This is a genomic window from Rothia sp. HMSC062F03 (assembly GCF_001836905.1).
Classification (GTDB): Bacteria; Actinomycetota; Actinomycetes; order Actinomycetales; family Micrococcaceae; genus Rothia; species Rothia mucilaginosa_A.
In genome coordinates this window covers 34,915-150,257 of record NZ_KV830861.1, presented here as the reverse complement: position 1 = coordinate 150,257, position 115,343 = coordinate 34,915, and the positions used below count along the sequence as shown (strand labels likewise).

General features: G+C 62.3%; 90 protein-coding genes, 1 tRNA gene and 1 pseudogene (1 of these 92 running past the window's edge). 40 read left to right on the top strand and 52 right to left on the bottom strand.

Annotated features, from left to right (window positions below; all coding sequences use genetic code 11):
• Positions 1-768 carry the 5' portion of a polyprenyl synthetase family protein gene (locus HMPREF2674_RS00625; RefSeq protein WP_049331767.1) on the bottom strand. 294 nt of this gene lie to the left of the window's left edge, so only the first 768 of its 1,062 coding nucleotides appear in the window; its start codon is at positions 766-768; its stop codon lies beyond the left edge, outside the window.
• A 104-nt stretch (positions 769-872) separates the two neighbouring features.
• A complete protein-coding gene (locus HMPREF2674_RS00620; RefSeq protein WP_070824557.1) occupies positions 873-1,604 on the bottom strand; it encodes a demethylmenaquinone methyltransferase in 732 nt (243 codons plus the stop codon).
• A 276-nt stretch (positions 1,605-1,880) separates the two neighbouring features.
• Between HMPREF2674_RS00620 and HMPREF2674_RS00615 the strand changes: the two genes are divergently transcribed.
• The 3 genes from HMPREF2674_RS00615 (at position 1,881) to HMPREF2674_RS00605 (ending at position 4,465) form a co-directional block, all read left to right on the top strand.
• On the top strand, positions 1,881-2,720 hold the full coding sequence (locus HMPREF2674_RS00615) for an ABC transporter substrate-binding protein (protein WP_070824556.1): 840 nt from the start codon (positions 1,881-1,883) through the stop codon (positions 2,718-2,720).
• 127 nt (positions 2,721-2,847) lie between these two features.
• Complete coding sequence (locus HMPREF2674_RS00610) at positions 2,848-3,651, top strand: amino acid ABC transporter permease (RefSeq protein WP_049331760.1); 804 nt, start codon at positions 2,848-2,850, stop codon at positions 3,649-3,651.
• 34 nt (positions 3,652-3,685) lie between these two features.
• Complete coding sequence (locus HMPREF2674_RS00605; protein WP_049343223.1) at positions 3,686-4,465, top strand: amino acid ABC transporter ATP-binding protein; 780 nt, start codon at positions 3,686-3,688, stop codon at positions 4,463-4,465.
• Positions 4,466-4,565: 100 nt separating this feature from the next.
• On the opposite strand, the gene HMPREF2674_RS00600 is transcribed toward HMPREF2674_RS00605, so the two are convergent.
• From HMPREF2674_RS00600 to HMPREF2674_RS09480, 3 genes are all read right to left on the bottom strand, one after another.
• Positions 4,566-5,399 (bottom strand): oxidoreductase, encoded by an 834-nt coding sequence (locus tag HMPREF2674_RS00600; RefSeq protein WP_070824555.1) that lies wholly within the window; start codon positions 5,397-5,399, stop codon positions 4,566-4,568.
• A gap of 223 nt (positions 5,400-5,622) precedes the next feature.
• Positions 5,623-6,000: a cupin domain-containing protein gene (locus HMPREF2674_RS00595; protein WP_049331751.1), complete on the bottom strand. Its 378-nt coding sequence runs from the start codon at positions 5,998-6,000 to the stop codon at positions 5,623-5,625.
• A gap of 187 nt (positions 6,001-6,187) precedes the next feature.
• Positions 6,188-7,612, bottom strand: coding sequence for a phosphatase PAP2 family protein (locus tag HMPREF2674_RS09480; RefSeq protein WP_084824403.1), 1,425 nt, complete (start codon positions 7,610-7,612; stop codon positions 6,188-6,190).
• A gap of 400 nt (positions 7,613-8,012) precedes the next feature.
• Between HMPREF2674_RS09480 and HMPREF2674_RS00585 the strand changes: the two genes are divergently transcribed.
• The 3 genes from HMPREF2674_RS00585 (at position 8,013) to HMPREF2674_RS00575 (ending at position 12,315) form a co-directional block, all read left to right on the top strand.
• Entirely contained in the window at positions 8,013-9,050 is a 1,038-nt protein-coding gene (locus HMPREF2674_RS00585) for an o-succinylbenzoate synthase (protein WP_070824694.1), read from the top strand.
• Between the two features lie 128 nt (positions 9,051-9,178).
• Complete coding sequence (gene menD, locus HMPREF2674_RS00580) at positions 9,179-11,071, top strand: 2-succinyl-5-enolpyruvyl-6-hydroxy-3-cyclohexene-1-carboxylic-acid synthase (protein WP_070824554.1); 1,893 nt, start codon at positions 9,179-9,181, stop codon at positions 11,069-11,071.
• 224 nt (positions 11,072-11,295) lie between these two features.
• Positions 11,296-12,315 carry a glycosyltransferase gene (locus HMPREF2674_RS00575; protein ID WP_070824553.1) on the top strand — a complete coding sequence of 340 codons (1,020 nt, stop codon included), beginning with the start codon at positions 11,296-11,298 and terminating at the stop codon, positions 12,313-12,315.
• Positions 12,316-12,477: 162 nt separating this feature from the next.
• Here HMPREF2674_RS00575 and HMPREF2674_RS00570 read toward each other — a convergent pair whose 3' ends face one another.
• Positions 12,478-13,386, bottom strand: coding sequence for an MBL fold metallo-hydrolase (locus HMPREF2674_RS00570; RefSeq protein ID WP_070824552.1), 909 nt, complete (start codon positions 13,384-13,386; stop codon positions 12,478-12,480).
• 177 nt (positions 13,387-13,563) lie between these two features.
• Here HMPREF2674_RS00570 and gluQRS point away from each other — a divergent pair, with 177 nt between their 5' ends.
• The 6 genes from gluQRS to HMPREF2674_RS00540 all read left to right on the top strand — a co-directional run bounded on the left by gluQRS (position 13,564) and on the right by HMPREF2674_RS00540 (position 20,700).
• Complete coding sequence (gene gluQRS / locus HMPREF2674_RS00565) at positions 13,564-14,568, top strand: tRNA glutamyl-Q(34) synthetase GluQRS (RefSeq protein ID WP_070824551.1); 1,005 nt, start codon at positions 13,564-13,566, stop codon at positions 14,566-14,568.
• Positions 14,569-14,987: 419 nt separating this feature from the next.
• Positions 14,988-16,475, top strand: coding sequence for a sodium/proline symporter PutP (gene putP, locus HMPREF2674_RS00560; protein WP_070824550.1), 1,488 nt, complete (start codon positions 14,988-14,990; stop codon positions 16,473-16,475).
• A gap of 207 nt (positions 16,476-16,682) precedes the next feature.
• Positions 16,683-17,636: a 1,4-dihydroxy-2-naphthoyl-CoA synthase gene (locus HMPREF2674_RS00555; protein ID WP_005508297.1), complete on the top strand. Its 954-nt coding sequence runs from the start codon at positions 16,683-16,685 to the stop codon at positions 17,634-17,636.
• 153 nt (positions 17,637-17,789) lie between these two features.
• Complete coding sequence (locus tag HMPREF2674_RS00550; RefSeq protein ID WP_049346873.1) at positions 17,790-19,130, top strand: AMP-binding protein; 1,341 nt, start codon at positions 17,790-17,792, stop codon at positions 19,128-19,130.
• Between the two features lie 91 nt (positions 19,131-19,221).
• Complete coding sequence (locus HMPREF2674_RS00545) at positions 19,222-20,136, top strand: 1,4-dihydroxy-2-naphthoate polyprenyltransferase (protein WP_049331731.1); 915 nt, start codon at positions 19,222-19,224, stop codon at positions 20,134-20,136.
• Positions 20,137-20,247: 111 nt separating this feature from the next.
• Positions 20,248-20,700, top strand: a complete 453-nt coding sequence (locus tag HMPREF2674_RS00540; RefSeq protein ID WP_080975278.1) for a PLD nuclease N-terminal domain-containing protein — start codon at positions 20,248-20,250, stop codon at positions 20,698-20,700.
• Positions 20,701-20,798: 98 nt separating this feature from the next.
• On the opposite strand, the gene HMPREF2674_RS00535 is transcribed toward HMPREF2674_RS00540, so the two are convergent.
• From HMPREF2674_RS00535 to HMPREF2674_RS00525, 4 genes are all read right to left on the bottom strand, one after another.
• Positions 20,799-21,488, bottom strand: coding sequence for a histidine phosphatase family protein (locus HMPREF2674_RS00535; protein WP_049346879.1), 690 nt, complete (start codon positions 21,486-21,488; stop codon positions 20,799-20,801).
• A gap of 95 nt (positions 21,489-21,583) precedes the next feature.
• Positions 21,584-21,682: a 30S ribosomal protein bS22 gene (locus HMPREF2674_RS09030; protein ID WP_005504750.1), complete on the bottom strand. Its 99-nt coding sequence runs from the start codon at positions 21,680-21,682 to the stop codon at positions 21,584-21,586.
• Between the two features lie 251 nt (positions 21,683-21,933).
• Positions 21,934-24,048, bottom strand: a complete 2,115-nt coding sequence (locus HMPREF2674_RS00530; protein WP_070824549.1) for an FCD domain-containing protein — start codon at positions 24,046-24,048, stop codon at positions 21,934-21,936.
• A gap of 85 nt (positions 24,049-24,133) precedes the next feature.
• Positions 24,134-25,381, bottom strand: a complete 1,248-nt coding sequence (locus HMPREF2674_RS00525; RefSeq protein WP_070824548.1) for an ArsR/SmtB family transcription factor — start codon at positions 25,379-25,381, stop codon at positions 24,134-24,136.
• 504 nt (positions 25,382-25,885) lie between these two features.
• Here HMPREF2674_RS00525 and HMPREF2674_RS00520 point away from each other — a divergent pair.
• Both HMPREF2674_RS00520 and HMPREF2674_RS00515 read left to right on the top strand, forming a co-directional pair.
• On the top strand, positions 25,886-27,535 hold the full coding sequence (locus HMPREF2674_RS00520) for a TrkH family potassium uptake protein (RefSeq protein ID WP_070824547.1): 1,650 nt from the start codon (positions 25,886-25,888) through the stop codon (positions 27,533-27,535).
• Complete coding sequence (locus HMPREF2674_RS00515) at positions 27,528-28,190, top strand: potassium channel family protein (protein ID WP_049331713.1); 663 nt, start codon at positions 27,528-27,530, stop codon at positions 28,188-28,190. Before HMPREF2674_RS00520 ends, HMPREF2674_RS00515 begins: the two co-directional genes overlap by 8 nt.
• A gap of 215 nt (positions 28,191-28,405) precedes the next feature.
• Here HMPREF2674_RS00515 and proC read toward each other — a convergent pair whose 3' ends face one another.
• A complete protein-coding gene (proC, locus tag HMPREF2674_RS00510) occupies positions 28,406-29,251 on the bottom strand; it encodes a pyrroline-5-carboxylate reductase (protein WP_070824546.1) in 846 nt (281 codons plus the stop codon).
• Positions 29,252-29,750: 499 nt separating this feature from the next.
• On the opposite strand from proC, the gene HMPREF2674_RS00505 reads away from it, so the two are divergent.
• On the top strand, positions 29,751-30,989 hold the full coding sequence (locus HMPREF2674_RS00505) for a chloride channel protein (RefSeq protein ID WP_246826138.1): 1,239 nt from the start codon (positions 29,751-29,753) through the stop codon (positions 30,987-30,989).
• 75 nt (positions 30,990-31,064) lie between these two features.
• Here the strand turns inward: HMPREF2674_RS00505 and HMPREF2674_RS09475 are convergent, their stop codons facing one another.
• The 5 genes from HMPREF2674_RS09475 to HMPREF2674_RS00485 form a co-directional block, all read right to left on the bottom strand.
• Positions 31,065-31,613: a DUF6609 family protein gene (locus tag HMPREF2674_RS09475; RefSeq protein ID WP_070824544.1), complete on the bottom strand. Its 549-nt coding sequence runs from the start codon at positions 31,611-31,613 to the stop codon at positions 31,065-31,067.
• 396 nt (positions 31,614-32,009) lie between these two features.
• Positions 32,010-33,128, bottom strand: coding sequence for a hypothetical protein (locus HMPREF2674_RS09210; RefSeq protein ID WP_141761771.1), 1,119 nt, complete (start codon positions 33,126-33,128; stop codon positions 32,010-32,012).
• 180 nt (positions 33,129-33,308) lie between these two features.
• Complete coding sequence (locus HMPREF2674_RS00495; protein ID WP_070824543.1) at positions 33,309-34,280, bottom strand: Ppx/GppA family phosphatase; 972 nt, start codon at positions 34,278-34,280, stop codon at positions 33,309-33,311.
• A 274-nt stretch (positions 34,281-34,554) separates the two neighbouring features.
• A complete protein-coding gene (topA, locus tag HMPREF2674_RS00490; protein ID WP_070824542.1) occupies positions 34,555-37,371 on the bottom strand; it encodes a type I DNA topoisomerase in 2,817 nt (938 codons plus the stop codon).
• Positions 37,372-37,674: 303 nt separating this feature from the next.
• Positions 37,675-38,121 carry a pyridoxamine 5'-phosphate oxidase family protein gene (locus HMPREF2674_RS00485; protein ID WP_070634905.1) on the bottom strand — a complete coding sequence of 149 codons (447 nt, stop codon included), beginning with the start codon at positions 38,119-38,121 and terminating at the stop codon, positions 37,675-37,677.
• A 99-nt stretch (positions 38,122-38,220) separates the two neighbouring features.
• Between HMPREF2674_RS00485 and HMPREF2674_RS00480 the strand changes: the two genes are divergently transcribed.
• Positions 38,221-39,981 (top strand): DUF7059 domain-containing protein, encoded by a 1,761-nt coding sequence (locus HMPREF2674_RS00480; protein WP_246826137.1) that lies wholly within the window; start codon positions 38,221-38,223, stop codon positions 39,979-39,981.
• 2 nt (positions 39,982-39,983) lie between these two features.
• Entirely contained in the window at positions 39,984-40,532 is a 549-nt protein-coding gene (locus HMPREF2674_RS00475) for a pyrimidine dimer DNA glycosylase/endonuclease V (RefSeq protein WP_070824540.1), read from the top strand.
• A 262-nt stretch (positions 40,533-40,794) separates the two neighbouring features.
• Here the strand turns inward: HMPREF2674_RS00475 and HMPREF2674_RS09635 are convergent.
• The 7 genes and pseudogenes from HMPREF2674_RS09635 to HMPREF2674_RS00440 all read right to left on the bottom strand — a co-directional run.
• Positions 40,795-40,881 (bottom strand): annotated as a pseudogene (locus tag HMPREF2674_RS09635) (luciferase); the annotation flags it as partial.
• Positions 40,882-40,919: 38 nt separating this feature from the next.
• A complete protein-coding gene (locus HMPREF2674_RS00465) occupies positions 40,920-41,564 on the bottom strand; it encodes a cation diffusion facilitator family transporter (protein WP_070824539.1) in 645 nt (214 codons plus the stop codon).
• A complete protein-coding gene (locus tag HMPREF2674_RS00460; protein ID WP_049331677.1) occupies positions 41,561-41,920 on the bottom strand; it encodes a Cd(II)/Pb(II)-sensing metalloregulatory transcriptional regulator CmtR in 360 nt (119 codons plus the stop codon). Before HMPREF2674_RS00460 ends, HMPREF2674_RS00465 begins: the two co-directional genes overlap by 4 nt.
• Positions 41,921-42,688: 768 nt before the next feature.
• Complete coding sequence (locus HMPREF2674_RS00455; protein ID WP_070824538.1) at positions 42,689-43,642, bottom strand: hypothetical protein; 954 nt, start codon at positions 43,640-43,642, stop codon at positions 42,689-42,691.
• Positions 43,643-44,512: 870 nt separating this feature from the next.
• Positions 44,513-45,616, bottom strand: coding sequence for an LLM class flavin-dependent oxidoreductase (locus tag HMPREF2674_RS00450; RefSeq protein ID WP_070824537.1), 1,104 nt, complete (start codon positions 45,614-45,616; stop codon positions 44,513-44,515).
• 275 nt (positions 45,617-45,891) lie between these two features.
• Complete coding sequence (locus HMPREF2674_RS00445) at positions 45,892-46,389, bottom strand: GyrI-like domain-containing protein (protein WP_070483550.1); 498 nt, start codon at positions 46,387-46,389, stop codon at positions 45,892-45,894.
• Positions 46,389-47,300 (bottom strand): oxygen-dependent tRNA uridine(34) hydroxylase TrhO, encoded by a 912-nt coding sequence (locus HMPREF2674_RS00440; protein WP_070483548.1) that lies wholly within the window; start codon positions 47,298-47,300, stop codon positions 46,389-46,391. Before HMPREF2674_RS00440 ends, HMPREF2674_RS00445 begins: the two co-directional genes overlap by 1 nt.
• 166 nt (positions 47,301-47,466) lie before the next feature.
• Between HMPREF2674_RS00440 and HMPREF2674_RS00435 the strand changes: the two genes are divergently transcribed.
• On the top strand, positions 47,467-50,214 hold the full coding sequence (locus HMPREF2674_RS00435) for a DEAD/DEAH box helicase (RefSeq protein WP_084824402.1): 2,748 nt from the start codon (positions 47,467-47,469) through the stop codon (positions 50,212-50,214).
• Positions 50,215-50,243: 29 nt separating this feature from the next.
• On the opposite strand, the gene HMPREF2674_RS00430 is transcribed toward HMPREF2674_RS00435, so the two are convergent.
• From HMPREF2674_RS00430 to HMPREF2674_RS09460, 6 genes are all read right to left on the bottom strand, one after another.
• The gene (locus HMPREF2674_RS00430) at positions 50,244-50,756 is read right to left on the bottom strand and encodes an Rv3654c family TadE-like protein (protein WP_084824401.1); all 513 of its coding nucleotides are present in this window, start codon (positions 50,754-50,756) and stop codon (positions 50,244-50,246) included.
• Complete coding sequence (locus HMPREF2674_RS00425) at positions 50,704-51,171, bottom strand: TadE family type IV pilus minor pilin (RefSeq protein ID WP_070824536.1); 468 nt, start codon at positions 51,169-51,171, stop codon at positions 50,704-50,706. The genes HMPREF2674_RS00430 and HMPREF2674_RS00425 overlap by 53 nt, the downstream gene beginning before the upstream one ends.
• 79 nt (positions 51,172-51,250) lie before the next feature.
• Complete coding sequence (locus HMPREF2674_RS09470) at positions 51,251-51,940, bottom strand: DUF4244 domain-containing protein (protein ID WP_246826135.1); 690 nt, start codon at positions 51,938-51,940, stop codon at positions 51,251-51,253.
• An 87-nt stretch (positions 51,941-52,027) separates the two neighbouring features.
• On the bottom strand, positions 52,028-53,236 hold the full coding sequence (locus HMPREF2674_RS09025) for a type II secretion system F family protein (protein ID WP_084824400.1): 1,209 nt from the start codon (positions 53,234-53,236) through the stop codon (positions 52,028-52,030).
• Positions 53,233-54,216, bottom strand: coding sequence for a TadA family conjugal transfer-associated ATPase (locus HMPREF2674_RS09465; RefSeq protein WP_239663126.1), 984 nt, complete (start codon positions 54,214-54,216; stop codon positions 53,233-53,235). The genes HMPREF2674_RS09025 and HMPREF2674_RS09465 overlap by 4 nt, the downstream gene beginning before the upstream one ends.
• 342 nt (positions 54,217-54,558) lie before the next feature.
• Entirely contained in the window at positions 54,559-54,894 is a 336-nt protein-coding gene (locus HMPREF2674_RS09460) for a hypothetical protein (RefSeq protein WP_070824534.1), read from the bottom strand.
• A 385-nt stretch (positions 54,895-55,279) separates the two neighbouring features.
• On the opposite strand from HMPREF2674_RS09460, the gene HMPREF2674_RS00400 reads away from it, so the two are divergent.
• Positions 55,280-57,310 (top strand): bifunctional 3'-5' exonuclease/DNA polymerase, encoded by a 2,031-nt coding sequence (locus HMPREF2674_RS00400; protein WP_070824533.1) that lies wholly within the window; start codon positions 55,280-55,282, stop codon positions 57,308-57,310.
• Positions 57,311-57,407: 97 nt separating this feature from the next.
• On the opposite strand, the gene HMPREF2674_RS00395 is transcribed toward HMPREF2674_RS00400, so the two are convergent.
• Both HMPREF2674_RS00395 and nth read right to left on the bottom strand, forming a co-directional pair.
• Positions 57,408-58,163 (bottom strand): NUDIX hydrolase, encoded by a 756-nt coding sequence (locus HMPREF2674_RS00395; RefSeq protein WP_049343195.1) that lies wholly within the window; start codon positions 58,161-58,163, stop codon positions 57,408-57,410.
• Between the two features lie 110 nt (positions 58,164-58,273).
• A complete protein-coding gene (gene nth / locus HMPREF2674_RS00390; RefSeq protein WP_049343194.1) occupies positions 58,274-59,200 on the bottom strand; it encodes an endonuclease III in 927 nt (308 codons plus the stop codon).
• Between the two features lie 141 nt (positions 59,201-59,341).
• On the opposite strand from nth, the gene aroQ reads away from it, so the two are divergent.
• Entirely contained in the window at positions 59,342-59,782 is a 441-nt protein-coding gene (gene aroQ, locus HMPREF2674_RS00385; RefSeq protein WP_049343193.1) for a type II 3-dehydroquinate dehydratase, read from the top strand.
• A 123-nt stretch (positions 59,783-59,905) separates the two neighbouring features.
• Here the strand turns inward: aroQ and HMPREF2674_RS00380 are convergent, their stop codons facing one another.
• Entirely contained in the window at positions 59,906-61,081 is a 1,176-nt protein-coding gene (locus tag HMPREF2674_RS00380; protein ID WP_049331646.1) for a MarP family serine protease, read from the bottom strand.
• A gap of 327 nt (positions 61,082-61,408) precedes the next feature.
• Here HMPREF2674_RS00380 and HMPREF2674_RS00375 point away from each other — a divergent pair, with 327 nt between their 5' ends.
• Positions 61,409-62,086 (top strand): Crp/Fnr family transcriptional regulator, encoded by a 678-nt coding sequence (locus tag HMPREF2674_RS00375; RefSeq protein WP_005504653.1) that lies wholly within the window; start codon positions 61,409-61,411, stop codon positions 62,084-62,086.
• 233 nt (positions 62,087-62,319) lie between these two features.
• On the opposite strand, the gene HMPREF2674_RS00370 is transcribed toward HMPREF2674_RS00375, so the two are convergent.
• The 3 genes from HMPREF2674_RS00370 to HMPREF2674_RS00360 all read right to left on the bottom strand — a co-directional run bounded on the left by HMPREF2674_RS00370 (position 62,320) and on the right by HMPREF2674_RS00360 (position 64,412).
• On the bottom strand, positions 62,320-63,516 hold the full coding sequence (locus HMPREF2674_RS00370; protein WP_070649920.1) for an NUDIX hydrolase: 1,197 nt from the start codon (positions 63,514-63,516) through the stop codon (positions 62,320-62,322).
• The gene (locus HMPREF2674_RS00365) at positions 63,509-63,991 is read right to left on the bottom strand and encodes a RidA family protein (RefSeq protein ID WP_049343191.1); all 483 of its coding nucleotides are present in this window, start codon (positions 63,989-63,991) and stop codon (positions 63,509-63,511) included. The genes HMPREF2674_RS00370 and HMPREF2674_RS00365 overlap by 8 nt, the downstream gene beginning before the upstream one ends.
• A gap of 217 nt (positions 63,992-64,208) precedes the next feature.
• A complete protein-coding gene (locus HMPREF2674_RS00360) occupies positions 64,209-64,412 on the bottom strand; it encodes a hypothetical protein (protein WP_049331637.1) in 204 nt (67 codons plus the stop codon).
• A 188-nt stretch (positions 64,413-64,600) separates the two neighbouring features.
• Here HMPREF2674_RS00360 and HMPREF2674_RS00355 point away from each other — a divergent pair, with 188 nt between their 5' ends.
• The 5 genes from HMPREF2674_RS00355 (at position 64,601) to HMPREF2674_RS00335 (ending at position 71,909) form a co-directional block, all read left to right on the top strand.
• Entirely contained in the window at positions 64,601-66,757 is a 2,157-nt protein-coding gene (locus HMPREF2674_RS00355; RefSeq protein ID WP_049331635.1) for a transglycosylase domain-containing protein, read from the top strand.
• A gap of 26 nt (positions 66,758-66,783) precedes the next feature.
• Complete coding sequence (locus tag HMPREF2674_RS00350; RefSeq protein ID WP_070650023.1) at positions 66,784-67,797, top strand: metallophosphoesterase; 1,014 nt, start codon at positions 66,784-66,786, stop codon at positions 67,795-67,797.
• Positions 67,797-69,845, top strand: coding sequence for an ABC transporter ATP-binding protein (locus HMPREF2674_RS00345; RefSeq protein ID WP_049343189.1), 2,049 nt, complete (start codon positions 67,797-67,799; stop codon positions 69,843-69,845). Before HMPREF2674_RS00350 ends, HMPREF2674_RS00345 begins: the two co-directional genes overlap by 1 nt.
• Positions 69,845-71,707, top strand: coding sequence for an ABC transporter ATP-binding protein (locus HMPREF2674_RS00340; protein WP_049347402.1), 1,863 nt, complete (start codon positions 69,845-69,847; stop codon positions 71,705-71,707). The genes HMPREF2674_RS00345 and HMPREF2674_RS00340 overlap by 1 nt, the downstream gene beginning before the upstream one ends.
• Positions 71,708-71,835: 128 nt before the next feature.
• Positions 71,836-71,909: transfer RNA gene (locus HMPREF2674_RS00335), tRNA-Pro, on the top strand.
• 138 nt (positions 71,910-72,047) lie between these two features.
• Here HMPREF2674_RS00335 and HMPREF2674_RS00330 read toward each other — a convergent pair.
• A complete protein-coding gene (locus HMPREF2674_RS00330) occupies positions 72,048-73,181 on the bottom strand; it encodes a hypothetical protein (RefSeq protein WP_070824532.1) in 1,134 nt (377 codons plus the stop codon).
• Positions 73,182-73,483: 302 nt separating this feature from the next.
• Here HMPREF2674_RS00330 and HMPREF2674_RS00325 point away from each other — a divergent pair, with 302 nt between their 5' ends.
• Together HMPREF2674_RS00325 and HMPREF2674_RS00320 are read left to right on the top strand one after the other, a co-directional pair.
• Positions 73,484-74,986: a cation:proton antiporter gene (locus tag HMPREF2674_RS00325; RefSeq protein ID WP_070824531.1), complete on the top strand. Its 1,503-nt coding sequence runs from the start codon at positions 73,484-73,486 to the stop codon at positions 74,984-74,986.
• A 589-nt stretch (positions 74,987-75,575) separates the two neighbouring features.
• The gene (locus HMPREF2674_RS00320; protein WP_049347398.1) at positions 75,576-77,135 is read left to right on the top strand and encodes a molybdopterin-dependent oxidoreductase; all 1,560 of its coding nucleotides are present in this window, start codon (positions 75,576-75,578) and stop codon (positions 77,133-77,135) included.
• 415 nt (positions 77,136-77,550) lie between these two features.
• On the opposite strand, the gene HMPREF2674_RS00315 is transcribed toward HMPREF2674_RS00320, so the two are convergent.
• The 3 genes from HMPREF2674_RS00315 to HMPREF2674_RS00305 are packed head-to-tail and all read right to left on the bottom strand — an operon-like array spanning position 77,551 to position 80,637.
• The gene (locus HMPREF2674_RS00315; protein WP_049331623.1) at positions 77,551-78,198 is read right to left on the bottom strand and encodes a LutC/YkgG family protein; all 648 of its coding nucleotides are present in this window, start codon (positions 78,196-78,198) and stop codon (positions 77,551-77,553) included.
• A complete protein-coding gene (locus tag HMPREF2674_RS00310; RefSeq protein ID WP_070824530.1) occupies positions 78,198-79,826 on the bottom strand; it encodes a LutB/LldF family L-lactate oxidation iron-sulfur protein in 1,629 nt (542 codons plus the stop codon). The genes HMPREF2674_RS00315 and HMPREF2674_RS00310 overlap by 1 nt, the downstream gene beginning before the upstream one ends.
• 16 nt (positions 79,827-79,842) lie before the next feature.
• On the bottom strand, positions 79,843-80,637 hold the full coding sequence (locus HMPREF2674_RS00305; RefSeq protein ID WP_070824529.1) for a (Fe-S)-binding protein: 795 nt from the start codon (positions 80,635-80,637) through the stop codon (positions 79,843-79,845).
• Between the two features lie 805 nt (positions 80,638-81,442).
• Here HMPREF2674_RS00305 and HMPREF2674_RS00300 point away from each other — a divergent pair.
• The 6 genes from HMPREF2674_RS00300 to HMPREF2674_RS00275 all read left to right on the top strand — a co-directional run bounded on the left by HMPREF2674_RS00300 (position 81,443) and on the right by HMPREF2674_RS00275 (position 88,750).
• Positions 81,443-83,116, top strand: a complete 1,674-nt coding sequence (locus HMPREF2674_RS00300) for an L-lactate permease (protein ID WP_049347396.1) — start codon at positions 81,443-81,445, stop codon at positions 83,114-83,116.
• A gap of 208 nt (positions 83,117-83,324) precedes the next feature.
• Positions 83,325-84,212, top strand: coding sequence for a FadR/GntR family transcriptional regulator (locus tag HMPREF2674_RS00295; RefSeq protein WP_070824528.1), 888 nt, complete (start codon positions 83,325-83,327; stop codon positions 84,210-84,212).
• Positions 84,213-84,539: 327 nt separating this feature from the next.
• Positions 84,540-85,442 carry an adenylate cyclase gene (locus tag HMPREF2674_RS00290; RefSeq protein WP_070824527.1) on the top strand — a complete coding sequence of 301 codons (903 nt, stop codon included), beginning with the start codon at positions 84,540-84,542 and terminating at the stop codon, positions 85,440-85,442.
• Positions 85,443-85,599: 157 nt separating this feature from the next.
• Positions 85,600-86,814 (top strand): peptidoglycan-binding domain-containing protein, encoded by a 1,215-nt coding sequence (locus HMPREF2674_RS00285; protein ID WP_070824526.1) that lies wholly within the window; start codon positions 85,600-85,602, stop codon positions 86,812-86,814.
• A gap of 1 nt (position 86,815) precedes the next feature.
• Entirely contained in the window at positions 86,816-87,592 is a 777-nt protein-coding gene (locus HMPREF2674_RS00280; protein WP_070824525.1) for an ABC transporter ATP-binding protein, read from the top strand.
• The gene (locus tag HMPREF2674_RS00275; protein ID WP_070824524.1) at positions 87,593-88,750 is read left to right on the top strand and encodes an ABC transporter permease; all 1,158 of its coding nucleotides are present in this window, start codon (positions 87,593-87,595) and stop codon (positions 88,748-88,750) included.
• Between the two features lie 94 nt (positions 88,751-88,844).
• Here HMPREF2674_RS00275 and HMPREF2674_RS00270 read toward each other — a convergent pair whose 3' ends face one another.
• The 3 genes from HMPREF2674_RS00270 to HMPREF2674_RS09455 form a co-directional block, all read right to left on the bottom strand.
• A complete protein-coding gene (locus HMPREF2674_RS00270) occupies positions 88,845-89,771 on the bottom strand; it encodes a phosphoribosylaminoimidazolesuccinocarboxamide synthase (RefSeq protein ID WP_070824523.1) in 927 nt (308 codons plus the stop codon).
• Positions 89,772-89,929: 158 nt separating this feature from the next.
• Positions 89,930-91,213, bottom strand: a complete 1,284-nt coding sequence (purD, locus tag HMPREF2674_RS00265) for a phosphoribosylamine--glycine ligase (protein WP_070824522.1) — start codon at positions 91,211-91,213, stop codon at positions 89,930-89,932.
• 125 nt (positions 91,214-91,338) lie between these two features.
• Positions 91,339-91,674, bottom strand: coding sequence for a hypothetical protein (locus HMPREF2674_RS09455; protein WP_070483526.1), 336 nt, complete (start codon positions 91,672-91,674; stop codon positions 91,339-91,341).
• A gap of 603 nt (positions 91,675-92,277) precedes the next feature.
• Between HMPREF2674_RS09455 and HMPREF2674_RS00255 the strand changes: the two genes are divergently transcribed.
• From HMPREF2674_RS00255 to HMPREF2674_RS00230, 6 genes are all read left to right on the top strand, one after another.
• Positions 92,278-93,405 carry an asparaginase gene (locus tag HMPREF2674_RS00255; protein WP_070824521.1) on the top strand — a complete coding sequence of 376 codons (1,128 nt, stop codon included), beginning with the start codon at positions 92,278-92,280 and terminating at the stop codon, positions 93,403-93,405.
• A 2-nt stretch (positions 93,406-93,407) separates the two neighbouring features.
• Positions 93,408-93,860 (top strand): sterol carrier family protein, encoded by a 453-nt coding sequence (locus HMPREF2674_RS00250; protein WP_070824520.1) that lies wholly within the window; start codon positions 93,408-93,410, stop codon positions 93,858-93,860.
• Between the two features lie 240 nt (positions 93,861-94,100).
• Positions 94,101-95,852 (top strand): amidophosphoribosyltransferase, encoded by a 1,752-nt coding sequence (purF, locus tag HMPREF2674_RS00245; protein ID WP_070824519.1) that lies wholly within the window; start codon positions 94,101-94,103, stop codon positions 95,850-95,852.
• Positions 95,852-96,997, top strand: coding sequence for a phosphoribosylformylglycinamidine cyclo-ligase (purM, locus tag HMPREF2674_RS00240; RefSeq protein WP_049343175.1), 1,146 nt, complete (start codon positions 95,852-95,854; stop codon positions 96,995-96,997). Before purF ends, purM begins: the two co-directional genes overlap by 1 nt.
• A gap of 628 nt (positions 96,998-97,625) precedes the next feature.
• Positions 97,626-99,602 carry a S8 family serine peptidase gene (locus HMPREF2674_RS00235; RefSeq protein WP_141761770.1) on the top strand — a complete coding sequence of 659 codons (1,977 nt, stop codon included), beginning with the start codon at positions 97,626-97,628 and terminating at the stop codon, positions 99,600-99,602.
• Between the two features lie 644 nt (positions 99,603-100,246).
• Entirely contained in the window at positions 100,247-101,950 is a 1,704-nt protein-coding gene (locus tag HMPREF2674_RS00230) for a S8 family peptidase (RefSeq protein WP_070824517.1), read from the top strand.
• 240 nt (positions 101,951-102,190) lie between these two features.
• On the opposite strand, the gene HMPREF2674_RS00225 is transcribed toward HMPREF2674_RS00230, so the two are convergent.
• The 10 genes from HMPREF2674_RS00225 to HMPREF2674_RS00180 form a co-directional block, all read right to left on the bottom strand.
• A complete protein-coding gene (locus HMPREF2674_RS00225) occupies positions 102,191-103,465 on the bottom strand; it encodes a bifunctional glycosyltransferase family 2/GtrA family protein (protein ID WP_070824516.1) in 1,275 nt (424 codons plus the stop codon).
• A complete protein-coding gene (locus HMPREF2674_RS00220) occupies positions 103,462-104,532 on the bottom strand; it encodes a phosphodiester glycosidase family protein (protein WP_070824515.1) in 1,071 nt (356 codons plus the stop codon). The genes HMPREF2674_RS00225 and HMPREF2674_RS00220 overlap by 4 nt, the downstream gene beginning before the upstream one ends.
• A 309-nt stretch (positions 104,533-104,841) precedes the next feature.
• Complete coding sequence (locus tag HMPREF2674_RS00215) at positions 104,842-105,051, bottom strand: DUF3073 domain-containing protein (protein WP_049331591.1); 210 nt, start codon at positions 105,049-105,051, stop codon at positions 104,842-104,844.
• Between the two features lie 351 nt (positions 105,052-105,402).
• Entirely contained in the window at positions 105,403-107,127 is a 1,725-nt protein-coding gene (locus HMPREF2674_RS00210) for a carbohydrate-binding domain-containing protein (RefSeq protein WP_246826133.1), read from the bottom strand.
• Positions 107,128-107,340: 213 nt separating this feature from the next.
• The gene (locus HMPREF2674_RS00205; protein WP_070824513.1) at positions 107,341-108,261 is read right to left on the bottom strand and encodes a polyphosphate polymerase domain-containing protein; all 921 of its coding nucleotides are present in this window, start codon (positions 108,259-108,261) and stop codon (positions 107,341-107,343) included.
• A gap of 97 nt (positions 108,262-108,358) precedes the next feature.
• Positions 108,359-109,066, bottom strand: a complete 708-nt coding sequence (locus tag HMPREF2674_RS00200) for a DUF4956 domain-containing protein (RefSeq protein WP_070824512.1) — start codon at positions 109,064-109,066, stop codon at positions 108,359-108,361.
• Between the two features lie 322 nt (positions 109,067-109,388).
• Positions 109,389-110,456, bottom strand: a complete 1,068-nt coding sequence (locus HMPREF2674_RS00195; protein WP_070824511.1) for an excalibur calcium-binding domain-containing protein — start codon at positions 110,454-110,456, stop codon at positions 109,389-109,391.
• 323 nt (positions 110,457-110,779) lie between these two features.
• On the bottom strand, positions 110,780-112,078 hold the full coding sequence (locus tag HMPREF2674_RS00190; protein WP_070824510.1) for an excalibur calcium-binding domain-containing protein: 1,299 nt from the start codon (positions 112,076-112,078) through the stop codon (positions 110,780-110,782).
• 112 nt (positions 112,079-112,190) lie between these two features.
• Positions 112,191-113,159, bottom strand: a complete 969-nt coding sequence (locus HMPREF2674_RS00185) for a Sir2 family NAD-dependent protein deacetylase (RefSeq protein ID WP_049346826.1) — start codon at positions 113,157-113,159, stop codon at positions 112,191-112,193.
• A gap of 158 nt (positions 113,160-113,317) precedes the next feature.
• On the bottom strand, positions 113,318-115,343 hold a 2,026-nt coding region (locus HMPREF2674_RS00180; protein ID WP_070824509.1), incomplete at its 5' end, for an ATP-dependent Clp protease ATP-binding subunit.

Below are 115,343 nucleotides of genomic sequence, written 5' to 3'. Positions count from 1 at the left end.
GGTGCCGCGGGTCTTGCCGCTGGTCTTACCGTCGCTGACAATGTCAATCACGTCGTCCGCCAGCTGGAAGGCCACGCCCACCAGCTCGCCGTAGGTCTTGACCATCGAGATGACTTCCTCGGAGGCACCCGACAGCAGGGAGCCGTACTCGCCGGCGGCGGCAATCAGGGAGCCGGTCTTGCCCTCGATGACGGCGATGTAGTGGTCAAGTAGGTCCTGGCCCTCGCGCGGGCCGGTGGTCTCGAAGAGCTGACCGAGCACCAGGCGCTCGAAGGTCTGGGACTGGATCTTCATGGGGCGGGTACCCAGCTCGGAGACCAGCAGGGAGGCGCGGGAGAAGATCAGGTCGCCGGTCAGAATTGCGACGGAGTTACCCCAAATCATCTGGGCGCTGTCCACGCCGCGGCGCTTGGGGGCGTCGTCCATGACGTCGTCGTGGTAGAGGGTTGCCAGGTGGGTCAGCTCAACGACCACGGCGGCTTCGATAACCTCGTCGTTGATTTCGCCGTCCACGGCTGCCGAGAGCAGGGCCAGCAGCGGGCGCACGCGCTTGCCTCCGGCCAGAAGCAGGTGGCGGGAGGCGACGTCGGCCAGGTGGTCGGTCTGCGCGATGGCCTCGCCCAGGCGCTCCTCAATACGGGCGAGGGACGAGAGGATCTGCGGACCCAACTTGGGGTCTGCGGCGATCAGTTCGAATCCCGCGGGAAGCTTCAGATCGAGGTCTCCCAGCAGGTCGGTGGCGGCGATGGGCTGCTCTGCGTTGGTCACGGTGTCTTCTATCTTCTTGGTGTTTTCTAGTGGTCCGTCCCTCGGAATGTCCTATCGGGGCGGCGTGAAAACGGTGCGGTGGGTATGTCGGGGTGGTGTGAACGTTATGCGTTGGATTCCACAGGCTTGAAGCCGCGGTGAATGGCAACGATACCGCCGGTCAGGTTGCGGTACTGCACCGAGGTGAATCCCGCCTCCTTGAACTTTTCGGCCAGTGCCTGCTGGTTGGGCCAGGCGATGATGGACTCGGCGAGGTATTCGTAGGACTCGGGGTTGGAGGAAATTGCGCGCGCAATCGGCGGAATCGCCTTCATGATGTAGTTCTTGTACACCGCGCCGAAGGGGGCGAAGGTCGGGGTCGAGAACTCGAGAATCACGATGCGGCCGCCGGGCTTGAGCACGCGGTAGATTTCGCTCAGCGCCTTGGGGTAGTCTGCGACGTTGCGCAGGCCGTAGGACATGGTGACCGCGTCGAAGGTGCCGTCTTCAAAGGGCAGGGCGGTGACGTCGGCCTGCACGAAGGTCATGTCGGGACGGCGGCGACGACCAACGTCCAGCATGCCCTCGGAGAGGTCGGCGGCGATGACGTCTACACCTGCGTCGACGAAGGGTTCGGATGAGACGCCGGTTCCTGCGGCTACGTCCAGGACCTTCTGGCCGGGGTGCGCGTCGACGGCGGCGACGGCCTGCTTGCGCCAGTAGATGTGCTGGCCGAGGGAAAGGATGCCGTTCATCAGGTCGTATCGTTCGGCGACGGTATCGAACATTGCGGCGATGTCGCTGGTCTTCTTATCCAGGGTGGCGCGGGTGGCGCGGGTATTCTTCTCTGCGTTCACGCTCTCAATTGTGGCATGGAGGTTGGGGGATTCGATAGTTGGGTGAACCGTAGTTACGTCATGTGAGGGGTTCGCTGGCTCGCTCGGATGATTTTTGGGCCGCATAGGCGGGGTTTTATTCATCCTTCGAGGGTAAATTTATGTATATTCAGCAAAATATTATGAATATTTATGTATATGCTTGCATTTTTTAACATGCAGGCGCACAATAGACTCTAGATTTCATAGAACGCGCCGCTCAACGAGTGAACGCACACCGCACATAGGAGCACCCCAATGAACACCGCAATCCTCAAAAAGGCATCCTTCAAGCCGCTGGCCCTGCTGGCGGTACTGCCCCTGGCACTGACCGGCTGCGTCTCCACCGCCAACGAGAACTCCGACGCCAACGGCGAGGTCAGCCTCGTCAAGTCCGGCGTGCTCAGCGTCTGCACCAACACCCCCTACAAGCCCTTCGAATACGAAGAGAACGGCACCGTCGTGGGCCTGGACGCAGACATCGCCAACGCCATCGCCTCCGACCTGGGTGTGAAGGCACAGCTGACCTCCATCAGCTTCGAGGGCCTAGACTCCGGCACCGGTCTGTCCACCGGCCAGTGCGACATCGCGCTGGCGGGTATCGGCGTGACCGACGAACGTAAGAGCAAGATGGAGTTCACCACCGTCTACTTCGACGACAACCTGGCCATCCTGGTTCCCAAGGGCTCCTCCATCACCTCCGCAGCCGACCTGAAGGGCGTGGCCGTCGGTGCCCAGCAGGCTACCAGCGGTGAGACCTACGCCAAGGAAAACGGCGCAGAGGTCATCCAGTACGAAGACACCTCCCTCATGTTCTCCGCTCTGAAGACCGGTCAGGTCAAGGCAGTCGCCGCGAACCTCTCCGTGATTTCCGAGGCGCTGACCAACGACCCGGACTCCTTCAAGATTGCCTACCAGGATTCCGAGAATACCGAACAGATTGCCGCAGCAGTCTCTTCCAACAACAAGGCACTGCTGGCCAAGGCCAACGCCACCATTGACAAGCTCAAGAAGAACGGCGAGCTCGACAAGATGAAGGCCAAGTGGGTGGGCACCACCTCCTCGGCCTCCGCGAGCGCCTCCTCCTCCGCGTCCTAACTCCCTCATCGGTTAGTTCCTCCCCCAATTCAGGAGTACCCTAATACTTTTGGGTTGGGGAGGTCCCAGCCTTTTTCCGCGAGCGTTTAGTACGCTCTTGACCGAACAGCACTCGATAAGAAAGCGCATGTCCTCTAAACTTTCACCCCGCCAGAAGCAGAAGCTCTTCCGCTACGCACAGTACGCCATCCTGGCCGTTATTGCCCTGGCTGCCATTCTGCTGGCTGACTGGAAGACCCTCAGCCAGCAGGTCTTCAACCTCGATGTGGCGGCCAAGCAGTTCCCCGACGTCATCACCGTGGCGCTGAAGAACACCCTGCTCTACACCGCGCTGGGCTTTGTTGTGGGCCTCTCCGGCGGTCTACTGCTGGCGCTCATGCGTATTTCCTCCATTGCCCCGTACCGTTGGATTGCCACCCTGTACGTTGAGCTCTTCCGCGGTATCCCGGCACTGCTGGTCTTCTTCGCCTTCGGTTACGGTATTCCGCTGGCCTTCAAGATTCGCTTCGTGGATAACCTAATTCCGGTGACCCTGTCTCTGGGTATGGTTTCGGCTGCCTACATCAGCGAGGTGTTGCGCGCGGGCCTGCAGGCCATTCCGAAGGGCCAGATGGAGGCGGCACGCTCCCTGGGTATGTCCCACACCCGCGCGATGATCTCGATCATCATCCCGCAGGCCTTCCGCGTGGTGCTTCCCCCGCTGACCAACGAGGTTATCCTGCTGACCAAGGACTCCTCCCTCGTCTACTTGCTGGGCGTGACCGTATCGCAGTACGAGCTGGCAAAGTTCGGCCGTGAGGGCCTGACCGCCGCCAATGCGGGCCTGACTCCCCTGGTGGTCGCCGGCCTGTGCTACCTCATCATCACCGTCCCGCTGGGCCAGCTCTCCGCATACTTTGAGCGCCGCACCCAGCTGACCGGCCGCAAGTAAGCGCAACGACGAGACAGAACGGATTACGGATACTATGACCGCTTCAACTTCATCCATGGCCGCCTCCTCGGTGCGCATTTCTAACCTGCACAAGTCCTACGGCAAGGTCCAGGTGCTCAAGGGCATCGACATGGAGGTCGCCCCCGGCGAGGTCGTGTGCCTCATCGGTCCCTCCGGTTCGGGCAAGTCCACCCTGCTGCGCTGCGTGAACCTACTGGAGGAGCCGAACGACGGCACCATCATGGTGGGCGATACCGAGGTCACCGACCCGGACGTGGACATTAACCGCGTGCGCACCCACATGGGCATGGTGTTCCAGCAGTTCAACCTCTTCGGTCACCTGAACATCCTGGATAACTGCACGATTGCCCAGATTAAGGTGCTGGGCCGCTCCAAGGAGGAGGCGGAGGCGGTGGCCCTCGAGCAGCTCGCTAAGGTGGGCCTGGCCGGCAAGGAAGACCGTTTTCCCGCTCAGCTTTCCGGCGGCCAGCAGCAGCGTGTGGCTATCGCCCGTGCGTTGTCCATGCACCCCGACCTGATGCTTTTTGACGAGCCCACCAGTGCGCTGGACCCGGAGATGGTCGGCGAGGTTCTGAGCATTATGCGTAACCTGGCCGATGAGGGCATGACCATGATTGTGGTGACCCACGAGATGGCGTTCGCCCGCGAGGTGGCCGACAAGGTCGTCTTCATGGCCGACGGCGTGGTCGTGGAGGAAGGCCCTGCCGACCAGGTGATTGGCGCCCCCAAGCACGAACGTACCCGGGCTTTCTTGGCTCGAGTGCTCGATCCGACCCACGCGGTTGTAAACTAGTACTAGCTCTTGAAAATATAGCGGGCGGTGCTGTACGAAACATTCTGTTTCGCGCAGCACCGCCCGCTTTTTAATGCTCTAGTTCGCCGCTATTTCGGTTCTAGAAGATACGGCGCGCCACCTTGTCAAAGAGACGGTCCGGTAGCACGGTATGCAGGAACACGGAGGGCTTAGCACCGAAACCTACCAGGTAGCGGGTCTTGGAGCGGCGCGCCTCCAGGGCTCGCAGAATAGCGTTAGAGATAACCTTGGGCTCTGAAAGGTTGGAGGACGGCGAGTAGAGCTTACGCATATTTGCCGCAACGCGCTGTGCCTGAGCCGCGTAGACACCGTTTCGGGAGGATTCCTCGAGGTGGTCTGCCGCGATGAGCCCCCAGGGGGTCTTGATGCCGCCGGGCTCGATAATGACCACGTCAATACCGAACTCTTCAACCTCCATGCGTAGCGCATCGCTGAACGCCTCGAGAGCGTACTTGGTGGCGTGATACCAGGCGCCCAGGGGCGAGGTAATACGCCCCGCCATTGAGGAGATGTTCAGGATGCGCCCGCTGCCCCGTGCGCGCATATGCGGCAGCACCAGCTGGGTGAGGCGCGCGAGGCCGAAGAGGTTCACCTCGAACTGGCGGCGTGCCTCGTCGATGGGGACGTCTTCAATGGCGCCGTAGGATCCGTAGCCTGCATTGTTAATGAGCACGTCAATGCGACCTTCTGCCTCAATAATCTGCTGTACGGCGGCTTCCATGGATGCTTCATCGGTAACGTCCAGGCTGAGCGATTTCACGCCTTCGGAGGCGAGCTCTTCAATCTTCTCAACGCGGCGGGCGGCACCGTAGACGGTGTAGCCGTAGCGCACCAGCAGCGGCGCTACGTCGTAGCCGATACCGGAGCTGGCGCCGGTGAGAAGAACGACGGGGCGTTGCAGTGACTTGGGCATTGCGTATCCTTTCGGGTTGCTCCCTGTGAGGTTAGCGGGAGTGTACTTCTCAGGGTACGCCCGCGCGGGGGCGTACGAGCATGCAGAAAGCTCAGGGCGTAGCTGCGGGTATTCTCGCCGACATATATGAGGGCAGGAGGACAGAGAAAAAGCTCGCCGCGGCATCCTGTGCAGATGCGGCGGCGAGCTAAGGTTTTGGGGTCAGGGGTTTAGAGGCCGGGGTTTAAACCTCTTCCACCTCAACGGTGAGCTTGGGCTCGGGGTGCGACTCGCCGGTCAGCATGGTCACCAGCAGGGTGGAGTCCTTCACGGCGCGCAGGGAGTGCAGAAGCTTGGCGGTCACGTGAATCGGCTTGCCCGGGACCAGGGTAATATCGCGATCCTTCACATGGAAGATCACCTCGCCCTTGAGAACCTGCACGAAGATGGGGTGCACGCTGTGGTGCTCGTGCCAGGACTGGCCGGCCGCCAGCTCCATGAGGGTCAGGTTGCCGCCGTCGGCGTCCACAATCTTGCGGGCCTGGGGCTTGTCTTCGAAGGGCTTTAGCTCCTCGGTGAGCTGGGGGAAAATGATGACGCGGCCTTCATGGGTACCTGCCATGGTACGCACCTTTCTACTCGAGCCGGGCGGAGTATGCGGCCCGGCGGCTAGTCGCCAATACTGTTATTTGGTATCAAAAATACCAATTATTTCCATTGTATTCTGCGCTCCCCCGCGAGGCAACGCCCACACACAAAGCCAATAAAAACGCGTGCCCCGCCGCATGAGGGCGAGGCACGCATTTGGGTTACGCCTGACGCTTGCTATTGCGTGCGCGCAGCAGATTCACCGTCAGCGCCGTCGTACCGAAGCTCACCGCCACGATCATGCAGGTCGCTGCGGTAAACGCGCCTCCCGGGATGGGCGAGAAAATCGCAATCAGGTACAGAATCACGGAACAGAAGGAAAGGAAAAGCGTCGCAATCGTCAACAGCGGCACCAGCACCAGGCCGCCGCGCGCGGCAATCGTGAAGTCGCCGCGGCGCACGTAGCGCAGCACGGTCATGCCCAGCACCGTCCACATGGCGGTCACGAGAATCGCGGTCACAACATCCACCGGGCGGTGCCAGCCGTTAATAATCGTGGAGGCACCCGTCAGGCAGGTCGCGACCGCCGCCAACAGGGCCACGGTCGGACGCATCAGCCGGGGAGCCGCCAGGAAGAGGGCCGCACCGGCCGCCGCCGCGAACGTCGTGTGGCCGCTGGGCGCCGAATTGCTCACCGCCTCCTGAATACCCCAGTCGGGCTTCACGATGATGTAGTTCTTCAGCGCGTAGGTCGTGACGCAGGCTCCCACGCCGCAGAGCACCCCCACCAGTGCCGGGAGGAACCGGTGCTTCCATACCAGCACCGCAATCAGGCCGAGCACCGCCACCACACCGACAATCGTCGGCAACGAGTCCAGCGCGGTCAGGGTCGGACCGCGATAGTTGAGGAACTGGTTCGTGTACTCGGCGTAGGCCTGCTCATCCACCTGCTGGCCAACGTGCGTGTAGATGAAGAAACGGAAGGCCCCGAAAAGCGAGGCCCCCAAGAAGAGCAGGGCAAAGAGATGCCGCATCAGAAGGCCGGTACTCGGGAAGCTCTTCGGGTCGCCCTCACCCGGGCGGATCGGGTTGCCCATGGGGCTCATCGAGGTCACTCCAACCTGGGAATAGACGTTGCCCGTTTGAGAAGCGGGAGGGAAGGCCTCGTTGGGGTAGGGAACGCCGGAATACGAGGCTCCCCCGTAGGAAACGTTGGGGTTCGCCGCGCGAGGCGGCACCGGCGCGGCGGGTGCAGCCGGAGTCGCGGGCTCAACCCTGGGGGCCGCATAGGGCGAGCGAGAAGCCTGAATGGTCGGCTCCTCAAGCGTCTGGGTGGCCTGCATGAGGCGGGTGGAGCCGTCAGTGTTCGACAGCAAGCGGGTGTCGGGGCTTCGGGCGGGGAGCACCTCGGTGGGGTCCTGTGCATCGTGCGCGTACGCGCGCGCGGAAGAGGAACGGGCGGCCGAAATCGGCTGGGTCGCAGAGATAGGCTGGGTATCGGAGAGCTCGGCCGCGCGGTCCGCGACGGCCTCGGCGGAGAAGGGCAGGGTAGGGGCATCATCGCCGGTCTGGAGCGGGCGGGTTGCCTCAGAATCGCTCACCGCGCCGCTCGCGACGGTTTCGTGCGCGTTCCATCGATAGCTCATAAGCCCCTCCACACTTCGTTTCGTACCTTCTCCCTCATGGCGTTACCTCGCGGCGGTCCACCCGGCGGCGAAGACCCCCAAGCCTTCGCGCGAGTCGAATGCGGTCACCGCGCTGATAGAGTAACTACCTCACTATCTCAGGTTAAGCTATGAAAAGGTAAAGTTTTTGGGTCGCTAAGCTGAGAGTTTCCGCAAAATACGCAGGCTTAACGCGAGAGGTATCGAAAGTTCCCCAAACCCCCCATTAAAAGCCCTGGTCAGCGGCGTGCCGAGCGCCCGGTTCGAGTTGGGACGTGCCCCATATCGAGGGGCTTGAACCGCTAAAAAAATTTTTAGCGGGGAAAGGACAACAGTGAGCGTGCATCACAAATCATCACCCGCAGAGTCCACCCCGGGCGGCGTGCCGCCCCTGGGCTACGGTTTCCGCCTCGCGGGGCTTCCGCTACCCCCGCTGGACGAGGTGCTCGAGCGCCTAGCCGTCGTCGATATCCCCATGAACGTCACCTTCCGCGGTGTGAACCGTCGCCAGAGCGCGCTCATTCGCGGCCCCCGAGGCTGGGGCGAGTTCGCGCCATTCCTCGAATACGGCGACGAAGAGGCGGCCGCCTGGCTCGCCTGCGCCCTCGAAGCGGCCTGGCTCCCCGCCCCCGAGCCGGTGCGCGAAAGTATTCCGCTCAACGCAACCCTGCCCGCCGTCCCCGCCGAACGCGTGCCCGAGGTACTCGCCCGCTACGACGGCACCATCCGGGAGCTCAAAATCAAGGTCGCGGAGAAGGGCCAGAGCCTCGCCGACGACGTGGCCCGCGTGGCCGCCGCGCGCGAGGCGCTCCCCGAGGCTCGCCTCAAGATCGATGCGAATATGGGCTACACCCTCTCCGGCGCTCTTGAGGCGCTCCGCAAACTCTGCGAGTACGGCCTCATCTACGCCGAGCAGCCGGTCGCCACCATCGAGGACATGGCGGCGCTCCGTTACGCCGTGGCCAAGGAGGGACTGCCGGTCCGCATCGCCGCCGACGAGTCGATTCGCAAGGCCGAGGACCCGCTGCGCGTGGCCCGCGCCAATGCCGCAGACCTCATCGTCATCAAGGCCGCTCCCCTGGGCGGTGTTCGCCGTGCCCTGACCATCGTTGAGCAGGCCCAGCTTCCGGCCGTCGTCTCTTCGGCCCTGGAAACCTCGGTGGGCATCGCAACCGGTGCCGCCCTGGCGGCCTCCCTGCCGACCCTGAAGTACGGGTGCGGCCTGGGAACCGTCTCGCTCATGGCCGAGGACGTCGCCGAGGACCCCATGATTGCCCACGACGGGCTCATGCGGGTGCGAGCCGTCGAGCCCGACCCGCAGCGCCTCGAGCGCCTGGCCGCCGACGAGCCGACCCGCCGGTGGTGGGCTGAGCGGGTGAGCCGCTGCTACCGCGTGCTGGAACGCATCCACCGCGGCTAGACCGCCGCTAGAGCATGGGGGCTTGAGCCTCTCAAGAACCGCGCGTCGTCACGAACCCGTGCGTCATGAACCAGCGCGCGAAGGTAACCCATACCGGCCCGATATGGGCGCGGCATTAGAATGGTACGGTGACTAAACATCGCTCCATCCCCGCCATGCTGACCGCAATTTCCGTGCTCGACTCACTGATTCGCGCCGGAATGCGGCATATTGTCGTGTCCCCGGGCTCCCGCAGTGCGCCCCTGGCCTACGCCATCGCCGCGGCCGCCGAAGCCGGAGCACTCATCGCTCACGTGCGAGTGGACGAGCGAACCGCCGCCTTCACGGCTCTCGGCATCGCCAAAGCCTCGGGCCGCCCGGTGGGCCTTGTGTGCACCTCCGGTACGGCTCTGGGCGAGTACATGCCGGCCGTCATGGAGGCCTACCATGCCGGCATACCCCTCGCGATCATGAGCGCAGACCGCCCCGAGCGTCTGCGTGGAAGCGGCGTCAACCAGACCACCCACCAGGCCGGGTTCTTCTCTCCCTTTGTGCGCGCCGAGGCCGACCTGACCGCTTATCCCGAGCAGGAGGAAGGCGAGCAGACCTTTGCCTTCGCTGCCTGCCTCAACGCTTTGACCGGCCGCGCCGCAGAAAACTGGGCCCGTCCCTCGGCCGAGCCCATCGGCCCGGTTCATCTGAACCTCTGCTTCGATACGCCGCTCACCCCTTCCGGGCAGTTCGCGCACGCCCTGCCGCAGTGGGCCCAGAGCCTGCTCGAGGACTACGATCCGCAGGAGGAGGCTCGCCTGCGCACCGACCGCGCCGAGGGGTCGGGGCTTTCCGCGCTAGAAAGGGAGTGGCTTCTGAGCTCCCTCAGCACCGGGGCCCAAACCATTGAGGCGGATGCGCCCGCGCTCTCCACCACCGCGCGAACCGTCGTGGTGGCCGCTGACGGGGCCGGGGAATTTGCCGCCGAGTTCGCGCGCGTGCTGAACCTGCCGCTGCTGGCTGAGCCCTCCTCCGAGGCACGCCACGGCGCAACCGCCATTCCGCACTACCCGCAGTTGCTCTCCTCAGAGGGATTCGAGCCTGCCGCGCGTATTGAGCGCGTGGTGCTCTTCGGTCACCCGACCCTTTCGCGCCCCGTGACCGCTCTACTGGCCGACGAGAGCGTGACCTGCGCCTACTACGCGCCGCGCCGCGCCAGCTGGTACGAGCCCGGAGCGCGTTCCTTCATCGAAATCTCCAGCCCGCAGCAGCTCGCCGAGTTCGCGCGCGGTGTCAAGGACGCCCCGGCCGAGGGCACCGACCCCGCGGAAGAAGAAACCGGTGAAACCGCCGAGGCCTGGGTCCAGCAGTGGATGCGTGCCGGCAAACAATTGCAGCAGGCCGCGCTGCGCGAAATTGAGACCTACGAGCACCGCGCGGACGGTGCCTCGGGCAATAGCCCAGAGGAAGAGGAACGCTACCTCGACTACCGCAATCGCACCGCCGGACGCTCCTACGCCCGCCGCGTTTGGCGGGAAGCCGTGGAGCAGAAGCGGCTCTTCGTGCTGGGTTCCTCCAACCTTGTGCGTGATCTGGAGGCGGCGGCCCCCGCCCTGGGCGAGCCCGCCCCCGCGCGCGTCTTCGCCAACCGCGGTCTGGCCGGTATCGACGGCACCACGGCAACCGCCATCGGCGTTTCCCTCTCGGGCTACTACCCCGCCGGGACGGATTCCGAGGGCCGCCCCGTCATCGGCGGCTCCGCCCTGCCGGTGACCCTGCTCTGCGGCGACCTGACCTTCCAGCACGACATTGCGTCGCTCAATCTGCCGAGCACCGAGCTACTACCCGACCTGCGCATCGAGGTCTTCGACGACGCCGGCGGCGGCATCTTCACGACCCTGGAACACGGCGAACTGGCCCGCGATGAGCAATTCGCCGCCGCGGTGAGCCGCTTCTTCACGGTCGCGGCCGCCCCGAACACCAACCTGGCGCGCATGGCCGCCGGGTTTGGCGCCGAATCGGGTATCGAGGTGCGTATTCACACACCCTAGCGGGCGAGGCTGATCCCCGGAGAACCACGGGCTACGGATATACTGAAGACTGTATGCGCCCCACCGCGGGTTTACCCGGCAAATACCCGGTACCGGGGCCGCCGCAAGGGATTTTCCCGCTTAGATATCTATCGTCCGTCCGCTCCGGGAGCGTGCCGCTCGTCCCGCCAATTGTGATGAGCATTGCGCGCATTTTCCCCGGCGGATCCCTCTCAAGGAATCTCATGAGCTCACTCGATATTATTGTTGCCGTTCCCTCCGGCGCCGGTTGGGTTCCGGTGCACGCCATGGCGGACCTCCTGGCCCACTACACCGGCAGCACCGTCCACACCGTCAACGTGGGGGCTTCTCTGTCCAAGGAAACGAAGCTTCTGGCTCGCCTGCCGCGACTCAAGGGCGGTTCCCGCCGCTGCGTGGTCATCGCCTCCGACCCCGGCCAGCTCTACGCCGTCGCGCAGCGTTCCTTCGCATTCCGCCGCTACGGTGCCATCTACGGTTGGGTCATTGACAGCTTCTGGGACGACCGTATTCCCGCCGTTGCGAAGTCCTCGGTCTACGACCGTATCTTCGTCGCCGACGCCGACGACGTCCAGCCGTGGACCGCGGCCGGCGTGAAGACCCCGGGCGTGTTGCCCTGGGGAGCGGATGTGTGGAGCGCTTTCTCCGACCGTCTAGCGGCACTGGAGTCCAAGACCACCGATCTGCTGCGCGTGGGCCGACAGCCCGCCGCATATGAGGACGACGAAGCAACCGCTCGCCTGGCCAAGGAGCTGGGTTTGAGCTTCGAGGGCCGCCCGCCCTTTGGCACGAACGACCGCGAGTCGGCGCAGCACCTGCAGGATTCGCTGAACCGCGCGAAGTTCCTGCTGGCCTTTTCCACCTCGGTGAGCCCCGCCCCCTACACCCACCCCACGAAGGAGTACATCACCGGCCGCTGGACCGATGCTCTGGCCTCCGGCGTCACCGTGGTGGGTCAGGTTCCGGACACGAGCACCGTACGCGAGATTCTCTGGGACGGTGCGACCGTCGATATCGATCACGCTGATGCTCGCGCGGGCCTCGCGCAGGTTGCCGAGGCCGCCTCGCGCTGGACCCCCGAGCAGGGCGAGCGTCAGATTCGTCGCGCCCTGCAGCACCTGGACTGGCGCCACCGCTTCGTGGAGCTCTGCGGCGCGATGGGCGAAGTTCCCGCTGCGCTGAAGACCGACTGCGAGGCCATGCGCGCGGAGTACGCCGCGGCGTAGATCTCCCTAGCGCACGACTGATATATAACGCAGGTGCGGGCTGGCTTCTAAGAAGAAACCGGCCCGCACCTGCATTTATGCCGTATTGGCTATATCGAATATGCTGAGGTTCGGTGAGGCGGCGGGGCGCTCTACGACCCCGCGCGCCGTGGAATACAGGGCCTAGTAGGCAGCCTTACCCAACGTAATCGGGCCCGTAAAGCCGCTCGTGTCCGGCTGCTCCGCGTCGAAGTTCTCAGAGTCGGGGGCGTTCTCGAGCTGGGCCAAACGGTCCAACAGGAAGCGGGTCGCGCCCGGCGCATAGGGCAGCTGGTACATTGCGGCGGTGGTCGCCTCGTCCTCGCGGTCCAGGGTCGAGGCACGAATTGACTTGATCGCGCTAATCATAGTGTTGCGTTCGCGCTCCACGAAGGTGCGGTCCACGGGCTCGCCGTTACCGGGCACGAACACGCGGTAGCGGTCGAATTCCAGCACGGCACCCAGGGTATCAATCCAACGATCGGGGAAGGAATCCTCGAAGTACGGGTCGGTGCCTTCCTCAATGAGGCCACCCATGAAGAGCACGTCCTCAACGCCGACCATGATGTCGCCGTCCGTGTGGCCGGGACCCATGTACATGAGGGTTGCGCTACGCTCACCCAGGTCGATCGGGGTGAAGGTGATGCCGTCGCCGTTGTTAGCGACCAGGTGGTTGGGCACGACGATATCGGTGGCGGCACCCTGGTGGTGCGCCATCTCAGGCTCGAGGGTCTCAACGTAGGATCGCTGCGCCGCGCCGTACTTGCGGATGGCGCGAGCGGCGCGGGGGTGCGCCCAGAACTCCTCGACCCCCATAGCCGCGAAGACGTCGTTACCAAAGAAACGTTCGTAGTGGCCGTGGGTGTTCACTACGGTAATCGGAAGTCGGGTGAGGCGGCGAACCTCATCATAAATTTCGGTGGCCTGACGGGGACCGGCGCCGGTATCTACGACCAGTGCCCGTTCCAGTCCGAGAACCAGTCCGGTATTGAGTCGGTAGTTATCCGTCGCGATGCGATACACGCCGTCGGCAAGTTCAATTGTGCGAGCCATAGATACAACCCTACTGGAATTTTTGAGCGATGTTGCGCCATTGCACTCTCAGAGAGCAAGATTTCCCTTTTTGGAAAAGGAAATTGGGCACACTCCGAGAGGTTTTCGGATTCCGGAGCCCCGGCCGCCCGGCCCGGATCCGCCTTGGTTGCAGTGCTTTCCGCGTAGGATGGAACCATGATTTCTCCAGATTCTTCGAACGATGTTTCCGGTGCGGTTTTCCCCAGCGGCACGGGACGCTACGCCCCCTCCCCCTCCGGCGACCTGCACCTGGGTAATTTGCGCACCGCGATTCTGGCGTGGGCGATGGCTCGCCGCGGTGGTAAGTCTTTCTACATGCGCGTTGAGGATCTGGATCGTGTGCGTCCCGGTGCCGCGGAACGCCAGCTGGCCGATCTGCGAGCCATGGGCCTGGACTGGGATGTCAGCCCGGGCAGCGCGGCAGAGAGTACCGAGAGTAAGGAGGCCGGCGTCCTCTACCAGAGCACGCGCCTTGCCGCCTACGAGCGTGCGGTTCAGCGCCTGCGCGAGGCGGGCCTCGTGTACGAGTGCTACTGCACCCGCCGCGAGATTCAGGAGGCCTCGAGCGCACCGCACGGTGCCCCGGGCGCCTACCCGGGCACCTGTCGCGGACTGAGCGAGGCGCAGCGCGAGGAACGCCGCGCCCAGCGTCCGCCGGCTCTGCGCCTTCGCGCCGAGCGCACGAGCTACACGGTGCATGATGATTTTTACGGCCCCTACACCGGGCTGGTGGACGATTTCGTGTTGGTACGCAACGACGGCACCTACGCGTACAACCTGACCTCCGTGGTGGACGACGCTTTCGTGGGGGTTGAGCAGATTGTGCGCGGCGATGATCTGCTACCCTCCGCGCCTCGCCAGGCGTATCTGGCGGGCCTGCTGGGTCTGCCGCAGCCGCGCTACGCGCACGTTCCCCTGGCGCTGAACGAAGAGGGTAAGCGCCTGGCCAAGCGTGACGGCGCGGTCACTCTGCCTCAGCTTCAGGAGGCGGGGGTGACCATCCCCGAGGTGCTCGGCTGGATTGCAGCCTCCATTCCGGTGCTGGACGATTCGGGCCGCCCGCATGAGGCTCGGGTTCCGGTGCCGGATGCTTCGGTGATTCTGGAGCGTTTTGACCCGGCCCTCATGTCGCGTGAGCCCTGGGTCGTGCGTAATCTTTAGACCTTCACACCACGTAACGCGGGCTCTTCCTGCCCCGTACCCCCTTCTATGGGCGACACGTTAGACGACACCCCGTCAAGGTTTTTAAACTTTTCGTTTTCTTCGTTTGCATTGAATATGCCGATGCGCGTTTGTGTTGCCTTTGCATAGCTAAGCCCGTGGCACAATGCCCGAAAGCCCTATCACCCCGGGTTTTCGGGCATTTTTTCACACAGATTCCCACTGTCTCCCACACATACGGTTACCCGCAATATTCTATTGATGCATATTTATTTGTTTACCGCATAACTAAATTTCGCAACGACGGTTTTATTTTCCGTTCTGAAGAATCTAGAATGTATCCCAGACCACTTATAAAGTTATGGAGTAGCGTATAAATACACACAGACGCTCACCAACACCAGGAGAGAAGGAAAACAATGGCCGCGAGTACATACCAAATTATCGCGCTGGCGATATATTTTGTCGCCATGATCGCGATCGGCCTGTGGGCCAATAGCAAGAACAACAGCCTCGACGACTACGTGCTGGGTGGACGACAGCTCTCCCCCACCGTCGCCGCTCTCTCGGCTGGCGCATCCGACATGTCCGGCTGGCTCCTCATGGGCCTGCCCGGCGCCGTCTACCTCAGCGGCCTCTCCCAGGCTTGGCTCGCCGTCGGCCTGACCATCGGTGCGTGGTGCAACTGGAAGTTCGTGGCACCGCGACTGCGTAGCTACACCGAAGTTGCCGGCGACGCAGTGACCGTCCCCGTCTTCCTGAGCAACCGCCTCAAGGACACCAAGCGTGTGCTTCGCATCGTCTCCGGCGTCGTGATTCTAGTGTTCTTCACCTTCTACGTCTCCTCCGGTATGGTGTCCGGCGGTCTGTTCTTCAAGTCCTCCTTCGGACAGGAATACCACACCGGCATGCTCCTGCTGGCAGGCATCACCGTGTTCTACACCTTCTTCGGCGGCTTCATGGGCGCATCCTACACCGACATGGTTCAGGGCCTGCTCATGCTCGCAGCACTCATTGCCGTTCCCGTCGTCACTATTATTGACCTCGGCGGCGTGGGCCCCGTGGTTGAGTCCATCAGCCAGGTTCGCCCCGACGCCCTCAGCATCTTCGCGGGCACCACCTTCGCCGGTATTATTTCGTCCCTTGCATGGGGTCTGGGCTATTTCGGCCAGCCGCACATTATCGTGCGTTTCATGGCGCTGCGCACCCCCGCGGACGCTAAGTCCGGCCGCCGCATCGGCATCAGCTGGATGGTCCTGACCGTGTTCGGCGCACTCAGCGGTGCATTCATGGGTATCGCATACTTTGCACGCCACCCCGAGGCATCCCTCACCAACCCGGAAACCGCTGAGTCCGTGTTCCTGGACCTCTCCCAGATTCTCTTCCACCCCTTTATTGCAGGTCTGATTCTGGCCGCGGTTCTGGCGGCAATTATGTCCACCCTCTCCTCGCAGCTGATCGTGTGCTCCTCCGCTCTGGTTGAGGACCTCTACGGCATCTTCTCCTCGAAGAAGCTCAGCGCCGGCAAGTCCCTGTGGCTCGGCCGTGCAGGCGTGGCAATCGTGGCACTGGTCGCCGGTGCCCTGGCATGGAACCCCAACAGCTCCATTCTGCAGCTGGTCGCATTCGCTTGGGCTGGCTTCGGTTCGGCATTCGGCCCGACCGTTCTGCTCTCCCTCTACTGGCGTAAGCTGACCACCCAGGGTGCACTCGCCTCCATGATTACCGGTGCCGTTGTGGCATTCGCATGGGGCCAGAGCCCGATGAAGTCCGTGCTCTACGAAATGGTTCCCGGCTTCGCGTCGGCTCTACTGGTCGCCATCGTGGTTTCGCTCATGACCTACAAGAAGAACGACGCCATTGACGAAGAGTTCGACCGCGCGGTTGAGCTCGCCAAGGTCAAGTAAAGAGTCTCTTCCCCAAGGCTCGGGCCGCACACACGCGGTCCGGGCCTTGGTCTGTTTATAGGGTCTTAACCTGCCAAGATACAGGTATGAGCGCAAGGACAGAGCCCCTTCCCCGCGCATCATATTCTGCTATTGGAATATTATGCCGAGCGTGCTTCGTTCCCCGGCCTCGACGAGCCGCACCGCGGGCACCGTAAAATAGGGTCTATGACTGCACAACTTCCCGAAAAGGTCTCGGACATCTTCAACCCCGCCGACTGGCGCGTCGTTGAGGGCTTCGAGGACTTCACCGACATCACCTACCACCGCCAGGTTGAGCGCGACGAAAACGGCGAGATTCTGCGCGATCTGCCCACCGTGCGCATCGCCTTCGACCGCCCCGAGGTGCGCAACGCATTCCGCCCGCACACCGTCGACGAGCTCTACCGCGCCCTCGACCACGCCCGCATGACCTCCAACGTGGGCACCGTACTGCTCACCGGCAACGGCCCCTCCGCCAAGGACGGCGGCTGGGCATTCTGCTCCGGCGGCGACCAGCGCATCCGCGGCCGCGACGGCTACCACTACGCCAGCGGCGACACCGCAGAAAGCATCGACCCGGCACGCGCGGGCCGCCTGCACATCCTGGAGGTGCAGCGCCTCATCCGTACCATGCCCAAGGTCGTTATCGCCCTGGTCTCCGGCTGGGCAGCCGGTGGCGGTCACTCCCTGCACGTGGTGGCCGACCTGACCATCGCCTCCGAAGAGTACGGCAAGTTCAAGCAGACCGACGCAACCGTCGGCTCCTTCGACGCAGGCTACGGTTCGGCGTTGCTCGCACGCCAGGTGGGCCAGAAGTTCGCCCGCGAAATCTTCTTCCTCGCCAAAGAATACGACGCCCAGCGCATGTACGAAATGGGCGCGGTCAACGACGTCGTCCCCCACGCCGAGCTGGAGAACAAGGGTCTGGAGTACGCGGCGCACATCGCCCGCCAGTCCCCGCAGGCAATCCGTATGCTCAAGTACGCCTTCAACCTGCCCGACGACGGTATGCTCGGCCAGCAGGTCTTCGCCGGTGAGGCCACCCGCATGGCCTACATGACCGACGAGGCCGTGGAGGGCCGCGATGCGTTCCTGCAGAAGCGTGACCCGGATTGGTCCAACTACCCCTACTACTTCTAGTAGCTTCAAATGAATAGGCTCGGAGCCGGATTCACCCCTGAGACCCTCAGCTAAGAATCCGGCTCCGGCGCGTTGTTGGGCGCGTTATTGCAGCCCCGGCGCATGACACGCCACTAGAGCACAGCCGCTACGAACAGCCGCTAAGGACTTTCTATGATTACCACCCCCGTACCCGGGCTCGAGCCCCTACCCGCCCCCGGGGAGGATGCCCTGCACCCTCACGCGGTACGCTTGCGGGCCGATCGACCCGCCGATCCGCGGGCCCTTCTGGATTCTTTCGGGCGAATCTTCGCGGGGAACGATCAGGATTCCGTCGCCCTGCTCGTGGGTACCTCCGGTTCCACCGGAATCCCCAAGCACACCGCGCTGAGCGCCCGGGCCCTGCGGGCGAGCGCGGAGGCTACCGAGGGCTTCTTCAAGAGCGCGGGAAGCGAGGCCTCCCAGTGGCTTCTAGCATTACCCGCGCACTATGTTGCGGGCGCCCAGGTTCTGGCCCGCTCGGTGCTGGCCGGAACCGAGCCTGTCATCGCACGCTCCGTGACCGAGCCGGTGCACTTTAGCCCCGATGTCTTCCTGCGGGCGGTCGAGCGGCTGAGCTCCACCCGTCGCTTTGTTTCGCTCGTGCCCACCCAGCTGCACAAGCTTCTCGAGACGGCCCGGAACGAGCCGCGCACGGGCGAAGAGATTCACGCCGCGCTCTGCTCCTTTACCGGGATTCTGCTCGGAGGTGCCCCCGCCAGCGCTGACCTGCTCGCAGCCGCCCAAGAGCTGGGGCTCAACGTCGTGACCACCTACGGTAGCGCCGAGACCGCCGGCGGGTGCATCTACTCCGGCCGAGTGCTGCCCGGCGTGCGGGTGGAGCTCGTGCCCGAAGAGGGCATGCCGAGCGTGCCCTCCGCGGGTACGGAGCTAACGAATGAGGACCCGGCGCATGAGGATCCGCCGCAGGTTGGTCGCATCTGGATCAGCGGCGCGCATCTGGCGCAGGGCTACCTGGGCGACCCCGGTCGTACCGCAGAGCATTTCTTCGCCGCTGCCGACGGCACCCGCTGGTACCGCACCGACGACTACGGCCTGCTGAGCACTCACGCCCCCGGTGAGCCGTGCATCCTACGCGTGCTGGGGCGTAGCGACGACATCATCATCACCGGCGGCGTCAAAATTTCGGCCCGCGCGGTAGCTGAGGCTCTTGAGAGCCACCCCGCCGTGCGCGAAGCCCTCGTGTGCGGTCTGCCGGATGCACGCTGGGGCTCCGCCGTGACGGCCGCCCTCACGCTCGTGTCCCCGGCCGAGGGCGCGGCTACGGCCCTCGCCGAGAACGCGGAGCTACGCGAGGCCCTGCGGAGCCTCTGCATCGAACGCCTGGGTGTGGCGGCGGCACCCAAGCTGTTGAGCATCCTGCCCGACTTCCCGCTTACCAGCACCGGCAAACCGGACCGCCGCGAAATATACAGTATCCTGGACAGGGACTATCGGGAGGCCTCGCGCGGATAGTATTCGCGCCGAGGTTCTGCCTCACGGCGCCGTCCCGTACCTCCCGTAGCCCTCCTCACCGCAAACGCATCAACCCCTGGAAGGAACCCCCGTGGCCACTGCCGCTCAATGGATTGAAGGCGCGCGCCTGCGCACCCTGCCGCTTGCCGTCGCTCCCATTATTGCCGGTTCGGCCGCTGCCTACGAGATTGGCGAGTACAAGCCGCTGTATGCCTTCCTGGCCTTCCTGGTCGCGTTTTTCCTGCAGGTGGGCGTGAACTACGCCAACGACTACTCCGACGGCATTAAGGGTACCGACGAAGACCGCGTGGGGCCCCTGCGTCTGGTCGGTTCGGGCGTGGCCAGCCCCCGTTCGGTCAAGTACGCCGCATTCGCGTGCTTCGGTGCGGCAATGCTGGCGGGCCTGGTGCTGGTGGCCCTGGCAAACCAGTGGTGGTTCCTGGCGATTGGCGCCTCGAGTGTCTTTGCGGCCTGGGGCTACACGGGCGGCAAGCACCCCTACGGCTACATGGGCCTGGGTGATGTGTTCGTCTTCGTCTACTTTGGTCTGGTCGCCACCCTGGGCACCCTCTACACGCAGGCCCACACGCTGACCCTGCTGGGCTGGGTGGGGGCTATCGGTATTGGCCTGATTTCCTGCGCACTGCTCATGGCGAATAACGTGCGTGACATCCCCACCGATATCGAGGCCGGCAAGCTGACCCTTGCGGTGCGCCTGGGCGAGCGCTGGTCGCGCGTCGCCTACATCGCGGAGATGGCCCTCGCGCTGCTCCTGACCGTCCTGCTGCTCGACCAGAACCCCTGGTTCATGCTGGTCTTCGTGCTCGTGGGCCCGACCGTTCACTCCTGCATGACTGTGTGGATGCGTGGTGGCCGCGAGCTGATTCCCGTGCTGAAGCAGGCTGGCATCGTGGCGCTCGTGTACTCGGTGCTCCTGGCGCTGGCCGTGTGGCTGGGTTCGCTGGATATCATCAGCCACGAAATTCAGGTGTTCACCGGCTACTAAGCCGCCGGAGCCCTCCCAAAGTTTTGTCGTTTCGATACCGCACGGCGGCGGTGGATCAGTCCTGAGCTGACTCGCTTTTGGCGACGACCCGCGATATGTCATAGTGGTTCTATGTTTCGAGCCATGCTGATTATTGGTGCGGGCGCCCTCGTGGTGGGCCTGACCATCTACGCCCTTCTGGATGCCGTGCGCACCCCCGCGCGCGAGGAGCGTACCCTGCCCAAGTGGCTGTGGGTTCTCGTCACCCTGTTCTTCCCTGTGGTGGGTCCCGTGCTGTGGTTGCTGCTGGGCCGCCCCAAGCGGGAGCGCGGCGCCCGCGGCTCTATCTCTCTGCCCGGCGCGGCTCAGCGAGGCAACACCCCCTCGATGGCTTCCCCCGACGACGATGAGGCCTACCTGCGCTGGCTCAAGGCGAAGGCCGAGCGCGAACGCGCCAGCCGCGAGGCGGAGCGCGCATCTCGAGAAGCCGGCACCGACGGGCACGAGGATTCTAACCCCGAACATAAACGGTCCGAAAATGAAGGGACCGAAGGCGAACGTCCCGAGGACGACCCGAGCCGATAGCCCGGTACGATTCCCCATTCTTAACGCAGGCTGCGGGGCGCATCCCTCAATGGATGCGCCCCGCAGCCTTAGCTATACCCGCGAATAACGCGCGTGACTTAGCTTCCGGGAAGCTGGATAACGCCACCGTACAGCGGTGCGGCGGGCTCGGAGTAGCCCACGAAGCGCGGCATCTCGTGCTCGAAGTCCACGGTGCTGAACGCGAGGGTCGTAATCGAGGCGAGGTTACACTCGCGGGAACGCGGGTCGTGCTGCAGCAGGCGACCCTCCACACCCAGGCGAGTAATCCAGATCGGTAGCTGGTGCGAGACGATGATCGCCTCCGCACCCTCGCCGCCGATTTCGTAGGCGCGACGGGCGGCATCCTGAACGGCCGCGGCCATGCGGCGTACCTGCTCCAGGTAGGACTCGCCCCAGGAGGGACGGGCCGGGTTGTAGAGCTTCGTCCAGTGACGCGGGTTGCGCAGAAGCTCCTGCGCGTTCACGTGCAGGCCCTCAAAGTAGTTATCGGCCTCGATGACGCGTTCGTCAGGCTGGGCGGTCAGCCCCAGCAGCTCCTCAACGGGTGCGGCCGACTCGCGGGTGCGCTGCAGGGGTGAGCAGACCAGGTGCACGAAGCGGGCGCCGTCTTCAGCGCGTGCCGCGAACTCCTCGGCGCTCAGACGCACCATCTGCCGGCCCTTCTCGGACAGGCGGTAACCGGGAAGGCGGCCGTACACGATGCGTTCGGGGTTGTGCACCTCACCGTGGCGCATGAGATGAACTTTAACGGTGTGAGTTTCAGTCATGGGTCCAGTCTCTCAGATAGCGGCCCCCACCCCCAAACAGCGAAAACGCGAAAGCCCCGCTCCTCGTGCAAGAGGGCGGGGCTGAAGAAGCCTATTTACTTCTTGTTGCGGCGCTGGTGGCGGGTCTTACGAAGCAGCTTGCGGTGCTTCTTCTTGGACATACGCTTGCGGCGCTTCTTGATAACGGAACCCATAGGATTTCCTCACTTTACTCGTACCCGGCCGAGCCATTCGACTCGGTAGCTACCCGGGAATATGTATACCGGTATAACCGATCCGGAACGCATTTTAGGCACAGAAATACCCTGCGTTTCGGAGCGCTACCTACCTAGAGTACTAGGTTTGTACCCATTTTCACCATTCGAGAGCCGGTTTTGAGGAGTTTTTCCCCGTTTTTCCGGATCTTCCCGGGGCTAAGCCGGGCTAAAACGGTGTCTCCGAAAGCCTAGCGACGCTTCTTCTTGGACTTCTTCGAGCCCTTGGAACGGCCCTTCGACAGGGCGGAGCCAGAGGTGTGAGTTGAAGAAGCGGCATCGGCGTTTGCGGGTGCGGAGGTTTCGCCGGGCTCAGTAGTTTCCTCGGGCTCGGAGGTTTCGCCGGGCTCGACGGATTCGACCGGCTCTGCCTCGGAGCCCTCCACCGCGGGCTCCTCGAGGGCACCAGAATCAGCGGTAGCGGGCTCGGGCTCCTCATCGGCGGAGTCCTCGGATGCGGCGGCGTGGAAAGCCTTGAGACGCTCGGCGCGCTCGGCCTCGGCACGGGCCAGGGCCTCGGCGTCCGGTGCGGTTACCTTCTCCTCGGCGTCCTTTTCTTCAGCCGGTTCGGGGGCCTGCTCCTCGGCACCGCGCGAGGCGGGCTCGTACACGTCCACGCCGAAGAATCGCTTCATCTTGGACAGCAGACCGCGGCGCTCCGGCTCCTGATCCTGCTCGTGCGGGAGCATCGCGTAGGTATCTTGAAGCGTCGCGGCCGCCTCTAGACGGTTCGAGGGCTCGACCGAGGGCTCCTCATGCGCCTGCTGAGCGGCCGGCTGGGCGGACTCGGGGGCGGCGGTCTTCTGAGCGGGTGCCTCCACGCTTTCGCGCGAGGGGGCGCGCAGCACGCGGTCGCCGGAGGAAGCGGCGGGCTCGGCAGCGCGGGACGCAAGCACGCTCGGGGCAACCAGGGTGTGGCTACGGTCCACGGGCTTGATGATGGTGGCGCGCACCGGGGAAATAATCTGGCCGCTACGGCGACGGGACGTACCGGATGCCGCACGCAGAACCTTTGCGGGTTCCGCCGGCTCCTCGGCGGGAGCGGACTGCAGGGTCCGCTGAGCGTCACGGGCATCGGCCCGAGCCGGCTCGGGGGTGTTCTGCGCGGAAAGGTTCTGCGCGGAGCCGCCCTGCCACGGGGCGCCGGCACTCTGCGCGGGCTGGGCTACCTGAGCCTGGGGAGCACGGGTCGCCGTGCGGGGGTGCGGGGTGCCGAAGCTCAGCGGCACATCCGCGCTCACGGAGCGCGCCGGGCGGGCGGGGGCCTCGGCGCGCGGAGACTCGGCCTTCTGGGGCTCGGTCTTCGAGCGGGCGGGCTGCGCCTGAACCGACTGTACGGGCTCGGGAGCCTTCACCTCGGCAGGTGCGGGGGCCGAAACCACGGGCGCAACGGTCTCACTCCGGGGTTCCTCCGCGGGACCATCCGAAACGGGCTGTGCATCACCGGAAACCTCTACGCTGGCAACCGCAAAATCTGCATCCGGGAATGAGGGGTCATCGGCAATGGCCTCGTCGAAATCTTCAACCAGGTCGTCGGCCTCAAAATCCTCCAGCTCAACCGGGGCGAAGGAGGCCGCCGCCGGCTCACCGGGCAGCCCGTTCGCGGAGGTCGCTTCTTCCTCCAGGTCAATGCCCGCCTCGGAATACATGCCGCGTAGCTGGCCAATCACCAGTGCGCGCGCCGTCGCAGCATCGCCGGCCTTCAGGGCCTCGGCAATGGCACGGCTCTCGGCGCGCAGACGCTCCACGGCGCTACTCCACAGCGGCATGCGGCCAACCAGGGAGAGCATCGATTCGAAGCTCGGCTGACGCACGGACGCCAGAAGACCGACCAGTAGCTCGTTGCCGGCGCAACGCATCACCTGGTGGTGGAAGCTCAGCAGAAGCTCCAGGAAATCGCGGATGGACAGGTCGAAGTCTTCCATCTGGGCGAGGACGTCGTCCATCTCGGCAAAGGACACGGTCTTCGGATCAATACGCGCAATCGCCCAGCTCTCCAGCAGAATTCGTGTCTGCACCAGGTCACGCGTGGGGTAGCGCGAGCTCGACATGTGCAGGCGCAGGGCGGCACTTGCGGCGGCGGCAGGCTCATCACTCAGGTGAACCAGCATCTCCTTGCCACGACCGGTGTAGAGCTGCACCAGGTCCATGTCTTCAAGGGTTCGCAGGGCGTCGCGGGTGCGAGATCGTCCCACGCCAATCGCGCGCGCAATCTCGCTGTCCGTGGGCAGGTCCTGGCCCAGCTGAATATTACCTTCGAACAATTCGTTCTCGAGCCAGCGCAGAATTTTACGATGAATAGCCACGTGTATGCTGTCTTTCGCTTAAAGAGGTGAGTGAGAGTGGGTGTTTGAGGACAGGGGGTAGCGCGCAGGGCGCAGGATGCGTAGGCTAACGGCGGCGGCCACGCAGGAAGCCGAAGAGGCCACCGCGGTGTTCCTTCTCCTTGGACTCCTGGGCGGGGACGTACGCCGAGTTGTAGGCGGGCATCGTCTGGTATTCGGGTTCGCTCTGCGGGGGCTCGGCAGGTGCGGATTCGGGTTCCTCGGGGGTTTCCTCGGAGGCTTCTTCAGAGCCCTCGGCCTGTTCCGACGCCTCTTCTGCCGTCGCAGAATCCTCTGCGGGAGCAGCTGCGGAATCTTCTGCGGGCTCAATTGCAGGAGCCGCTACGGTAGCTTCTTCGGAGCGCTCGGAGGAGTCTTCCACGGCGGCGCTTGCCTCAGCGGTGCCTTCCTCAGCTGCGCTTTCCTCGACGATAGGCTGAACCGATCCGCCCACCACGGCAGCGGGATCGATGCCGTAGGAAGAGGCCGAGTCGAAGCCGTAACCGGAGGACACGGAAACCGCGGGGCTCTCCGTCTTCTCGACGGGCTTTTCGCTCTTTGCGGGTTCCTCGACGGGTTCTGCGGTGGCAGTGGGAGCAACCTGCACCTCGGGGCGGGCGGTGCGGCCCGCATCGTAGCCATAGGAGGCGGGGGTGAAGGGACGCATCGGGGTGCTGTCTACCGCTTCCTCATGCTCGGGGATGGCCTGAGATTCAGAGTCTCGAGTGGTTTCGCTTGCGGCGGCGGGCGATGCTTCGGCGGGTGCCGGGTGCGCCGGGCGGGCGATGATGCGCGTGTTGGGGGTAATGTACTGGGCGCGGGCACGACGGATTCGCTCCTGCTCCAGTTCCTCCGCGGTGGGCTGGGCCTCGGCTGCAGGCTGCTCTGCGGACTGTGCCGCGGGCTTTACCTCATGAGCTTCAACAGCCTTGGGCTCGGCGACCTTCTCGGCTGCCGGCTCGGTGGCGACGGCTTCGGCCTTTTCTGTGGGGGCGTGTTCGCTAGACAGGGTGGCACCGCCGGGCAGGGCCACCGGCGCTTCGCTGGCGCGGCGTGCAATCTGAACCGTCTCGTTAATCCAATCGGTGACGGTTGCGAACACCTCGGGGTTCAGCGAGTAGAGGCGACGCTGCCCTTCCACCGTCACGGAGACGACGTCTGCATCGCGGAGGACTTTAAGGTGCTTTGAGATGGTCGGCTGGCTCATGCTCAGCTTTTCAACAACAGCACCCACCGTATGGGTTTGCTCGGCGAGGATACGCACGATTCGACGACGGGTAGGGTCCGCAATGACAGAAAAAACATCAGAATGCATATAGCGATTATGACATATAATAGGGGCACCTCAAGCTAAGAATGAGGGTGATGCGGAGAATCCCCTTAAATTTTTTTATGCTCTGCACCCCATAAGAACCTCTCGCACGTTCGTTTTGGCTCGTCTTCTCTAGAAATCTCGACCAAATCCACGGCACATGCTCTTTTGATAGCCACCAAACGTTTCAGAGCATTAGAAATTGGGCATACACGGTTATCACGGCAATTTTTAGACAGAATATTCTTATAAGAGAATATAGTGTTTCCCGTGGATTTCTGGAGGTTCCGAGGCTCAATAGCCTTCGAATTCCCAAAAGCGCGAAGGCAAGCCCGCAGAAGAACCATCGGCCCCGCGCGAAGACTCCCGCGTCGTGTGCCTTCACTCCTGTCCATCGCCTCGGTTCTGAACGCCCGGCGCGATACACTAGGAAGGCACCATTTTGTGCTTTTCTCTATCCTCGCACCCGCATCGCGCACCCCGTCCACGAGCTCATGAAGGAGGCGCATGGGAAACATATTCCGTCACCCCCGGCGCCGTCCTCGACGCCGCTATCGCAGCCGCAACGGCTCGCAGAATCTTCTCAACCCCCGTTGGAGCTCCCTCAGCGGTATTCAGCATAAGTACCGCCCCGGCGAGCATAACGAGAGCTACCGCGAGCGCATCGAAGAGCTTGAAGGCCTGAGCGTCCTCGCGAGCGTCCCGGGTCTCAAATTGGACAGGTTGCCCGCGTTACGCGACCGTCACGAGCACTCCGGTACCCGCCGTCAGCCGAAGGGCCCTCTCGGGTTCAACCGGTATACCCTCGAACGCTTCCGCGATTTCATTGACGCAACCGTTCTATCCTCGCCCTCGCGTACCGCAATCGGCGCGTTCCTTCTGGTCATCATCTTCTTCACGCTTGCCCTGCTACTGCCCATCTCTTCCAACGATGGGCAGCCGGCCCCCTTCCACCACGCCTTCTTTACCTCTACCAGCGCGGTGACCGTTACGGGTCTGACCACCGTCTCCACCGCCGAGCAGTGGTCAACCTTCGGACAGGCCATGATTTTGGTGGCCTGCCAGGTGGGCGGTCTGGGTACTCTGACCATCACCTCTCTGCTGGCACTAGCCATCGGCCGCAAGATGGGCCTGCGCACCAAGCTCATCGCGCAGGAAGACCTGAACATCAGCCGTCTCGGCGAGGTCGGCGGCATCGTCAAGAGCGTTTCCTATGCTTCCTTCTCCATTGAGGCGATCATTGCGCTCGTGCTGATTCCGCGTTTCCTGACCCTGGGTGAAGGCCCCTTTCAAGCCATCTGGCACAGCATTTTCTACTCTGTCTCGGCCTTCAACAATGCCGGTTTCACCCCGCACTCCGACGGCATTGTGCCCTACGGCCACGATCTTTTCCTACTCGTACCCATCTGTATTGCCGTGTTCCTGGGGTCGCTCGGTTTCCCCGTTTTCATTGCGATTCAGCGCAATCCTTTCCGCCCCCGGCACTGGTCACTCACCGCGAAGCTGACCACCGTGACGACCCTGTTTTTCTTTGCTTTTGGCGCGTTCTTCTGGGGTCTCTTCGAATGGAACAACCCCGCCACCATTGGCAACTATTCGCCCGGAGAGAAGGTTCTCAACGCGATATTCGCCTCCGTGATGATGCGTTCGGGCGGTTTTAACCTGGTCGATATGAGCAGTATCGCCCCCGTCTCCACGCTTCTGACGGATATGCTCATGTTCATTGGCGGCGGTTCCGGCTCCACCGCGGGCGGCGTGAAGGTCACCACCATCGCGGTCATTGCCCTGTCGATTCTTGCCGAAGCGCGAGGCGATCAGAAGGTCGTCGCGTTCAACCGCACCATCCCCGAATCCTCTTTACGCATTGCCATCTCCGTGATCGTGATGGGTGCTACCGTGGTGGGTGTTGGCTCAGCGACAATTCTGATTATTAGCGGCGCGGACCTCAAGGAAGTAATCTTCGAGGTCATCTCTGCCTTCGCGACCTGCGGCCTCTCAGACGGCCTCTCCTCCAACCTGCCGCCGGCGGGCATCTACGTTCTCAGCGTGCTGATGCTCATCGGCCGTGTGGGTACAACAACCGCCGCGACCGGCCTGGCGCTACGTTCACGCCGCCGCCTCTACAAGTTCCCCGAAGAAAGGCCCACCATTGGCTAGTGCACATAACGATCCCGTCCTCGTGATTGGCCTGGGCCGCTTCGGTTCCGCGGTGGCCGCCCAGCTGCGCGTGCAGAACAAGGAGGTCCTCGCGATTGAGAAAGACCCCGAGCTGGTGCAGAAGTGGTCGGGCGTGCTGACCCACGTGGTCTCTGCAGACGCGACCGATATCGACACCCTGCACCAGTTGGGTGCAGATGATTTCGGGTCCGCCGTGGTGGGTGTGGGCACCTCGATTGAGGCGTCCGTGCTCATTACCGCAAACCTCGTGGACCTGGGCGTGGAACGCATCTGGGCGAAGGCCATCACCCCCGCGCACGGCAAGATTCTGGAGCGCATCGGCGCGCACCACGTGGTCTACCCGGAGGCTGACGCCGGCCGCCGCGCCGCGCACCTGGTCTCAGGTCGCCTGCTGGACTACATCGAGTTCGACGACGACTTCGCCATCGCGAAGATGCGCCCGCCGAAGGAGACCCACGGCTTTACGCTGGCCGAGTCGGATATTCGCGCCAAGTACGGCGTGTCCGTGGTCGGTATCAAGTCCCCCGGCGAGGACTTCACCTACGCGGACGCCACGACTCGTATTCACTCGCGCGACATTCTGATCGTCTCGGGCCAGGTGGACCTGATTGAGCGCTTCGCGGCACGGCCCTAAGAGCGCTATTAGAGCGCGGTGTTGGAGCGGGAACGCGAGGGCGCGGTGGGTTACTTTTCCCCGCTCCGCGACGGTTATTCTCCCAGCTCCACTGATTTTGAGCGGCCCGCATTTGAAACATAGAAAACAGCCTCTTCCCGAAGTTCCGGGAAGAGGCTGTTTTCATAGTTTCACCCAGTAGTTTTACCCAGCGCGGGCGACGCTACCGAGCGGTATTAGTCCCCGTCAGCGGTGTACAGCTGGCTCATTTCCGCCGAACGCTCCGCGCAGGCGCGCATCGCCTGCTCGGTCAGCTGGAAGAGGCCACCGTCCACGAAGGTGTTCAGCGCACGCTCGGTGGTGCCGTTCGGGCTGGTCACTGCGCGGCGCAGGGCGGGCGCATCCGGGTTGGTGTCGAGCAGGAAGCCCGCACCGGCAACGGTTGCGCTGGCGAGCTTGAGGGCGGTGTCTGCGTCCAGGCCGAGCCTCTCGCCGGCGGTTGCCATCGCCTCCGCAAGCAGGAACGCGTATGCCGGGCCGGAACCGGAGACGGCGGTGACCGCATCCATCTGATCTTCGCGGACCTCAACAACCAGACCGACAGTACCCAGGACCTCTTCGACGAGCTTCTTCTGCTCGTCCTTCACGGTGTCGGTGGTGGAGATGGCAAGCACGCCCTTGCCCACGGAGGAGGGGGTGTTCGGCATACAGCGAACAATGGGCTGACCTGCGGGAAGGCACTCGGCGAGGGTTTCGAGGGTCACGCCAGCAGCAACGGAGACCACGACGGCGTTCGGTGCGAGTGCGGGTGCGATATCACGGGCGAGCTCGACGATGCCGTAGGGCTTCACGCCGAGCAGCACGACGTCCGCGTGGGCGGTTGCCCTATGGTTGCCGTCAGCTTCGCCGCCGGTGGTGATGATTTCTACCTTGTCGCCGAGGCGCTGGGCGAGGGCAGCGCGGGATTCTTCGGTGCGCACGGTGGCGCGGATGTGGGCGGGGTCGTGGCCGGCTGCGAGCAGGCCCGCGGCGATGGAGCCGTTCATGGAGCCGGTGCCGAGAAAAGCAATAGTTGCGGTCATCGTTGATCCTTCCTAATGGGGTGCCTGTGCCCTGCGGGAGCGCGCGGTGTGCTGTGCGCGGCGGGCGTGTGGAGGCGTACCCTTCCAGCATAGCGGGTACGGCTACGGGCATGTGACCTGGCTCGTGTTTCTTCCGCGTTTTCTAGGGCGGCAGCTTCACCTCATGCTCCGCGACCCAATGGGCGGGACTCCGCTTCTCACGTTCTGGCATGCCGGGGAGGGCTTAATTCAGCGGGCGTAGAATGAAAACAGCTTCACCCGCGGCAGTTTGTGCCGGGCATGAAGCCTCCAACACCGCACAGCACGCAACACGCAAACCCCTTTTTCTATGTCTTCTCATACTGGTTCTTCCCCGAATTCTTCCCCGAATAGCCCACAGAACCCTGCGGGTTTCCGCTCTTTTTCGTTTCGCCTCCTGCTGGGGCTGACCCTTGCCGCGCTGGTCACGGGCGTGTTCAGCGGCTTGGGCGCGATTGCTCTGCATTATGTTCTGGACTTTATGCAGGAGCTAACTTTCGGTCAGGCTGAGGGTCATCACCCGATGGTGACTGACGGCGCCGATCCGGCGCGTCATGCCCTGGTTTTGGCGGCGCTGGGCCCGTTCGTGGCGCTGGTTTGGTATTACCTGCAGTCGGGCGGTCGGCGCGTGGTGAGCGTGAAGGCGCAGATTGCGGGTGCTACCGAGGAGGACCGTACCCCGTCGCTGTGGCGGCAGATTTCGCATTCGGTGATTCAGATTGTTGCTGTGGGTGCGGGCTCTCCTGTGGGTAAGGAGGTCGCGCCGCGTGAGCTGGGCGCCCTGGCCGCGGGTCGGTGCGCGCGTCTGCTGGAGCGTATTGGCGGCACCCGTCCGGATGGTTCGCTGCTGCTGGGCGATCGCGAGCGTCGCCTGCTGGTGGCGGCGGGTGCGGCGTCCGGCCTGGCGGCTGTGTATCAGGTGCCGATTGGCGGCCTGGTGTACCTCATCGAGGCGATGGCCGCGGGTCTGAGCCTGCGGTCGCTGTATGTGGGTGCGGTGACGGTGTGGACGGCGACGGTCACGGCGAATCTGGTGATTGTCAATGCGCCGACGTACCCGGTGCCGCAGCTTCCGTTGGATGCGACGACGCTGACGGTGGCGGCGCTGACGGGTGTGGTGTTGGCTCCGTTGGCGTTGGGTTTTAGGGCGCTGTCGCAGCGTGCGGAGAAGATTAAGGCGAAGGACCGTTCTCTTCTGTGGCGTATTCCGGTGGCGTTTGTGCTGGTCGCGGTGGTTTCGCTGTGGCTTCCGGAGATTCTGGGTAATGGTCGTCTGCTGACTCAGCACACGTTTAATGTGTCGTTGGATGCGACGGCTGGCGGTCTGTCTGCGGTGGTGGCCTGGTATGTGGTGGCTCTGTGCGTGGCGAAGGCTGCCGTGGTGCTGTTGAGCCTGCGTTCGGGCTCGTACGGTGGCACGCTGACGCCGGGTTTGGCGTTGGGGGCGGCGGCCGCGTTTAGCGTTGCGGCGCTGGTACTGTGGGCGTTCCCTGCTTTGGGAGGGATGCCTGGTGGCGCGTCGATGGTGTTGTATGCGGCGGCGTTGACGGGTACGGCGGCGTTTTTGGGTGTGTCGATGAATGCGCCGTTGTCTGCGCTGACTCTGCTGATTGGTTTTACGGGTCAGGGTGCGAGTGCGTGGCTGCCGATGGCGGTTGCGGTGGGTACGGCGGTGCTGACCCGCTGGGCATGGACGCGAGTCTTCGGCTCTAAGAAGTAGCTTTCAGAAATAGGGGGCGGCCCCGGATGCGTGTGCGTCCGGGGCCGCCCTGTTTTGCGGTGCCGAAGAACTGTCTTAAATTTGCTTTGACGGCTTTGAAAGGAATAGCAGATACATTCCGAATACGAGCTTAATTGCCGCGTCGATATATGCGATGACCTCTAACGGAATGTTGGTGAAAATATATCCCGCAAAAACATTAATGGCACAGGCAAGACCCAGGTATATCATTGACTTTCCATGCACAAAATAATAAGGGAAGAAGTGCAGTGCGGTTGCCATCAACGCTCCCAACCAAATCAATCTCCAATTTTCAGTTGCGAAGAATGGACCGCCCAACAAAACCATTAAGACAAACAATAGAATAACGGCACGTGAAGATACTTTCTTTTGAAATTCACTCGAAGGGCCATCAGACAGGTTATTCAGCACCTTTTTATTCATGTTGATTGAGAAAAAGCTGACGACGTACCCCATGCTGAATACTTGCATATTTATTATTTGTTTTCCTCCGGTCATGGTGGCTATTGCTATAACTGCCGCTACCACAATTAGCCACAGCCCGCACGCCTTCTTATAGTTAAATTCTAACTTTTCGTCTTTGTTATAGCTTAGAAAAGCCATCGATACCTCCAATAGTCCCTCGTGAGATTATTTCTCTTGTCGCGCCACTAAATTTTAATATGAAAAAATTCTGCAATATATCAATATAACCCAGTCCTTCTGACTATTAATTACATCTCCTATGATTGTATCAAAATGACAATAGAGAATTCGTCAAAAAGCGAAAGAGGCGGCCCTGGATGCGTGTGTGCGTCCGGGGCCGCTCTGTTTTGCTTGGGTTGCTCGGTGCCGGATGGAAATTCGGTCATGGGTTACGGATTTGTGCCATAGGTTAGCGTCTTTGGTCGTAGTTAAAAACCATGGCAGAAGACGCTAAACCATGACACAAATCCTGGAGGGGGTTATGGCTCCTTGACGATGAGAAGCCGTAGAGGACGGGGGTTTAGCCAAAATTTATTAACCACGACTCAGGGATTCCCACTTTTTAGAAATCCGCAGAACCAACCGCCTGCTCATGGAGGATTTTTTACCTTTCAGATTTTTATCTTGCCCAGTTTGGTCTCCCCCTGAAGTTCCCTCTACAAATCCAAAAATTTCTGGTCTATATTCACCGTAGTTGTATCCACGACTCTTATGCCTAATATTTATAATCCAATAGGGAAGACCAAAAATAATTGATTCCAAAATAAATGCAAACTTACCCTCCACCCGTTTAGGATAATAAACGAAGTTACGATAATTATCATCCCAAAGAGCAAAGAAACATCTCTGCGAATTATTAATTTTATTTGAAGAAGATTTAAACAAATCCTCGAATTTATCGCTTGGCAGATTCTCCTGAAGAATACGAAGATAGCCACACTCAGCGAACTGTTCCCCTGAAAGATTAATCCGTGTAGTCTCAGCTGCATTGACCCAAAAACTCAAGCCGTACAGGCAGAGCAGAAAATTAAGCATAAATGATATAGTCGACCCGATAAAATCTTCATCACCCGATAGAAGACGGATAATAAATGAAACAGTGAGCATAACCATGGTAATCAACATTCCCACAAGTACCGGCACAACAATTAGAGCCTCTAGCCAAAGATATTTACCGTATCTAAAGTTTGGCAGAGAACTAATTTCTTTATCACCGTGTATGACCAGACTTGCCGGAATATTTAGGAGCCGTTTCTGTCCACGTATATTAGGACAAGCGGAAAGAACCTTCCTCTCCCAGATTGCACGCTTGAGAGCTTCCTCTCGCGAAGACTCAATCTCTTGATACTCAGATAAACTTTTACCCAAGATATGAACATTTGTTGAATTAACAAGATCTTTGTACTTCTCCGATACTTCAAGCCATTCTTTGTATCGAGTTAGCTCAGGGGGTGTTCCTTGTTTGGATAGCTCCATCTGCTGCGTTGTCTTACGGGCAGTCAGGGCAACACCAATGATAGCTATAAGTGCTGCGACAATCGTTGCACAAGCAGCAACCAGCGCTTTGCCAATTTCCTGGTCATGAGTCCAATGCCAGTAGTAGTCCCCACCCACTTCGGCAACTACGACATTAGCTAAATATAGTAAGTTCATGGTTTATTACTCATTCCTTTCCGACAACTTTGTTGGTGGATAAACTTCCTAGACAGCCGCGTTTTACATCGCTGTACAGCCGTCAACGTTCACAGATTATCACGAAACAATAAAGTACAACTTGAACCCCGCAGGCGGGTGCCCATTACGCACCAGCCTGCGGGGTTCATCATCATGGGGTTAAGCGCCCAGGAGGGTCTTCGGGTTGACCGGAGTACCCGTGCCCTCCGCCAGGTGCTCAATACGCTTCAAGATCAGGCCCTCACGCAGCGCCCACGGGCACACGCGCATCGTCTCAACCCCGAACGCCTCCATCGCCGCCTCCGCAGCGATAGCGCCCGCCAGCATCTGCTCCGCACGAGCCTTCGAAACACCCGGCAAATCGCTACGCTCAGACACCGTCATCGCCTCCATACGACGAGTCCACAGGCGCAAATCCTGCAGGTGCATCTCACGCTTCACGTGCGGGCCCGCCGAATACGGCGCCGCACCACAAATACGCGCCAACGAACGGAACGTCTTCGACGTACCCACCGTCATATCCGGCGTGCCATACTGCAACAGATTCTCCGCGACCGGGGCAATCTGCTCACGCACATACTTACGCAGACGCTTCACCTGCTTCGGCTTCGGCGGCTGCTCATCAAAAAACTCACGCGTCAGACGACCCGCGCCCAACGGCACGCTCATCGCCGCATCCGGCAATGCATTCGTACCCGTCGAAAACTCGAAAGAGCCGCCACCAATATCAAAATCAAGGATGCGGCCCGCGCCCCAGCCCTGCCAGCGGCGCACCGCAAAGTACGTAATCGCCGCCTCCTGATCACCCGAAATACCGTTCAGGCTCACGCCGGTCTGCTCACGCACCTGCTGTAGCACCGATGCGCCATTACCCGCCTCACGGATAGCGCTCGTTGAGAACGCCAGCAGGTCCTCCGCCTCATTCTCGATAGCGAAGTCGCGGGCGCTGGTCACAAAGCGGGTCAGTGCGTCCGCACCTTCCTGCGAAATATTGCCCTCAGCGTCGAGGTACTGCACGAGCTGCAGCGGAATCTTATGGGACGCGTACGGTTCGGGGCGCGCTCCAGGGCTGCCGTCAATCAGTAGCAGGTGGACCGTATTCGACCCGACATCCAGAACTCCCAGGCGCACGATGCGCTCCCCTCCCCCGCCCGCGGCGGGATACTATCTGTGTGCGGTACCGCAGGTGCGGCGCCTCTTCCAGTCTGTCAGAGGCGCGGCTCACTCCGCAAACAATCCGGGCGGATGCCCAGCATCAGCACAGCGAGGGCATAAAAACGCGCCGAACATCCCGGGCACAAACGTCCCCCGGACACGCAAAAACCCGAGCACGCAAAAGGCGCAGGAGGCGCCCCACCCCGCTATGGGGTTCAGGGGGCACATCCTGCGCCTTCAAGTAGAAGAGCTACTCGGCGGTCTTCTTCGCCGCGGTCTTACGAGTGGTCGTCTTCTTCGCGGTAGTAGACTTTGCGGTCGTCTTCTTTGCAGTCGTCTTCTTAGCCGTGGTGGTCTTCTTCGCGGCGGTCTTACGCTTGACCGGGCCCTTCGCGCGCTTGTCAGCAAGCAGCTGCACCGCGCGCTCGTGGGTCAGCGACTCGACCGACTCCGCACGCGGAACCGTAATGTTCGTAATACCGTCAGTAATGTACGGGCCAAAGCGGCCGTCCTTCACCACGATCTTCTTCTCACTGACCGGGTCCACGCCCAGCTCAGCCAGCGGAGGCTTAGCCGCCGCACGACCGCGCTGCTTCGGCTGGGAGTAAATCTCCAGCGCCTGCTCCAGCGTAATCGTAAAGATCTCGTCCTCGCTGCCAATCGAGCGGGAGTCCGTGCCCTTCTTCAGGTACGGGCCAAAGCGGCCGTTCTGCACGGTGATTTCCACGCCCTCAGCGTCGGTACCGAGCACGCGCGGCAGGCTCATCAGCTGCAGTGCCTGCTCGAGGGTCACGGTTGCCAGGTCCATGGACTTGAACAGGGACGCGGTACGAGGCTTGGCGGGCTTCGGCTTCTTCTTCGGCTTGGGCTTGCCGTTCTTGTAGTATTCGGTCGGCTGCGCGTCCAGGTACGCCTGAATCTGCTCCTCGGTCATCTCCTCGATCACCTCGGTGACGTAGGGACCGTAGCGACCGTCGCGAGCCACAATCTGGTTGCCGGAGACCGGGTCCACGCCGAGCACACGGCCGTCGGACTTGCCCTGTTCGAGCAGTTCGCGGGCCTTCGCCTCGGTCAGCTCGTCCGGTGCCAGGTCGGCCGGCACGTTCGCGCGGACCGGCTCGGTCAGCTCGCCGGTCTCGGTGTCGAGGGTGCCCTCGGCCTCCAGGTAGGGGCCGAACTTGCCCACGCGCAGCACAATGCCGTCCGCAATCGGGATGGAGTTGATGCTGCGGGCGTCAATCTCGCCGAGATTGTCGACGATGGGCTTCAGGCCGCGCTTGGAGTCGCCGCCGAAGTAGAACTCGTCCAGCCACTCGACGCGGGACTCCTCGCCGCGCGCGATGCGGTCGAGGTCTTCTTCCATCTGCGCGGTGAACTCGTAGTTCACGTAGGGGCCAAAGCTCGATTCGAGCAAGCGCACCACGGAGAACGCGGTCCAGGAGGGAATCAGCGAACCAGAACGAACGTTCACGTATCCGCGGTCCATGATGGTCGAAATAACCGCCGCGTAGGTGGACGGACGGCCAATGCCCAGCTCGTCCAGGGTCTTCACGAGGGAGGCTTCGGTGTAGCGCGGGGGCGGCAGGGTCTCGTGACCGGCGGGCTCAATCGCCTCTGCGGTCAGAGCCTCGCCGGCGGTCAGGTTCGGCAGGCGTTTCTCGGCATCCTTCGCCTCACGCTCGGCCACGCGAGATGCGTCAACGCCCTCCTCGTAGGCGGCGAGGAAGCCGCGGAAGGTGATGACGGTGCCGGATGCGGCGAACTCGGCGTCCTGACCGTTAGATGCCACGGCGCCCAGGCGCACGGAGGCGGTGGAACCGGTCGCGTCGGCCATCTGGGAGGCGACGGTACGCTTCCAGATCAGCTCGTAGAGGCGGAACTCGTCGTTGGACAGGGAGCCGCGCACAGCGTCCGGGGTGCGGAAGGTGTCACCCGCGGGGCGGATTGCCTCGTGGGCTTCCTGTGCGTTCTTGCTCTTGGAGGTGTACACGCGCGGTGCGGAGGGCACGAACTCGGCGCCGTACAGCTCGGAGGCCTGGCGGCGTGCGGCCTTGACGGCCTGATCGCTCAGCGCAACCGAGTCGGTGCGCATGTAGGTGATGTAACCGTTCTCGTACAGGCGCTGCGCAACCTGCATGGTCACGCGAGAGGAGAAGCGCAGCTTACGTGCGGCTTCCTGCTGCAGGGTGGAGGTCGTGAACGGCGCTGCCGGGCGGCGCTTGTACGGCTTGGTCTCGACCGAACGCACCGAGAACGCCGCTGACTGCAGGGCGGCGGCGAGCGCGCGGGCGGCTTCCTCGTTCAGGTGGGTGACCTTGGAGGAGCTGAGGGTGCCGTCGTCAGCGAAGTCCTTGCCGGTGGCGATGCGGTTGCCGTCCACGGCGACGAGCTTGGCGTCGAAGCCCTCGGAGGTCGCGTTCAGGAAGCGGCCGGACAGGTCCCAGTAGTTGGCGGCGACGAAGGCCATGCGTTCGCGTTCGCGCTCAACCACGAGGCGGGTCGCGACGGACTGCACGCGGCCTGCAGAGAGGCCGCGACCGACCTTGCGCCAGAGCACGGGGGAAATTTCGTAACCGTAGATACGGTCGAGGATGCGGCGGGTCTCCTGCGCATCGACCAGGTGCAGGGCGATGTCGCGCAGTTCGCCGAAGGCACGCTGGATGGCTTCCCGGGTGATTTCGGGGAAGGTCATGCGGTAGACGGGCACCTTGGGCTTGAGGACTTCCTTCAGGTGCCACGCGATGGCCTCACCCTCGCGGTCACCATCGGTTGCCAGGTAGAGCGCGTCGACCTCTTTGAGCTTGCGCTTGAGCTCGGTAACCTTCTTCTTTTTGTCGGGGTTGACCACATAGTAGGGTTCGAAGCCGTCTTCAACGTCGACCGCGAACTTGCCGTAGGGCCCCTTCTTGAGGTTTTCGGGCAGCTCGGAGGGCTGCGGAAGGTCACGGATATGACCCATGGACGAGTCGACCAGGTAGTCCTCGCCGAGGTAGCCGCTAATGGTCTTGACCTTGGAGGGGGACTCCACGATTAGCAGGGCTTTTCCATTCTTGGCCTGAGCGGGCACGGCACTCCTCTATCTATGTGTTGTCGCTACGTATTCAACCATAACCCACACGAACGCCCGGTCCGGGCGGTCGGGGCGGTTCAATACGATGGGTGAGGTGTTTCGTTGAGCGATTAGTGTGTTGGACTCCCGGAGCGGGGGTCGAGGTTGCGCCCCGCACCGTGTGTGCGCTGAGACGCGGTGGTCGCAGGGTACTCGCTCCATCATACGGTACCGGTGGACTGATTGGTGCACGGGGCACCCGTTGACGTGCTCACCGGGGATCCTGCGGGGCCGCGTTTTCCGGGGTGTGGACGCTAACCGCTAGCTGGTGAGGGTATCAGAGTCGGGGTGGGTGCCGTCCAGGTATGCGGGCAGTAGCGGGTATTCGCGGCCGTACACGGTCTGCGGCGCGATGCGCACCCACTGCATTTCGTGCGTGTCGGAGTCCGGCAGGTCGAAGGTGCGCACGATCTGCGGGGTCATCTCGGGCGGGAGCCAGTGGGCGACGCCGACCACGATGACCGAGCGGATGCCGTCCTCGAGGGTTTCGTCGATTTCGAAGGCGACGCGGCGGCTGACCACCACGGAGGAGAACTTATTGCCGCGGGTGGTGCGGATGTAAATTTCCTGGTTGGCCACGGCGTAGAGCACGGGGAGCACGTCGACGTGCTGCCCGTCGGTCATGACGAGTCGGCCGAGGGTGTTCGCGTGCAGGCGTTCCCAGCATTTCTCGGCGCTGATGCTTTCATCGGGGTAGAGATTGCTCATGCTCTACAGTGTATGCGATGTTGGGCCCGCGTCAGGGCAGCGGCGGGTCGCTGTGGATAACGGGAAGGTGGTGTGGGCCCGGTGCGTAGAATGGTGTGCATGAGTATTTCTGCCCCCGACTTCGCCCCCGAGTACGCCGCTGTTGCGGATGCGCCCCGCAGCGACGACTACGCCCGCCTCGTGCGCCTGCGCGAGCACCTCACTGCCCTGAACTACACGTACGACGCCGTGCAGGAGCTTCTGGGCGCGAACGCCGCGGATGCGATGGCCCGCGACCAGGTGGTCCCCGGAATTTGGCGTGTCGAGCAGATTTTGCGCGGCGAGTACAGTGCGGAACAGAAGAACCTGGCGCGCCTGCTGGCGTTTTTCCTGCTGGCCCGCCCGCTGACCGAGGCGGAGGCCGCAGAGGTCTTCGGCGAGACCCTGCAGGACTTCGCGGAGGCCTCCCTGATTGAGCGCGACGCGGCAGGTCGCTGGACCGCGAGCGTTGACCTGCGCCCGCACGCCGCCGACGACGGCACCGAGATTTATGTGGCCGCGGACCTGGGCGCGCATCAGCGTCCCGGCGTGCTCCGCAAGGATCACGTGCTCGGCATCGGTCACGCGTCCCTGACCCTGGCGCAGATTACCGAGCGCACCCCCGTCGAGCGTGCCCTGGATGTGGGTACCGGCTGCGGTATTCAGACCTTCCACCTGCTGGCTCACGCGCGTCACGTGACCGCCACCGATATTTCGGAGCGCGCCCTGGCCTTCACCCGTTTTAACCTGCTGCTGAACGCTCCCGCTCTTGATATCGACCCGCAGAACCCGCAGGATCGCGTGAGCCTGCGTGAGGGTTCCCTGCTGGACCCGGTGGCCGGTGAACGCTTCGACCTGGTGGTGTCGAACCCGCCGTTCGTGATTACCCCGCGCGTGGCCGGTGAGAGCGCCGAGGAGCAGTTCACCTACCGCGACGGCGGCCTGCCCGGCGACGAGATTGTCAGCACGATGGTGCGCCGCCTGCCCTCGGTTCTGGTGCCCGGCGGCCGCGCGCAGATGCTGGGCAACTGGGAGATTATTCGCGATTCCGAGGACCCCTCGCAGCCGCGTTCCTGGGACGAGCGCGTGCGCGCCTGGGTTGAAGATGCCGACGCCGAGGCCTGGATTATTCAGCGCGAGACGCTGAGCCCCGAGTCCTACGCCGAGACCTGGCTGAAGGATGCGAGCGAGAACCGCGACCGCAAGCACTACGAGCAGACCTACCTGGCGTATCTGAACGACTTCGAATCCCGGAACGTTCATTCTATTGGCTTCGGTATGATTTGGCTGCGCCGCCCCGGCGAGGTGACCGCGGCAGGCGTGACCGAGCCCCTGCAGCGTTTCGAGGAGATTACCTACCCGATTCAGCAACCCATCGCCCGCTCCCTCACCGAATCGGTGCGCCGCTACGACCGCCTGGCCGCCATGGACGACGAGGCGCTCCTCGCCGCGCATCTGGAGGTCGCCGAGGACGTCACCGAGGAACGCCACGGCCGACCCGGCGCCGAGCACCCGAGCGTTATTCTGCTGCGTGCCGGATCGGGTCTGTGCCGCACCCAGCTGCTCTCCACCGAGACGGCGGGTTTCACTTCCGCGAGCGATGGCGAGCTGGCCGTGGGTCAGATCGTGGCGGCTCTTGCGATGCTGCTCTCCTGGCCCGAATACGACGAGGCGGCCGCCGCCTCGCGCGGTACGCAGGAACAGCATCCGCGCGATACCCTGCTGCACGCGGTGCGCGAACTGGTGCTCAAGAGCTTCCTGCACTTTAGCGACGAGCACGCGGGCGCAGCATCGGCTGACGAAAATGCCGCTGAGGTATATGCGGCAGAAGCGCAGGGCTAGGCGTGCGTATTTGGTCCCTTCACCCCTCCCTGCTTGATCGGCGCGCCCTGGTCGCCTGCTGGCGTGAAACCCTGCTGGCGCAGAAGGTTCTGCGGGGTCTGACTCGCGGGTACACGAACCATCCGCAGCTGATTCGTTTTCGCGCGCACCCGCAGCCGCTGGAGGCGGTTGCCACCTACCTGTGCGGGTTGGCGGATGAGGCGGATGCCCGCGGCTACTCGTTCAACCGCGCACTGATTGGTGCGGGCGAACACGGTGCGGGCGAAAATAGCACAAACAAAAATAGCGCAGGCAAAAACGGCACAGGTAAAAACTGCGCCGACAAGGCAGGAAACCCGTACGCTTCGGTCGCGCATATTCCCGTTCCTTTGGGTCAGTTGGAGTACGAGCTCGCCTTTCTGCGGCACAAGGTGGCTGGGCGTGACCCCGAGTGGGAGCATCGGTTGAGCGAGCGCCTGGCGGCACGCGGGGAGCTGGCGGCGTGTGCGCATCCGCTGTTTGAGGTGGTTCCGGGCGCTATTGAGCCCTGGGAAAAGACGAAAGTTTTCTAGACAGAGGGATTCTAGACAGAAGGATTTCTAAGAACGTGAGCATAGTAATGCCCCGGCGGAACCCTTGCGGGTGCCTGCCGGGGTATCGCTGTATGTATGGCTCAAGCTGTATGGGAACAAACATCTCAGCGCGTTACAGAGCGCTGGAAACAGCTTGGCACGGGGTCTTTACCTCATGACCTTCACCCCAGGACCTTTACTTGGTGGTCAGCGCGGGCTTGATCTCCTTCACGATTGCGTCCAGCATCTTCAGGTTGAAGTCCACACCCAGCTGCAGTCGACCCGCCGCAATGAGATCGGCCATGGCGGCAAGTTCAGCCATGTAGAGCGGGTTTTCGTAGCGCATGTCTGGGTTACAGCACTGGCTCTTCATCGTCGAGTGACGGGTCAGTCGTCTTCGAGGTCCTCTAGCACTTCGAACGGCGACTCGACGTCGCCGCGCCAGGCCTCCAGGCCTTCGCGCACCGCGAGCACCGCCACGACCAGCGCCGCGACCGAGTCAGCCCACCACCAGCCGAACAGGCTGTCGAAGACGAGGCCGATGAACACTGCACCGGAGAGGTAGATGCACAGGATGAGCTGCTTGGCGTCGGCCATCACGCTCTTGGAGCCCAGCTCCCGCCCGGTGCGGACCTCAATCCACGCCAGCAGAGGCATGACGACCAGGCTCAGCGCGGTGATACCGAGACCCAGCGGGCTGCGGTCGGGGCCCTCCTGGCCGACCAGGGCCAGCACCGCGTCAATCGAGACGTAGGCCGCCAGCGCGAAGAACGCGATGCCGATGGCCTTGACGGTGACCGTTTCCCACCGCTCAGGGTCCTTGCGGGTGAACTGCCAGGTGACGGCCGCGGCCGAGAGTACCTCGACAACCGAGTCGAGCCCGAAGCCAATGAGCGCCGCGGACGAGGCGAGGACGCCTGCCCAGACTGCGACGATTGCCTCGATTACGTTGTACGTGATCGTGAAGCCGACGATGAAGCGGACGCGCCGGTGCAGCATCGCGCGGCGCGCGGTGGTCAGGGTCTCGCTCATGCTCCCGCCGCCGTTCCACAGCAGCCCGACACCGAGCATGCCGGGTCGATGCACGGCGCGGCCTCGTCCACCGCGAGCGTGACGTCGATCAGGGACGTCAGTGCCGCGGCGAGGTGCGGGTCGGCAATCTCGTAGCGCGTCTGGCGGCCCTCGGGCTCGGCGACGACGATTCCGCAATCGCGCAGGCAGGTCAGGTGGTTGGACACGTTCGAGCGGGTCAGCTCCAGCTCGCGCGAGAGCACGGCTGGATAGCTCGGGCCGCCGAGGAGGGTCATCAGAATCCGGGAACGTGTCGGGTCGGCCATGGCGCGGCCGAGCCGGTTCATGACGTCGAGGTGTGAAGCAATAGTCAGCATACGATGACTATACAGTGATAACTGACCAATTGTCCACTTGTGCGGGCTGCCGCACGTGCTCTGCGCCCTTGCCCTCGGGAGGCGGCAGAGTTCGCGCTCATCAGCGACCACCGCCCATCACGGAAGCGACGGCGGCACGCTGGCGCGGCACGCGGCGAGCTGGCGGCGTGTGCGCATCCGCTCTTTGAGGTGGTTCCGGGCGCTATTGAGCCTTGGGAAAAGACGAAGGACTTTTAGACAGAGGGATTTCTAGGCAGAGGGATTCTAGAACTTCTGCATCTGAAAACACTTGCGAAAGCTCTAAAGCGCGGTAAAACCCCGCCCCCGAACTACGGGGGGCGAGGCTTTACCGATGTGGCTGAGGGCTGTCTTCTACACCGGGTAGCACCGCAATAAGCCACGTATAGCACGGGATTGACCCCGGACCCTATCGGCAGAATTTGAAGACTATAGGGGTTAAAAACCGACGCATCTGCACGTTATCTAAAAGACTCCTCGAAGTGCGTCATGAAACCGGGGTAAAGCGTGTTCTTCCTCTAAGCTACCTCAACCCAATTTTTCATTTCACTCGGGGTGTCAAACACCGTCTGCCTGCTTTGATATGCTCCGTGCGGTCACTCTCATCCACAGGGTGCAACTTCTACAGGAGCGGTGCATATACCGTCGTCCGCGTAGCGCTTGATGTACCGTCTACGCCTAACGTCGGCGCCAATATATTCCCTGTTTTCTTCCTCTCAACTGCCTAATGTAGAAGACTTATCCCTGGGATTAACAGCTACGAATAGTAGCGGTGGTCTGCAGCTCGTTATTCAGCTGAACGTTCGGCACCTCAGCACCCGAGTAGGTGATGGTAGCCGATTCCACCTGCGAGGTCAGGGAGAAGCTCTTAAAACCGTATCCCGGGTAAACTTCAATTACACCGGGCAGGATAACAACCTGACCGTAGTACTTAGAACCGGTCTGGGTCAGAGTGTAATCTCGGCTGGTCGTGTAAGTAATCGTGCCGGTAAAGGTTGCGGTGCCGTCGCCGTTATCCTTGATGGTCGGCACAGAAGCATTCCAGGTGCCAGCCACGTTCGCGGTACCCAGGTACGGAGCGGTAGCGTTCAAATCGCTCATGCGGCCATTGAGAGCCTTAGTCCACTTCTGAGCGGATCCCTGAAGGGCAATATTGTTGAGAGTCCACTTCCAGTTGGAGGTAGTCGGGACGACCACGGTCACCAGGGTACTGAAACGCGCACCCGCCTTCAGAACTGCCTTAGAACCAGAGACGTAACCGGTACCGGTCTTCACCGCAGTGGTGGGCACAGAGAACCAGAAGCCGGTCGAGCTAACATAACCACCGTTAGAACCGCTACCAGAGTTGGTCACAGGAGTGTAGCTACCCGCGCCAACCTTTGCCATACCATCGGTGAAGCAGCCTTCAGAAGTAACATTCATGGTCGGGGTATAGGTGCCACCGTTAGCCCAGTATGCCTGGGGGCTGGTGGGGCCATTAAAACCAGCGTCATCACTGTGGGTGTAACCGACAAAACCACCGTTATAAGCGGTGGTCACGAAGAGACCGTATTCGCTGCCGGCAGTATCACCGGTGCTGGCAGCATATGCCGGAACGACAGCGGATGCGGCGATAACGGGGGTTGCCCAGGCTGCACCGGCTGCCAACTGGCGGCGGCTCAAACCGGGCTGCTGAGCCTCGATAGAGGATTTTTCAGAAGTCATGAGGACTAGTCCTTATCTCGTATGTTGAGTGATAATTCACGATGCACTACCGAAGATGCTCTGAAAGGGTCGGTACAGGAAGAAGTATCCACCTGGAAGAACGCTCTTATCTCCGGGCTCTCCGGATGAGCACTCGATCTACCCTTTTCACGACGGTTCATCGTCGTTGGAAAATCTGGGTGGCGTGTTAAGACTAGGCATATTCAAAAGATAATAAAAATGCATTGAGATGCATTAAATAAAATTTTTAAATAAATTGCATTTATACGCTTTGAATTATTTATTTTCAGTGCGGAGAAATATGTGGCTTTAATATAGCCCACAACAGGCAATACCCCTTTTTCCGGGTATTTATTCTTGTAGAAAGCCACAAAAAACCACACTCTTCACCCCCGAAGCCAACACTTACCTTCAGGCAGAAGAAGAGAGTCGCCACTATTATCGTGACGTTTATCACCTTTGCCTACCCAACACAAATATTACTCGAAAGTGCTGCCCTGCCCCGTCAAATCAACAAGTCGGACGACTTTATGAAACACAGGGAAAAACCCGCTCCCCCACCTTTGAAAGGTTCAGGACGCAAGGCAACAGACCTTCCACCTAGGATGCGCCTCGATAGGATGTGCCCCGACCCCACATATTCTCAACCCTCACATGCGGATTCAAATAGCCCGATAGCACACAGATCGCCCCCGGAATCATAGCTCCGGGGGCGATCTTCATAATGAAAATTAGTTTAGGGAATAAAGCGCAAACTTACACGTGGACGATACACCCAGACAGCATGCTGTTTTTACACCGTTCTGCACCCTATTTATTTACCAATAAATATTTCTAAAATAACCAATAAATTCAATAATTTTATGATATTTACTTGGTGGTCAGCGCGGGCTTGATTTCCTTGACGATGGCATCCAGCATCTTCAGATTGAAGTCCACGCCCAGCTGGTTCGGTACGGTCAGCAGCACGGTGTCCGCTGCCTGAACCGCCTCGTCACGAGCGAGCTCCTCGGCAATCTCCGCCGGGTCACCAATGTAGCTACGGCCAAAGCGAGAGAAGCTGTTGTCGATAATGCCGGTGTAATCCTGTGAATCCTCCGCGGCGCGGCGACCGAAGTAGCGCGCTGAGGTCTCATCAATCACCGGCAGCACCGAGCGGGAGACCGAAACACGCGGAACACCCGAGTTACCCGCCTTCACCCACTCGGAGCGGAAGAGGCGAATCTGCTGCGCCTGCTGCTGGTCGAAGGGAATACCCTTATCTTCAAGCATCAGAGTCGAAGACATGAGGTTCAGGCCCTTCTGCGCGGTCCACACGGCGGTGCTATCGGTGCCCGCGCCCCACCAGATGCGGTCACGCAGGCCCGGCGACTGCGGCTGGACGGGGGCGTACTTGCCGGGAACGCGAGCGCTGGGTGCCATACCCTCACCCTCGATTGCCTTGAGGAAGATGTCGAGGTGACGGCGCGCCATGTCGCTCTCGTTTTCACCCTCTGCCGGGTAGTAGCCGAAGCTCTCAAAACCGCGAATCACGGATTCGGGCGAACCGCGGGAGACACCGAGCTGCAGTCGGCCCGCCGCGATGAGGTCAGCCATGGCGGCGAGTTCCGCCATGTAGAGCGGGTTTTCGTAGCGCATGTCAATCACGCCGGTGCCCAGCTCGATGCGTTCAGTCTTCGCGGCGATGGCGGAGAGTAGCGGGTAGGGGGTTGCCTGCTGCTGGTCGAAGTGGTGCACGCGGAAGAACGCGCCGTCCAGCCCGATGTCTTCGGCGCCTACGGCGAGGTCGATTGCCTGGTGTAGAGATTCTGCGGCATTCGGTACGCGGGAGCCGGGAACCTCAGCCCAGTGGCCGAAGGAGAGGAAGCCGAGCTTCTTTTCGGTGCCAGCCTTGGGTTCGAGATGGCTGATGCGGATGGACTCGTCGAGCTGCGGATCGAATTGCGGGGTGCCGGGGTTGGTGGGGGTGCTCATTGTTTTTCCTTAGCGAGTTGCGCTCGGGTTCGTGTAGTGCCGGGCTGGTGATTTAAATCTAAACCCAGATACTTTACATGTCAAGTATTTTGTTTCGGAGTATTACGCCCAGAGCACCGCTCCCCCGCTTTCGCCGCACGTGTCACCCACTCCGGAGCACAAAATATAGGCCACAAAAGGGCGCAGAAAAGCCCGGTGGCGCGAACACATCACGCCACCGGGCTCTTCTACTCAACAGCTAAAAACTGCAACTATAACCGCAGAAACAAGCTACATTAGGAACGCTTCGCCAGCGGAACCCACAGTTCCATACGGTAATCAGCCGCCTGCATATCGCCGCGGCCGTAAACCTCCAGGCCACCAACCGGGCGGTACTGCGGGTTCTTCGCGAAGAACGCCTCCTCAAAGCTCGCAAAGCCAGCCGGAATGGACTCCGAAATCGAGCCGGTCACCTCGACCACCGCATAGGTGCTCGCAGGCAGCTCCAGCACGCCCAGGCCGAGCTTCACCGCGCTCGCCGGCTCCGACACCAGGAAGCCCGCCGTGTAGCGGACCTGACCCTTCGGGTTCGGCTGAGTGCACACGCCCAGGTACTGGGTCACATTCAGAACGTCCAGCATTGCCGGGGAGGCCTTCTGATTCAGCTCATCCCACAGCGGGGAGAAGTCCTCATCCAGGGAAAACACCCGCGAAACGCCGGCAACGACCATCGCCGGGTGTTCCTCAACGCGGGGCTCTGAAATCTGAACCGCGTTCTCCTTGGCGGAGGCCATTAGGCCCTCACCTCGGCGGCTTCGCGGTCCACCGAGCACTCGGGCACGCAGTGGCGCTTCGCATCATCAGCTGCGCACTCGGGGCAGAGCAGAACCAGCTCACGGCAGGAATCGTTGGAGCAGTTCTCGAACTTGTTCGAGGGGGCGCCGCACTGTTCGCACTTGCCGATGGTGACGGTGTCCGGGGTGAACTCCATGTGCATGCGCTTGTCGAAGACGTAGAGCGAGCCTTCCCACAGTTCCTTGTCGCCGTACTTCTCGCCGTAACGCACGATGCCGCCGTCGATCTGGTAGATTTCCTTGAAGCCGCGGTTCTTCATGAGCGCGGAGAGAATCTCGCAGCGGATCCCGCCGGTGCAGTAGGTGACGACCGGCTTGTCCTTGAGGTCGTCGTACTTGCCGGACTCAATCTCGCGGATGAAGTCGTGGGTGGTGCGCACGTCGGGGACAATGGCGTTCTTGAACTTGCCGATCTTCGCTTCGAAGGCATTACGGCCGTCGAAGAAGACCACCTCGTCGCCGCGCTCTTCAACGAGCTTGTTGACCTCTTCGGGCTTCAGGTGCACGCCGCCGCCAACGACGCCGTTCTCGTCCACCTGCAGCTCGTCGGGAGCGCCGAAAGCCACAATCTCGTCGCGAGCCTTCACGGACAGGCGGGGGAAATCCTCCGCACCACCCTCGGACCACTTGAACTCCATGTTCTTGAAGCCGGGGTACTTGCGGGTTTCCTTGGTGTACGCCTTGACCGCGTTAATCTCGCCGCCGAGGGTGCCGTTAATGCCGTGCTTGGAAATCAGGATGCGCCCGCGCAGGCCGAGCTTCTCGCAGAGGGCACGCTGCCAGAGCATGACCGCCTGCGGGTCGGCGATGGGGGCGAACTGGTAATACAGAATAATCTTATTTTGAGCCACGAAACTATTTTAACGTGCGATACCCCAATACATACAGAATCCTTGATGCGTGCGAACCCTCGGCACAAAAATACGCCCGATACCCCGGAACGCCCCCGACTGAAGACGGATGGGCCCGTAACGAACGAGGGAGTTCGCGCGCGAGCCGAGACCTACAATTGAAGCCATGCCCCAGCACGCAGCTCATCACCCCGCAGACCCCCAATCCGCGAATGTAGACCGTTCGGGCCCACCGGCGGCACCCGGCGTTCCCCGCCGCCTCGGCGACCTTCCAAACGCCACTCAGCAGGCTCTGAGCGCCCTCCTCCCCGAGCTGTCGCCCGCCTCCGCCCTGCCCGAGCAGATCACCCACGTGCACACCATCCCGGCCCGCGAGGCGGAGCACGCCCCCTGGCCGCAGTGGATGCATCCGCGCGTGGTGGAGGCCTTCGAATCTCTCGGCATTTCGGAGCCATACGCTCACCAGGCCGCCGCCGCGCAGGCGGCCCACGCCGGTCTTGACGCCGCCCTGGAGGCGAGCGCCGCCCGCTACGGCTGGCGGAGCGGGCACCCCACAGCTTCGCCCGGCGACCAGATGTCCGCGCCGGGTCGCGCGCACGCGGAGGGACCGGGTAGCAGCGGGCACGTTATCGTTGCCACGGGCACGGCATCGGGCAAGACCCTGAGCTACCTGATGCCCACGCTGGACGCCGTTTACCGAGCTTCGTGCGGCGAACCGGTGAGCTCAACTTCCGCGTATTCCGGGACTGAGAACCTTAATAATAGAGCGAATATTCTTTATATTTCTCCGGCGAAGGCACTCTCCGCAGACCAACTCACCGCCCTCACCTCCTACAATCTTCCCGGGCTTTACCCGGCCAGCTACGACGGGGACACCCACACCGGCGAACGCCGCTGGATTCGCGAGCACGCCAACTTCATCCTCACCACCCCGGACATGCTCAACTACTCGATTCTGAGCAACCACCGGCAGTGGGCCTCCTTCCTGCGCGGGCTGCGCTACGTGGTGCTCGACGAGGCCCACAGCTATCGAGGGGTCTTCGGCGCGCACATCGCCAATCTGATGCGCCGTCTACGGCGCGTCTGCGCCCGTTACCGCAGCGTGCCCGTGTTCTACGGCGCCTCGGCCACCAGCTCCAACCCGGTCGAGTCCTTCGCCAAGCTCATTGGCGTGCCGCAGCGGGCGGTCACCGCCATCACCGAATCCACGGCCGCCCGCGGCGAGACTGCGGTGGTGCTCTGGGAACCCGAGCTACTCCCGCCCGCAGCAACCGACCGCCTGGCCGCCGGTGCCCGCAGCACCCAGCAGGAGGCCCTCAAATCCGAAGCCGAACAGAACGCCCCGCGCCGCCTCTCCCCCATCGAGCAGGGTGCGCAGATGCTCACCGACCTGGTGCTATCGCGCACCCGCTCGCTGGTCTTTGCGGGCTCCCGTCGCAGCGTGGAGGTCCTCTCACAGAAGACCCAACGCTACCTCGACGAAGTTGAGCCCGGCCTCGCCCACCGTGTCGCCGCGTACCGGGCAGGATACACCCCCGAAGAGCGCCGCGAACTCGAACGCAGGCTCCGCAACGGCGAGCTGCTGGGCCTGGCCAGCACCTCCGCACTGGAGCTGGGTATCGACATTTCCGGGCTGGACGCGGTCATCGTGGCCGGCTGGCCCGGCACCCGCGCATCCTTTACCCAGCGCATCGGCAGAGCCGGACGAGGCGGCCAGGACGCGCTCGCCGTTCTCATCGCCGACGACAACCCGCTCGATACCTACCTGGTGCACCACCCGGAGGCGATTTTTGGGCAGGACGTTGAAGCCACCGTTTTCGACCCGACCAACCCCTATGTGCTCTCCCCTCAGCTCTGTGCGGCCGCCCAGGAGGCCCCCATCCGCGTTGAGGAGCTGAACCTTTTCGGCCCGCACACCGAGGCGCTCCTGGATCGCCTGGTGCAGCAGGGGTACCTGCGCCGCCGCGCCGACGGCTGGTACTGGACGCACGCCGAGTCTGCCGCCGACCTGGTCGACATCCGCGGAACCGGTGGCGGACCCTACCAGCTCATCGACGCCGAAGACGGCACCCTGGTCGGCACCATGGACGCCGCACACGCCATGAGTCAGGGGCACCCCGGAGCGGTATATATTCACCAGAACGTTCTCTACGTGGTCGAATCCCTCAGCGAGGACGAGCGCGTGATTCTGCTCAGCCGCGCCAACCCGGACTTCTACACGCGAGCTATCGAAACCACCGAGGTGCGAGTGCTCGCCGAGCGGGCGCGCGTACGCTTCGAGGAGGCCCGCAGCGTAGGCCCCGGCGAAAGTTCCGACACCGTCCTCACGATGCACCGCGGCCAGGTTCAGGTCACCAACCAGGTGACCGGCTACAAACGTTTCTCGGTCTACGGCGGTGAGCACCTGGGTAACGAGCCCATGCCCATGCCACCGGAGGTGCTCATCACCGAAGCCGTCTGGTTCACGTTCGAGCCCAGCTACCTCTTCGGGGCCGGAGTGACCGAAGAGGACGGCCCGGGCACCCTGCATGCCGCCGAGCACGCCGCCATCGGCCTGCTGCCCCTCATCGCCACCAGCGATCGCTGGGATCTGGGAGGGCTCTCCACGCTCTACCACGTCGATACCGGCCAGCCCACGATCTTCGTTTACGATGCCGCGCCGGGCGGTGCGGGCATCAGCGAGCGCGGCTTCAACGCGGTTCGGCGGTGGCTGAGCGCCACCCTCGAGGCCATCGAAAGCTGCGGATGCGAGCAGGGGTGCCCCTCCTGCGTACACTCGCCCAAGTGCGGTAACCGCAACGAGCCCCTCAGCAAGGCCGGCGCGATGGCCCTGCTGAGGACCATGCTGAAGAGCATCGACGGAAGCACCGATACGGAAGAGGGGGCGACTCCCGGGATAGTCGCCAGGGATTAGAAAGCCGTCGAGGGCTAGACTCCCGAAGCTCAGCCCGTCGGTGGAGCTTCCTCCGCGGGCATCTCATCGGGAGGGTCCTCAACCTCGGGCACTTCCGGGGCGTGCTCCCCCAGCGGGTGCGCGGCTCCCGCCCGGGCTCGCGCTCTCGCCGGGCCCAGCACGCTCATCGGGCCGCTGACCGGCACTGCGACCGTCACCTCCACGGTTTCGGGTCGGTCCGGGAAGATGCACGCCTCCAGCCGGGCACCGTTCTTGACGGCCCATTCCTTGGCCACCTCGCAGGGGTCTCCGGAGGCAAGACCCCTGTAGGCGTCCGCCGCGGCCAGGGCGCTGAGATCGGCTGCGGAGGAGGCCCGTCGGTTGGCGGAAACCGCCCCGATGAGTCCGGCCACAGTCACCGTCATAATCAGCAGAACGGCCACGATGCCCAACGCGAGAACTGTGCCGCTGCCCTCCTCCCGGGACCCCGCGGATACCGGGTCGCCCACCCTAGCCGGGGTCGCCAGAGTCGGCGCTGTGCCCTCCCGGTTCTTCCGGTTCATCGATGCCTCCTTCCTGTCGGGCGTGAGCCTCGGCTCGCAGGGTCCATCCCGTCGCGGAGCCGATAACGCCGGGAGCGGGGCGGGTCACCACGACCTGCACCTGCGAGACCTCACCAGGCTCCCCGTTCGCCGCGCTCACCTGCACGCTCTGCGCCGGGTCGATGCGTCCGACGACCGCACGAATCTCGGCTTCCGAGTCGCCCCGGGCGGCTGCACGGGCCGCCGCCCGGGCCGATTCTTCCAGCTTTACCTGGGCCACGCCGGTGGAGGCTGCCCCCAGGCAGAGGGCGAGCACCGCGGTCACGGCGGGCAGGGCCACCGCGAACTCGGCGGTTACGGAGCCCAGTTCCTCGGGCCGAGGGTTGCGCCTCCGAGACCTACCCACAGCACTACCCAAAATGACACGAACAGTCATTCTTTATTCCTCCTTTCTGTACTGATATTCCAGGTGTTTCTACCGGTCATAATTAGGCCTGGCCCAATATCTTATAGCCCTATAGCAGGCCCGTGTTTCCCGCAATCGAGAGGGCGTTACGCACGATGTCCAGGAGCATTGAACGCACCTCGTCCGATTTGAGGATGACCACCAGCAGCCCCGCGAAACCGACCGCCGCAAGCATGACGATTCCGTACTCCGCGGTGGATGCACCCTCCTCCACGTCACCGGCGGGGGCGTAACGTTCGGCTTCGTGCGTTTCACGCTCCGCAGCACCGAGAGTGGTGGAGAGCTCGAGCGGTTCGTCCCCGCATGAAGTCCCGTAACACCCGGTCGGTTCAGCGGGCTCAGTCCCATCTCCCATAGCGAGCGCGCCGCCCTCTTCATCCTCCTCATGCGCGCAACCCAGCGCGCAGCAGGTGGGGCCACAGGAGTCTAGGGTGCATCCCTCGGCCAGGGCACGGGCAATATTCAGAACGCGTTCTTCGCGCCGAGCCAGCTCCTGCGGGAGCCCCATCGGGGCCTCGCTCGAGGCGCCGGGCAGGGTAATCTTGGGGGCCTTCGTATCGGGCAATTCATCCCCGTCGAAGAGGTCCGCACATTCCTCGCGCAATTGTTTGAGGGTCGTGGCGATGGCAACCGAGAGCGGCACGGGCCCGAGGATAGTCTGGGCAGCCTCCGCCTCGTAGCGGTCGGCTTCGTTCTCTCCACGTCGTTCGGGGTAGGTGGGGGTCAGAATGTTCGTCATTGGTCTTCCTTTCTCAAGGTATTTGGGATTGCGCACCGAGCGGTTCGTTCAACTCGGCGCGAGAATGTGGGATCGTTCTCGCGGGACCTACCCGGTGAGGGTCGGCAGGAGCGAAATGAGGATGGGCACGATGCCCAGGCAGATGAATGCCGGTAGGGAGCAGAGTCCGAGGGGCACGACCAGGGCAACCGAAAGTTTTCCGGCGGCCCGCTCCGCGGCGCGACGCTCACTCAGGCGTTGCGCGTCGGCGAGGGCCCTGAGCAGGGGCGCGCTCGGGCTACCGGCGGTGTAGGCCGGGGCGAGTGCGTCCCTCAGCGGACCCCAGCTTCCCGTGGCGGTTCCGGCCCAGGCCGCCTCCCAGGTGGCTCCCATCTGCAGTCGGCGGCATATCGCTCGCAGTTGCCCGCTGTTCAGGGCCTCGGCGAGAGCCGTCAGGGCCGAAAGTGGCGAGAGCCCGGCCCTCAGCTGCGCGGCGAGCAGCTCCAACATGAGAGCCGTGTCCACTCCGGGTGGAGCGCAGGCTTCCGTGTGCCCCAAAGACGCGTGCCCCAAAGAGCCGAAGCGTCGAGCCTCACGACCGGTCGGTTCCCTCGCGAGGTGCCCACCGAGTCGGACGGGCTGAGCGGCCGGGGAGCTCCTGCCCTCACTCTCCTCCTCGGCCCGGCGCACCAGCCGGGCCGTCCATCCTCGCCCGATAAAAGCCAGGGCGAATCCGAGCAAGCCCGCGAGGGCACCGGCCACCGAGCCGGTAAGCACGCCCAGCGGATCGCCGCCCATCAACATTCCCAGTCCCAGCCCGATGAGCGGTAGCCACGAGAGGATTCGACCGGTAGCTCGAGGCGCCGCCAGCGCGCTCTGCCGTCCCAGGAGCGCATCGATACGTTCCTCGGCGTGCTCGGCGGCCCGCTCCAGACTGGTGGCCAGGGGCGCTCCGGCGTTTTCGCTCATGCGCAGGCTGAGGGACAGGTCGCGCAGGCGTTCTCGGCTGTGAGGTCTCAGGCTGCGTTCGTCCTCGTCAAGAACCTGTTCGCAAGCCAGATGCGGCGATAGTCCCCAGGCCGCGGCGGTCTCCAGAGCCCGGATAAACCGGCGAATATCTTCACCGATCCGTGGGTGCTCTTCGGGGTACGAGAGGGATTGCACCGCCTCGTGCAGACTCATTCCCGACCGCAGGTTGAGGGCCAGGGAACGCAACACGAGCGGCCACACGCGCATCTCTTCGGCATCCGCTACGCCGGGGCGGCGATTCTTCCAGCGCTCCCGCAGGTTCAGCGATGCGGTTCGTGCGGCTCTCATGTTCTCCCCCTTTCCCGGACGCCTCCGGCTGACTCCGACGGGGCTACCCCTCGACCGGGCTCCGGATTAATGGGAATCCTCCGCACCCGCAACCGCTCTTCGGGCCCCTCAACGTGCAGGCTATACACGCCCTCAATGCGGCGGCGGCCGCCCTGCTGCTCGAGGTGAATAATGCGCTCAAAAGCCGTCACCGTATGCAGAGCAACCGTTCTATAATCCAGGCCCGCGAGCGCGCCCAGGGCAATCAGTCGGCGAGGCACCGCCTCGGCGCTATTGGCGTGCAGCGTGGTCCCGGCACCGCGGTGACCGGTGTTCATGGCGGTCAGCAGGTGCACCACCTCCGCCCCGCGGCACTCCCCCACCACCAGGCGGTCCGGGCCCATGCGCAGGGCTTGCACGATGAGTTCGCCCAGGCCGATAGCGCCCGCACCCTCTGAATTCGCGGCTCGGGTTCTAAGGGCAACGACCTGCTCGTGTTCGGGGGCGAGCTCCGGGGTGTCCTCCAGAATGACGATGCGCTCGGCCGGTTCACACAGCCCCAGCAGGGCGTTGAGGAGCGTCGTCTTACCGGTTCCCGTACCGCCGCTAATGACGAATCCACGGCGCTCGGCCACCATGCGACGCAGGTAGTCGGCGGTTGCGGCATCGCACAATCCGACGCTGACGAGGCGGTTTAGGCCAGGGCGTTCCCTTGCCGGCAATCGGATGGACAGGCGGGTGCGCTCGCTCAGGGGCGGAATGATGGCGTGGATGCGTCGACCCACCTCATCGCTGACGTCGGCAGCCGGGTGCGCGGTATCCAGTTGCCCACCGCGGCGGCGAATAAGGCGCTCGGCCAGGGCACGCACTCGCTGCTCGTTGCCGAGGCTCAGGGCGACGGGGCGAACCTCACCACCGATGCCCGCCCAAATATCGCAGGGTGAGTTCACGTAGATATCGGTGATGGCGGCGCCGAGTTTTTCCCCCGCTTCGAGGAGCAAATCGAGCGCGCCAAACCCGTAGAGCTCAGACCCCAGGTAGCGCAGAGCCAGTTCTCGGTCGACGGGTACGTGTTCGACGCTGGGGTAGCTCCACGGGGCGGTCCCCCGTCCGGCAGCGCGCGGACCTGCGGGATGTGCAGTAAAAACGCCCGGCAGCTTCCCCGGCTTTCTCCGCAGGGATGGGGTACCCGAGAGGACCCGGGGCATAAAGCGAGACAGGAGCCCGGGGGCTACCCGGGACGACCCCGGGAGCGCACCGGGCGGCGGGGCTCCGTCTATCTCGGCGATAACCTCCTCCACGACCCCCTCGAGGAGAGGACGCAACGGCGACTCGAAGAAGGGCTACGCCGATGAGGGCCCATTAAAGGCCGCGGCTCCGTCGAGCGCGAGGGAGCTCAATTCCGGGGAACGCAGGATGCGCTCCCTCGCCTGTACGGCCACGGCGCGGGCCCGGTAGTCTTCGGGCACCATCAGCGCGGAAACGCTCGCTCCGGCAGACACCCCGCTAGGCATAGGCACCCCGTGAGGCGCCCCAGCGGGCGGTGTGGGGGCAAGGCCCTGTTCCGACTCCCGCGGAGGAATCTGCGCCCTCACGCGCGGCGGGTCAGCGAGTAGGGTGCGCGGCGGGTCAGCGAGTAGGGTGCGCTGCGGGTTCTGTAGCTGGTCGGTGGTCTTCATGGCTTCATCACACCACGAGAGGAAAACCCCCAAATATAGAACAATCGTTCTGTGGATAATTCCGGCTTAAACCCCGCAAAATCCGTTATCCACAGGGCATTTTTGCCTCTTCTCAGCCGCTCAGCCCCCGTTCCGACGGCTTTATGACGAAACGCGAAAACCGCACGACCTCAGAGTCGTCCGCCCCAAAACTCGCTTACTCCAAAACTCACCCGCTTCAAGACCCGCCCCCCGTTTCGCACGGCACCCCTGTCTCACACGGCATCCCGGCCTCGCACAGCGCCCCCAGCCTCGCACAACCCCTTCAGCCGCTCAGCCGCTCCTGCTATCCACAGGTTCGACGCCCCGTCACGGCCCGTGCCCGGTCGTCACCGATAATGGAACTATGTACATCCTCCTCAGCCCCGCCACCGGTGCGGACATCACGGCCCGCACCGGCACCGCGAATCAGCCCGTCACCGCCCGCATTGCGGCGGGCGTGCCCGTGCGCGGCCGGGCGGAGAGCCCGGTGACGTCCTGGGGAGCTTTCCACTACGAAGACCCCACCGCCGAGCAGCTGGCCGACCCTTCCTTCATTCCGCAGATTCTGCGCGCAGACCGGGTCAGCGCCGCAAACCTGGCGGCCTACGTGCGCGAGGTTGAGCGGAGGGCCGAGCAGTCCCCGGACCGCCGCCCCCCGCGCTGGATCTGGGCCGATACCCGCCACATCGCACCCCTGCTATTGCGGCGCGGGGTGCGCGTGCACCAGTGCTACGATCTGCGGCTCGTGCAGCGTATTCTGCGGACCGCAGCCACGCATCCCAGCCGCTTTGTCAGCTACGAAACCGAGCTGGACCTCTCGGAGCTCACCGAGGCTCTAGAGCCCCAGGGATACCTGCCGGTGGCCCGCCAAATTCAGGGGCAGGAGGAACTATTCGGCGCGGATTTCCTGAGCGGTGCCGCTCAGAAGAACGCCGGTTCAGCCGGTGCTTCCGCAAAGAATCCCGCGCAGGCCTCGGGGACCCACGATCTTCTTGAGCCAGCGCCTCACGAGCCCTTCGAGGCACAGCTTTCGGCCGGGCCCGTCCGTCTTTTGCCGGAACACCCCGTCGTGCGCGCCCTCATGGGCGAATGGCTGGCCCAGGCGCGGGCCATCAGCTCCTCGAAGCATCCCGAACGTCTGCGATTGCTGGCGGCGGCCGAATCGGCGGGCGCCCTCGTCGCTGCCGAAATCGGGTACTACGGCATCCCCTTTAACGTGAGGGCTCACCACGAACACCTGCAGGAACTACTGGGCCCCCGGCCCGAGCCCGGCCAACGCCCACAAAAGATGCAGGAGCTGGTCGAAGAGATCCAGCGTATGCTGTTCATGCCCACGCTTAACCCCGACTCACCGCAGGAGCTTCTGCACGCCCTGCAGTCGGCGGGTGCCTCGGTGACGTCGACCCGGTCCTGGGAGCTCAAGAGCTGGGCGAAGGCCGTGCCCTCGCAGCGGCAGAAGCGGCAGGCCCTCATTGAACCGATTCTGCGCTACAAGAAGCTGTACCGCATCTGGACCGCCAACGGCTGGACGTGGTCCGACACCTGGGTTTCTGAGGGCGCTTTCCGCCCGCACCTCGAGGTGGGCGGGGCCGCGACCGGGCGCTGGGGCGCTTCGGGCGGCGGTGCCCTGCAGCTTCCCGCCGAGATTCGGCAGGCAATTCAGGCCCCCGAGGGGCAGATTCTGACGGTGACGGACGGCTCGCAGATTGAGCCGCGCATCCTGGCGGCCCTCAGCCGGGATGAGGCGCTTGCATCGGCTGGACGAGGGGCCGACCTGTACGCCGGCATCGCCGAGTTGGCTCGTCTCAAGGGCGTGGGTCTGACGGAGCGCGCCCACGCCAAGGTGGGCATGCTCGCCATCATGTACGGCGGACGCAGCGGCGAGATTGGGGCGCTTCTTCCGCACGTTGCGGCCCTCTTCCCGCAGGCCATGGAGTTCACGGAGCGGGCGGCGCGCATCGGTGAGGCGGGCGGTCAGGTGACGACTTTTCTGGGGCGCACTTCACCACCGGTGAGCGATCGTTTTCGCGAGATTGTGGCGGATCGTTCCTCGCCGGCGGCCGAATCGCATGCGGTGTCGACCGCGCGTGCTCACGGCCGCATGACCCGCAACTTTATTGTTCAGGGAACCGCCGCGGAGTGGGCGCTGTGCTGGATGGGTTCGGTGCGCACCCGCCTGCTGACGGAGACGATTTTCGGCATGCCCATGCGCACCCGCATCGTCTATTTTCTGCACGATGAGCTGCTGCTGTGCGGCCCGGAGCTGGAGGCCGAGCGCGTGGCTCGCATCGTGCGCGAGTGTGCGGCGGAGGCGGCGCGTCTGCTTTTCGGCAGGGTCCCGGTGGATTTTCCCGTCTCGGTGCACCACGTGCACGATTACTCCGAAGGTAAATAACCCGCGGCGGGCTGTGCGGGCCGCCGCGGGGTGGGGCCGCGTTCGTTTCCACCGGCTGGCTCCACCGGCTGGCCGGCACGCCATACGGCCGGTAGATTTAGGGCTCGTACCCGGGTGCTGGACGTAGATCGTTGCGGTTCCAGGGCACGGTCCAGCCAAGCGAGTCGAAGATGCGGTCCAGCAAAATCGCGGTGAATCCCCACACCGTGAACTCCTCACCGCCGGGCATGCGCACGTCGAAGGCGGGGGTGCGGTGCGAGGTGCGGCCGCGTTTGATGTAGGCGGTGTGCCGGTTGGCGGGGTTGAGCAGATCGCGCACCGGAACCCGCGCGATGAGGGCCGATTCGTTGCGGTCGACCACGCTGACAGGCACGGGGCTGTTCCACCAACCGATGACGGGGGTGACCATGAAGTCGCTGATGGGAAGCGGCAGGGTGCGTAGCTGGCCGAGGACCTGCACGCCGGCGGGGTCCAGGCCGGTCTCCTCCACGGCCTCGCGCAGTGCGGCGATGTGTGCGACCGGTTCGCCCGTGGACTCGGCGAGCGCGTAGTCTTCGGGGTCGATTTTCCCGCCGGGGAAGGCGGGCTGACCGGCGTGCGCGCGCAGTGTTGCGGCGCGCACGAGCAGAAGCATGTCCAGGTCGGCACCCACGTTCTCGGGGCATCCTTCGAATTCGCCCGTGGAGGGCGAGTCATCGAGCACGCCGAAGAGAATCAGCACGGCGGCCTCCTTGCTCAGGGGGCTGGCGGGGGCGCTGCGTAGCAGGGCGTCCACGTCAAATTCGACCCCGCCGCTGGCGAGGGCCTCGAGAAGGTCACGGGCAGGGTGCTCGGTTCCGCTGGTCACGGTCATAGTTGGCTGCTCTCCGCATCGTATGCAGGCGTGGGGTTGTGCTCGTCCATGGCTCGCGCTATCCGTGCGGGCCGTCTACGGCGATTTCACCAGTGTACGGCAGGGGCCGGCTAGGCGCTGAGCGGGTACCCCTCGGCCTGTAGCTGGCGGCGGGTTGCGCCCTGCAGAAAGCGAAGGTGCAGGTCCTCGCGGCCGGGGGCCATTTCGTATTTCATGAGCTTGCGGGCCTTCTGCTCGTTGGTCTCGCCGATGCCGTAAGAGGGGCAGAGATCTGCAACCGGGCATACGCCGCAGGCGGGCTTCTTGGCGTGGCAGATGCGGCGGCCGTGGTAGACCATGCGGTGCGAGAAGATGGTCCAGTCCTTGCGTTCGATGAGCTCTGCAACGTCCTTTTCGACCGCTTCGGGGGCCTCGGCGGTGGTGAATCCCATGCGGCGGGCCAGGCGGCCAAAGTGCGTGTCGACGGTCAGTCCGGGCACGCCGAAGGCGTTGCCGAGCACCACATTTGCGGTTTTGCGGCCGACTCCGGCGAGCTTGACGAGCTCCTCGAGGGTGGAGGGCACCTGCCCGCCGTGCTCCTCGACGAGCTGGCGCGAGAGGTTCACGATGGAGCGTGCCTTGGCGCGGTAGAAGCCGAGGGACTGGATGTAGGGCTCGACCTCCTCGTAGCGTGCGGAGGCGAGCGCGGTGGCATCCGGGTAGCGGGCGAAGAGCGCACCGGTCACGGAGTTGACGCGCACGTCGGTGGTCTGCGCCGAGAGCACGGTGGCGATGAGTAGCTCGAAGGGGGTGTCGAAGTCGAGTTCGGCGACCGCGTAGGGGTAGGTTTCACCCAGGATACGGTTGATTTTGCGGGCGCGGCGCACCGTGGAGAGGTGGCTTTCGGGTGCGCGGGCCTTGAGCCGGCGTGCGGCCGCGGCGGCTTTGAACTCTGGGACGACGCGAATCTGCAGGAGTGATTCGGTGTTGTCTGCCGCAGTGTCTTGGGCCGGGGTGTTCTGTGCGGCCGTTGCGGGGTGGGTGGCGTTCTCGGTCATAGCGTGAGGGTACCGGGCTTTGGGGTGCGGACGGTAGCGAGGTTCACCGTAGTTGGCCCCCCGTCTTCTATACCGCGTCATTTTCTGGGCAGTTCGCGTTGGCTCGTACTGTGCGGGTGCCTGCTGTGCCACACTGGTTCTATGTCAGATACGATTTTTGTGCTTAACGGCCCGAACTTGAACCTGCTCGGGCAGCGCCGCCCCGAGGTGTACGGCTACACGACCCTGCACGATATTGAGCGTTCGGTGCGTGAGCGTGCCGCCGCCCACGGTTTCGACGTTGAATTCATGCAGTCCAACCACGAGGGTGTTCTGGTGGACGAGATTCAGCGTGCCCGCACGCGCGGGGCCGCCATCATTATCAATCCGGCGGCGTACACGCATACCTCCGTGGCGCTTCACGACGCTCTGGAGGCGGCGGAGCTTCCGGTGGTTGAGGTGCACCTGTCGAACGTTCACCGCCGTGAGGAGTTCCGTCACCGTTCCTTCGTATCCCCGCAGGCCACCGCGGTGATTGCCGGTGCCGGCGCTTACGGTTACGTCATGGCGGTTGATTTCCTGGCGCAGCATCTGGCGGAATAGCCCAGCGCAGCGCCTCGCTGAGTAACTTGCCCTCCCCCTTTCGTTAAATAGTTCAGGCTCCCGTTCCTCGTGTGAGGGCGGGAGCCTGATCTGTTGTGCCACTGTTCCGCGGCTCGACACTAGCTACTTACGGCAGGATCCAGTGGAGACCGCGGCGGTGTTGTTACCGCCCTCGGCCAGGGCCTGCTTGAGGGTGGTCGCGGTGATGGCGTAGCCGGTCTGGCCGGTGGTTGCCTTACCGAAAATCACGCCAACCACGTTGCCGTTCTCGTCGAGGACGGGACCACCGGAGTTGCCGTGCTGAACGTCGGCTGCCAGCTGGTAGACCTGGCGCATGGCGTTGGCTCGGCCGGTGTCGGCGTCGATGGTCTGGGTGTTGCCGATGCCCTGCACGGTGGCGGGCAGTGCCTTGAACGGGCCGCCCTTGGGGTAGCCCATGAAGGTCACGAGGCTACCCGCGGAGGCGTTCTTGCCGATGGTGAGCGGCTTCAGGGGAAGCTTCGGCACGCTGATGAATGCGAGGTCCTGTTCGCTATCCATGTAGACCACGGTGCCGGGCCAGGTGCGTCCGCGGGAGTCCTGCACGACCGGTGAGGTCACGCCGGCAACCACGTGGGCGTTGGTGACGACCAGGCCCGTGTCGGCCACGAAGCCGGAGCCGGTGGAGGTGTAGCCGCACTGCTCTGCGGCGCCCAGGATCTCCACGACGGAGGCGCTGGCGGCGTCAAGCGCATCGGACTCAACGCTCTGGGTCGGGGCGGATGCTTCGGGGGCGATGAGCTCGCTGACCTCGGGAATGGAGGTGGAGGCGAGCACGTTGTTACGGACCGAGTCGATCTGGTCTTTAAGGGCGTCGGGGGTGCTGGTGACCATCCAGGTCAGGGTCTTGGACTGGCTGAGCGCAGTGTTCAGCTGCGGGATGGGCACGGTGCGCATCGAAATGGTCAGCACGACCAGCACGAGGGCGCAGGCGGCGAGGTTGAGCACGCCGCCGAAGAATCGTTCGATGCCCTTCAGCGGGGTAACGTCGGTGACCTTCCGGATGGTACGTCCGGCGACGATGCCCAGCCACTGCCCGATGGTCAGGCAGAGGATGAGCACGCCAACCGCGGTAATGAGGCTCCACTGGGTCCCGACGGAGGCGACGGCCAGGGGCACGAGCCAGGCAGCGGCGCAAACGCCCAGGCCGAGGCCAAGGAAGGTGCCGAGGGTCGTGAAGAAGCCGCTACGGATTCCGGCGAGGAAGTAGAGCAGTAGAAGAATGGGGATGACGATATCAAGGGGGTTAATGTCAGCCATTTTGACGGGGCCTCCTTGGGGGTGGGTAGAAATGATCAGGGATGCACCTACGATATGCGGCCCGTCGGTGGGCACACCCAATGGACCGATAGTAGACCCATAAGCTGTGCTAAACCTTAGAATTTGCCGGGAATGAAAAACTTTTGTTGTAAAGCTCCGGATTCTGAGTGCTTAAACCAAAATTTTAGGGTACGCTCTTATCAGTTGAATATGTCACACCCGCTTGAGCCGTCTCACACTTCAGTTGTGAGATACTTTACATAGGTTCAGGCTCACTCACTGCACATCACGGGCTTCGGCTCTTCACCTCATATCTAGGAGAACTTCATGGATCTCGAGATCCTCCGTCGCACCCCTCTTTTTGCGAACCTTGACGACGCAGCATTTGCCCTGCTGACCGATGACATTCAGGAGATTGATCTCTCCCGTAACGCCGTCCTCTTCTACGAGGGTGACCAGGACGATCAGCTCTTTGCCGTGCTCTCCGGCAAGGTGAAGCTGGGTCGCACCGCCGCCGATGGCCGCGAGAACATGGTCGCCATCATGGGCCCCGGCGATGTGTTCGGCGAGATGGCTCTCTTCGATCCTTCGCCCCGTTCGACCAACGCGGTGGCTGTTTCCGAGACCCGCCTGGCAGCTATTAAGCACGAGTCCTTCAAACGTGCCCAGCAGCTCGACCCCTCGATTTCCGACCAGGTTATCAAGACCCTGGCTCGTCGCCTACGCCACGCTAACGAGGCCCTGGCTGATCTAGTCTTCTCCGATGTTCCCGGCCGCCTGGCCAAGGCTCTGCTGGATTTGGCCGACCGCTTCGGCCGCCCCGCAACCGACGGTGTGCTCGTTGCACACGAGCTGACCCAGGAAGAGCTGGCACAGCTGGTTGGCGCATCCCGCGAGACCGTGAACAAGGCTCTGGCCGAGTTTGTTTCCCGCGGCTGGATTCGTCTGGAAGCACGCGCCGTGGTCATCCTCGACCTGCCCCGCCTGCGCCAGCGTTCCCGCTAGGCGGTAGCGGCATAACCGCTATCATTCTTCGACCTTGCGGTCTTTCATCCCGGCTCTGCCAGGCAGGATGAGTGCCGCAACGTTACGCTTTACATACGGCAGGAGCCGCCTCCTTTGCATGGGGAGGCGGCTCCTGCCGTTAATTTATGCGTTGAGCGGTGCGGCCGAGGCGACCTGGGCCTCGGTAACGGTCGGTCTGAGAGTGTGCATGCCCAGCGTGCGCAGGCCCGAGGCTATGCGACGCGTCCGTCCAGCTCGCTTCCGGTCTGGGGCACCGCGCCCAGGCCTCCGGTGAAGACCGGCCCGGTCGGAGCGGGAGGCTCCACCTCGGTGAAGGAGAGCATGCAAGCGCCGTTATGGCTCACGAGCACGGCCTTGCGCACCTCGATGCGGCGGCGCTTCGACAGCCACGCCACCGAGGTTTGGGCCCTCGCGAGGGATTCCAGCATGCACATGACGCCGGGGGTCACGAGCTCTTCCAGGCGGCGACCCACAGTATTGGGCTGGCCGATGCGGTCGCCCAGCTCGCTCGTGTCGCGCGCTTCCAGAAGCTCACGAACGTTCAGCCAATCACCCCACACACCCTTGCCGAGCAACAGCTTCGGGTCCTGCCCCACCGGCAGAGCGGTGGTGAAGTAGGCGATGTCGTAGCGCTTGAGGAAGAAGTCCGGGGACTGCCAGCGCGCCACGGGGCGCAGCAGGTCAGCGCGAATACTGAGCCCGCTCGAAGACAGGAAGTGCGCGAAGCTCTTGTCCTGATCGGCCACTGCCTCGCGCCAGGTCATCAGCTCGGGGGTGCTGGAGCGTTCCACGACGTCCTGTTCATCCTCGCCGGCAAGCAGAATACCCGTCTCCTCGAAGGATTCGCGCACGGCGGCCATGACGCTGCGGCGTGCTTTCGTCACGTCGGAGTAGTGAAATTGCTTCTGCCAGTATTCGGCGCCGGGGCCCACCCAGGAGGCGGATTCGTCGTCACCGGGGAGCGCGGTACCGCCGGGGAAGGCCACCACGCCCAGCGGTGAAGTGCCCGGGCGGTAGGTCAAGATGGTCTCCAAACCGTTGTCGCCGTCGCGCACAAAGATGACGGAGGCCGCCTGGCGCATCGTGCAACCGGGGGTTCCCTCGTTACCCTCTTCGCACCAGCTTTCCGCGGCGGCCCGCATGAACTCCGGGATCACGTAGAGGCGCTGAATGGCCTCGGTGCGGGGTGCGGGCGAGGAGTTGCGGCCCGTGAACATGCGGGGACGTTCGGGCTCGGCAGGTACCTCCGCAGTGCCGAATCGGCGCTCCTGCACTGGCAGGGGCAGCGTCTTCACGTCGTGGGCGCCGCCGGGAGTCTCAACCTGGCGACCTTCCTGAGAGGCGCGCTGCGCCTGGGCCGCGCGGATAGCCGACAGCGGCAGTGCGCCGGTGTACAGCTGATTAGACATATTCAACAATAATCTCGACCTCGACGGGCGAATCCAGGGGCAGCACGGGCACGCCCACGGCGGAACGGGCGTGCTGGCCAGCCTCGCCGAAAATCTCGCCGAGCAGCTCGGAGGCACCGTTGATTACGGCCGGCTGAGCGGTGAAGTTCACCTCGGAGGCCACGAAGCCCACAACCTTTACGACGCGCTGAACGCGGTCCAGGTCACCAATCACGGACTTAACGGTGGCCAGGGCGTTCAGCACGCTGATGCCCGCGTACTTCTTCGCATCCTCAGGGTTCACGAAGCCCTCTTCACCGGAGCCGGAGACCTTACCGGTGGCGGGCAGAACGCCGTCGACGAAGGGCAGTTGGCCGGAGGTGTACACGTAGGAGCCGGAGGTCACCGCGGGAACGTAGGCGGCGACGGGGGCGGGTGCGACGGGCAGCTCGTAGCCGAGTTCGCGGATGCGGGCTTCGATGCGAGATTCAGTCATGATTACTCCAGAAGGATTGCGGGTGTTCACACCCGGACGGTGATGAGATGTGTGCGTTGCGTGCCGTTATACAGTTCTTTCCACGGGTCCGCGGTGTACCCTTCACTTTTCGAAGGGTTAAACGGCTAACCGGCGGCCCGCCTCAGCTATTCCCAATTGCAGCCACGTTTTCGGCGCGGAGCGAAGATAGCTGGGGGAGCCGCCGGAGGGGCGACGTTTAGTCGGCCTTCTCGCGCTTAAAGTAGGCGATGGGGTTACCCTGAGTGGGCGCGACCATGTTCGATGCGGGGGCTGCGCCGGCGGGTGCGGAGGCACCGGGGAGCACGGTGACGAGCTCCCAGCCGTCCTCGCCCCAGTTATCGAGGATTGCCTTGGTCGTGTGGATCATCAGCGGTACAGTTGCGTATTCCCATTTCTTCATACCCTCTAGCCTAGCTTTCGGGGCCCTACTTGTAAAAGGGATTGTCACATTGTGTTTTTCACGTGCTGCGCCTCCCTTTCCGCGTCTCCGGCGGCTATCTAGCGGTCGGAAAACCCGAGTGAGCGCCTCAACCGAGGTTCTCTCCAGAGAGGGCTTCCTCTCACAGCTTCATGGGTTAAACTGAATGAATGGCTTCATCTAAGAAAACCCGTGCGCGTCGCCGCCCGGGAGATTTTTTGCAGTTCCTCGCGTTCAGCGTGATTGCCGGTTTCCTCGCGGCAATCATTGTCGTGCCTCCGGCCGTGAGTGCCGGCATGGTCGCGAACGCATCGATGTCATGGTTCCAGGACCTCCCCGAAGATATTGCGGAAGGTCCCTTCTCGCGTCCCTCGACGATTTACGCTGCGGACGGCACCACCGAAATCGCGACCTTCTTCGACGAGAACCGCGACCCGGTCAAGCTGGACCAGATTTCTCAGCACATGAAGGACGCCATCGTTTCGGTTGAGGACCGCGACTTCTACAAGCACGGTGCGGTCTCCGCGATCGGTATTGGCCGTGCGTTCCTCAACAACATCGTTAACTCCAATAGCGGCCGCCGCCAGGGTGCTTCCACCCTGACCCAGCAGTACGTCAACAACCTGATCGTGGACGCCGCGGTGTCCCGCGGTGAGGACGCTACCGCGACCCTCAACGGTAACAAGACGTACGCTGCAAAGATTCGCGAGATGAAGCTTGCGATTTCGATGGAGCAGAACAAGTCCAAGGATGAAATCCTTGAGGGCTACCTGAACATCGTGAACCTGGGTGGTTCCAACTACGGTGTCGAAGCTGCCGCACAGTACTACTGGGGCATCTCCGCTAAGGACCTGAACGTGGCCCAGTCCGCGCTTCTTGCCGGTCTGGTGCAGGCACCGAACGTGTACGACCCGACCGTGAACCCCGAACTCGCCCGTGAACGCCGCGACGTGGTGCTTGGCACCATGCTGCGCGACGGCAAGATTTCCGATAAGGAATACAGCGAGGCTATCGCCAGCGATATTAAGCTCGACGTCCACCCCAAGTCGCAGGGTTGCTCCCTGAGCGGCGATAAGGCCTTCTTCTGCCGCTACGTGGTGAACTACCTGCTGCAGGACGAAAGCTTGGGCGCTACCGCCGAGCTGCGCAACACCGCGATTAAGCGCGGCGGTCTGAAGATTGTGACCACCCTGAACCCCGAGGCTCAGACCGTGGCCAAGCAGGCTGTGGACTCCACCCAGCCGGCCGCCACCAACTGGAACGACGTGAACTCCGCGCTGACCAGTGTCGAGCCGGGTACCGGTCGCGTGATTGCCATGGCTCAGAACACCGAGCTCGGTACCCCCGCCGACGCGAACGACCACTCCAAGACCGAGTACAACTACAACGTTGACGCGGCCTACGGCGGTACCAGCGGCTTCCAGCCCGGTTCGACCTTCAAGCCGATTATTCTGGCTCAGTGGCTGATTTCCGGCCGCGGTGCTAACGGTACCGTGAACGGTACCCAGCTGTTCTGGCCCACCAGCTTCGGCTGGAACGCCCGTTGCTACGACGGCGGCAAGTACTACTACACCGGCCAGGCAAACGGCTGGTCCTACAAGAACGCGTTCAACGGTGGCCTAGGCTACAACACCGCGGCGTACGGTATCCGCCAGTCGCTGAACTCGTACCTGTACGGCATGCTCTCCCAGCTGGACCTGTGCGATGTGCACGACCTGTCCATCAAGATGCACGCGCTGGACGGTACCGGCGAGCCGCTGCACAGCATCCCCGACCTGGGTACCAACATTGGTGGTACCAAGTACGGTATCTCCCCGCTGACCAGCGCTTCGATGTACGCGATCTTCGCTTCCGAAGGTAAGTACTGCACCCCGCGCCCCGTTGATAAAATCCTAAAGAACAACGGCGACACCATGAAGGAATACCAGAATCAGTGCGAGCAGGTTCTGGACCCGGATATCGCAAACGGTGTCAGCTGGGTTCTGAAGGGCGTTATCCAGCCTGGCGGTTCTGCTTCTCAGCGCGGTATCGGCCTGCCGAACGGTTCGGCTGCGAAGACCGGTACGAACGATAACTCCTCGCAGACCTGGCAGGTGGGTTACACCCGCGGCCTGGCCACCGCATCGTGGGTTGGTTCGAACAACCTCGGTTTCCGCTCTCTGAACGGTGTGGGCATTAACGGTCGCGTGCTGAACTACGTGGATGGTGCAACCTACGCTGGTGCCCAGTGGCAGACCTTCATGAAGGCCATCGCCCCGAAGTACGATACGAAGGACTTCACCATCCCCAGCGATAAGGTTCTGTCTTATAACTCCAACCCCAGCTAAGGCTGAGGTTTGAAAGGCGATTGATGATGTGTGAAAACGCAGTCAACGCCCGCGTCCCCGTGGCGGTCCCCGACGCACGCGGCTCCTCCCCGCTCCTGAAGAAGGTTGCGGGGGCGGTAGCCGCCACTGCAGCCTTGGGGGCCGCCACGGCGGCATACGGGCACTTTGTTGAGCTGAACAATTTTCAGCTCCGCACCGAGTCCCTGCCGGTGCTGCCCGCCGGTAGCCCCGACTTCAGGATTCTGCACATCTCGGACATGCACATGATTCCGGGGCAGCGGAAGAAGACCGAGTTTATGCACTCGCTGGCCGCACTCGAGCCGGATCTGGTCATGAACACGGGCGACAATCTCTCTCACGTGGGCGGTATGGAGCCGCTGTTGGAGGCGCTCGACCCGCTGATGGATTTCCCCGGCGTGTTTGTGCCCGGCTCGAATTGCTATTTCGCGCCCATTTTCAAGAATCCGGCACGCTACCTGTGGCAGCCGCGCACCCCTCAGACGATTGAGGAGGGTTCGCGCGTGGCCCTGCCCATAGAGCAGATGCACGAGGCGTTCGAATCGCGCGGGTGGACCGGCCTGGTCAACCGCTACGATACGCTGAAGCTAAACGGTCTGCGCCTGGAGTTCTCGGGCGTGGATGACCCGCACCTGCGCTACGATAAGCATCCAGGTTTCGCCCCCGGTGCCTTCGACGAGAGCACCGAGCCGAGCGTGCGCATCGGCGTGGCTCACGCCCCCTACATGCGCACTCTGCACCGCTTCGTGCAGGACGGCGCACAGGCTATTTTTGCCGGTCATACACATGGCGGTCAGGTCTGTCTGCCGGGCGGTCGGGCGCTTGTCAGCAATTGCGATTTGCCTGCCTCGCGCGCCAAGGGCGTGAGCGAGCAGTCCGGCATCCCGGTGCAGGTTTCCGCAGGCCTGGGCACCTCCCGCTTTGCGCCGGTGCGCCTATTCTGCCCGCCCGAGGCAGTGCTCGTGACCCTGACGGCACGCGACGCCGGTGAGCCCGCCGGCACGGCGGGTGGTCGCCGCTAATGTCCGAGGCTTCAACAACGCACACAGGAAAGCAACGCCGCAACCCATTCCTCGAGACGGCGCCCGAACCGATTCCCGCCCCCATCGACTACGCGCACGGTCAGCATGCCCCGCGCACCCTGGCCGCCTACGCGCGCCCGATTCGCCTGCGCTGGAGCGTGGGCCTGCTGGTGGCCTTCGGGGCCGGCGTGCTGGAAATTTCGATTCCGCAGGTGCTCCAGATGATTGTGGATCACCTCTCGCACAGCGCCACTGAGAGCGCCATCTGGGCGGCGGGCGGCCTGGTGCTGGTCCTAGCCATTGCGCATGCATCCTTCGCGTACTGGCGACGCTGGCTGCTGGTGGATCCGACCTCCACCATTGAGATGTCCATGCGCATGAACTTCTTCGATCGGCTGCTCAGCGCGCCAATTGCGCTGCTGGACCGTTGGCCTTCCGGCCAGCTGCTGACGCGTTCGATGAGCGATTTGGGCACGATACGCCGCTGGCTTTCTTTCGGCATCGTACAGCTGCTGACGGTGATCGTCATGTTCCTGGGCGGCGCCTTCTACATGCTGCAGTCATCGCCCCTGCTGGCGCTGGTCTTCGTGGTGACGGTGCCGGTGCTGGTGCTGTCGCTGGTGAACTTCACGCGCAAGTACTACCGGGTCTCCCATGAGATTCAGCAGCTGACCGGTGACCTTTCGACCCGCATCGAAGAGTCGGTGCGCGGCATCCGCGTGATTAAGGCGCTGGGACGCTCCCCCGAGCAGATTCGCGGCTACGCCCAGGCCGTGGATGCTCTGCAGGAGCGCGAGTACGGCAGATCGATGCTCGTGGCCCGCGTGGCGCTGAACCAGACCCTGATTGTGGGTATCTCCACGGCAGTCGCGCTGGCTCTTGGCGCTTCGCAGGTCGCCAACGGCGCGCTGAGCCTGGGCGCGATGACCGCCTATTTTGCGGTGCAGACGACCGTGCTGAGCCACGTGATTCGTTCGACCTCGCTCATGTCCGCGTACCTGAGCTATAAGGTGGCTCTTGAACGTCATAACGAGGTCATGGACGAGCCCGGCTTTGAGGTGGTGCGGCTGATAGACCCGGCGAAGGCCGACGAGTACTCCCCGAACCCCGCGAACGCTCAGGATTCCGCGCAGCGCTCTTCTCTTTCTTCTCATCCTTCTGACGCCTCTGGAGCGGCACGCTCCGGAAAGGAAAGCATGCAGTACCCCAGCGGTGGCGCCGTATCGGTGGCCTTTAACCAGGTTTCCTTCAGCTACGAGGAGTCCGCCCCCGCGCCCAATCCGGCGGCTGATTCTTCGCTGGGTGTACAGCTTCCGCGGGCTGACGTGCTACACGACGTGACGTTCAAGGCATTCCCGGGCGAGATTCTAGCTCTGGTGGGCGCTACCGGTAGCGGCAAGTCCACGGTGCTCTCGCTGGTGCCTCGCTTCTACGAGCCGACCTCCGGCTCGCTCCGCCTGGGCTCGCACGATATGGCGGATCTTTCGGTGGAGCAGGTGCGAGCGCAGACCGCGTTCGTTTTTGAGGAGGCGGTCCTCTTCTCCGGTTCGGTGCGCGAGAACGTGCTGATGGGCGTGGCCGACCAGTACGAGGGCGGCACCTCCGACGAGGATTACCCCGGCAGCGACGAGCTGGAGGCAACTCTGAACACCGCGCTGAAGCTGGCTGCCTGCGAGTTCGCCTACGAGCTGCCGCAGGGGCTGGACACGATTATCGGTGAGGAGGGTCTGAGCCTTTCGGGTGGCCAGCGTCAGCGCCTGTCCCTGGCGCGTGCCCTGGCGAAGCGTCCCTCCGTGCTGCTGCTGGATGACCCGTTCTCTGCGCTGGATGTTGACACCGAGGAGCGCATCATTAACGGTCTGCGCGAGGGCCTGGAGGGCCTGGGCGGCGCCACGACCCTGCTGACGGCGCACCGCCCCTCGACGGTGGCCTTGGCGGACCGCGTGCTGCTGATGGTTGACGGCACGATCACGGCAGAGGGTACCCACGCCGAGCTGATGGAATCTTCGGAGCAGTACCGCCGGCTGATGACCATGGAGGAGGGCTAATGCCAGCCCATTTCCCGGTGCCTTCCGGGCGGGAAGCCAGCCCCGAGGAACGAGCCGAGACGAGGAGGCGCTCCCTCGCCCTGCTGAGCCACTCCCTGCGTCCGCATCGCGTGGCGCTCATCGTGTCAATTCTGTCGGTTTTTGTGGTCACGATTGCCTCGGCGGTTCAGCCGTTGCTGATTGCCCGCGTGCTGGACAGCGCCATCGCGCCCCTGCGTCAGGGGGATTCGGGGCCGCTGACGGTTCTCGTGGTGCTCTTCGCGGTGACGGTTGCGGTGGGCGCTCTCTGCAGCTGGCTTAACGTGGCCTGCACGGTGCGGGTTTCGCTGGGCGTGGTGGTGTACCTGCGCAAGCGAGTCTTTGCGCACGCCCAGTCGCTGAGCGTTTCTTTCCACGAGAAATACACCTCGGGTAAGGTTATTTCGCGCCTGACCAACGATATTGATACGGTGCGCAGCTTCTTGGACAGCGGCATCAGCCAGCTGGCCATCACCCTGCTGTCGATGGTTATTTCTGCGGTGGCTATTTTTGCGCTGGACTGGCGAATCGGCCTGCTGATGATGTTCATGGGTGTGCCGATTTACTATCTGACGCGCTGGTTCCAGCGCCGGGCTACCCCGGTGTACCGCCGTATGCGCACCGATTCGGCGCGCCTGACGAGCCGTTTTGTCGAGACTTTTGCCGGTATCCGCGCGGTCAAGGCTTTTGGCGCGGAGGCGAAGCTCCGTTCAGAGTATGCGCAGACGGCCGAAAGCTACCGTGTGCGGGTCATGGACTCGGTTAAGGTCTTCGGCATCTACTCCCCCGTGCTGATCCTTCTGGGTGATGTGTTTATCGCGGCGGCCCTGGTGCTGGGCGGTTACGCGGTGCTCGGCGGCGATATGCAGGTCGGTACCCTGCTGGCGCTGGTGATTTACGCGCGGCGCGTGTTTGAGCCGGTCATGCAGCTTTCGGAGTTTTACAACATGTTCCAGTCCGCGATGTCGGCATTGGAGAAGCTGTCTGCCTTCCTCGCGGAGAAGCCCGAGGTTGCCGATCCCGAGAATCCCGTTTCTCCCGTTCTCGAGAAGACCGGTCCTGCGGTTTCTTCGCCTGAAGACTCGGCACGCGGCGCCCTGGTGGAGTTGGATAATGCGGTCTTCGGCTACACGAGTGAACGCCACGCCCTGCAAAAGACGAGCCTGCGCATCGAACCGGGTACGACGGTGGCCCTGGTGGGTCCGACAGGTGCCGGCAAGTCGACGATTGCCAAGCTCGTGGCGCGATTCTACGACGTGTCCTCGGGTGCTGTGCGCATCGACGGCATGGATGTGCGCGACCTGACCGATGCGCAGCTACGCCGTGAGGTGCTTATGCTGACGCAGGAGGTGTTCCTGTTCTCCACAAGCATCCTGGAGAACATCCGCATGGGTAACCCGCAGGCGAGCGATGAGCAGGTGAAGGCGGCCGCGAAGGCGGTGGGCGCCGATGCGTTCATTGAGCGGCTACGCGATGGCTACGACTCGCTTTTGGGCCGCGGCGGTATCTCCCTGTCCGCGGGCCAGCGTCAACTGGTGTCCTTTGCCCGCGTTTTCCTTGCCGATCCGCGCCTGCTGATTCTTGACGAGGCGACCGCCTCGCTGGATATTCCGAGCGAACGCGCCGTGCAGAAGGCCCTGCACACACTGTTGAGGGGGCGCACAGCCCTGGTGATCGCCCATCGCCTCTCAACGGTGCTCAGCGCCGACCGCGTGCTGGTGATTCGGGATGGCGCCGTGGTGGAGGATGGCTCCCCGCAGCAGCTGATTGCCGCCGGTGGTCGCTTCGCGGCGATGTACGCCTCCTGGGATGAGCTGAATCGGGCGCCGGAGGAAGGCGAATAGCCCGGTTCCGAGGCTTGCTTCAGCTTCTAGCACGGGTCGAGCGATTTTTTGGTTGCTCTGTTTGCGTTCCGTATTTTTTTGGGTTATCCTGGGTGGGTTGCCTACGGTATTCGCCGATAGGTTAACCTCGGGATGTGGCGCAGCTTGGTAGCGCGCGTCGTTCGGGACGACGAGGTCGCAGGTTCAAATCCTGTCATCCCGACAGATAGCCCCGGTCATGGTTTCATGACCGGGGCTTTGTCGTATCTGCGGTATTCTTCCCGAGCAGATTCTAGGCATATACAGACGACCCCCTACCCGCGGTACGCAGATAGGGGGTCGTCGTTCACGCTACGTGTTTTTAGCCGCGCCCGGAAATGAGGGCGAGGATTGCCTCCAGGGGGCCGCGGCCGGCCAGGGAGCGCGCCATGCGGGCCCAGAGTGCGCAGAATCCCACCGCGATGACGATGCCCAGAATCAGGAAGGCGGTCCAGTACACGGCGGTGCCCCATCCTCCCGTGGCAACGTAGTGCTCACCCACGGTAAAGGCCTTGATGGTGGGGCCGGCATAGATAATGAGCGCGCCGAGCACGATGGAGGCGCTCAGCGACATCTGCCCGAGGCGGGCAACGGGGGTGAGGGCACCCGCCTGTGCGGAAAGTAGTCGCGCACATTCGGCCCAGAAGTAGAGCGTGGCGGCCAGACTGAGGGTCAGCTGCACGTGGGGCGCATCCAGCACGCCGAGCCCGGTGTAGGGGTTGAAGACGCGGTAGACGGAGAGCGCCAGCACTGCGAGCACGACGGGCACCGCGATCTTGGCCCCCAGGCTCGTGTAGAGGCGCACCAGCAGAATACCCAGGCACATGACCCAGAGCAACTGGGCGCTGGCGGTAAGGTTCAGACCGTTGGCTTTGAGGAAGGGAAAGGCACCGGCGCTCCATGCATCGGCCCGCGCTGCGGCTTCGAGGAGAATGTCGTGGGTCCAGGAGAGGTACGGGCTCGCGGCAATGGTCAGCACGGCGAGGACCCAGAGCGGCAGGTACACGACGGCCAGGGTCAGCAGGGTCAGGATTGCCAGGTGAATGAGCATATCGAAGGGCAGCGAGTATGCGAAGCCCTGGGCGGGCGTGGTCACGCCCGGTAGCGGAACGTAGGCCGCGCCCTGCACGACGGCGACGCCCAGCACGAGCAGGGCGAGGAAACGCACGATGGTCCCGGCGAAGAGCTGCGGGAAGCTTGCGGTACGCGCGTAGTGCCAGGCCGCGGCTCCAAGGATGGCGGCGAAGAGCGGCTCGGCGGGGGTGACCAGTTGCGGCACCCAGAACCTCCACGAGACGGGGATAAGTTGCAGCCAGTACCCGAAGGCGATGAGCAGGGTGAGCACGGCGTAGGCGCGGGCCAGGTCGAGTCCGAGGTCGCGTCGCGTTCCGCCGAGGGAGGCGGCACGCAGGGTGGAGCCGCCGGAGGTGGTGGGCGCTGTGGTTCGTGCTGCCATGTGTCGCTCTTTCGGGTGGTTCGGTGTGGTGAGTGCGCACCGGGTGGCGATGCCTCCGGCACAGGTGTTAAGTGTAGCGTCGATTGCTGTGCGAGCCGGGGCGCGACCGGTGGAGCCCTCGTCACGTTGCCCGATGCTTCTTGTGCATCGACTTGCGTGTCGGTCTGCCGATATCCCACGGAGTGACGAGGTGATAGGCTCTCGAATAGGAACGACGGTGTGAAGTATGTAGTATAGGTAGGTTCTTTAATGGCGTTCCCGGACACCGCCCACTATATTCTTTAGTCTGCATATGAGGTTCTATGTTTCCCACTCTGCCATCCCTTTTAATGGTGGCCCCGGAGGTTTCCGGTACTGTGCTCGCTTCGGGCACAACCCTGAGCGACGCGGCATCCGCTGAGAGTAACGCCCAGTTCATTTCCATTTTTTGGATTACGCTGGTCGCGTTGATTTCTCCAATACTTTCGCGGCTGACGGGCAAGCGCATCCCCGATGTGGTGTTCCTGCTCATTTTTGGCATGCTCATCGGCCCGAACGTGCTACATTTGGCCGGTACCGAGGGCGGCATCCCCCTGCTGAAGGAGCTGGGCCTGGGTATGCTTTTCCTCATTGCGGGCTTTGAGATTAACGTTTCCTCCCTGCGTAGCCGCCAGGGCTCTACCGCGCTGGTGACCTGGGGTGTGTGTTTTGGCTTGGGCATGTTGGGCGCGGCGCTGATCACCGGTTTCTCTCACGAGGTGAATACCTATGTCGCGGTGGGCGTGGCGCTGAGCTCCACGGCGCTCGGCACTCTCTTGCCGATGCTGAAGTCGCACGGTGCGGCCGGCACGGCGGTTGGCAATGCGGTGCTGGTGCACGGAGCAGTGGGTGAGCTTCTGCCGGTTTTTGCTATTTCTCTGCTGCTTTCTTCGCGATCGCCGGGCATGGCGTTTGTGGTGCTACTGGCATTCATGGTCGTGGCTCTGGTGACGGCTCTGATCCCGCATCGTCTGTTTACGCACCTGCCGGGTCTGCGCCAGATTATTGCGGCCGAAGCCAATACGACCGGCCAGACGATTCTGCGTCTTGCAATGTTCCTGCTCGCGACCCTTATCATGTGCACCGCCCTCTTCGATTTGGATGCGGTGCTGGGCGCCTTTGCGGCGGGCATCATCCTGCGTTCGCTGACTCCTCCCGCGGCTCTGCACCTGATTACGCGCCGTCTGGAGACGGTGGGTTTTGCCTTCACTATTCCGCTCTTCTTCGTAGTGAGCGGCATGGGCATCAGTGTTTCCGCAGTGGCTTCGAATCCGTTGGGCCTGGTCGCGGTGGTTCTGGGTATTCTGCTCTGCCGCGGCGTACCGGTGTTCCTGGCCGATATGCTGGTGGATACCCGTTCGGGCCTGACCTCGAAGAGCCAGAAGGCCCAGATGGCTCTCTATTCTGCGGCCGGTCTGCCGATTATTGTGGCGGTGACGGAGGTTGCAACCAGTTCGGGTCTTCTGGAGGAGTCCACGGCGTCGCTGCTGGTTGCTGGCGGCGCGCTGACGGTTCTGCTCTTCCCTCTGCTTGCACTGTCCATTCGTCGCGCTTTGGGTGATTCGGATTCCGCCTCGGAACCGCCGAGCCGTAAGGAGCAGATGAACGCAAAGAAGGCTCAGCGTAACGCGCAAGTGAAGCTGACAACCGGGCTCATCCCGACGGTTCGCGCTGAGGGCAAGGCGCAGAGCCGCGATGAGGAGGGTGCCCCCACCCGCGCTACCGCGAAGAAGCGTGCGGTTACGCGCTCCTCTTCTCGAGATTCTTCACACGATCTCTCGGACTAGGCTACTACCGACCGCATAGAGTGGTTGTATTCCTACTCTGCGCCCATCGCGCCGAGTATAAGGTTACATCCACTCTATGTGGTTTTTGTCTATAAAACCCAAACGCTCGCTATTCCTTGTATCACATCTCCACTCCCTCAAGTTTTTGCACTCCAGGCATTGACGTAAACTTTTCAGGACGCTCTTTAGTGGACGGCCACCCCTGAAAACCCTGTTTATTCCTGCCCTCGGGGCCTTTTTTCATTAAATTCGGATTTTTCACGCAAATATTACGAGACATGACGTGTCTTAGCTTTTGCGGGTGACACCCTGTCCTATAAAATTGAAAGTACACAGGGCTCGGTCCCTAAACACACATAAAACAACTACATACGCAGAGCCGCTTCTGCCTTGGCAGGAGCTGGTGCGCGCCCTCTCACACGGGGTGTGCTCTTGCCGGAGATATAGCACCCGTTATACCCCCGAAGGCTCTCAATGATGAGGAGGAATATATGAGCGAGAGAGTTTACTCTCCTTAGATAGCACCTCTAGGCCTCGCACTGAATCCTAACGATTGTCTGCACACACAGTCACTTCCGAAGGAAACATCATGCACCATCTACTCCTTACCGCGAGTACCGGTGGCGTGGAGCTGGACTTCCCGGCCTGGCTCCGAATTACCCACTTTATTAACTTCATTATGATGGGCTTCCTGATTCGTTCAGGTTGGGAAGTTCTCGCCTCTCACCCCCGTCTGTACTGGAACAACCACTGCACCCCGGGTTCCGAGTGGATTAAGTTCACCAAGGACAAGGTCCCTACCACCCCCGGCGCATTTACTGCCCGTGACGATCAGCGTTCCCTGTCGCCGCTCATCTCTCTGCCCGGCAAGGGCCAGATTGGTCTGGGCCGCGCATGGCACGCCCTGGTCACCTTCATCTGGATTGCTAACGGCCTGATTTACGTGGGCCTGCTGTTCCTGACCGGTCAGTGGCGCCGCATCGTCCCCACCAGCTGGGACATCATTCCCCAGGCTTGGGAGTCCATCCAGATTTACGCTGGCCTGCATATCCCTTCGATTGAGCACTTCCAGCCCTACGATGCTCTGCAGCAGATTATGTACTTCACCGTGGTGTTCATCGTCGCACCGCTGATGATTGCAACCGGCCCGATTATGAGCCCGGCCTTCTGCGGTCGCTTCCCCGGCTACGTGCGCCTGTTCCGTAACCGCCAGACCGCCCGTTCCATCCACTTCCTGGGTATGGCCTTCTACTGCGTGTTCACCGTCATCCACGTGGCTCTGGTGTTCGTTGTTCACCCGCAGTACAACATCGCCCACATGATGCTGAACAAGCCCTACAACGAGATTGACGCTGCTCAGTTCGCACAGGCAGTGACCATGCTGATTGGCGGCATCGTCTTCGCTGTGGCCCTGTGGCTCCTGGCTTCCTACTGGTCCCTGCGCGACCTGCGATTCACCCAGACCTTCATTTGGGGTCTGACCCAGCCGATTCGTAACGTCCTGCTGGATCGCATCTCCTCGCGTCAGGTTCAGAAGAAGACCTTCACCGATGCTGACATCTCCCCCTTCCACTGGGTCAACACTCGTCCCCCGACAGAGCGTGAGAGCACCGAGTGGAACCGCTTGAAGGAGCAGGAGTTCGTTGACTACCGCCTCGAGATTGGCGGCCTGGTCAAGGAGCCGAAGTCCCTGAGCATCGACGACCTGAAGAAGCTCGGCAAGGAAGTCAACATCACCATGCACACCTGTATGCAGGGTTGGACCGGTATTGCTAAGTGGGAGGGCGTGCGCCTGCGCGATGTCCTCGCACTGGTAGAGAAGACCGACGAAGCTCGCTACGTCATGGTCACCTCCTTCGGCCACGTGGGCCACACCTACGACGGCCGCCCGACCGAACCCTACTACGAGTGCCTGGACGTCTCCATGGCAATGGAAGACGAAACCATCCTGGCATGGGGCATGAACGACAAGCCGCTGCCCGACGTTTACGGTGGCCCGCTCCGTCTGCGTGCTGACTCCATGCACGGCTACAAGATGGTGAAGTGGGTCAAGAAGATCGAGTGGATTAACGATTACCGCGACGTTGGCGACGGCCAGGGCGGTAGCCGTGAGGACTCCGGTCTGCAGCACTTCGACGCACGTGCCTAATTCGTAGCGCATCCTCTCAGGCCATTCGGTCCGTGTGTATCTGGCGGACCCGGCTCTGAGGAGCACACACCCTGGGCGGGGGAAGAGCAATCTTCCCCCGCCCTTGTTTTGCGTCCCGCGCCGCGCATAGCCCAGCTGTCGATCCCCGGGGAACCCGCGAACAACTCGGCGGCCGTTCCCGCACCGGATATTTCGCGCAGAAGCGTCTATGCAGGAGCGCCTGTACAGGAGGTATTCTCTCAGCAGGAGCCTCGGCCGGAGCGCCGTAGCGCTGACTCGAGCACTCCTAAAACGCCATAGATTCTCCGCTGACGGCCTGAGATATATCGTGCGATGAAGGGATAGGCATAAACGTAAGGAACCGCCTAGCGGGCTTTGAAAGCCTGCTAGGCGGTTCCTTATCTAGAGGTTCCGCTTACTTGGCGTCGTAGATGATGACGTCCAGGGTACGGGGGCCGTGCACACCCTCCACGCGAATCAGCTCAATATCGCTGGTTGCGGAGGGGCCGGAGATCATGGTCACCGGGCGGGTGTAGGTGATACGCTCAATCGCCTCGGGCACCAGCTCCACCACGGTGGAACGCGGGACCACACAGATGTGGTGGTCGGGCACCAGGGTGATGGCGCGGCGGCCTTCCTCCGGGTTGGTGTTCAAGAAGATGGTACCGGTCTCTGCGCAAGAGACGGTCGAACCGGTCACCACGGCATCCACGGCGTCCAGTTCCTTCAGGCTCAGGCAACCGGGCTTGAGGGTGCTACCGGAGTCGGTGACGTGCTTACGCTCGGCGGTATCGGCGGGCAGCCACTTCTTATCCAGGCCCTCGGGCACCACGTAGGTGGACTTCTCACCCAGGCGCTCCGCGATAACCTCGGAGATGTTCTCCGGGGTGGCGAAGAAGACGTTAGCCTTGTAGTCGATCAGACGGCCGACGAGCATGTCGATGGTCTGCTCCTCGGTCAGCTCGCTGACGCGACGGTAGTTACGAACCGGCTCCGGTGCGGGGCCTACGCCCTCGAGAGAGGAGCGGATGCGTGCGAGGATATCTTCCTTAGCAGAGGACATTAGTTGTTCTCCTTAGCTTCGCGGGCTTCCTGAGCAGCCTTAGCGTTTGCAGCCGCTTCAGCTGCCTTACCCTTGTTGGCCTCGATGAGTGCCTGAATATCAACGCGCGGTGCGTTATCGCGTGCCGCGGTCTTACCCTTCTCCTTCTTCCACCAGTTGCGGAAGGATTCCTTGGGAGGCTCGGGGATGTCGCGGTATTCGGTCCAACCGCCGACGATACCGGGAACAGCGGTAATCTTGTGCTTGCGACCGGCGATGAGGCGGGACATGGGCAGACCGCGCTCCGCGACCGACATCATCTTGCCGGAGGTGAAGAGCTTCTTCGCGCCGAGCATCATGGCGTCCATCTGCGAGAAGGGAGCCTTCTTGTTACCCTCGAACTCGCGAACGGCGTGCTTGGACTCGACATCCTTGGCGCGCAGGTGCACGAGAACCTCGGGGAAGTTAATCTTCACGGGGCAAACCTCGAAGCACGCACCGCAGAGCGAGGATGCGTAGGGCAGCGAGTTGTTGTGCGCAGCCTCGATACCGGAGAGCTGCGGGGACAGAATCGCGCCGATGGGGCCCGGGTAGGTGGAGCCGTAGGCGTGACCGCCGGCGCGCTCGTACACGGGGCACACGTTCATGCAGGCGGAGCAACGGATGCAACGCAGAGCCTGGCGGCCAACCTCGTCGGCCAGAACGGCGGTACGACCGTTGTCGATGAGGATGACGTGCATGTTCTGCGGGCCGTCACCGGGGGTGACGCCGGTCCACATGGAGGTGTAGGGGTTCATGCGCTCACCGGTGGAGGAACGGGGCAGCAGCTGCAGGAAGGCCTCGTAGTCCTGGAAGGTGGGCAGAATCTTCTCGATACCCATGAAGGTAATCAGGGTGTCGGGCAGGGTGAGGCACATACGGCCGTTACCCTCGGACTCCACGATGGTCAGGGTACCGGTCTCGGCGATGCCGAAGTTAGTGCCGGAGACTGCCACGGTGGTGTTCAGGAACTTGTTGCGCAGGCGGTTACGGGATGCCTCTGCCAGTTCTGCCGGCTCATCGGTGATGTCCGGGTTGATACCCTCAATCTCGCGCAGGAAGATGTCGCGAATCTCGCGGCGGTTGCGGTGAATTGCGGGCACCAGAATGTGAGAGGGGCGGTCGTGGCCCAGCTGCACGATTTCCTCGGCGAGGTCGGTCTCGATGGCGTTAATGCCGTTTTCCTCGAGGAACTCGTTCAGACCGGTCTCTGCGGTTGCCATGGACTTGATCTTGATGATTTCGTCCACGCCCTGCTCGCGGATCAGGTCCAGGGCGATCTGGTTTGCCTCGGAGGCGTTGCGGGCCCAGTGCACGTGGCCACCGGCAGCGGTGAAGTTGCGCTCGAACTGCTCGAGCAGCTCGGGGAGGTTTGCCAGAACGTAGTTCTTGACGCTCTCACCGGTGTTGCGCAGGTCCTGCCAGTCGGGCAGCTCTGCGGTGACGCGGGCGCGCTTGTTACGAATCGCGTGGGTCACGAAGCGCAGGTTGGAGCGCAGCTGCTCGTTCTTGAGCTCTTCCTTGGCGTACTTGGGGAAGGGGATTTCTTCGAAAATGTTGCCCTCGCCGTAATGAACGACCTTGGGCATACCAAGCTGAATAGCGGTCATGAGGTCTTGTCTTTCCTTAGGCGATCGAGAGCTCGATGTTCTTCGAGTCAATCTTGAGCGGGTTTTCCTTGGTGGAGGCGAGGATCTCAGCGAAGTGAATGGTCTTCACGTCGGAGCCACGGCGCGAGAGCGCACCACCGATGTTCATGAGGCAGGAGCAGTCACCACCGGTGCAGATGGATGCGCCGGTTGCCTCGACGTTGTCGGCCTTGTCGTTGACCATGGCGCCGGAAACATCGGGGTTCTTGAAGGAGAAGGTACCGCCGAAGCCGCAACACTGGTCCATGCCCTCAATCTGGGTGTACTTGATGCCCTCAACGGTGCGGACCAGGTCCTGCTGACGGGTGCCCAGGCGGAGCAGACGCATACCGTGGCAGGAGCTGTGGTAGGTGACGTGCTCGGGGAAGTAGGAGCCGAGCTGCTCGGCTGCGTTGGTGATGCCGAGGACGTCAATCAGCAGCTGGGAGAACTCGAAGGTGCGAGAGGCAATCTGCTCAGCCTTCAGAGCCAGGGCCTCATCGCCGCGGCTGCGGGCTACCATAGCCTGCTGGTCGCGCAGGGAGGCAACGCAGGAACCCGAGGGGGCAACGGCCACATCCCAGTCCCAGGAGTCGAAGGCCTCGACGTGGTTCTTGATAATTTCGTAGCCGTCATCGAAGTAACCCGAGTTGACGTGCATCTGGGAGCAACAGGTCTGGTTCGGGGGGAAGACAACCTCGTGGCCCAGGCGCTCAAGAATTTCGACGGTGGCGCGAGCTACGCGGGGGTACATGCCGTCAACAATGCACGTGGAGAAGAGTGCAATACGCATGACTTGCCGTCCTTTCCTCTGTATTCAGAGTTTCTCGGTCTCACCGCCTGCGTCTGGGGCAGGCGGAGCATTGTTCTGCGTACTTTGCCGGGCCGTTGGTGGGATACCCATAAGCACGAACAGACGGTGCACGCCCCAAGTGGAGGTGGGATGCGGTGGGATCAGAAACCGTGGTGATGTCTTATCTGGTCCTTGCTATTTAACACTGTTACGTTTCTTTTCTCTACTCGGAATAGGGCATACTTTCCTTGTTAAATAAAGGGTTAGGTCATCCTGACTCTAAGGTACACTTTCTTACCTTCCGGTATATGTGACCCCATCTCTTCTTGAATCGCGAATCAGAGCATCTCGCCGGAGCGTATTTGAACGCTCATCAAACGCAGATATGCAATGTGAGAATTCGCGAAAAATAGGCACAAACCCCCTTTCTTTCAATGTTTTAGAGGCATTATTTTTCACGAAACCAACAATCGGTGTGCATTTTCCCCTCATCACAACCGGTGCCCCGCTGTACAAAGATGCGCATCCACAGGTCGGTCTCACGGGTTGTGTGTCAGAACCTGGAATTAACTATCAGCGCCGCAATATAGCGGCAAATTCACAGAAAAATTTCGAGCCCGACCCGCTCGACGGCCCGTAACGAAGCTGTGTGCTTTTGGCGAAACCGCAATACGTCGGGTATGGTTCTATACATGCGATGAATGGTCTGACCACATCCCCCGCGAGAGAACAAAGATCCGTTCGCTCACGCACCATCAAATGGTCAGACCATACACAAGACACACCCTGAACCAAAGGAGTTCCAGTGGAAACTTATACCGCTGTAACCAACGCAGTGGGAGGTAGCCTCGGCCTCAGCGCGCTCGTGGCAACCATTCCCCTCCTCACCTTCTTTGTGATGCTACTGGGCGTTAAGGCACGCGCTCACTGGTCCGCACTCGTGGCACTGGCAGCATCCATCCTCGTAGCAGCGCTGGGCTTCCACATGCCCGCTGACCTCGCCGGTCTGAGCGCCGTCCGCGGTGGCATCTACGGCCTGGTCATCTGCTGGGTTATCCTCGGTGCAATCTGGTTCTACCAGCTCACCGTTCTCTCCGGCCGCTTTGAAGACCTGCGCCGCGTCTTCGACCGCCTCGGCGGCGGCGACCTGCGCATCCAGGCTATCCTCATCGCATTCTGCTTCGGCGGTCTGCTCGAGGCACTGGCTGGCTTCGGCGCTCCCGTTGCAATTACCGCAACCATGATTCTCGCCCTGGGCGTTAAGCCCCTCAAGGCTGCTATTACCGTTCTGCTCGCTAACACCGCACCCGTGGCATTCGGCGCAGTTGCTGTCCCGATTACCACCGCAGCTGACGTCGGCGGCAAGGACGCACACGTTATCGCAACCATCGTTGGTCACCAGGCTCCGTTCCTGGCAATGCTCGTTCCGCTCATCCTGCTCGTCATCCTCGACGGTATGAAGGGCCTAAAGGACGCTTGGCTGCCCGCACTGATCATCGGTGTTTCCTTCGCAATTACCCAGTGGGTCACCGCTGCTACCCCCGCGTTCAACCTGACCGACGTTGTTGCTTGCATCGTCTCCATGGGTGTTGCTGTTATCTTCCTGCAGTTCTGGAAGCCGCGCGGCGTCGAGGGCGTTCGTGAACGCTACGGCCTGCCCGCACAGGCTGAAGAGAAGGAAGCTCTGCCCGCCGTTCGCGTCTGGATGGCACTGCTGCCCTACGTCATCGTTGTCGCGATCTTCGGTGTTGCTAACCTGCACGCTGGCCTGAAGGCATGGCTGAAGAGCTTCGTCATCAAGATTGATATCCAGGCTCTGAGCTCCCGCCTCGTCACCGCTGACGGCAAGCCCGTCAAGGACGCTGTCTACAACTTCGCGTGGATGTCCAACCCCGGCACCCTGCTGATCATTTCCGGTCTGGTTGTTGCTGTGGTCTACTTCTTCTTCAACGAGAAGGGCCGCTACGCATTCAAGTTCCCGGCAATCTTCACCGAGTTCGGTTCCGTTGTCTACCGCATGCGCTGGTCCATCCTGACCATTGCTTCGGTTCTGGCACTGGCATACGTCATGAACTTCTCCGGTCAGACCATTGCTATGGGTACCTTCCTGGCAGGCCTGGGCACCGTCTACGCGTTCCTCGCACCGGCTCTGGGCTGGATCGGTACCGCTGTGACCGGTTCGGACACCAGCGCGAACGCACTGTTCTCCAAGCTGCAGGTGTCTGCTGCTGAGAACCTGCAGCACGCAGGTATCCACGGCGCAACCCCCGAGCTCATGCTGGCTGCTAACACCACCGGTGGTGTGGTCGGTAAGATGATCTCCCCGCAGTCGCTGGCTATTGCTGCTACCTCCGTGGACATGGAAGGCAAGGAATCCGACATCCTCAAGGCTGTCCTCCCCTGGTCCTTCGCTATGCTCCTGTTCGTCTGCGTCCTGGTCTTCCTGCAGACCAACGTGCTGTCCTTCATGATTCCCTAATCTGAAGCTCAGGTTTTAGAGAGTTCCTGAAGCATCCGCTTCACGAACAGTAGGACATTCGCCCCGGTTTGACCGGAGGCCACAGCGGGGCGGCGTACCTTTCCGGTATCGCCGCCCCGCTTTCTTTGTCCCTCGGCTTCCCTTCACTTCGCTTCAGCCGCTCGGAGCTTCCGCTCTTCCATACTCCCCCTCGTTATTAGGAGATTTCATGCCGCAGACTTCTCAGGATGACCTTCGGCCCGGTGCCTCCCCATCCGATGCGACAGCGTCCAAGCCGGTTCAGCCTGCGCGGCTCCACGCTCATGAACCAATACTGAAGGACCGCAGCTACAGCATCGTTCTGGAAACTTTTGAGCGTCGCCTGCGTCTTGGTGAGCTACGCGTGGGCGATAAGCTCCCCTCCGAGCGTGAGCTGGCGGCGCGGTACGGCATTTCCCGCCCCTCGGTGCGTGAGGGGCTGCGGGTTCTAAATGCGCTGGGTCTGATTCGCTCGAGCACGGGTTCGGGCCCGAAGTCGGGTGCAATCATCATTTCGGAGCCGTCGGATGCGCTCAGCTGGGCGCTACGCATGCACATTGCAACCCGTAGCCTGCCGGTGAAGGACGTCGTCTCAACCCGCCTGCTGTTGGAGGGCCCTGCCGCCCGTGCGGCGGCGGCTGCACCGGATTCCCCGGAGCGTGAGGCGGCGTTGGAGCGGGCGCGCGTGCACCTTACGGAGATGGATGAGCAGATTAGTGATGAGCGTTTCCATTTCTGCGATACGCGTTTTCACTATGAACTGTCGAAGCTCGGCGGCAATATTGTGCTTGATACGGTCATTGACTCTCTGCACATGGCAACGATGAGTTATGTACAGGAGGCGGTTCCTTTCCTGAAGGATTGGGAGGCGGTCAAGCGCACGTTGCAGGAGCAGCATTACGGCATTATTGAGGCGATCACTTCGCACGATGAGCAGGCCGCCTATGAGCGGGTGTGCGAGCACATTACGTGGTTCTATTCGCTGTCTGACAGGGCTGCGGAGGAGCGGGCGCGGCAGCATCCAGCGCGGGATATTCTGCACGAGGATTTGTGCCACGAAGGCGTGCACGACAGCTAAGGTGCACCCCTCACTTGCGTATCTCGCTCTCATAAACCCACATAGCTAAGGGCGGTGCCCCGGAAGACTGATCTTCCGGGGCACCGCCCTTAACTTATAAACCCTTTTATATGCATTTTTAGGGGTGACACATGCCATAAATATCCCTGTTATATCTATTGCTCGGGGGGGGGCATTGCTCTATCATGCTTAGTAATCGGCTCATTACGGTTCTACTCCACAAAACGCAGGTTCACGCCATATAGCAGGCCTGTAGGTAGCCTCCACGATACACCCGTATCACTGCCGGTTCTCGCCCATCAATGATGTTTGAGAAAGGTGAAGTCCATGGCAAAGAAGCCCTTCGCACCCCTCGCCCTTATCGGTATTGCCTGCTGCCTGGGCGTATCGAGTTGCTCCACCACCGTTGAGGTTAAGCAAGACATTCGTAATGTCCTGGCAAGCTACGAGAATCCCTCCCCGGACATTAACGTGGCCCTTGTCAACGAGGTCAAAAAGTGCATGAGCGAGAAGTCCTTCACCTACTCCGGTAGCCAGAACATTATTGACGGCTCCTCCGTTCATGAACTTGCGATGAGTGGTGCCCACTTCGCCAACGAAGAAGCGGCCACCCAAGGATACTCGTCCACCCGGCAGGGCAACGCTAGCTCCAGCAACGCACCCGCGATGGAAAACCCCGCATATCAGAAGGCGTTCCAAGGCGACCCCCAAGCCCCAGACAGCAAAACTGTCACCATCACGATGAGTAACGGTGCCCAGACCGGCATGGCAACAGATTCATGCCTGGGACGTGCGGCAGAGGCTGTCTTTGGCTCAGCAGAAAACTACCTCAAGTACATCAACTTCGGTAACGAACTCATCACGGGCGGATCCAAGAACAACGCGGTAGAAGAAATGGGGAAATACTACCGTGATGACACCACCTACGGTGCATGCATGAAAGAAAGCGGATACGCCGATATCCAGCACTTCGGAGATGCTCCCAGCTACGCGGAGAAAACCTGGGGTAAGTACAAGGCAGCCAATGCAGCCGCTAACGCGGAAGAACAGGCCCTAGCTCACGCCGACTACAACTGCCAGAAATCCACTGGGATTCTGACTAAGGCACAGAATATCTACTACGAAAAGGCCGCGACCTGGCTCAATGAGCATGAGCCGCTCATCCTTGAAGTACGCGATATTGAACGTCAGGCACAGGAGCGTGCCGCGACTCTAGTCAACGGCAACTAGCCGACGGCAACCAGTAAACACTGATTCCTCATTAGGAATTTTTAGCGAGAATTTTCTACGGTCCTCTGCGCTCAACCGTTTTCACCCGCGGACGAGAGCAGAGGATACAGCCCTTTATTCCCCCCTGCCCCGTATTTCACCGTAGAAAGGTGAACCCATGAACACGCAGCAGAGTTCAGAAAACCCCCGCCGCACCGCCATGACGGCAACCGTACGCGCCTACCTGGTTCCAGTGCTCGTCATTCTGCTCGTCATCACCGGCGGGTTCTCCATCTACGCACTCAATACGGGGCTACGCACCAATGTTGAATCCAATGCGCAGCCGTCCCGCGCCGCGCAACTAACAACCCGCATCAGCACGCAGACTGTTACCCGCACCTACTCGGGAGAAGTTAGCGTGTCACCCGCCCGAAGCTACACCGTGGGAACCCCTCAGGGAGTGGTGACCAGGGACGGTGCTAAAGCGGGTACTCGGCTGAGTAACGGCTCAATTATCACTACCGTTAATGAGCGTCCCATCATTGCGTTCAAAGGTAGTATTCCCGCCTACCGTGACCTTGCTGTAGGCGCACGCGGTGATGACGTTAAACAGCTCCAAGAAGCTCTGGAATCACTCGGCTACAGCATCTGGGATGAGGAAGGAAACTACGGCGAAGCAACCGCTAACGCTGTCTACCGTTTCTACCTCGATCGTGGCTACTACCCTCCCGGAGATACTGACCGAACCGAAGAAGGACGCTACAGCACCGCCCTGCCGCTCTCTGAATACCTCTTCGCTGACGGCAATGAATACACCGTAGACAACAGCTGCGGCACCAAAGGCCAAACCTCAACTCCGGTGCTGTGCACCCTATCCGCGGGTGGGTACCGTCTGGTACTCTCCGCGGACGGTAGCGCTCTCAGCAATGAACTCGCTGAGGGACAGAAAGTCCAGATTCTTACCGATAACGGAAGTTCGCTCGAAGGCACCCTGGGTGCGGCCCTCACACCCGAAGGCTCAACTAACGCTGACGGCGGCGCTAACGCAGGTGCCTCCAACGGTGCGCAGAACAGCGTGCGACCTAACAGCGATACCTCTGCACAGGGAGCTACCGCTCGGAAGCGCTACCCCATCACAATCGACTTGCCGGAAAACACGACGGCATCAACACGTTTTCAAGCAACCGTCACTCTCAACCGAGGCGCTGAAAACGCCCTCGCGGTGCTCGAAGCAGCCGTCAAAACCGAAGAAAACGGAACGCACTCCATCACCCTGGATAACGGTCAGAGCGTTCCCGTCACCCTTGGCGTGTGCTCCGCCGGAGTCTGCGAGCTCGTCAACCCCGCTGCAGAACTCAAGGCAGGTACCGTCGTGAAGCTGAAGGAGCGCTAAAATGCCTCATCACGAGACAGAACGTGCTCTCCCAGTGAGCGCTACCGCCACAAAACCTAATATCGAGTGCCACAATATTGCGCGTTTCTTCCCGCCCTCCACCTGGGCGCTAAAAAACGCAACCCTCAGCATTCATGAAGGCGAATCGGTGGCCATTACCGGCGCCTCCGGAAGCGGAAAATCTACGCTCCTCTCTATCATCGGGCTACTCGATCAGCCCTCGGAAGGTGAGCTGAAAATATTGGGCCAAAACATGGGCACCGCCAGCGATGCCGAGCGAACTGTAGCACGCCGTGAGCATATTGCCTTCGTCTTTCAGGCGTACCACCTCATTGCTCATCTGAACGCCACCGAGAACATTGCCCATACCCTCCGGATGCGCGGCGTACCGGGCCGTCAGGCGCATCAGCGTGCGTTGCAGGCGCTCGAACAGGTGGGTCTGGGGCACCGTTTGGAGGTTCTTCCACGCAATATGTCCGGTGGTGAACAGCAACGAGTCGCGGTTGCGCGTGCGTTAGCCTGCGCCCCGCGCATCCTGCTGTGCGATGAGCCTACAGGAAACCTCGACACTGAAAACTCTCACAAGGTGTTGGATCTGCTCCTCGCCGGCCGTGCGGAGAAGCAAAGCCTGGTCATCATCACCCATGAACCCGATATCGCGGCTCGCTGCGACCGGCAGCTGCACATGGTCGATGGGATGCTCGTTAGCCCCGAACTCACTCGTCCCGAAGATCCGGCCCACCAATCGCTCAAAGAACCCGTTGTCAGGGGAGGATAGATGCTAAGGAATAACCTTCACTACGCTCTCCTTGCAGTTGTTCGCCGTTGGCGCCGCAACCTGCTCACAGTACTGGCGATGCTCGCGGGAACAACCACCATCATCATGCTGGTGGGTGTCAGCGAGTCATCGGCGCTCAATACGAGCTCGCAGCTGGCCAGCTACGATTCCACCCGGCTCGGTGTGCGCCTCCAGCCGCAGACCTGGGATATACCGGAGGATGAACTGCTCTGGCGCGTTAACCAAGTTCCAGAGGTCAAAGCTGCCGGTACAGTCACCATCGATACGCAGACAACGCGTCCGCAGGTCAACAGGCCGGGGCATGAGGGCCAACAAACACCCCTCGCAATCGTTTCAGAAGCAGGTTTGAAAGCACGAGGTGCGCACATTGTCGAAGGGCACTTTTCGAAGCCTGCCCGCGAACGCCCCGGTGAGCCTACCGTCTATCTGGGCGTTGCCCTCGCGAAGGAGCTAGGGGTCAGTGCTGAGCCCGGGCGGAACATGATTGAGGTCAACGGAATGCGAGCCTACGTGCTCGGCATTATCCGTGACGGCGGCAAAAACGCTGCTCTCAGTAGCGCTCTTATCCTGCCGACCACCTCCACTTTCTTGCCGCAAACCCACACCCTGCAACGCGGTATGGACGTCATCGTGAATCCAGGAAGTGCAGATACGGTCGCGGAACAGCTCAAGCAGGTACTCGATCCGCAGCGCGCCCCCGTTGATACAAACATTGAGATTCCGCCTTCACCGGTGACTCTTCGTGCTTCCTTGACGAAGGATAGCCGAGCTCTTACGACCATCATCCTGGCAGTTCTTATCGTCTCGACAAGCTTCGGCATTGTGATGACCATGCAGATTTCGGTCTGGGAACGCCGCAGGGAAATCGGCATTAACCGTGCATTAGGGTTGGGACGGCGAGATGTGGCGGTGAGCTTCCTGGCGGAGGCGGCCCTCCTCGGGGCCCTGGGCGCTCTTGGAGGCTTCATCCTCGGTATTCTCGGTTCCTGGGTTGTGTGCCTTCTCAACGGATGGGCGCTATCTCTGCCGCCCCTTATCCTAGGGATTCCTTTTCTCGGCTTGGGTGTGGGCATCGTGGCGGGTGCATTGCCCGCCTACGCGGCAACGAAGGTTCAGCCGCTTGAGCTCCTGCAATAATTGCCCCGCTGAAATAATTGCTCGGCGCATAAGGGCGGTGCCCCGGAAGATCAGTCTTCCGGGGCACCGCCCTTAATCAAAGACTTATTCAGCTTTAGAACTTCGTGCCGGTCAGACGCTCATACGCCTCAACGTAGCGGGCACGAGTCTTCTCCACGACCTCCTCGGGCAGATGCGGCACGTTATCCGAACCATCCCAACCCGACTCCGGAGAACGCAGCCAGTCACGCACGTACTGCTTATCGAAGCTCGGCTGAGCATGACCGGGCTCGTACTGCTGGGCGTCCCAGAAACGCGAGGAGTCCGGGGTCAGAACCTCATCACCCAGGGTAATCTCGCCGCGGTACGAATCGGTACCGAACTCCAGCTTGGTGTCGGCCAGAATAATGCCCTGCTCGCGCGCAATCTTCTCCGCGGTCGAGTACAGGCTCAGGCTCAGCTCCTCCAGACGCTCACCCACCGGCTGGCCCACCTCAGCGTACAGCTCCTCACGGGTCACCAGCTCGTCGTGCTCGCCCACCTCGGCCTTACCGGTCGGAGTGAAAATCGGGGTCTCCAGGCGGGAACCGTCCACCAGGCCGGCGGGCAGCTTCACACCGGCAATCTCGCCGGTCTCGTTGTACACGGCCAGACCCGAACCGGTCAGGTAACCGCGCACAATGCACTCCACCGGGAACATGTTCAGCGAACGGCAAATCATTGCTCGACCAGCCACAACGTCCGGAACGTCGGTGGAGAGCACATGGTTGGGAACCTCCTTGAGCTGCTCAAACCACCACAGGGACATCTGAGTCAGAATCTTGCCCTTATCCGGGATCTCGGTGGGCAGAATACGGTCGAACGCGCTAATGCGGTCGGAAGCCACCACCATGACAGAGCCGGCGCGCAGCTCGGCGTCATCGCTCACGGTGAGGCCGGTGGCGTCGAAGCGCTCCTCATTCGGAACGTACAGGTCGCGCACCTTGCCGGAATAGATGTGGGTCCAGCCCGGAATTTCCAGGGGGTTAGAACGAGAGGTCATGGGATTATCTCCTGACAGGTGAAATGGTGTGATGTGGTGGCAAGAGTCTGTGTAATTACAATACCCGACCGGTCCCGCCCGGGATAGCGGGGAGGGGACGTCTCGGGTACGAAGCGACCGGCTCCCCCGCGCATCAGGCGGAGGAGCCGGTCAAAGTATTAGTCGCGCGGGGCGGGAATCTGGATGCGGTTCTCCACGGCCTTCAGCGCGATGTCGGTGCGGTACTGCGCGCCAGCCCAAGAGATGGCGCGGACGCCCTCGTAGGCGGCGTCGCGGGCGGCGCCCAGGTTCTCACCGAGCGCCACGACGGCCAGCACGCGGCCGCCGGCGGTGTGGATTTCCTCGCCGGATACCACGGTGCCCGCGTGAATCACGTGCACGCCCTCCAGAGCGTTCGCCTTATCCAGGCCGGAGATGGCGTCACCCTTGCGGGGAGTGCCCGGGTAGTTCTCGGCAGCCATAACCACGTCCACGGCGGTGCGGGGATCCCAATCCAGCTCGGCACCCTCAGAAATCTCGCCGCGAGCAGCCGCACGCAACAGCTGACCCAGCGGGGTGCGCAGGCGCGCCAGAACCGCCTGGGTTTCGGGGTCGCCAAAGCGGGCGTTGAACTCGATAACGCGCACGCCGCGGCTGGTCACAGCCAGGCCACAGAAGAGCACGCCCACGAACGGGGTGCCGCGCTCAGCCATACGAGCCACGGTCGGGCGTGCAACCTTCTCCACGACCTCCTGCACAAAGCCCTCGGGCAGCCAGGGAAGCGGAGTGTAGGCGCCCATACCGCCGGTGTTCGGGCCCTCGTCATTGTCGAAGATGCGCTTGAAGTCCTGGGCCGGGGACAGCGGCAGAACGTTCTTGCCGTCGGAAATGACGAAGAGGGACACCTCGGGGCCATCCAGGAACTCCTCGATGACCACGGTGCCACCAGCGTTGAAGCATGCCTGAGCGTGCTCCAGTGCCGCGGCGCGGTCCTCGGTCACCACAACGCCCTTACCTGCAGCCAGGCCGTCATCCTTGACCACGTAGGGTGCACCGAACTCGTCCAGTGCCGCCTGCGCCTCAGCGGCGTTCGTTGCCACGTAAGCGCGGGCGGTCGGCACGGAAGCCTCTTCCATGACCTTCTTGGCGAAGGCCTTGGAGCCCTCCAGCTGAGCGGCAGCTGCGGAGGGGCCGAAAACGTCAAAACCCGCCTCACGCAGTGCGTCAGAAACGCCCGCAACCAGGGGCGCCTCCGGGCCAATAACAACCAGGTCGGCCTTCAGTTCGCGTGCCAGGGCGGTTGCCTGGGCGGGGTCATTCGCATCAATTGCGTGGACGGGAACATCCTGAGCAATACCGGCGTTGCCGGGGGCGCTGTGCACCTCAGTCACCTCAGGGTCGCGCAGAAGCGCACGGATAATAGCGTGTTCGCGGCCGCCGGGGCCCAGTACCAAAACCTTCATAGTATTTAGGGTACCCGTTACCCTCTCAAAAAGGGGAGCCGAAGGCGCTAAAAAACGGCCCTTCTCATGCCTCGATGCCCCGAGGGGCACATGAGAAGGGCCGTAGAAGTCGCTACGCGATGAAATTAGATGAGGGCGGTAATAGCAGCCAGGCCACCGAAGACAATACCGGGAGCGTTCGCGATGATGATCGGGACGTCCTTCTTGGGGCGCCACAGACCGTACAGGACCCACAGGGTGCAGTTGATAGCAGCAACCAGAGGCTGAATCCAGTCACCCTTGTGACCGCTCAGGTTACCGATAATCTGCGGGAAGTAGAACACGTACATGAGCACTGCGGTCACAGAAGCAACACGGGCCAGGATGGGGAAGAACTTTGCGTGGAATTCAGATTCTGCGCTCACGCCGCCCTTGGGGGAAGAGTTCTGTGCGGAGGTAGAGGTGCTGTTCTGCTCTGCCATGGGTGTACTCCTTTACATGGTTGCCGCTCACCAATTGAGAGTGAGTTCAGAAGGTGAGGTGCACTAAGGATGCGTACTCGTACCGGGTCGCACCTAGCTATTTATTCCTAGGTCTGGGGTCGACCCCTAAGGACTGCATCAATTTCCTACTGGATACATTACGCCCGTTCTCAGATCGCATAGTGGGGCGCGCCAGAGATGATGAGATTTTGAGTAGATACACTCATAGCTCATCGATTGACGGGGGTGGGGATTTGCTCATCTGCCGCTGCCTTGGTCATCGCCGTGTTCATGAGGCGGTACGTCGAGGCGCCGGAATGGTTCATCGGGGCATCGATCGCGGTCGGTCCTATGCGGCGCGCAGGGTTGATGCGGAGGCTACCTGTAGTGGAGGATCGTGCGGGCTGTGCCTCGCTCACGTACCTTGGTCTTACCGTTGCGCTTGAGCACACTTCAATTATAAAAATGAATTACTCATAGCTTCAACTCGCAGTAAACGTGAATCTCTTCACACGACTCTCCCTCGACCGCGCCAGCCCATCCTAGCTCCGCGCCACCAGAGACAAATAGGGGCAAGCCGCACACCCCGTTTAAACTAGAAGAATGACCAACAGCACCACCCCACAGGCAACCACTCACACCACCAACCACAGCAGCGCCTTCGACGTAGAACTCGCGCAGCTCACCCGCAACAACTTCATTGAGGCACGCCACCGCGGCCGCCTCATCCTGCTGGGCCCCGACGGTGATGTGCAGCTTGCCCTCGGCGATATTCACGAGCCCTTCTACCTGCGCTCCGCCGCCAAGCCGCTGCAGGCCATCGGATCCATGAAGGCGGGCGCGCCCCTGCGCGGCTCCCAGGTCGCCATCGCCTGCGGCTCGCACCGCGGCACCTTCGAGCAGATGCGCGCCGTGCAGGACGTACTCACCCAGGGCAGCACCGAAACCACCCCGCTCACCCCGGCGAACCTGGCGCTCAAGCCCTCCTACCCCTCCGACTCACAGGCGTACAAGGCCATGATTCAGGCCAACCTGGCGCGTACTCCCCTGGCGCATCCCTGCTCCGGCAAGCACGCCGCATTCCTGTGGGCATGCACCGCCAAGCTTGAGCGCGGCGACCTTGAAGAGGGCTCGCAGAACTGGACCCTGCACAACTACCTCGACCCCGCGCACCCGCTGCAGCAGGTCATCACCGAAGAAATTGAGGCCTTCACCGGCGAGCCGGTAGCCGCCATCGGCGTTGACGGCTGCGGCGCACCCGTGCACGCCGTCTCCCTGACCGGTGCCGCACGCGCCTACTCGACCCTCGGTGCGGCAATCCGCAACCTCGGCGCGGATGCGCGCGCCTCCACGGTCGCAACCGCCATGGTGGACTACCCCGAGCTGATTCAGGCACCCGGCTCCCCCGACACCGTGCTCAGTGAAGAACTCGACGCAATCGTCAAGGGCGGCGCGGAGGGCGTGCTGTGCATCGGTCTGCGTTCGGGTGCGTCCGTGGTGGTAAAGATGAGCGACGGTTCGCACCGCGCCATGTACGCCGTGGCTCTGCGCGCTCTCGCCGCTGGCGGCTACCTGAGCGCCGAAGAATGCGAGCGCCTACTCGCGCTGGTGGTTCACCCGGTGACCGGCGGCTACGTGGACGGCAAGCCGGTTGAGGTGGGCGAGCTGCGCGTGCATGAGGAGCTTTTCACCCGCGAGGATCTGGTTCCCGGCGCCCCGGAAGAGGACTAGTCGTGGCGATTCGACGTAAAACCTCCGAAGCAGACGGCATGGCGGCGGTACGCGAAGTGCGTGCTTTCTTTGAGGAACGGCGTGCGGCAGCCGGCGAGCCTGCGGATTCGCACGCCCGAGGCGAGTACCTACTGAACAGCCCCGAGGTGGAGCAGGCGTTTGCCGCGCTCCCCCGCCCGGTGCGTGCGACCTTCGTTCGCTTCACCCTTGAGGAGCTGGCGACCCTCGCCCCCGGCAATAGCGTGGAGGTGCGCGTGCCCCCGCTGGGAGTCACCCAGTGCGTGGCCGGCCCCCGCCACACGCGAGGTACCCCACCCTCGGTCGTAGAGACCTCACCGGCTGTCTGGGCGGCGCTGGTTCTGGGTGCCTGTTCGTGGGCGCAGGCGGTGAGTGCCGGTGCGCTTGATGCGTCGGGTGAGCGTAGTGACCTTTCGGGTTTGTTGCCGCTCTTCTAGAATTCGCTACGAGCTCACAGGTCCACGCAGTTTTCGTGATTTGGCGTGTTTGGTGCCTGTTCTAGTGGTCCATACTGAGGTATTTAGCGTATCCTTCACCGCATCGGCTCCGAAACCCGGTACACTTTTAAAGGTCTGGTGTATGCTACGGCACACACAGGCAGGTGTGAGTGCGGCAACACGCCCTAATCTTGCGCTTGCACAGACGCATCCGCAGTCCCAACGTCGAAAAGAAGTGAATTGATTCGCCCCGACGGAAAACTCACTCACGACCTCGATCCAATTGACCACGGCCCCAAGGACGCCTGCGGCGTCTTCGGTGTCTGGGCACCCGGCGAGGACGTGGCAAAGCTAACCTACTACGGCCTGTACGCACTCCAGCACCGCGGCCAGGAATCAGCAGGTATCGCAACCAGTAACGGCAAACGCATCCACGTGTACAAAGATATGGGACTGGTCTCCCAGGTCTTTGACGAAGCCACCCTCAGTTCCATGCCCGGCGACCACGCTATCGGCCACGCCCGATACTCCACCACCGGCGCATCCCACTGGGCTAACGCACAGCCGACTCTCGGTACCACCCCGCACGGCACGCTCTGCCTGGCGCACAACGGTAACCTCACCAACTCGGCTGATCTCTACGACCGAGTCATCGCTAAGAATGGCGGCAAGCCCCCCAAGCACGGCGAACTCGCCCAGGGCAACACCACCGACACCGCACTCGTCACCGCCCTGCTGGCGGAGCACGACTTCGACTCCCTCGAAGAAGCAGCACTCGATCTGCTGCCGACCCTGCGCGGTGCCTTCTGCCTCACCTTCATGGATGAGAACACCCTCTACGCCGCACGCGATCCGCAGGGTGTACGCCCCCTCGTGCTCGGTCGCCTGGAGCGCGGCTGGGTTGTCGCATCCGAAACCGCGGCGCTCGATATCGTCGGCGCGTCCTTCGTGCGTGAAGTTGAGCCCGGCGAATTCCTCACCATTGACGAGAACGGCCTGCGTTCCCAGCGCTTCGCTGAGGCTAAGCCCGCCGGTTGTGTCTTCGAGTACGTTTACCTCGCTCGCCCGGACACCACCATCTCCGGCCGTAGCGTCTACGAATCCCGCGTAGAGATGGGCCGTCAGCTTGCCCGCGAACACGCTGTTGAAGCTGACCTGGTCATGCCCACTCCCGAATCCGGTGTTCCGGCTGCTATTGGTTACGCCGAAGAGTCCGGCATTCCCTACGGTAACGGTCTGGTCAAGAACGCCTACGTGGGCCGAACCTTCATTCAGCCCTCGCAGACCATCCGCCAGCTCGGTATCCGTCTGAAGCTGAACCCGCTCAAGTCTGTGGTGGCTGGCAAGCGCCTCGTCGTTATTGACGACTCCATTGTTCGCGGTAACACTCAGCGCGCCCTCGTGCGTATGCTCCGCGAAGCTGGCGCGAAGGAAGTGCACGTGCGCATCTCCTCCCCGCCCGTGAAGTGGCCCTGCTTCTACGGTATTGACTTCGCCTCCCGTGCGGAGCTGATTGCGAACGGCCTGTCCGTGGACGAAATCGCCTCCTCCCTAGGCGCCGATTCGCTCGGCTTCATCTCCCAGGACGGCATGATGGCAGCCACCGAGCAGCCCGCCGAAAACATGTGCACCGCATGCTTCACCGGCAAATACCCGATTGAGTTGCCGAGTGAGGAACGACGCGGCAAGTCCCTCTTCGACTCCGAGGAGAAGGGCAAGGGCGGACCCCTCGCCGGTAAGGCAGCTGAGGTGACCGTGGAGCGCCCCGTCCCCTCCAAGCCTGAGCATGCTGAGGCTGTCTCCATTGAGACCCGCGAAGGCACCGAAACTCTCGAAACGAAGTTCAATCCCTCCGCAGTACAGGTTGCCGCAGACGACGCCGGTATGGGCATGTGCAGCCCCGGCCCCGACGCCGATCTCGAGGGCCTGCTGACCGAGGCGGACCGCATCCCCGCAAGCTCCTCCGCTACCGCTACCCCGAAGGAATCCTAATGAGCGAGAACACCACCACCGTAACCTACGCGAGCGCAGGTGTTGACGTTGAGGCTGGCGATCGCGCCGTTGAGCTGATGAAGGGCGCTATCAAGGCGACCCACAACTCCTCCGTTGTTGGTGGCGTGGGCGGCTTCGCGGGCCTGTACGACGTCTCCGAACTCGTCAAGTACCGCAAGCCCTACCTGGCCACCTCCACCGACGGCGTGGGCACCAAGGTTGCCATTGCTCAGGCCCTGGATATTCACGACACCATCGGTTACGACCTGGTTGGCATGGTTGTAGACGATATCGTGGTTTGTGGCGCCAAGCCCCTGTTCATGACCGACTACATTGCCACCGGCAAGGTCGTTCCCGAGCGCATCGCCGATATCGTGCGCGGTATCGCTGGCGCATGTGCACAGGCCGGTACCGCCCTGGTTGGCGGCGAGACCGCCGAGCACCCCGGCCTGCTGGCCGAGGACGAGTACGATGTCGCCGGTGCCGCAACCGGTCTGGTTGAAGCGGACGAGCTGCTCGGCCCGGACCGTGTGCGCGAGGGTGACGTGCTGATTGCCATGGCCTCCTCTGGTATTCACTCCAACGGCTACTCCCTGGTCCGCAAGGTCCTGAACGTGGCCGGCTGGGGCCTGGAGCGCCAGGTGGACGAGCTGGGTCGCACCATCGGTGAGGAACTGCTCGAACCCACCCGCGTGTACGCGGCGGACTGCCTGGATCTGGCGGCTGCCTTCCCCGTCAACGGCGAGGACGGCACCACCGGTAGCGGTGTGCGTGGCTTCTCTCACGTGACCGGTGGCGGCCTGGCTGCTAACCTGGCACGCGTGCTGCCCCAGGGCCTGGAGGGTCGCGTGGACCGCTCCACCTGGCAGATTCCCGCCATCTTCTCCCTGATTGGTTCGCTGGGCAACGTGCCGCTGGCCGACCTGGAGCGCACCCTGAACCTGGGCGTGGGCATGATCGCCATCGTTGACCCCTCCGTGGCTGAGGCAGCTACCAAGCGCCTGAACGACCGCGGTATCCCCGCCTGGATTATGGGCGATGTTGTGGCTGCTGGTGACCCCGAGCCCAATAGCGCCGACTACATTCAGGGCGCTAAGGGCGTGGATGGCGGCGCGGTTCGCCTGCTGGGCTCTTACGCCTCCTAACGTACTTGAGCGGTCATGAGACCGTACCAAAGGGCCGGGGTGGCTCCACTCGTGTGGGACCGCCCCGGCCCTCTGTGTACCGGCCCTCTGTGTACCGGCCCTCCTGTACTTTGGGCATTCCACCATTTTGGCTTCCCCTGGGAATCCCCCCCCTATTTTCGAGGCACTCTTAGTTTTACTTCACGTTCTTTTAATTCTCTTTATTTTAATGACAAGAACATTTTCTCTGCATTAAAGTGCTTACACTATAGTGCTAATAAGCGCCCAGGTTCGAATCGGGACTGCACCACCCACCTATTGAGCGCTTAACTTTCAACCTTAAGCTCAGAATTCCTTCAGCCGCGGGCAGGCTATTCCATTCCACAAGGAAAAATTCACATCTTGATATAAAAAATATAGTAGAGATATACCTCAATCTCTTCTTTAGGTGATAGCTTAATGAGGTACCTTTATACGCCGTCCAAAAGATATGCGCGATTCCATGCTTCTTAGCGTATCGACGGAAAATCTTTTCCTGCGTTCCTCGGTTTACGTCGCTTAGCAATACCTAACCGTAGACGAAAAACGCAGGACGGCTCCGGTACACACCACACTATCCGCGTACTCTCAACTCATCAGGAGATTTCTTATGAAGCTCCACTGGCCCGTGCCCTCAGCTGGCCACTCCACAGCGTCACACAGAGCCAACCGTCCCACCGTCATGAAGCCCTTCCGCGCAGGCCTCGCCCTGCTGGCCACAGGCTCCCTCATCTTCGGCGGCAACCTTCCTGCAGCCCTTGCGCAGGCGCCCCACGAGGATGCCACTCAGACCGACCAGGCCGAGGCTACCACTCCCGCTTCCCCCTTTAGCGTTCCCACCAGCGCGGGATCGCCCCAGGGTGCTCCGCGAAGTGCTGCTCCCGGTTCCCTTCCCCAGCAGAAGTTTGACCAGTTCATCGTCACCTACACCGACGATGCAAAGCAGCGAGCCGAGGAGCGTAGCGGAGATGCCGAGGTGGCCGGAGGAGTAACCCCCGGTGACCTGGACAGCGGCATCCAGCAGACCATCGACTCCTCCGCGGCTTCCCTCGAAACCAGCGGCGGGGTTGTCCGCACCACCACCTCCAACGACGCAATTGTCCAGACCTCCAAGAAGCTGGATAAGCAGCAGGCCCAGGAGTTCATGGACCGCTTGGCTTCCAACCCCAACGTGGCCTCCGTGGAGCCCGACTACGTCAACTACCCGGCGGTCGAAAGCACCTTCGTCTTCAACGACCCCCTGTATTCCAAGCAGTGGAACCTCACCAACCCCACCGTCGGCATCGGCAACACCGGCAACGCGCGCCTGTATCGCGGCCTGAAGACGACCGTTGCGGTGATTGATACCGGTTACACCCGCCACCCCGAGCTCATCCACTCTCTAGTGCCGGGTTACGACTTCATTAGCAATCCGGTGAGCGGCCGCGACGGCAATGGCCGCGACGCCGACCCCACCGACGAGGGCGATCAGGCTCCCTTCAACCTCTGCGGCGACATGCAGAACGCGCAGATTTCAACCTGGCACGGCACGCACGTTGCCGGCATCATCGCCGCACGCGGCCAGAACCGCCAGGGTATTGCGGGTGTCTCTGACTTGGCCGCCATCCAGCCGATTCGCGTGCTCGGTCGATGCGGTGGTCAGACCTCGGACATCGCCGACGCCATCATGTGGGCGGCGGGCGGTCACATCAACGGCGTTCCCGATAATAAGCATCCCGCACAGATTATCAACCTGTCCCTGGGCGGCGTTCGAGCATGCCCCAACGCCTACCAGAAGGCCATTAATTTCGCACTCTCTAAGGGCGCTATCGTGGTCGCAGCCGCCGGCAACGCCGGGATTGATGCCTCGCAGTTTGCTCCGGCCAATTGCAAGGGCGTCATCGCGGTGGGTAACAGCACCAAGAACGGCACCCGCGCATCGGACTCGAACTACGGCAAGACCGTTACCGTCTCTGCCCCGGGTACCGATATCCTCTCTCTGGGTATTGACAGCATCAACCGCCCCAACGGCAAGTACAACTACGTCTACAGGAGCGGCACCTCCATGGCGGCACCGCACGTGTCCGGTATCCTGGCTCAGCAGTTTGTGAACGGCGCAAACGTCAGCCGCCAGAAGGTCTACAGCTCCGCTTTCAACGCCGCGGCCAACCCAATTAAGTGCGACAAGGGCTACTGCGGACGCGGTATCATCAGTAGCCGTAAGATTGCTCAGTACGTAGGCAACCTGGACGCGCAGGGCAAGATGTCCTTTAGCCGCCCGCGCACCATTTACACCTCCAGGGTAATTACCTCCGCCCACCGCACGGCCCTGTCCGATATTGATGCGCAGGATACCTCCGTTGAGGTTCAGGGCGGACAGGCCCCGGATAGCGCCGAAGAGCCGGCTACGATGACCAACGATAACGCAGAGGCCATCAACCCCGATGCCGTCTCGGCCGACGCGGATTCCTCCGAGGAATCCGGCACCCAGTCGCAGGATGCGAACGACCTGAGCGACGACGGGGACTCCCAGCAGGATGGGGACTACACGGTGACTTCCCCCGTGCAGAAGCCCCGTGAGGCCGGTGAACTCACCCTGGTGAGCTAAGCCCCCCCACATCGGGCGGGCTCTACCTTCTGGACGAGCACTTTAAGCGCTTCATCCCGCAAGCCCGGTTGTGCGTCAGGCGGGGCTCGGTGAAGGGTCCTTCACCGAGCCCCGCCTTTGCCGTTCCCAACCTAACGCCCCGCGCTCTCGGTGCTCTCGGTCCCCTCATGCCACGACCCATCAGGTGGTGTTCATGCACTACCCGGCGGAATGGTGCTTGCGATAATGCGATACTTTATTCCTAAAATATCAATTCTGCTATGCAACTATTTATGCCGAGCTGAAGAATATCTAAATCTTTACTTCAATCTCTCAATATTGTCTTGACTAGGCAATTCTTTATTTTTATCCCAAAATCAAAAAAATACATTAGCTGTGCCACATTCCCGGTTTTTGGAGCTTTGCAACGAGGGAAAGGTGCTAGGATAGCAATATCTCACCGCATAAACCACTTCCGAAATAAACTCCTCCAGGGGCTTAGAAAACATTGCACATTAATGCAGTAATGTGCATTTTTCTTTCCGTTACCGCACTGCCAACGCGGCGCACAAAGAAATATAAATGTTTTCCGAAAAGTGCATTTATGTGAGTGGGTCATCCTCACCAACTGCCGCTTCCGGCACTCACATATGCAAAGGACCCCGATGTCTTTTACCACTCATCCCTCCTCGCGCCGCATCGCACGCGTCGCACTGAGCATGGGAACCGCCGCAGCACTCGTGGCCTCCCTGGGCGCACCCGCAACCTTCGCGGCTCCCGCCCAGACCAGCAACGCAGCTCGCGCCGCAGCACACACGACCATCTCCTCCCTCAGCTCCGATCAGCAGAAGGCAGGTTTCAACCGCTTCGTCATCACCTACACCGATGACGCATTGAACGCCGGCGGCATCAACTGGGCAAGCCCCGCGGGCACCCATGTTGCCACCTGGAGCGATTCCCTCTACTCCGGCATCACCGCCGACGTGCAGAAGATCGACGACCTGCTCAATGTCAAAACCAACTACGTGCGCACCACCTCCCAGAAGGCAACCGTGGTGACCACTTCTTCCAAGCTCACCGCAGAGCAGGCGGAGAAATACATGGCGGCGCTGAGCTCCAACGCCTCCGTCGCCTCCGTCGAGCCCGACCTGATGCGCCGCTCCAGCGCGCGCCGCCAGGCCACCAGCACCCTGGCCAAGGCCGCAAGCGCTTCGAAGACCCAGGCGGCCGTCACCCCGAATGACACCCTGTACCCTCAGCAGTGGAACCTACACGACGCTAAGGGCATCTCCGCTCCCGAGGCCTGGGCCACCACCCAGGGCTCCGGCGTGACCGTTGCTGTGATTGACTCCGGCATCGTCAAGCACCCGGACCTCGACGCGAACGTTCTGCCCGGCTACGACTTCATCACCGAGCCCTCCATCGCCCGTGACGGCAACGGCCGCGACGCCGACCCCACCGACCAGGGTAACTGGGAAGAAGCCGGCGTCTGCGCCGCTGACTCTGAGGCAAGCGAGTCGAACTGGCACGGCACCCATGTGGCCGGTTCCATCGCCGCAATCATGAACAACAAGCGCGGCATCGCGGGTGTGGCTCCCAACGCCAAGATTCTGCCCCTGCGTGCCCTGGGCATGTGCGGTGGCTACGACTCCGATATCGCGGATGCCATGGTGTGGGCCGCGGGCGGCACCGTTGAAGGCGTGCCCGCCAACACCCACCCCGCCCAGATCATCAACCTCTCCCTCGGTGGCGAGGGTACTTGCCCCGCGACCTACTCCAAGGCCATTGCCGAGGTGAATAAGCGTGGTGCCATTCTGGTGGTTGCCGCCGGTAACGACGACCAGGACACCTCCAAGATTGCCCCCGCAAACTGCGGCGGTTCGATCGTGGTTGGCTCCACGAATCAGAAGGGTCAGCGCAGCGATTTCTCCAACTACGGCAAGATCGTTGATGTGAGCGCCCCCGGCGACGGCATCATGTCTACCGTGGACCTCGGCACCACCGTATCCACCGGTGCCGGCTACACCGAGTACGATGGCACCTCCATGGCGGCTCCCCAGGTGGCCGGCATCATCGCCCTGATGAAGTCCGTGGACCCCTCGCTGACCGCCGATCGTGCAAAGCAGGTCCTCAAGCAGAGCGCAAAGCCGCTGACCTGCAATGTGAACGCATGCGGCGCGGGTATCGCGAACGCCGCGAGCGCTCTTGAGGTCCTGCAGGGCAAGAACGCCGCCCCGGCGCACCCCAAGCCCAAGCGTGCACCGAAGTACCCGACCCGTGCGGCTCGCACCGGTTACGTGACCAACCCGACCACGAATCACAACCCGCCGTTCCTGATTACCCCGCACGGCCTGATTCCCGGTCAGTAATTCGGTGAGCTCTCACCCCTCAGTCTTCCGGCGGCGTTAGCCGTGGGAAACCTCAAAGAATGACAATCACAAAGCCCCCGCCGGGTACGTCCCGGTGGGGGCTTTGCGTGAACAGAACACCGCACGCATCAGGTGCGGTCTGATATCTCCCGACCGTCCTCACGACTAACGAGCGGGAGAGGCTGAGGGCTCGAACGGTAATCCGTCCAGCGCCGGTGGCTACCGAAACGGGCCACCGGTCTAGGTGGACCGGGTGCGCGAGCCGCGCAGGCCGGCAGCTTCCAGTCGAGCCGATTCGTAGCTGAGGGCGCGCAGACCCGACGCTCCGCCGGAGCGTAGAACCACAGGCGCCTGCTCCCGGGCCACACCCCGGTACGAGCCACCGTGAGCCTGATCCTGTGCCCGGCCCGCGGGGATCCGGGTGGAGTCGGCCTTCCGCGTGCCGGATTCTTGCGAGGGCTTATCCGCGAACACCCAGCGGCGCTGGACCGCGAAGCTGACCGGAATAAGGATCAGCTCGGTCAGGATTTTGGCGACCAGCAGGGATACGCCCAGGCCGGTCAGGGTTTCCATCAGAGCCGCGTTGGCTGCGAGGATACCCACCGCCAGCACGGTGTAACGTACCAGCGAGGAGGATGCCGAGGGGCGTGCGCCTCCGTCGTGCATGAGCATTCGGTTGACGGTGAAGTTCGTCAGCGCCGAGATGACGCGGGCACCAATCACGGCTGCCAGCAGCGGAACGCCCAAGCCCACCAGGACGAAGAGGGCGATAGCATCCACCAGGAAGCCGGTCACAAACGAGGACGCCAGGAAGGCAAGCAGCGGTGCGTAAATCAGCGCCGAGTCCTGCAGAGGCCTAAAGTGGCTGGTCGGGTTGCCCGGCTCGTAGACCTTCACGATGGGTACCTGCACCAACTCCACGTCTGCGCGGGTTGCGCGCAGCAGCATGGAGAACTCGTACTCGTACTTATCGCCGGGAATCTGCAGCAGCCAGTCCAGGATCTGCGGGGTGAAGCCGCGCAGACCGGTCTGGGTGTCTGCCACGCGGGCGCCGGTCGCCAGGGCGAAGAAGCCTACGGTTGCGCTGTTGCCAATTTTGGAGCGCAGCGGCGCCTTCGTGCCTTCTTCGCCGGCGTTCGGGTCGGGCTTGGTACGCACGCCGAGGATGATGGTCCGCTGCCCTGCCGCCGCGGCGGTTTCGGTGCGCACACCCACACGGAAGATGCCCCGAGGGAGGTGCTGGCCGTCCGCATCGGCGGTGACGATGACCTCACCGGGGCGGTTTGCTTTCGCCCAGGCGATGCCGGTACGCAGGGCCGCGCCCTTGCCTCGGTTGACGGGGTGGGTCCGAACGATGGCCCCATCCAGGTGCAGCTCGGCAAAAATTGGCGCATAGGTGCTACCGGATCCATCGTCGATAACGAGAATCTCTGCGCTCGCGTCTTGCGCCTTTAGAGCGTGCACAAGACGGACAAGAGACTGGTCAGGCTTATATGCGGGAATTAGAATAATCATGATGCGCTCCCGGCAATGTAGAGAATGTCGCTGGTTCCACGCTCCTTCGTGCCGCCCTGGGGGCGGTTGACCAGCTGGTTGTTGAAGACCATGGCGGAGGAGCCACCACCGTCCAGGTTGTAGGCGCTCACGCACCCCAGGTCCTTGAACATCTGCGCGAACTCGGTCATGGTTACGCCGCGCGAATAGTTGGTGGAACGGCCATCGACCACGATGAAAGCCAGGTGGTTGGTGCCGAGCACACCCACACCGGTTCGAGGCTGGTTACCCTGAATCGAGTGGTTACCGAAGTTGGTGTCCACCTCAACGCTGTCGATGCCATCCACGATGGCGGAATCCTTCACCAGGGCCGGGCCGAAGGAGAGGGTGTTCCACACACCCTCGTTGACGAGGGTCTGGGCGTTGGTTGCGGTTTCGTCGTAGAGCTTGACGGAGCCGTCGCGGTAGAAGGCGAGGCCTTCACGTGCACCGGAGTCACGGTAGACAACACCGTTTCGGATCACGATGCCGGTGGTACGGAAGCCGTAGTAGTCGCCGTTAATGGCCCAGATACCGTTGTGCTCCGAGGCGATATTCGAGGGGGTATCAATGATGTTCTGGCCGAACTTGTTGTTCGCAAAGGCGCTACGCAGCAGGGTCGCGTTATCGAGCTTGATGTCCGCGACGAAGGAAACAACCGCGTCGGAGCCGCTACCGGTGGTGGTGGAGGTGATGGTAATCGAGCCTTCGTTAGCGGTGAGGGTCTGGCCATCGATTTTCACCCCGGTCAGTTCGCTAGGGCTTGCGGTGGCGGAGCCGGATGCTGAGGCGTTCGCCTGGGCTGCGGCCGCCTCGTAGGCGGTGGTGTCTTCGATTTCGGTGTGCTCTGCCAGGTAGCGGTTGTAGGCCCAGCCCGCGCCGCCGCCAACAACGGCGAGCGCGCCGAGGCCGCCTCCGATAAAGATACGGCGGGTGAGCTTCTTCTTGGCGAGCTTCTGTTCTACTGCGGCTTGCTCTGCGGCGGTTTGTTCTGCCGCGGCCTGGGTGGTCTGGTTGCTGTTCTGAGTCATGTTCTGTTCGTTATTCATGACTCTAGATTGCCCGTGTACTCTCAGCGCCAGGCATGACTAAGCTGTGCCTCAGCTATGTATGCTTATTCAGCCGAAATTATTTTATGCAGGGGTGTTCCGTCTTTCGAGGCCTCCGGCGGAGCGGTCTCCTTCGTGTTTTTCTCGGTTACGCGTCCCCTTATCCGCGCTCCTCCCGGGGCTCGCCCTCTCGGCTTGGGGTCTTGAGGGCACGAAAAAACCGGCTGAGCACCCCGTGCGGGGCCTCAAGCCGGTTCATCATCTGTAGAATACGCTCGGTCGATACCTACCGAATCATTCCGCGTATCCCTATGCCTCATCCTCGTAGGAAGCGTACTTTTCAGCGTATGCCGAGTAGTCGTCCTCGTCGTCATAGCGGCGGCGGGACGAATCGGAGGACTTGGTATTCTTCGCGCTGCTGAGCTCACGCTCGAGAGCACTGTAGTCGGTCTCGGGGCTGAAGTACTTCATCTCCCGAGCCTGCCTTGTTGCTTTAGCCTTCTGACGGCCGCGCCCCATGGCGTGACCCCCTCTTTCATCCTGTCCGAAGCTACGGGCGCGCGGGGCACGCCCTCCCTCGGATCGTTCTACAGTCTTTACTACACTATAGAGTACCCTGTTTTGACGTTCAATGTCGCGCTCTGCAACACGTATTTTACGGAGCGGAGCACCCCTATGCACCAGAACATCCGTTTTATTTTTCTCGCTCTCGGCTCTCCACGCACGGAACCCCGCGTCGAAGGCATACTCAGCTTCGAAGCGGGGTTCGTGTCTCTCGGGCGGCTCACTCACAAGACCGGCATCGAGAGAATCAGCCGCACCGGTCATGACCTCCGGCGCGGGGTCTATGGGATTCCCAAGTTCCGGGCCCTAGCTTGCGGTGAAACTACCCAGCGAGGTGGCGTTCGAGGCCACGGAAGTGCTGGAGGCATCCACGCTATCGGTCGTGGTGTACACCGTGTAGCTCTGGCCCTTGGTGATATTGGCACTGGAAACCAGGATCAGTGCGGTGTTGGAGTTGGTCACCTTGTAGTTGGCCACCACCTTACCCGAGGAATCGGCCACCTGAATGGTCGTGCCGCTGCTGACATTCGACAGATTCGTCAGCTTCACGTAGCCGCTGGTGGAGGAGGATGCGGGCGCCTCGAACATGTCGCCGGAGTTACCCGCAACCACGGTCGTACCGTTGAGCAGCAGGTCGCCGTTGGTATCCAGCGAGGTGTTACCGCCCGTGAACGGGCCGTTCACGACCAGGGTGCCACCCGAGAGGGTTGCCGTACCGTTAGAGTCGATGCCGTCGCCGTTTGCGTTCACGGTGACAGTACCACCGGCAATGTTGATGGTCGCGTCGACAACCTCGAAGGTGCCGCCGCCACCGCCCATACCACCGCCGCCACCGGCCGGGGGCTGGCCCATGTTACCGGAGGGTGCCTGGCCGCCTGCCGGGGGCTGACCGCCCTGACCGCCCTGCGCTGCATTACCCTGTGCCGACTGGCCGCTCTGGGTATTCTGCGCGGTCTGGTTGCTCTGCGCGGTCTGGTTGCTCTGGGCAGTCTGGCTGGTCTGCGTAGTGGAGCTCGACGTCGACTCGGTGCTGGATGAGCTGGAGGTGCTGTACGAGGCGTTGATGCCGTCATCGGAACTGGTCACGTTCACGGTACCGTCCAGGATGTTGATGTACTGCGCCTCGATACCCTCGTTCGACCCGGTGATGTTCAGGGTACCGCCCGAAATCTCCAGCACGCGCTCGGCCTTGAAGCCGTCGTCACCGGCGGAGATGTTCACGGTACCACCGCTCAGGCGGACCCAACCGCGGTTGCCGTCGGTGTCATTGGTAGCCTTGATGCCGTCCTTGGTTGCGGTCACGGTTACGGTGCCGTCCAGGATATCGACGTAATCCTTACCCTTGATGCCGGTGTTCGCGGCGGTCACCTCCAGGGTGCCGGAGGCGATGACCAGGCCGTCCGTGGTGTGGATACCCTCTTCGTAGTTGCCCTCAACCTTCAGGGTGCCCTCGTCGGCAAGGGTCAGGTCACTCTTGGAGTAGATGGCTGCGTCGGGGCTGCCGCTGGCGGTATCGGAGTAGGAGGAGCCGTCAGAGACGGTGTTCGTGCTACCCGAGGCGGTGTAGATAACGACCTCGTCCGCCTCAACCACGTTGATGGCCGCGCCGGTGGAGTTGGTAATCGTCGCGTTATCCAGGATCAGGCGGACCATGTCACTGTCGGCTGCCTCAACCTTGACCTGGCCGCTATAGGTGCCGCTGAGCTTGTAGTTGCCCGCCTTGGTGATGGTGATGACGCCGTCGCTGACGGTCACGCCGTCGGTCGCGGTCGGGTTAGAAAGATCGATAGTGACTTCGCTGGAGGAATCCCAGGTCAGATCCTTCGCGGAGTAGTGGGTGTCCTCGGCGAGCTTCGCGCCGTTCTTCACGTCGGTGGAGAAGGAATCGGCGGTCTTCGACTTGGTGTCGGAATCGCTCGAGGTGGAGGTGCTGATGGCGCTCGTCGCGCTGGTGTTCGATGCCGAGGTTGCCGAGCAGCCGGTCAGGGCCAGGGCCGCCAGGAGGGTAATGGAGGTTGCGCTCTTGATCATATTGCTCTTTTTCACGGTATTCCTCTTCGTGGTTCACAAGCACTATGTAGTGCCGCTGCGGTTTTCGGGTAAGTCTTTTTTTGGGGGGGTCAGGCGTACTCTTAGCGAATCCTGTTGGTGCCTGCGCCCGGTCAGGGCTATGTCTGGTCAGGATCCGGTTCCATCCGCGCGGGTAGAGCCTGCTACCCTACCCGCGCATCCGGGGTGACGGCCCTAAGCGGCCGCGTAACATTCGGTCAGAAGCTTGCGGTAGTCTTCCTCGGTCAGCGTATCCACGTCGGGACGGGTGCCGTTGACCGGTTCCAGGTGCATCCAGTTCTCCAGGGTCTCTTTCCACTTGTTGCTTGCCAGCTGCGGGTTCATCGCCGCCATGCCGGTTGCAAACTTGGAAATCTTTGAGGGGGTGATGCCCGCATCCCAGAGGTGCTGATCCGCTACGGAGGGCTCCACACCGGACTTGGTTTCGATGATGACCGTGTTCGGCAGGCCGTAGGTGGTGCCGACCAGGTTGCCGTGGAAGTTACGGTAGTTCACGCCCGCCATGAGGATGTTCTCGGACAGCGGGGTCCAGGTCAGGTTGGTGTCCACCGTCATGCGGGAGGCGACCGGGTTCTTCTCGCTCTGCGGCAGGAAGACCGTGGTACGGCGGTACCCGGTGGTCAGGACCGCCTCCAGCTTGTGCACGGGGCCCGCGAGGATGTCACCAAGTGCCGCAGTGATGTACTCGTGGCCTTCCGCGGTGAGCGTATCGCGCTTCTCGAAGGTGTACGGGATGCGCTTCTTGACGGTCATGTCCTGCTCGCCGTCGGTCTTGACCTCCAGGAAGGTCAGCTTCGAGTCCAGGTAGCTACGGGTACGGATTTTGAAGGTATCGTCGCGGCTGTAGGCTGCCGAGTGGTAGCTCTGCATCTGCGGGGTGTCGAAGTAGACCGAGTCGTAGGCGAAGTCGCGCTGGCCCTTGATGTCCATGACGGAGGCGTCTGCGTCAAGCGTGGAGAGTACCTTCGCGGCGGTTTCCGCATCGACGATGTACTTGCGGTCCACACGGGTCTGCATGGCTGCCTTCTCGTTCATGGCTTCGAGACTGATGCTCTTCCACTCTGCGGGGATGATGTTTGCGGCTGCGTTCGTCATGGTCCTATCCTTCTGGGGTTCCGCCTCGATTCGTCGAAGGCGGCGGGAGTAGTGCGTCTGTCGTGGATTTTAGATTTTGGGGTGGCGCCTACCGGGCTTACTTAGCGACGGGAGTCCGCTGGAGCGGCATCATCCGGGTATCCAGCGTGGCGTACGCCTCGGCGGTGGGCGCTACCGGCTGAGTTGCCGCGGGCTGGCGGGTTGCGGTTACCTGCGGTGCTGCTGCCTCCACCGCTGCGGGGGTGCCGCCCTCGGTGGTCTCCTTGGGCTGGTAGGTGATGGTAGCTCGGGTCAGGTCGTTCACCAGGTCCAGCTCGGTCACCTTGACCGAGGTGATGGCGTAGCCCAGGCGGGCGCCCAGGTAAGCCTTGAGCTCTTCCTCATCGCTAATCGCGCGATCGGCGGTGACGGTCTGGGCCTGTCCCTTGACCGCGGGGGTGCTACGCGCATCCAGGATTGCGATGAGAGCCACCAGGGCCGCCATCAGGATGAAGGCGATGTACGCTGGGCTGATGTTGATACCGGCGATCATGCCAACCGAGAGTGCTACGAAGTAGTAGCCGACTTCTCGCTGGCTCAGGGCGGTGGAACGCAATCGGATAATCGACAGGACACCGAAGAGGCCCATGCCCATGGCCGAGGCGTTTGAACCCGCCGAGACCAGGGCCACCGAGACGGTGAAGATACCGGCGTTGATGACCGCGTAGGAAATCATCATTTCGCGGTTGCGGTGACGCACCAGGTAAAGGGTGCACAGGATTGCGATCGCGAGGGCGTCTGCAATCGCCATGGTCAGGATTGTCATGGGGTGCTCCAGGTCGTGGGGTAGGTTTCCAGCTTCCCGAGCCGTCTGTTCTCGGCTCCGGCTTGAGTACCTACGTGTTCTGCTTGGTTTCTAGAATCCCGTCCGAAGCTGTGTCACGCCTGTGCGCTCTGTAATTCTCACTTATGTCTTCGCAAACACCGATTAAATGACTGGTCAGAGCGTTTTACCTTTAAGGTTTTTTCAATTACCGGGGCGCAGTGAGGCGGTCAGCCGCGCCCGGATACAACAAATGGGGCCCCCTCTACATCAGAGGGAGCCCCACTCGGGTTTCTAGGGAGTAACCCTAGAATTCAGTATGTACTTATGCCTTCTTGCGCATGCGGGTTGCCACGATGGTTGCACCACCGGCGCCCAGAGCAATCAGACCCAGGCCAGCAGCGGTCATCGCACCGGATGCACCGGTCTTAGCCAGGGAAGAAGAGCTCTTGGAGGATGCGTTGGAGGAACCGGAGCCGGAATCCAAGTTGTCGTTGGAGGAGCTGGAGCCCAGGTTGTCGTTGTCAGACGTGGAGTTCTTGTAATCGGGCTGTTCATCACAGCCCTTTCCGTCACCGTCAGCGTCGAACTTCTCGCGGAAGTCCGGGTCACCCTTGTAAATGGGGCCACCGCGGTCTGCCCATACGTCAGCGCAGTTCTGGTACTTGTAGGCCTTCTCGTCCTTTGCGGAGGAGTCGGAAGCCTGGTCAGACTTCTGGTCTTCAGACTTCTGCTCTTCGGCAGGCTTCTGGTCCTCAGCAGGCTTGGTTTCCTTAGCGTCCTCAACTGCAGGTGCGGAGGTCTCTTCAGCAGGCTTGGGGGCCTCGGTAGTCGGGTCCTGGGTGGGAGCCGGGGTCGGGTCCTCGGAAGGAGCGGGGGTCGGGTCCTCGGAGGGAGCCGGGGTGGGCTCGGTGGACTCGCTCGGGGCCGGGGTAGGCAGCGACTCGTTAGCGGCCTTAATGGTCACGGTCGCAGCCTTGCCGCCGCGGGGCACGTCACCATCCTTAAGGGAGCCGGACAGCAGGTAGAGGTCAACCGAGACGTTACCCTGCAGCTCGCTCTGCCAGGGAACGGTGACGGTGAAGTTGCCGGCTTCGTCGGCGTGGATCTCCAGGTAGTCCTGGCCATTAATCTTCACTGCGCCCTTGTTCAGCTTCAGGGCCAGCACGGAGCCGGAGGCGCCGTCAGCGGTCTTGAAGCCCTCACCCGCGATGGTCAGACCCTGACCCTCAACCCAAGTGTCGGGGGTGATGAGGCGTGCGGAATCCGCGTAAGTAAAGGAAATCTCCTGTGCAGCTTCGTCAGCGAAGGTAGCGGGGACGGTAGTAGCGACCAGGCCACAGCTAATCAGGGCGGTGGCACCGATGCGTGCGATGTTGTTTCGAATGCTCATGCCCCCCATTCTAACGACCGAACCTGACAATATCGGGGTGCATGATGCCGATTTAACATGAGCTGACTCACTTAATGGGCCCTTCTTGAAGAATTCTTGAGGGGCGAGGTGAAGAATCAATCGCATATTCAAAGAATTCGAACGCTACCGGCGCCTTGGAATCCGGGCGTTAGTTTAGACGGTTTTCCGTCCGTAAACCCACTCAACGCCCTACCGCTCGGGACCCCGTTAAACGCAGAATCCCCCACGCCCGCGAGGCGAGCGAGGGGAATCCTGGAACAACGCATCCGATGCTCGGAGCACCGGATTCCTAAACTCTAAACTTAGGAGTTCTTGCGACGGAGCACAGAGGTCACGCCCGCAACACCCAAGCCGACGGCCACCATTCCCAGGCCGGTCACGGTGAACACGTTCGAGGCGCCGGTATTAGCCAGCGAGGAACGCTGCGCGCGACTCGAGAGAGAGGCGCTCGACGAGGAAGAGCCGAGACGGTCCTGGGTGCCCGATCCGCTGGAGCCGAGATTGTCCTGCGAGGAGGAGCTGCCATTCGAGGAGGAACCACCGTTAGAGGAGGAACCGCTGTCGACAACCTCGCAGCCGAGGCCGTTATTATCGGCGTCGAACTGCTTACGGAAGTCCGGGTGGCTCGAAGGAATGGGGGCCAGGCCCGCGGCGGCGACCTCGGAGCAGTTAGCGAAGCGGGTGCTCTCGGGCGAAGGCTGCTCGGTTGCGGGGGCCTGGACGCTCGAGGAGCCACCCAGCTGATCCTGCGCGGCGGGAGCCTGCTGGGAACCGTCCTTCTGCTCGGCCTTCTGGTCGTTCTTAGCGGTCGATACCTTCTGGTCGGCCTTCTTCTCGTTCTTTACCTCAGAGGAGGCAGAGGGAGAAACAACGGTAGACGCGGAAGCCGATGCGGTGGCGCTCGGGCTCACCGAGGCGGAAGCGGAGGCTTTCTCATCGGCACGGTTCTTCACCTCGGCATCTACCGAGGCAACGGTCTCGTCAGCCGCGGTAGCCGATGCCGAGGGGCTGGCAGAAGCATCGTCCTTGGATTCCTTCTTCGGCTCGGCGGTAGCGCTGGCGGATGCAGAAGGCTCGGCGGTAGCGCTGGGGGATGCGGAGGGCTCGGCGCTTGCCGAAACGCTTGCCGAGGCACTAGGGCTCTCGGGGGCCACGGAACGAGCCTCAATCTTCACGGTCGCAGCCTTACCGCCGCGAGAGGTGTCGTTATCCTTCAGGGAGCCGGAGAGCAGGTACACGTCAACGGAGACGCGATCCTCCAGGTCGCTCTGCCAGGGAATCGAGACGGTAAATTCGCCCTTATCGTTGGCGGTTACCTCGAGGTAGTCCTTACCGTCGATCTTAATGGCGCCCTTGTTGAGCTTAATGGCGATGGTCGAGCCGGAGGCGCGGTCCTGGGTCAGGAAGCCCTCGCCGGAGATCTCGAGGGTTTCACCCTTGTACCAGACCTCGGAGATATGGGAGGCGGCACGGTCCTGGTATTCGCGAGTGACGGTCTCGCCGTCATTCTGAGCGAAGGTGGCGGGGATGGCGGTCACAACCAAACCGCAACCGATGAGGGCCGTGGCACCGAAGCGAGTGATAGTGTTTCGAATGTCCATTCCCTCATTCTAGCCCCGGGTTCCAAGGTATTTTCACCAGTCAAGGGTGTATTTGCAATGAATTGCAACACAACCGCGGGCGGGTGGTCGCAGCGGCCGGACCATCGAAAGCCTAGCTGTCAATCGCATCAAGCATGAGCTCCAGGGCCTCCCCCACCCCGGTGCGCCACAGGAAGGTGGCCTTCGTATCCGCACGGCCCGGGCCGCCGTTGATGATCGCCACCGGTTTGCCAGCACGCAGGGCCTCCAGCACAATCTTGTAGCTGCTCATCACCGCCACTGAGGAACCCACCACCAGCAGCGCCGAGCACTCGGCGAGCATGGCGTCCTTGCGCGCCTTGCGCTCGGCGGGCACGGACTCGCCAAAGTACACCACATCCGGCTTGAGGCGGGTCGAGCCACACCCCAGGCAGGGCACCATCCGAAAATCTTGGATGTACTGCTGGTCCAGCTCCACGTCACCATCGGGGTTCACGCGCAGCTCTTCGTCTTCAAGGCGCGCCAGGTAGCCGGGGTTCGCGGCGTCCAGGCGCGCGTCCAGGCTCTCGCGGCCCTCATCCTGACCGCAGTCCAGGCAGACGATACGGGACAGATCGCCATGCAGGGCCAACAGATTGCGACTTCCGGCGCGGGCGTGCAGGCCGTCCACGTTCTGCGTGATGACGCCATTGATAGCGCCCAGCTGCTCGAGCTCAACGAGCGCGTAGTGGGCACGGTTCGGCTGGGCGCGGCGCATGCGGCGCCAACCCACGTAGGAGCGCGCCCAGTAGCGCTGACGGGCGGCATCATCGTAACGGAATTCCTGGTAGGTCATGGGACGGTGGTCGTGCAGGGATCCGCCCGGGCCGCGGTAGTCGGGGATGCCGGACTCGGTGCTCACGCCCGCGCCGGTGAGCACGAGAACCTTACCCGCCTTGAGTAGGCGAGCAATGCCCTCGGCGGCGTACCCCTCCTCGTGGGGTTCGGCGGTATCCGCCACGACCCGCTGGATAGAGCGAATCGCGGCCCTGTGCACGGAGGCGATTTCTTCGCGCTGCTCACCGGCGGCGGCGAAGTTCTGGTGGTCAGTCCAGCGGTCCATTCTTCTCCCATGCTCTGTGATTTAGTACGTTAAACGGCTGTGGGGCACCCCCTTTCGAGGGTACCCCACAGCCTATTTCTTGCGGTTTCGAACTCGCGGAGTCAGCCACGGGCTAAGCCCGCTGAGCCAATCGGCTCCGTCCGGCTAACCGGTTGAGCTTAGTCCTCAGCCTTCTGCTCGCGCTCGGAGGTCACGACCAGGCCGTCGCTGGCAACGTCCGGGTTCACATCCACGGTCACGGTGTCGCCGTCGTGGATAGCGCCGGAGAGGATGCCGCGAGCCAGGCGGTCACCAATCTCGCGCTGAACCAGGCGGCGCAGCGGGCGGGCACCGAATGCCGGGTCGTAGCCGGTCTTGCCCAGCCACTCGAGGGCTGCCTCGGTCACGTTCAGGGTGAGGCGGCGGTCCTCCAGGCGCTTAGCCATGCTCTTGATCTGCAGGCCCACAATCTGACCCAGGTTCTCAGCCGACAGGGGCTGGAACATGATGATGTCGTCCAGTCGGTTGAGGAACTCGGGGCGGAATGCCTGATGCACAACCTCCAGAGCCTTCTCAGAGCGCTCGTCGAAGGGCAGGTCCTGGTTGACCAGGTACTGCGAACCGAGGTTCGAGGTCAGAATCAGGATGACGTTGCGGAAGTCCACGGTGCGGCCCTGGCCGTCGGTCAGGCGGCCGTCATCGAGCACCTGCAGCAGGATGTCGAAGACCTCGGGGTGTGCCTTCTCAACCTCGTCGAGCAGGACCACCGAGTAGGGGCGACGGCGCACGGCCTCGGTCAGCTGACCGCCCTCTTCGTGGCCGACGTATCCGGGAGGGGCACCGACAAGGCGGGACACGGTGTGCTTCTCGGAGTACTCGCTCATGTCGATACGCACCAGGGCACGCTCGTCATCGAACTGGAACTCGGCCAGTGCCTTAGCCAGCTCGGTCTTACCGACACCGGTCGGGCCCAGGAACAGGAAGGAACCAATCGGGCGGTTCGGGTCGGAAATACCGGCGCGGGCGCGGCGCACAGCATCAGAGACAGCGACCACTGCGGCTTCCTGACCGATGAGGCGGGCACCGATGCGCTTCTCCATTTCGAGCAGCTTCTCGGATTCACCCTGCATCATGCGGCCTGCGGGAATGCCGGTCCAGGAGGAAATCACCTCGGCGATATCGTCTGCGGTAACCTCTTCGGAGACCATGGACTCGCTCTTGGCGGTGTCCTCGGCACGCTGTGCTTCTTCCAGCTCAGCCTGCTTTGCGGGAATCTCACCGTACAGCAGGCGAGATGCCTCGGCGAGGTTACCCTCGCGCTGTGCAACCTCTGCGCGGGAACGCAGCTCGTCAATCTGGGTCTTGATGTCACCCACGCGGTTCAGGCTAGCCTTCTCAGCCTCCCAACGAGCGTTGAGGGCGTCGAGCTCTTCCTTCTTGTCCGCCATATCCTTGCGCAGGGCCTCCAGACGCTCGACCGATGCGGGATCGGTCTCGTCGGCCAGGGCCAGCTCCTCCATGGTGAGGCGGTCCACGGCGCGGCGCAGCTGGTCAATTTCCTCCGGTGCGGAGTCAATCTCCATGCGCAGGCGGGATGCTGCCTCATCAATCAGGTCAATTGCCTTGTCCGGCAGCTGACGGGAGGGAATGTAGCGGTTGGACAGGGTTGCTGCGGCAACCAGTGCGGAGTCAGCAATCTGCACCTTGTGGTGTGCCTCGTAACGCTCCTTCAGGCCGCGCAGAATACCGATGGTGTCATCTACGCTGGGCTCGCCCACGTACACCTGCTGGAAGCGGCGCTCCAGTGCGGGGTCCTTCTCGATGTTCTCGCGGTACTCATCCAGGGTGGTCGCACCGATCAGGCGCAACTCGCCACGGGCAAGCATGGGCTTGAGCATGTTGCCCGCGTCCATGGAGCCTTCGGATGCGCCAGCGCCGACGACGGTGTGAATCTCGTCGATGAAGGTCACAATCTGGCCTTCGGACTTCTTGATTTCCTCGAGGACTGCCTTCAGGCGCTCCTCGAATTCACCGCGGTACTTTGCGCCTGCGACCATGGAGCCCAGGTCCAGGCTGATGAGGGTCTTGCCGCGCAGGGATTCGGGCACGTCGCCGGAAACCATGCGCTGTGCCAGGCCCTCGACCACGGCGGTCTTACCGACGCCGGGCTCACCAATCAGCACGGGGTTGTTCTTGGTGCGGCGG

Excerpts from the sequence above, each read along its gene's own strand:
- HMPREF2674_RS00615 (WP_070824556.1), top strand. The coding sequence starts at position 1,881 with ATGAACACCGCAATCCTCAAAAAGGCATCCTTCAAGCCGCTGGCCCTG.
- HMPREF2674_RS00610 (WP_049331760.1), top strand. The coding sequence starts at position 2,848 with ATGTCCTCTAAACTTTCACCCCGCCAGAAGCAGAAGCTCTTCCGCTAC.
- HMPREF2674_RS00605 (WP_049343223.1), top strand. The coding sequence starts at position 3,686 with ATGACCGCTTCAACTTCATCCATGGCCGCCTCCTCGGTGCGCATTTCT.
- HMPREF2674_RS00600 (WP_070824555.1), bottom strand. The coding sequence starts at position 5,399 with ATGCCCAAGTCACTGCAACGCCCCGTCGTTCTTCTCACCGGCGCCAGC.
- HMPREF2674_RS00595 (WP_049331751.1), bottom strand. The coding sequence starts at position 6,000 with ATGGCAGGTACCCATGAAGGCCGCGTCATCATTTTCCCCCAGCTCACC.
- HMPREF2674_RS09480 (WP_084824403.1), bottom strand. The coding sequence starts at position 7,612 with ATGAGCTATCGATGGAACGCGCACGAAACCGTCGCGAGCGGCGCGGTG.
- HMPREF2674_RS00575 (WP_070824553.1), top strand. The coding sequence starts at position 11,296 with ATGAGCTCACTCGATATTATTGTTGCCGTTCCCTCCGGCGCCGGTTGG.
- HMPREF2674_RS00570 (WP_070824552.1), bottom strand. The coding sequence starts at position 13,386 with ATGGCTCGCACAATTGAACTTGCCGACGGCGTGTATCGCATCGCGACG.
- gluQRS (WP_070824551.1), top strand. The coding sequence starts at position 13,564 with ATGATTTCTCCAGATTCTTCGAACGATGTTTCCGGTGCGGTTTTCCCC.
- putP (WP_070824550.1), top strand. The coding sequence starts at position 14,988 with ATGGCCGCGAGTACATACCAAATTATCGCGCTGGCGATATATTTTGTC.
- HMPREF2674_RS00555 (WP_005508297.1), top strand. The coding sequence starts at position 16,683 with ATGACTGCACAACTTCCCGAAAAGGTCTCGGACATCTTCAACCCCGCC.
- HMPREF2674_RS00550 (WP_049346873.1), top strand. The coding sequence starts at position 17,790 with ATGATTACCACCCCCGTACCCGGGCTCGAGCCCCTACCCGCCCCCGGG.
- HMPREF2674_RS00540 (WP_080975278.1), top strand. The coding sequence starts at position 20,248 with ATGTTTCGAGCCATGCTGATTATTGGTGCGGGCGCCCTCGTGGTGGGC.
- HMPREF2674_RS00535 (WP_049346879.1), bottom strand. The coding sequence starts at position 21,488 with ATGACTGAAACTCACACCGTTAAAGTTCATCTCATGCGCCACGGTGAG.
- HMPREF2674_RS09030 (WP_005504750.1), bottom strand. The coding sequence starts at position 21,682 with ATGGGTTCCGTTATCAAGAAGCGCCGCAAGCGTATGTCCAAGAAGAAG.
- HMPREF2674_RS00525 (WP_070824548.1), bottom strand. The coding sequence starts at position 25,381 with ATGCATTCTGATGTTTTTTCTGTCATTGCGGACCCTACCCGTCGTCGA.
- HMPREF2674_RS00520 (WP_070824547.1), top strand. The coding sequence starts at position 25,886 with ATGGGAAACATATTCCGTCACCCCCGGCGCCGTCCTCGACGCCGCTAT.
- proC (WP_070824546.1), bottom strand. The coding sequence starts at position 29,251 with ATGACCGCAACTATTGCTTTTCTCGGCACCGGCTCCATGAACGGCTCC.
- HMPREF2674_RS00505 (WP_246826138.1), top strand. The coding sequence starts at position 29,751 with ATGCAGGAGCTAACTTTCGGTCAGGCTGAGGGTCATCACCCGATGGTG.
- HMPREF2674_RS09475 (WP_070824544.1), bottom strand. The coding sequence starts at position 31,613 with ATGGCTTTTCTAAGCTATAACAAAGACGAAAAGTTAGAATTTAACTAT.
- HMPREF2674_RS09210 (WP_141761771.1), bottom strand. The coding sequence starts at position 33,128 with ATGAACTTACTATATTTAGCTAATGTCGTAGTTGCCGAAGTGGGTGGG.
- HMPREF2674_RS00485 (WP_070634905.1), bottom strand. The coding sequence starts at position 38,121 with ATGAGCAATCTCTACCCCGATGAAAGCATCAGCGCCGAGAAATGCTGG.
- HMPREF2674_RS00480 (WP_246826137.1), top strand. The coding sequence starts at position 38,221 with ATGAGTATTTCTGCCCCCGACTTCGCCCCCGAGTACGCCGCTGTTGCG.
- HMPREF2674_RS00465 (WP_070824539.1), bottom strand. The coding sequence starts at position 41,564 with ATGAGCGAGACCCTGACCACCGCGCGCCGCGCGATGCTGCACCGGCGC.
- HMPREF2674_RS00460 (WP_049331677.1), bottom strand. The coding sequence starts at position 41,920 with ATGCTGACTATTGCTTCACACCTCGACGTCATGAACCGGCTCGGCCGC.
- HMPREF2674_RS00455 (WP_070824538.1), bottom strand. The coding sequence starts at position 43,642 with ATGACTTCTGAAAAATCCTCTATCGAGGCTCAGCAGCCCGGTTTGAGC.
- HMPREF2674_RS00450 (WP_070824537.1), bottom strand. The coding sequence starts at position 45,616 with ATGAGCACCCCCACCAACCCCGGCACCCCGCAATTCGATCCGCAGCTC.
- HMPREF2674_RS00445 (WP_070483550.1), bottom strand. The coding sequence starts at position 46,389 with ATGGCCTCCGCCAAGGAGAACGCGGTTCAGATTTCAGAGCCCCGCGTT.
- HMPREF2674_RS00435 (WP_084824402.1), top strand. The coding sequence starts at position 47,467 with ATGCCCCAGCACGCAGCTCATCACCCCGCAGACCCCCAATCCGCGAAT.
- HMPREF2674_RS00430 (WP_084824401.1), bottom strand. The coding sequence starts at position 50,756 with ATGAACCGGAAGAACCGGGAGGGCACAGCGCCGACTCTGGCGACCCCG.
- HMPREF2674_RS00425 (WP_070824536.1), bottom strand. The coding sequence starts at position 51,171 with ATGACTGTTCGTGTCATTTTGGGTAGTGCTGTGGGTAGGTCTCGGAGG.
- HMPREF2674_RS09470 (WP_246826135.1), bottom strand. The coding sequence starts at position 51,940 with ATGACGAACATTCTGACCCCCACCTACCCCGAACGACGTGGAGAGAAC.
- HMPREF2674_RS09025 (WP_084824400.1), bottom strand. The coding sequence starts at position 53,236 with ATGAGAGCCGCACGAACCGCATCGCTGAACCTGCGGGAGCGCTGGAAG.
- HMPREF2674_RS09460 (WP_070824534.1), bottom strand. The coding sequence starts at position 54,894 with ATGAAGACCACCGACCAGCTACAGAACCCGCAGCGCACCCTACTCGCT.
- HMPREF2674_RS00400 (WP_070824533.1), top strand. The coding sequence starts at position 55,280 with ATGTACATCCTCCTCAGCCCCGCCACCGGTGCGGACATCACGGCCCGC.
- HMPREF2674_RS00395 (WP_049343195.1), bottom strand. The coding sequence starts at position 58,163 with ATGACCGTGACCAGCGGAACCGAGCACCCTGCCCGTGACCTTCTCGAG.
- nth (WP_049343194.1), bottom strand. The coding sequence starts at position 59,200 with ATGACCGAGAACGCCACCCACCCCGCAACGGCCGCACAGAACACCCCG.
- aroQ (WP_049343193.1), top strand. The coding sequence starts at position 59,342 with ATGTCAGATACGATTTTTGTGCTTAACGGCCCGAACTTGAACCTGCTC.
- HMPREF2674_RS00380 (WP_049331646.1), bottom strand. The coding sequence starts at position 61,081 with ATGGCTGACATTAACCCCCTTGATATCGTCATCCCCATTCTTCTACTG.
- HMPREF2674_RS00375 (WP_005504653.1), top strand. The coding sequence starts at position 61,409 with ATGGATCTCGAGATCCTCCGTCGCACCCCTCTTTTTGCGAACCTTGAC.
- HMPREF2674_RS00370 (WP_070649920.1), bottom strand. The coding sequence starts at position 63,516 with ATGTCTAATCAGCTGTACACCGGCGCACTGCCGCTGTCGGCTATCCGC.
- HMPREF2674_RS00365 (WP_049343191.1), bottom strand. The coding sequence starts at position 63,991 with ATGACTGAATCTCGCATCGAAGCCCGCATCCGCGAACTCGGCTACGAG.
- HMPREF2674_RS00360 (WP_049331637.1), bottom strand. The coding sequence starts at position 64,412 with ATGAAGAAATGGGAATACGCAACTGTACCGCTGATGATCCACACGACC.
- HMPREF2674_RS00355 (WP_049331635.1), top strand. The coding sequence starts at position 64,601 with ATGGCTTCATCTAAGAAAACCCGTGCGCGTCGCCGCCCGGGAGATTTT.
- HMPREF2674_RS00350 (WP_070650023.1), top strand. The coding sequence starts at position 66,784 with ATGTGTGAAAACGCAGTCAACGCCCGCGTCCCCGTGGCGGTCCCCGAC.
- HMPREF2674_RS00345 (WP_049343189.1), top strand. The coding sequence starts at position 67,797 with ATGTCCGAGGCTTCAACAACGCACACAGGAAAGCAACGCCGCAACCCA.
- HMPREF2674_RS00340 (WP_049347402.1), top strand. The coding sequence starts at position 69,845 with ATGCCAGCCCATTTCCCGGTGCCTTCCGGGCGGGAAGCCAGCCCCGAG.
- HMPREF2674_RS00330 (WP_070824532.1), bottom strand. The coding sequence starts at position 73,181 with ATGGCAGCACGAACCACAGCGCCCACCACCTCCGGCGGCTCCACCCTG.
- HMPREF2674_RS00325 (WP_070824531.1), top strand. The coding sequence starts at position 73,484 with ATGTTTCCCACTCTGCCATCCCTTTTAATGGTGGCCCCGGAGGTTTCC.
- HMPREF2674_RS00320 (WP_049347398.1), top strand. The coding sequence starts at position 75,576 with ATGCACCATCTACTCCTTACCGCGAGTACCGGTGGCGTGGAGCTGGAC.
- HMPREF2674_RS00315 (WP_049331623.1), bottom strand. The coding sequence starts at position 78,198 with ATGTCCTCTGCTAAGGAAGATATCCTCGCACGCATCCGCTCCTCTCTC.
- HMPREF2674_RS00310 (WP_070824530.1), bottom strand. The coding sequence starts at position 79,826 with ATGACCGCTATTCAGCTTGGTATGCCCAAGGTCGTTCATTACGGCGAG.
- HMPREF2674_RS00305 (WP_070824529.1), bottom strand. The coding sequence starts at position 80,637 with ATGCGTATTGCACTCTTCTCCACGTGCATTGTTGACGGCATGTACCCC.
- HMPREF2674_RS00295 (WP_070824528.1), top strand. The coding sequence starts at position 83,325 with ATGCCGCAGACTTCTCAGGATGACCTTCGGCCCGGTGCCTCCCCATCC.
- HMPREF2674_RS00290 (WP_070824527.1), top strand. The coding sequence starts at position 84,540 with ATGGCAAAGAAGCCCTTCGCACCCCTCGCCCTTATCGGTATTGCCTGC.
- HMPREF2674_RS00285 (WP_070824526.1), top strand. The coding sequence starts at position 85,600 with ATGAACACGCAGCAGAGTTCAGAAAACCCCCGCCGCACCGCCATGACG.
- HMPREF2674_RS00280 (WP_070824525.1), top strand. The coding sequence starts at position 86,816 with ATGCCTCATCACGAGACAGAACGTGCTCTCCCAGTGAGCGCTACCGCC.
- HMPREF2674_RS00275 (WP_070824524.1), top strand. The coding sequence starts at position 87,593 with ATGCTAAGGAATAACCTTCACTACGCTCTCCTTGCAGTTGTTCGCCGT.
- HMPREF2674_RS00270 (WP_070824523.1), bottom strand. The coding sequence starts at position 89,771 with ATGACCTCTCGTTCTAACCCCCTGGAAATTCCGGGCTGGACCCACATC.
- purD (WP_070824522.1), bottom strand. The coding sequence starts at position 91,213 with ATGAAGGTTTTGGTACTGGGCCCCGGCGGCCGCGAACACGCTATTATC.
- HMPREF2674_RS09455 (WP_070483526.1), bottom strand. The coding sequence starts at position 91,674 with ATGGCAGAGCAGAACAGCACCTCTACCTCCGCACAGAACTCTTCCCCC.
- HMPREF2674_RS00255 (WP_070824521.1), top strand. The coding sequence starts at position 92,278 with ATGACCAACAGCACCACCCCACAGGCAACCACTCACACCACCAACCAC.
- purM (WP_049343175.1), top strand. The coding sequence starts at position 95,852 with ATGAGCGAGAACACCACCACCGTAACCTACGCGAGCGCAGGTGTTGAC.
- HMPREF2674_RS00235 (WP_141761770.1), top strand. The coding sequence starts at position 97,626 with ATGAAGCTCCACTGGCCCGTGCCCTCAGCTGGCCACTCCACAGCGTCA.
- HMPREF2674_RS00230 (WP_070824517.1), top strand. The coding sequence starts at position 100,247 with ATGTCTTTTACCACTCATCCCTCCTCGCGCCGCATCGCACGCGTCGCA.
- HMPREF2674_RS00225 (WP_070824516.1), bottom strand. The coding sequence starts at position 103,465 with ATGATTATTCTAATTCCCGCATATAAGCCTGACCAGTCTCTTGTCCGT.
- HMPREF2674_RS00220 (WP_070824515.1), bottom strand. The coding sequence starts at position 104,532 with ATGAATAACGAACAGAACATGACTCAGAACAGCAACCAGACCACCCAG.
- HMPREF2674_RS00215 (WP_049331591.1), bottom strand. The coding sequence starts at position 105,051 with ATGGGGCGCGGCCGTCAGAAGGCTAAAGCAACAAGGCAGGCTCGGGAG.
- HMPREF2674_RS00210 (WP_246826133.1), bottom strand. The coding sequence starts at position 107,127 with ATGATCAAGAGCGCAACCTCCATTACCCTCCTGGCGGCCCTGGCCCTG.
- HMPREF2674_RS00205 (WP_070824513.1), bottom strand. The coding sequence starts at position 108,261 with ATGACGAACGCAGCCGCAAACATCATCCCCGCAGAGTGGAAGAGCATC.
- HMPREF2674_RS00200 (WP_070824512.1), bottom strand. The coding sequence starts at position 109,066 with ATGACAATCCTGACCATGGCGATTGCAGACGCCCTCGCGATCGCAATC.
- HMPREF2674_RS00195 (WP_070824511.1), bottom strand. The coding sequence starts at position 110,456 with ATGAGCATTCGAAACAACATCGCACGCATCGGTGCCACCGCCCTGATT.
- HMPREF2674_RS00190 (WP_070824510.1), bottom strand. The coding sequence starts at position 112,078 with ATGGACATTCGAAACACTATCACTCGCTTCGGTGCCACGGCCCTCATC.
- HMPREF2674_RS00185 (WP_049346826.1), bottom strand. The coding sequence starts at position 113,159 with ATGGACCGCTGGACTGACCACCAGAACTTCGCCGCCGCCGGTGAGCAG.